Source organism: Staphylococcus sp. HMSC06C11 (genome assembly GCF_001808345.1).
Taxonomy (GTDB): domain Bacteria; phylum Bacillota; class Bacilli; order Staphylococcales; family Staphylococcaceae; genus Staphylococcus; species Staphylococcus capitis.
Genome location: NZ_KV793047.1, coordinates 171,340 through 286,682 on the forward strand (window position 1 = coordinate 171,340; position 115,343 = coordinate 286,682).

100 protein-coding genes, 2 tRNA genes and 1 riboswitch (2 of these 103 only partly in view) are annotated in these 115,343 nt (G+C 31.8%); of the genes, 69 read left to right on the top strand and 33 right to left on the bottom strand.

Features of this window, described 5'->3' with window-relative positions; translation table 11 throughout:
* Window positions 1-1,145, top strand: the 3' portion of a protein-coding gene (locus tag HMPREF3154_RS09280) for a Glu/Leu/Phe/Val family dehydrogenase (protein WP_023350604.1). It extends 100 nt beyond the left edge of the window; 1,145 of the gene's 1,245 nt are visible here — the last part of the coding sequence; its start codon lies off the left edge, out of view; its stop codon occupies window positions 1,143-1,145.
* A gap of 241 nt (window positions 1,146-1,386) precedes the next feature.
* Here HMPREF3154_RS09280 and HMPREF3154_RS09285 read toward each other — a convergent pair whose 3' ends face one another.
* The 3 genes from HMPREF3154_RS09285 to HMPREF3154_RS09295 form a co-directional block, all read right to left on the bottom strand.
* On the bottom strand, window positions 1,387-2,364 hold the full coding sequence (locus tag HMPREF3154_RS09285) for a glycerophosphodiester phosphodiesterase (RefSeq protein ID WP_370684875.1): 978 nt from the start codon (window positions 2,362-2,364) through the stop codon (window positions 1,387-1,389).
* Window positions 2,365-2,582: 218 nt separating this feature from the next.
* Window positions 2,583-3,959 (bottom strand): argininosuccinate lyase, encoded by a 1,377-nt coding sequence (gene argH / locus HMPREF3154_RS09290; RefSeq protein ID WP_023350602.1) that lies wholly within the window; start codon window positions 3,957-3,959, stop codon window positions 2,583-2,585.
* Window positions 3,949-5,154, bottom strand: a complete 1,206-nt coding sequence (locus HMPREF3154_RS09295) for an argininosuccinate synthase (RefSeq protein WP_070474690.1) — start codon at window positions 5,152-5,154, stop codon at window positions 3,949-3,951. The genes argH and HMPREF3154_RS09295 overlap by 11 nt, the downstream gene beginning before the upstream one ends.
* A 350-nt stretch (window positions 5,155-5,504) precedes the next feature.
* Here HMPREF3154_RS09295 and HMPREF3154_RS09300 point away from each other — a divergent pair, with 350 nt between their 5' ends.
* The 8 genes from HMPREF3154_RS09300 (at window position 5,505) to HMPREF3154_RS09335 (ending at window position 17,753) form a co-directional block, all read left to right on the top strand.
* The gene (locus tag HMPREF3154_RS09300) at window positions 5,505-6,836 is read left to right on the top strand and encodes a glucose-6-phosphate isomerase (protein ID WP_023350601.1); all 1,332 of its coding nucleotides are present in this window, start codon (window positions 5,505-5,507) and stop codon (window positions 6,834-6,836) included.
* Window positions 6,837-7,082: 246 nt separating this feature from the next.
* Window positions 7,083-7,658 carry a TVP38/TMEM64 family protein gene (locus tag HMPREF3154_RS09305; protein WP_002433402.1) on the top strand — a complete coding sequence of 192 codons (576 nt, stop codon included), beginning with the start codon at window positions 7,083-7,085 and terminating at the stop codon, window positions 7,656-7,658.
* A 4-nt stretch (window positions 7,659-7,662) separates the two neighbouring features.
* On the top strand, window positions 7,663-8,181 hold the full coding sequence (lepB, locus tag HMPREF3154_RS09310) for a signal peptidase I (RefSeq protein ID WP_023350600.1): 519 nt from the start codon (window positions 7,663-7,665) through the stop codon (window positions 8,179-8,181).
* A 21-nt stretch (window positions 8,182-8,202) separates the two neighbouring features.
* The gene (gene lepB / locus HMPREF3154_RS09315) at window positions 8,203-8,778 is read left to right on the top strand and encodes a signal peptidase I (protein ID WP_002433408.1); all 576 of its coding nucleotides are present in this window, start codon (window positions 8,203-8,205) and stop codon (window positions 8,776-8,778) included.
* Between the two features lie 129 nt (window positions 8,779-8,907).
* On the top strand, window positions 8,908-12,375 hold the full coding sequence (addB, locus tag HMPREF3154_RS09320) for a helicase-exonuclease AddAB subunit AddB (RefSeq protein ID WP_023350599.1): 3,468 nt from the start codon (window positions 8,908-8,910) through the stop codon (window positions 12,373-12,375).
* Window positions 12,375-16,031, top strand: coding sequence for a helicase-exonuclease AddAB subunit AddA (gene addA, locus HMPREF3154_RS09325; RefSeq protein WP_037560603.1), 3,657 nt, complete (start codon window positions 12,375-12,377; stop codon window positions 16,029-16,031). Before addB ends, addA begins: the two co-directional genes overlap by 1 nt.
* Before the next feature lie 198 nt (window positions 16,032-16,229).
* The gene (locus HMPREF3154_RS09330) at window positions 16,230-17,135 is read left to right on the top strand and encodes a fumarylacetoacetate hydrolase family protein (protein WP_002433262.1); all 906 of its coding nucleotides are present in this window, start codon (window positions 16,230-16,232) and stop codon (window positions 17,133-17,135) included.
* Window positions 17,136-17,351: 216 nt separating this feature from the next.
* The gene (locus HMPREF3154_RS09335; RefSeq protein WP_002433419.1) at window positions 17,352-17,753 is read left to right on the top strand and encodes a YisL family protein; all 402 of its coding nucleotides are present in this window, start codon (window positions 17,352-17,354) and stop codon (window positions 17,751-17,753) included.
* Between the two features lie 134 nt (window positions 17,754-17,887).
* Here HMPREF3154_RS09335 and HMPREF3154_RS09340 read toward each other — a convergent pair whose 3' ends face one another.
* Together HMPREF3154_RS09340 and HMPREF3154_RS09345 are read right to left on the bottom strand one after the other, a co-directional pair.
* On the bottom strand, window positions 17,888-19,204 hold the full coding sequence (locus tag HMPREF3154_RS09340) for a CoA-disulfide reductase (RefSeq protein WP_023350597.1): 1,317 nt from the start codon (window positions 19,202-19,204) through the stop codon (window positions 17,888-17,890).
* 81 nt (window positions 19,205-19,285) lie between these two features.
* On the bottom strand, window positions 19,286-20,107 hold the full coding sequence (locus HMPREF3154_RS09345; protein WP_023350596.1) for a Cof-type HAD-IIB family hydrolase: 822 nt from the start codon (window positions 20,105-20,107) through the stop codon (window positions 19,286-19,288).
* Window positions 20,108-20,219: 112 nt separating this feature from the next.
* Between HMPREF3154_RS09345 and HMPREF3154_RS09350 the strand changes: the two genes are divergently transcribed.
* From HMPREF3154_RS09350 to HMPREF3154_RS09365, 4 genes are all read left to right on the top strand, one after another.
* Window positions 20,220-20,528 (top strand): metal-sulfur cluster assembly factor, encoded by a 309-nt coding sequence (locus tag HMPREF3154_RS09350; protein WP_002433201.1) that lies wholly within the window; start codon window positions 20,220-20,222, stop codon window positions 20,526-20,528.
* Window positions 20,529-20,989: 461 nt separating this feature from the next.
* The gene (locus HMPREF3154_RS09355; protein ID WP_002433383.1) at window positions 20,990-22,810 is read left to right on the top strand and encodes an acyltransferase family protein; all 1,821 of its coding nucleotides are present in this window, start codon (window positions 20,990-20,992) and stop codon (window positions 22,808-22,810) included.
* Between the two features lie 233 nt (window positions 22,811-23,043).
* A complete protein-coding gene (gene clpB / locus HMPREF3154_RS09360) occupies window positions 23,044-25,656 on the top strand; it encodes an ATP-dependent chaperone ClpB (RefSeq protein ID WP_023350594.1) in 2,613 nt (870 codons plus the stop codon).
* 600 nt (window positions 25,657-26,256) lie between these two features.
* The gene (locus tag HMPREF3154_RS09365; protein ID WP_023350592.1) at window positions 26,257-26,772 is read left to right on the top strand and encodes a YbhB/YbcL family Raf kinase inhibitor-like protein; all 516 of its coding nucleotides are present in this window, start codon (window positions 26,257-26,259) and stop codon (window positions 26,770-26,772) included.
* A 111-nt stretch (window positions 26,773-26,883) separates the two neighbouring features.
* On the opposite strand, the gene HMPREF3154_RS09370 is transcribed toward HMPREF3154_RS09365, so the two are convergent.
* The gene (locus tag HMPREF3154_RS09370; RefSeq protein WP_002433216.1) at window positions 26,884-27,078 is read right to left on the bottom strand and encodes a YjzD family protein; all 195 of its coding nucleotides are present in this window, start codon (window positions 27,076-27,078) and stop codon (window positions 26,884-26,886) included.
* Window positions 27,079-27,383: 305 nt separating this feature from the next.
* Between HMPREF3154_RS09370 and HMPREF3154_RS09375 the strand changes: the two genes are divergently transcribed.
* From HMPREF3154_RS09375 to opp4C, 7 genes are all read left to right on the top strand, one after another.
* Window positions 27,384-28,325 (top strand): beta-ketoacyl-ACP synthase III, encoded by a 942-nt coding sequence (locus tag HMPREF3154_RS09375; protein WP_070474693.1) that lies wholly within the window; start codon window positions 27,384-27,386, stop codon window positions 28,323-28,325.
* Window positions 28,326-28,336: 11 nt separating this feature from the next.
* On the top strand, window positions 28,337-29,581 hold the full coding sequence (gene fabF, locus HMPREF3154_RS09380; protein WP_023350591.1) for a beta-ketoacyl-ACP synthase II: 1,245 nt from the start codon (window positions 28,337-28,339) through the stop codon (window positions 29,579-29,581).
* A 402-nt stretch (window positions 29,582-29,983) separates the two neighbouring features.
* Window positions 29,984-31,696, top strand: a complete 1,713-nt coding sequence (gene opp4A / locus HMPREF3154_RS09385; RefSeq protein WP_023350590.1) for an oligopeptide ABC transporter substrate-binding protein — start codon at window positions 29,984-29,986, stop codon at window positions 31,694-31,696.
* Window positions 31,697-31,748: 52 nt separating this feature from the next.
* Window positions 31,749-32,741, top strand: coding sequence for an ABC transporter ATP-binding protein (locus tag HMPREF3154_RS09390; protein WP_023350589.1), 993 nt, complete (start codon window positions 31,749-31,751; stop codon window positions 32,739-32,741).
* The gene (locus HMPREF3154_RS09395; protein WP_023350588.1) at window positions 32,734-33,717 is read left to right on the top strand and encodes an ABC transporter ATP-binding protein; all 984 of its coding nucleotides are present in this window, start codon (window positions 32,734-32,736) and stop codon (window positions 33,715-33,717) included. The genes HMPREF3154_RS09390 and HMPREF3154_RS09395 overlap by 8 nt, the downstream gene beginning before the upstream one ends.
* Window positions 33,710-34,672 carry an oligopeptide ABC transporter permease gene (gene opp4B, locus HMPREF3154_RS09400; RefSeq protein WP_023350587.1) on the top strand — a complete coding sequence of 321 codons (963 nt, stop codon included), beginning with the start codon at window positions 33,710-33,712 and terminating at the stop codon, window positions 34,670-34,672. Before HMPREF3154_RS09395 ends, opp4B begins: the two co-directional genes overlap by 8 nt.
* Before the next feature lie 7 nt (window positions 34,673-34,679).
* The gene (gene opp4C / locus HMPREF3154_RS09405; protein ID WP_023350586.1) at window positions 34,680-35,570 is read left to right on the top strand and encodes an oligopeptide ABC transporter permease; all 891 of its coding nucleotides are present in this window, start codon (window positions 34,680-34,682) and stop codon (window positions 35,568-35,570) included.
* A gap of 56 nt (window positions 35,571-35,626) precedes the next feature.
* Here opp4C and trpS read toward each other — a convergent pair whose 3' ends face one another.
* Entirely contained in the window at window positions 35,627-36,616 is a 990-nt protein-coding gene (gene trpS / locus HMPREF3154_RS09410; protein WP_002433373.1) for a tryptophan--tRNA ligase, read from the bottom strand.
* A 290-nt stretch (window positions 36,617-36,906) separates the two neighbouring features.
* Here trpS and spxA point away from each other — a divergent pair, with 290 nt between their 5' ends.
* The 5 genes from spxA (at window position 36,907) to pepF (ending at window position 41,223) form a co-directional block, all read left to right on the top strand.
* Entirely contained in the window at window positions 36,907-37,302 is a 396-nt protein-coding gene (spxA, locus tag HMPREF3154_RS09415) for a transcriptional regulator SpxA (protein WP_001829294.1), read from the top strand.
* A 253-nt stretch (window positions 37,303-37,555) separates the two neighbouring features.
* Window positions 37,556-38,278 (top strand): adaptor protein MecA, encoded by a 723-nt coding sequence (gene mecA / locus HMPREF3154_RS09420; RefSeq protein WP_002433124.1) that lies wholly within the window; start codon window positions 37,556-37,558, stop codon window positions 38,276-38,278.
* A 115-nt stretch (window positions 38,279-38,393) separates the two neighbouring features.
* On the top strand, window positions 38,394-38,954 hold the full coding sequence (locus tag HMPREF3154_RS11695; RefSeq protein ID WP_256275676.1) for a competence protein CoiA: 561 nt from the start codon (window positions 38,394-38,396) through the stop codon (window positions 38,952-38,954).
* Between the two features lie 146 nt (window positions 38,955-39,100).
* On the top strand, window positions 39,101-39,370 hold the full coding sequence (locus HMPREF3154_RS11700) for a hypothetical protein (protein WP_256275677.1): 270 nt from the start codon (window positions 39,101-39,103) through the stop codon (window positions 39,368-39,370).
* A gap of 44 nt (window positions 39,371-39,414) precedes the next feature.
* Window positions 39,415-41,223 (top strand): oligoendopeptidase F, encoded by a 1,809-nt coding sequence (gene pepF, locus HMPREF3154_RS09430; RefSeq protein ID WP_023350584.1) that lies wholly within the window; start codon window positions 39,415-39,417, stop codon window positions 41,221-41,223.
* A gap of 337 nt (window positions 41,224-41,560) precedes the next feature.
* Here the strand turns inward: pepF and yjbH are convergent, their stop codons facing one another.
* The 3 genes from yjbH to HMPREF3154_RS09445 form a co-directional block, all read right to left on the bottom strand.
* A complete protein-coding gene (yjbH, locus tag HMPREF3154_RS09435) occupies window positions 41,561-42,352 on the bottom strand; it encodes a protease adaptor protein YjbH (RefSeq protein ID WP_002433191.1) in 792 nt (263 codons plus the stop codon).
* 16 nt (window positions 42,353-42,368) lie between these two features.
* Window positions 42,369-42,740, bottom strand: a complete 372-nt coding sequence (locus HMPREF3154_RS09440; protein ID WP_070474717.1) for a truncated hemoglobin YjbI — start codon at window positions 42,738-42,740, stop codon at window positions 42,369-42,371.
* A gap of 84 nt (window positions 42,741-42,824) precedes the next feature.
* The gene (locus HMPREF3154_RS09445) at window positions 42,825-43,412 is read right to left on the bottom strand and encodes a CYTH domain-containing protein (RefSeq protein ID WP_023350582.1); all 588 of its coding nucleotides are present in this window, start codon (window positions 43,410-43,412) and stop codon (window positions 42,825-42,827) included.
* Between the two features lie 290 nt (window positions 43,413-43,702).
* Here HMPREF3154_RS09445 and HMPREF3154_RS09450 point away from each other — a divergent pair, with 290 nt between their 5' ends.
* From HMPREF3154_RS09450 to fabI, 7 genes are all read left to right on the top strand, one after another.
* Window positions 43,703-44,050, top strand: coding sequence for a UPF0738 family protein (locus tag HMPREF3154_RS09450; protein WP_002433336.1), 348 nt, complete (start codon window positions 43,703-43,705; stop codon window positions 44,048-44,050).
* 16 nt (window positions 44,051-44,066) lie between these two features.
* Window positions 44,067-44,702: a GTP diphosphokinase gene (locus HMPREF3154_RS09455; RefSeq protein ID WP_002433078.1), complete on the top strand. Its 636-nt coding sequence runs from the start codon at window positions 44,067-44,069 to the stop codon at window positions 44,700-44,702.
* 13 nt (window positions 44,703-44,715) lie between these two features.
* Window positions 44,716-45,525, top strand: a complete 810-nt coding sequence (locus HMPREF3154_RS09460; RefSeq protein WP_030065108.1) for an NAD kinase — start codon at window positions 44,716-44,718, stop codon at window positions 45,523-45,525.
* Window positions 45,522-46,376 carry an RluA family pseudouridine synthase gene (locus HMPREF3154_RS09465; protein ID WP_023350580.1) on the top strand — a complete coding sequence of 285 codons (855 nt, stop codon included), beginning with the start codon at window positions 45,522-45,524 and terminating at the stop codon, window positions 46,374-46,376. The genes HMPREF3154_RS09460 and HMPREF3154_RS09465 overlap by 4 nt, the downstream gene beginning before the upstream one ends.
* A 25-nt stretch (window positions 46,377-46,401) precedes the next feature.
* The gene (gene mgtE, locus HMPREF3154_RS09470; RefSeq protein ID WP_070474695.1) at window positions 46,402-47,787 is read left to right on the top strand and encodes a magnesium transporter; all 1,386 of its coding nucleotides are present in this window, start codon (window positions 46,402-46,404) and stop codon (window positions 47,785-47,787) included.
* A gap of 8 nt (window positions 47,788-47,795) precedes the next feature.
* Window positions 47,796-49,640 carry a monovalent cation:proton antiporter family protein gene (locus HMPREF3154_RS09475; RefSeq protein WP_049307386.1) on the top strand — a complete coding sequence of 615 codons (1,845 nt, stop codon included), beginning with the start codon at window positions 47,796-47,798 and terminating at the stop codon, window positions 49,638-49,640.
* 356 nt (window positions 49,641-49,996) lie between these two features.
* A complete protein-coding gene (gene fabI / locus HMPREF3154_RS09480; RefSeq protein WP_002433356.1) occupies window positions 49,997-50,767 on the top strand; it encodes an enoyl-ACP reductase FabI in 771 nt (256 codons plus the stop codon).
* 182 nt (window positions 50,768-50,949) lie between these two features.
* Here fabI and cozEa read toward each other — a convergent pair whose 3' ends face one another.
* On the bottom strand, window positions 50,950-52,041 hold the full coding sequence (cozEa, locus tag HMPREF3154_RS09485) for a lipoteichoic acid biosynthesis protein CozEa (protein WP_002433349.1): 1,092 nt from the start codon (window positions 52,039-52,041) through the stop codon (window positions 50,950-50,952).
* Between the two features lie 263 nt (window positions 52,042-52,304).
* On the opposite strand from cozEa, the gene HMPREF3154_RS09490 reads away from it, so the two are divergent.
* Both HMPREF3154_RS09490 and HMPREF3154_RS09495 read left to right on the top strand, forming a co-directional pair.
* Entirely contained in the window at window positions 52,305-53,051 is a 747-nt protein-coding gene (locus HMPREF3154_RS09490; protein WP_023350577.1) for an esterase family protein, read from the top strand.
* Between the two features lie 158 nt (window positions 53,052-53,209).
* Window positions 53,210-53,719 carry a YjcG family protein gene (locus HMPREF3154_RS09495; protein WP_023350576.1) on the top strand — a complete coding sequence of 170 codons (510 nt, stop codon included), beginning with the start codon at window positions 53,210-53,212 and terminating at the stop codon, window positions 53,717-53,719.
* A gap of 152 nt (window positions 53,720-53,871) precedes the next feature.
* On the opposite strand, the gene ltaA is transcribed toward HMPREF3154_RS09495, so the two are convergent.
* Both ltaA and HMPREF3154_RS09505 read right to left on the bottom strand, forming a co-directional pair.
* The gene (ltaA, locus tag HMPREF3154_RS09500; RefSeq protein WP_023350575.1) at window positions 53,872-55,062 is read right to left on the bottom strand and encodes a lipoteichoic acid biosynthesis MFS flippase LtaA; all 1,191 of its coding nucleotides are present in this window, start codon (window positions 55,060-55,062) and stop codon (window positions 53,872-53,874) included.
* Entirely contained in the window at window positions 55,040-56,215 is a 1,176-nt protein-coding gene (locus tag HMPREF3154_RS09505) for a diglucosyl diacylglycerol synthase (protein ID WP_002433223.1), read from the bottom strand. The genes ltaA and HMPREF3154_RS09505 overlap by 23 nt, the downstream gene beginning before the upstream one ends.
* Before the next feature lie 538 nt (window positions 56,216-56,753).
* Here HMPREF3154_RS09505 and HMPREF3154_RS09510 point away from each other — a divergent pair.
* From HMPREF3154_RS09510 to HMPREF3154_RS09540, 7 genes are all read left to right on the top strand, one after another.
* The gene (locus tag HMPREF3154_RS09510) at window positions 56,754-58,238 is read left to right on the top strand and encodes a UDP-N-acetylmuramoyl-L-alanyl-D-glutamate--L-lysine ligase (protein WP_023350574.1); all 1,485 of its coding nucleotides are present in this window, start codon (window positions 56,754-56,756) and stop codon (window positions 58,236-58,238) included.
* Window positions 58,228-58,467, top strand: a complete 240-nt coding sequence (locus HMPREF3154_RS09515; RefSeq protein ID WP_023350573.1) for a YueH family protein — start codon at window positions 58,228-58,230, stop codon at window positions 58,465-58,467. Before HMPREF3154_RS09510 ends, HMPREF3154_RS09515 begins: the two co-directional genes overlap by 11 nt.
* Before the next feature lie 14 nt (window positions 58,468-58,481).
* Window positions 58,482-60,044: a peptide chain release factor 3 gene (locus HMPREF3154_RS09520; protein WP_002433266.1), complete on the top strand. Its 1,563-nt coding sequence runs from the start codon at window positions 58,482-58,484 to the stop codon at window positions 60,042-60,044.
* Between the two features lie 127 nt (window positions 60,045-60,171).
* A riboswitch (yybP-ykoY riboswitch) is annotated at window positions 60,172-60,291 on the top strand.
* A gap of 70 nt (window positions 60,292-60,361) precedes the next feature.
* A complete protein-coding gene (locus HMPREF3154_RS09525; RefSeq protein WP_070474697.1) occupies window positions 60,362-61,162 on the top strand; it encodes a TerC family protein in 801 nt (266 codons plus the stop codon).
* Window positions 61,163-61,377: 215 nt separating this feature from the next.
* Window positions 61,378-63,312 carry a trypsin-like peptidase domain-containing protein gene (locus HMPREF3154_RS09530; RefSeq protein ID WP_023350572.1) on the top strand — a complete coding sequence of 645 codons (1,935 nt, stop codon included), beginning with the start codon at window positions 61,378-61,380 and terminating at the stop codon, window positions 63,310-63,312.
* 17 nt (window positions 63,313-63,329) lie between these two features.
* Entirely contained in the window at window positions 63,330-64,688 is a 1,359-nt protein-coding gene (locus tag HMPREF3154_RS09535) for a TrkH family potassium uptake protein (protein WP_002469916.1), read from the top strand.
* Between the two features lie 178 nt (window positions 64,689-64,866).
* Window positions 64,867-66,375, top strand: a complete 1,509-nt coding sequence (locus HMPREF3154_RS09540) for a bifunctional metallophosphatase/5'-nucleotidase (protein WP_023350571.1) — start codon at window positions 64,867-64,869, stop codon at window positions 66,373-66,375.
* 96 nt (window positions 66,376-66,471) lie between these two features.
* Here the strand turns inward: HMPREF3154_RS09540 and HMPREF3154_RS09545 are convergent, their stop codons facing one another.
* The gene (locus HMPREF3154_RS09545; protein ID WP_002433304.1) at window positions 66,472-67,074 is read right to left on the bottom strand and encodes a CPBP family glutamic-type intramembrane protease; all 603 of its coding nucleotides are present in this window, start codon (window positions 67,072-67,074) and stop codon (window positions 66,472-66,474) included.
* A 5-nt stretch (window positions 67,075-67,079) separates the two neighbouring features.
* Window positions 67,080-67,265, bottom strand: coding sequence for a YkvS family protein (locus HMPREF3154_RS09550; protein WP_002433441.1), 186 nt, complete (start codon window positions 67,263-67,265; stop codon window positions 67,080-67,082).
* Between the two features lie 204 nt (window positions 67,266-67,469).
* On the opposite strand from HMPREF3154_RS09550, the gene HMPREF3154_RS09555 reads away from it, so the two are divergent.
* A complete protein-coding gene (locus HMPREF3154_RS09555; protein WP_023350570.1) occupies window positions 67,470-68,456 on the top strand; it encodes a lipoate--protein ligase in 987 nt (328 codons plus the stop codon).
* 80 nt (window positions 68,457-68,536) lie between these two features.
* Here HMPREF3154_RS09555 and HMPREF3154_RS09560 read toward each other — a convergent pair whose 3' ends face one another.
* The gene (locus HMPREF3154_RS09560) at window positions 68,537-68,755 is read right to left on the bottom strand and encodes an IDEAL domain-containing protein (protein WP_023350569.1); all 219 of its coding nucleotides are present in this window, start codon (window positions 68,753-68,755) and stop codon (window positions 68,537-68,539) included.
* A gap of 219 nt (window positions 68,756-68,974) precedes the next feature.
* Here HMPREF3154_RS09560 and HMPREF3154_RS09565 point away from each other — a divergent pair, with 219 nt between their 5' ends.
* From HMPREF3154_RS09565 to HMPREF3154_RS11710, 8 genes are all read left to right on the top strand, one after another.
* Complete coding sequence (locus HMPREF3154_RS09565) at window positions 68,975-69,550, top strand: competence protein ComK (protein WP_023350568.1); 576 nt, start codon at window positions 68,975-68,977, stop codon at window positions 69,548-69,550.
* 184 nt (window positions 69,551-69,734) lie between these two features.
* Window positions 69,735-69,809 (top strand) — tRNA-Asn (locus HMPREF3154_RS09570).
* A 3-nt stretch (window positions 69,810-69,812) separates the two neighbouring features.
* Window positions 69,813-69,901: transfer RNA gene (locus tag HMPREF3154_RS09575), tRNA-Ser, on the top strand.
* A 652-nt stretch (window positions 69,902-70,553) separates the two neighbouring features.
* Window positions 70,554-71,000 (top strand): hypothetical protein, encoded by a 447-nt coding sequence (locus HMPREF3154_RS09585; protein WP_023350501.1) that lies wholly within the window; start codon window positions 70,554-70,556, stop codon window positions 70,998-71,000.
* A 461-nt stretch (window positions 71,001-71,461) separates the two neighbouring features.
* The gene (locus tag HMPREF3154_RS09590; RefSeq protein WP_023350500.1) at window positions 71,462-71,650 is read left to right on the top strand and encodes a hypothetical protein; all 189 of its coding nucleotides are present in this window, start codon (window positions 71,462-71,464) and stop codon (window positions 71,648-71,650) included.
* A gap of 32 nt (window positions 71,651-71,682) precedes the next feature.
* Window positions 71,683-71,871: a hypothetical protein gene (locus HMPREF3154_RS09595; protein ID WP_023350499.1), complete on the top strand. Its 189-nt coding sequence runs from the start codon at window positions 71,683-71,685 to the stop codon at window positions 71,869-71,871.
* Window positions 71,872-72,089: 218 nt separating this feature from the next.
* Window positions 72,090-72,629, top strand: a complete 540-nt coding sequence (locus HMPREF3154_RS09600; protein WP_226859622.1) for a hypothetical protein — start codon at window positions 72,090-72,092, stop codon at window positions 72,627-72,629.
* Between the two features lie 30 nt (window positions 72,630-72,659).
* Window positions 72,660-72,926 (top strand): hypothetical protein, encoded by a 267-nt coding sequence (locus HMPREF3154_RS11710; RefSeq protein ID WP_023350497.1) that lies wholly within the window; start codon window positions 72,660-72,662, stop codon window positions 72,924-72,926.
* Between the two features lie 733 nt (window positions 72,927-73,659).
* On the opposite strand, the gene HMPREF3154_RS09610 is transcribed toward HMPREF3154_RS11710, so the two are convergent.
* Window positions 73,660-74,244 (bottom strand): hypothetical protein, encoded by a 585-nt coding sequence (locus HMPREF3154_RS09610; RefSeq protein WP_023350496.1) that lies wholly within the window; start codon window positions 74,242-74,244, stop codon window positions 73,660-73,662.
* A 538-nt stretch (window positions 74,245-74,782) separates the two neighbouring features.
* Between HMPREF3154_RS09610 and HMPREF3154_RS09615 the strand changes: the two genes are divergently transcribed.
* The 3 genes from HMPREF3154_RS09615 to HMPREF3154_RS09625 all read left to right on the top strand — a co-directional run bounded on the left by HMPREF3154_RS09615 (window position 74,783) and on the right by HMPREF3154_RS09625 (window position 79,232).
* Complete coding sequence (locus HMPREF3154_RS09615; RefSeq protein WP_002469996.1) at window positions 74,783-74,917, top strand: gallidermin family lantibiotic; 135 nt, start codon at window positions 74,783-74,785, stop codon at window positions 74,915-74,917.
* Window positions 74,918-75,013: 96 nt separating this feature from the next.
* Complete coding sequence (locus HMPREF3154_RS09620; RefSeq protein ID WP_023350494.1) at window positions 75,014-77,995, top strand: lantibiotic dehydratase; 2,982 nt, start codon at window positions 75,014-75,016, stop codon at window positions 77,993-77,995.
* On the top strand, window positions 77,988-79,232 hold the full coding sequence (locus HMPREF3154_RS09625; protein ID WP_065423663.1) for a lanthionine synthetase C family protein: 1,245 nt from the start codon (window positions 77,988-77,990) through the stop codon (window positions 79,230-79,232). The genes HMPREF3154_RS09620 and HMPREF3154_RS09625 overlap by 8 nt, the downstream gene beginning before the upstream one ends.
* 136 nt (window positions 79,233-79,368) lie before the next feature.
* Here HMPREF3154_RS09625 and HMPREF3154_RS09630 read toward each other — a convergent pair whose 3' ends face one another.
* Together HMPREF3154_RS09630 and HMPREF3154_RS11715 are read right to left on the bottom strand one after the other, a co-directional pair.
* Window positions 79,369-79,983, bottom strand: a complete 615-nt coding sequence (locus tag HMPREF3154_RS09630; protein ID WP_002435460.1) for a winged helix-turn-helix domain-containing protein — start codon at window positions 79,981-79,983, stop codon at window positions 79,369-79,371.
* A 471-nt stretch (window positions 79,984-80,454) separates the two neighbouring features.
* On the bottom strand, window positions 80,455-80,583 hold the full coding sequence (locus HMPREF3154_RS11715; RefSeq protein ID WP_002435341.1) for an SAR1012 family small protein: 129 nt from the start codon (window positions 80,581-80,583) through the stop codon (window positions 80,455-80,457).
* 196 nt (window positions 80,584-80,779) lie between these two features.
* Here HMPREF3154_RS11715 and HMPREF3154_RS09635 point away from each other — a divergent pair, with 196 nt between their 5' ends.
* Entirely contained in the window at window positions 80,780-81,331 is a 552-nt protein-coding gene (locus HMPREF3154_RS09635; protein ID WP_023350492.1) for a GNAT family N-acetyltransferase, read from the top strand.
* Between the two features lie 55 nt (window positions 81,332-81,386).
* Here the strand turns inward: HMPREF3154_RS09635 and HMPREF3154_RS09640 are convergent, their stop codons facing one another.
* Window positions 81,387-82,325 carry a 1,4-dihydroxy-2-naphthoate polyprenyltransferase gene (locus HMPREF3154_RS09640; protein ID WP_023350491.1) on the bottom strand — a complete coding sequence of 313 codons (939 nt, stop codon included), beginning with the start codon at window positions 82,323-82,325 and terminating at the stop codon, window positions 81,387-81,389.
* 178 nt (window positions 82,326-82,503) lie between these two features.
* Between HMPREF3154_RS09640 and HMPREF3154_RS09645 the strand changes: the two genes are divergently transcribed.
* Genes HMPREF3154_RS09645 through menB form a run of 4 tightly spaced genes read left to right on the top strand, consistent with a single transcriptional unit; the run spans window position 82,504 to window position 87,126 of the window.
* The gene (locus tag HMPREF3154_RS09645; protein ID WP_037560647.1) at window positions 82,504-83,865 is read left to right on the top strand and encodes an isochorismate synthase; all 1,362 of its coding nucleotides are present in this window, start codon (window positions 82,504-82,506) and stop codon (window positions 83,863-83,865) included.
* Entirely contained in the window at window positions 83,852-85,525 is a 1,674-nt protein-coding gene (menD, locus tag HMPREF3154_RS09650) for a 2-succinyl-5-enolpyruvyl-6-hydroxy-3-cyclohexene-1-carboxylic-acid synthase (protein ID WP_023350489.1), read from the top strand. Before HMPREF3154_RS09645 ends, menD begins: the two co-directional genes overlap by 14 nt.
* Window positions 85,512-86,315, top strand: coding sequence for a 2-succinyl-6-hydroxy-2,4-cyclohexadiene-1-carboxylate synthase (gene menH / locus HMPREF3154_RS09655; RefSeq protein WP_023350488.1), 804 nt, complete (start codon window positions 85,512-85,514; stop codon window positions 86,313-86,315). Before menD ends, menH begins: the two co-directional genes overlap by 14 nt.
* Window positions 86,308-87,126: a 1,4-dihydroxy-2-naphthoyl-CoA synthase gene (gene menB / locus HMPREF3154_RS09660; protein WP_002435362.1), complete on the top strand. Its 819-nt coding sequence runs from the start codon at window positions 86,308-86,310 to the stop codon at window positions 87,124-87,126. The genes menH and menB overlap by 8 nt, the downstream gene beginning before the upstream one ends.
* 107 nt (window positions 87,127-87,233) lie before the next feature.
* On the opposite strand, the gene HMPREF3154_RS09665 is transcribed toward menB, so the two are convergent.
* The gene (locus HMPREF3154_RS09665) at window positions 87,234-88,406 is read right to left on the bottom strand and encodes an aminotransferase class I/II-fold pyridoxal phosphate-dependent enzyme (RefSeq protein WP_023350487.1); all 1,173 of its coding nucleotides are present in this window, start codon (window positions 88,404-88,406) and stop codon (window positions 87,234-87,236) included.
* 148 nt (window positions 88,407-88,554) lie between these two features.
* Window positions 88,555-89,562 carry an acyltransferase family protein gene (locus HMPREF3154_RS09670; RefSeq protein ID WP_002435427.1) on the bottom strand — a complete coding sequence of 336 codons (1,008 nt, stop codon included), beginning with the start codon at window positions 89,560-89,562 and terminating at the stop codon, window positions 88,555-88,557.
* 155 nt (window positions 89,563-89,717) lie between these two features.
* Here HMPREF3154_RS09670 and HMPREF3154_RS09675 point away from each other — a divergent pair, with 155 nt between their 5' ends.
* A complete protein-coding gene (locus HMPREF3154_RS09675; protein WP_002435477.1) occupies window positions 89,718-90,137 on the top strand; it encodes a MarR family transcriptional regulator in 420 nt (139 codons plus the stop codon).
* Between the two features lie 216 nt (window positions 90,138-90,353).
* Here the strand turns inward: HMPREF3154_RS09675 and HMPREF3154_RS09680 are convergent, their stop codons facing one another.
* From HMPREF3154_RS09680 to HMPREF3154_RS09695, 4 genes are all read right to left on the bottom strand, one after another.
* Window positions 90,354-94,757, bottom strand: a complete 4,404-nt coding sequence (locus HMPREF3154_RS09680) for a glucosaminidase domain-containing protein (protein ID WP_023350486.1) — start codon at window positions 94,755-94,757, stop codon at window positions 90,354-90,356.
* Between the two features lie 245 nt (window positions 94,758-95,002).
* Complete coding sequence (locus HMPREF3154_RS09685; protein WP_023350485.1) at window positions 95,003-95,428, bottom strand: GNAT family N-acetyltransferase; 426 nt, start codon at window positions 95,426-95,428, stop codon at window positions 95,003-95,005.
* Window positions 95,429-95,628: 200 nt separating this feature from the next.
* A complete protein-coding gene (locus HMPREF3154_RS09690) occupies window positions 95,629-96,099 on the bottom strand; it encodes a DUF2538 family protein (RefSeq protein WP_002435360.1) in 471 nt (156 codons plus the stop codon).
* A gap of 56 nt (window positions 96,100-96,155) precedes the next feature.
* Complete coding sequence (locus HMPREF3154_RS09695) at window positions 96,156-97,421, bottom strand: LCP family protein (RefSeq protein ID WP_002435451.1); 1,266 nt, start codon at window positions 97,419-97,421, stop codon at window positions 96,156-96,158.
* A 440-nt stretch (window positions 97,422-97,861) separates the two neighbouring features.
* On the opposite strand from HMPREF3154_RS09695, the gene HMPREF3154_RS09700 reads away from it, so the two are divergent.
* On the top strand, window positions 97,862-99,514 hold the full coding sequence (locus tag HMPREF3154_RS09700) for a phospho-sugar mutase (protein WP_023350483.1): 1,653 nt from the start codon (window positions 97,862-97,864) through the stop codon (window positions 99,512-99,514).
* Window positions 99,515-99,544: 30 nt separating this feature from the next.
* Window positions 99,545-100,768: a serine hydrolase domain-containing protein gene (locus HMPREF3154_RS09705; protein ID WP_023350482.1), complete on the top strand. Its 1,224-nt coding sequence runs from the start codon at window positions 99,545-99,547 to the stop codon at window positions 100,766-100,768.
* A gap of 142 nt (window positions 100,769-100,910) precedes the next feature.
* On the opposite strand, the gene rihC is transcribed toward HMPREF3154_RS09705, so the two are convergent.
* The 6 genes from rihC to HMPREF3154_RS09735 all read right to left on the bottom strand — a co-directional run bounded on the left by rihC (window position 100,911) and on the right by HMPREF3154_RS09735 (window position 106,586).
* Window positions 100,911-101,819: a ribonucleoside hydrolase RihC gene (rihC, locus tag HMPREF3154_RS09710; protein ID WP_049326399.1), complete on the bottom strand. Its 909-nt coding sequence runs from the start codon at window positions 101,817-101,819 to the stop codon at window positions 100,911-100,913.
* 150 nt (window positions 101,820-101,969) lie between these two features.
* Window positions 101,970-102,260 (bottom strand): cytochrome aa3 quinol oxidase subunit IV, encoded by a 291-nt coding sequence (qoxD, locus tag HMPREF3154_RS09715; RefSeq protein ID WP_002435478.1) that lies wholly within the window; start codon window positions 102,258-102,260, stop codon window positions 101,970-101,972.
* Complete coding sequence (qoxC, locus tag HMPREF3154_RS09720; RefSeq protein WP_002435471.1) at window positions 102,257-102,862, bottom strand: cytochrome aa3 quinol oxidase subunit III; 606 nt, start codon at window positions 102,860-102,862, stop codon at window positions 102,257-102,259. The genes qoxD and qoxC overlap by 4 nt, the downstream gene beginning before the upstream one ends.
* On the bottom strand, window positions 102,852-104,840 hold the full coding sequence (qoxB, locus tag HMPREF3154_RS09725; RefSeq protein WP_002435303.1) for a cytochrome aa3 quinol oxidase subunit I: 1,989 nt from the start codon (window positions 104,838-104,840) through the stop codon (window positions 102,852-102,854). The genes qoxC and qoxB overlap by 11 nt, the downstream gene beginning before the upstream one ends.
* Window positions 104,840-105,964 (bottom strand): cytochrome aa3 quinol oxidase subunit II, encoded by a 1,125-nt coding sequence (gene qoxA, locus HMPREF3154_RS09730; protein ID WP_002435296.1) that lies wholly within the window; start codon window positions 105,962-105,964, stop codon window positions 104,840-104,842. The genes qoxB and qoxA overlap by 1 nt, the downstream gene beginning before the upstream one ends.
* Before the next feature lie 304 nt (window positions 105,965-106,268).
* The gene (locus HMPREF3154_RS09735) at window positions 106,269-106,586 is read right to left on the bottom strand and encodes a DUF5011 domain-containing protein (RefSeq protein WP_002435347.1); all 318 of its coding nucleotides are present in this window, start codon (window positions 106,584-106,586) and stop codon (window positions 106,269-106,271) included.
* Between the two features lie 261 nt (window positions 106,587-106,847).
* Between HMPREF3154_RS09735 and HMPREF3154_RS09740 the strand changes: the two genes are divergently transcribed.
* Window positions 106,848-107,993, top strand: a complete 1,146-nt coding sequence (locus HMPREF3154_RS09740; protein WP_023350481.1) for a globin domain-containing protein — start codon at window positions 106,848-106,850, stop codon at window positions 107,991-107,993.
* A 90-nt stretch (window positions 107,994-108,083) separates the two neighbouring features.
* Here HMPREF3154_RS09740 and folD read toward each other — a convergent pair whose 3' ends face one another.
* Window positions 108,084-108,941 carry a bifunctional methylenetetrahydrofolate dehydrogenase/methenyltetrahydrofolate cyclohydrolase FolD gene (gene folD / locus HMPREF3154_RS09745; RefSeq protein ID WP_002435335.1) on the bottom strand — a complete coding sequence of 286 codons (858 nt, stop codon included), beginning with the start codon at window positions 108,939-108,941 and terminating at the stop codon, window positions 108,084-108,086.
* 203 nt (window positions 108,942-109,144) lie between these two features.
* Between folD and purE the strand changes: the two genes are divergently transcribed.
* The 7 genes in view from purE to purF are tightly spaced (at most 1 nt apart) and all read left to right on the top strand, a layout consistent with a single transcriptional unit that may run on beyond the window.
* On the top strand, window positions 109,145-109,627 hold the full coding sequence (gene purE, locus HMPREF3154_RS09750; RefSeq protein ID WP_002435312.1) for a 5-(carboxyamino)imidazole ribonucleotide mutase: 483 nt from the start codon (window positions 109,145-109,147) through the stop codon (window positions 109,625-109,627).
* On the top strand, window positions 109,614-110,741 hold the full coding sequence (gene purK, locus HMPREF3154_RS09755; RefSeq protein ID WP_023350480.1) for a 5-(carboxyamino)imidazole ribonucleotide synthase: 1,128 nt from the start codon (window positions 109,614-109,616) through the stop codon (window positions 110,739-110,741). The genes purE and purK overlap by 14 nt, the downstream gene beginning before the upstream one ends.
* Window positions 110,742-111,446: a phosphoribosylaminoimidazolesuccinocarboxamide synthase gene (purC, locus tag HMPREF3154_RS09760; RefSeq protein WP_070474699.1), complete on the top strand. Its 705-nt coding sequence runs from the start codon at window positions 110,742-110,744 to the stop codon at window positions 111,444-111,446.
* A complete protein-coding gene (gene purS, locus HMPREF3154_RS09765; protein ID WP_002435433.1) occupies window positions 111,446-111,706 on the top strand; it encodes a phosphoribosylformylglycinamidine synthase subunit PurS in 261 nt (86 codons plus the stop codon). The genes purC and purS overlap by 1 nt, the downstream gene beginning before the upstream one ends.
* A gap of 1 nt (window position 111,707) precedes the next feature.
* Complete coding sequence (purQ, locus tag HMPREF3154_RS09770; protein ID WP_023350479.1) at window positions 111,708-112,379, top strand: phosphoribosylformylglycinamidine synthase subunit PurQ; 672 nt, start codon at window positions 111,708-111,710, stop codon at window positions 112,377-112,379.
* Window positions 112,372-114,561: a phosphoribosylformylglycinamidine synthase subunit PurL gene (gene purL / locus HMPREF3154_RS09775; protein ID WP_023350478.1), complete on the top strand. Its 2,190-nt coding sequence runs from the start codon at window positions 112,372-112,374 to the stop codon at window positions 114,559-114,561. Before purQ ends, purL begins: the two co-directional genes overlap by 8 nt.
* Window positions 114,540-115,343: the 5' portion of an amidophosphoribosyltransferase gene (purF, locus tag HMPREF3154_RS09780; protein WP_002435420.1), read on the top strand. The gene runs 681 nt beyond the window's last position; only the first 804 of its 1,485 coding nucleotides appear in the window; the start codon lies at window positions 114,540-114,542; its stop codon lies off the right edge, out of view. The genes purL and purF overlap by 22 nt, the downstream gene beginning before the upstream one ends.

Consider the following 115,343-nt stretch of genomic DNA (forward strand, 5'->3'; position numbering starts at 1 on the left):
AACCATTAAGATTTTTACAAGTTCGCATTCCAGTTCGCATGGATGATGGTACAGTTAAAACTTTTACTGGATATCGTGCACAGCATAATGACGCCGTTGGACCTACTAAAGGTGGGGTACGTTTCCACCCAGAAGTTGATGAAGAAGAAGTTAAAGCGTTATCAATGTGGATGACGTTAAAATGCGGTATCGTTAACTTACCGTATGGTGGTGGTAAAGGTGGTATCGTTTGTGACCCACGTCAAATGAGTATTCATGAGGTTGAACGATTATCTCGTGGGTATGTAAGAGCTATTTCTCAATTCGTTGGACCAAATAAGGATATTCCAGCACCAGACGTATTTACTAACTCACAGATCATGGCATGGATGATGGATGAGTATAGTGCACTAGATAAATTTAACTCACCAGGTTTCATCACTGGTAAACCTATCGTTTTAGGTGGTTCAGAAGGTCGAGACCGTTCAACAGCTTTAGGTGTTGTTATTGCAATTGAACAAGCAGCCAAACGTAGAGGTATGAATGTTAAAGACGCTAGAGTAGTTATTCAAGGTTTTGGTAATGCTGGTAGTTTCTTAGCTAAATTTTTATATGACTTAGGTGCCAAAGTAGTTGGTATTAGTGATGCTTATGGTGCATTACATGACCCTAATGGTTTAGATATAGATTATCTATTAGATCGTCGTGATAGTTTCGGTACAGTGACTAACTTATTTGAAGAAACAATCTCTAACCAAGAATTATTTGAATTAGATTGTGATATTTTAGTACCTGCTGCAATCTCTAATCAAATTACAGAAGATAATGCGCATGATATTAAAGCTGACATTGTTGTTGAGGCGGCTAATGGTCCAACAACTCCAGAAGCTACACGTATTTTAACTGAAAGAGGTATTTTACTTGTTCCAGACGTATTAGCAAGTGCTGGTGGAGTGACAGTATCTTATTTCGAGTGGGTTCAAAATAACCAAGGTTACTACTGGACAGAAGAAGAAGTTAATGAAAAATTACGTGAAAAATTAGTCACTGCATTTGATACAATTTATGAATTAGCTCAAAACAGAAAAATTGATATGAGACTTGCCGCGTATATTGTAGGTATTAAACGTACAGCAGAAGCTGCTCGTTATCGTGGTTGGGCTTAATATTTACAACTATATAAAGAAAGTGATAGGCAAACCTGCAACTTGTAATGAGTTGTAGGTTTTTTAAAGTTAAGAACCAGTTGAGAACTTCCGAAAAATATAAATAAATATATATATTTCAGTTTAAACAAGAAGTACTGATAAAACTGATGATAAATCTTAGTGAGGGTTTTAACGACATATTAAAAGACCTTGTGACATAGTTTAAATATCTCACAAAGTCTTTTTTAATAAGAGATTATTATTGTTGTTTTGAAACTGCTTTATATAAATCAGCATAGTTAGTGAAGACGCCATCTACACCATACTGATTTAAACGTCTCATATCATTAACTTTATTTACTGTATACGGGTGTACTAGGAAACCTAAATCTTTTAAGTGTCTAGTATTTTTTATATTCAAGTCCGTGTATTCTGGACCGACACCCACTGCATATGATTTAATCGCTTTTAAATCTTGTTCTGAAGCGTTTGTTAATTCGAATTTATTCATTAGTTTAATTAAAGGTACATTCGGATTCATTTGATGTAATTTTTGTAAGCTATCTCCGGAAAATGATTGCAACATCACATGTCCATTTTTTAATGAACTATTTGTTAACATACCATGTTGATTTAGAGTATTAAGTAATTGTTTTTCCATTCCTGGATAAACATTCGGTGATTTTGTTTCAATATAATAGTTGGCATTTTTGCCATATCTATCTAAAATTTCATCTAACGTAGGTACTTTTGCATTTTTATAATTCTTGTTGGCATATTTAGGATTTGCTTTGTTAAACCAACTTCCAGCATCAAGCTGTTTTAATTGTTTTAAAGTATAATGATCTACGCGTCCATGGCCATTTGTAGTACGATTTACCGTTTCATCATGCATGGCAACTAAATGACCATCTTTTGTACGTTGTAAATCAATTTCTATGTAAGAAGCGCCTAATTCATTATGACTTTTATCATAAGATTGAAATGTATGTTCAGGAGCATAACCACTTGCACCTCTATGAGCTATAGTTGTATATTTTTCTCCTGTAGGATTAGTAGACCAGTGAGGATGTGAATCGTTTGTTTTTCCACTTACTGAATCAGATTCAGGTTGACGTTTAAAATGGTTATCTTGAGTTGTATTAGTTGTTTGTTGTGTTTGACTTTGATTGGCTTTAACTCCTCTAGTATTAAGGAAGTTAGAGGTAGTAATACAAATGATACCTATAAATAGCACGACCAAACTCGTCAAAACTATTCTTTTAGATTTGAACATAAAAACATCCTTTCAAATTGATGTGATAAATATAAATTACACCATTTTAAAAGGATGAAAAAGAGAATGTGAGAAATTTTATATAAAATTTACTAACTTCAAATATTATTAAAAAACTTAATTAATATTTAACAAATTTCGAAGGTGTCATAACATCATTCAATCATATTTCAAAGATATTAAGCTAATAATGATTTTGCTACATTCAATTGATGTTTAACGGAATCTTGTCCTGTTGAGCCGTAACTTTTACGACGTTTTAAACAATTTTCAGGTTTTAAATAGTCATAAATATCTTCATTAATGCTAGAATGCTGTGCTTGATACACTGATAACGGTACATCAAGAAGATAAATACCTTTGTGAATACAATTTAGCACGATTTTACCAACAATTTCATGTGCAGTTCTAAAAGGAACCCCTTTACTTACTAAGTAATCTGCAAGCTCAGTGGCATTTGAAAAATCTTTTTTTACAGTTTCACTTAATCGATCAGTATTAACAGTCATTGAAGCTATCATACCTTCAAAGATACGTAGAGAACCTTTGACCGTATGAATTGCATCGAATAAACCTTCTTTATCTTCTTGTAAATCTTTGTTGTAAGCTAGAGGCAAACCTTTAAGCGTAACTAGCATACTCATTAAGTGACCTGCCGTTCGTCCAACTTTCCCTCTAATTAATTCTGCCATGTCTGGGTTCTTCTTTTGAGGCATAATAGATGATCCAGTTGAAAAAGCATCTGATAGTGTTATAAATTTAGCTTCATCCGTAGACCAGAAAATAATTTCTTCAGCAAAACGAGATAGATGAACCATAGTTAATGAAATATTATGCAACGTTTCGATAATGTAATCACGGTCGCTCACTGCATCGAGACTATTTTCATAAATATTAGCAAAATCTAAAAGGGCTTGTGTTTCATGTCTATCTATTGGGTGAGTTGTACCACTTAAAGCAGCAGCGCCTAGTGGTGATATATCGATACGTTTCAGACTATCATTGAAGCGTCCTTTATCACGCTCTAACATCCAGAAGTAAGTCATTACATGATGTGCAAAAGAAATAGGTTGTGCACGTTGGAGATGCGTATATCCTGGCATTATCGTATCTACATGTTCTTCAGCAAGTTTAATTATTTCATGTTGAAATGATTTGATTAATTCGATAATATTTTGAACTTCTTCTTTTGTATATAAATGCATATCTGTAGCAACCTGATCATTTCTACTACGTCCTGTATGCAATTTACCACCAGTTTCCCCAATACGTTGAATCAACTCATGCTCAATATTTAGATGTATATCTTCTAATGATGCTTTGAATTCAATATTACCTTCATTAAAATCCTTTTGAATATTTTTTAGTCCTTGAATGATAGACTGAGCTTCATCCTGTGTAATGATATGTTGATTCGCAAGCATTGTGGCATGTGCAATACTACCTTGAATATCTTGATTAATTAAATTTTTATCAAATTCGATTGAAGCATTAAAGTCATCAACCCAATCTTCTGGTTGAGCTTCAAATCTACCTCCCCAAGCTTTACTGCTCATCACTATAACCTCCATGTAACATTACATTTACTTGTGTTGGTAATCCATAGATGTCAATAAATCCTACTGCCGCTTCTTGATTGAATGCATCTTCTTTAGTGTAAGTAGCAAGTTTCTCATCATATAAAGTAAATGGTGATTTTCTACCGTTCACTATTGAGTTGCCTTTAAATAATTTAACTCTTACGTCACCTTCTACATATTGTTGCGTACTATCAATAAAGAGTTTCAAACTATCTGTAAGAGGTGAGAACCATAGTCCATTATAGATTTGTTCTGAAAATTGCTTTTCAATAACTGGTTTAAAGTGAGCAACATCCTTTGTTAAAGTAATTGTTTCTAGCGCCTTGTGAGCTTTGAGTAATACTTCAGCACCAGGAGTCTCATAAATCTCTCTAGATTTAATACCCACCATTCTATTTTCAACGTGGTCAATTCTTCCAATACCATGTTTACCAGCTAATTCATTTAAGTAAAGAATAAGGTCATCGAGTTGATAATCTTTACCGTCAATTTGAACTGGAAGTCCTTTTTTAAATGAAATAATAATCTCATCTGCTTTATCAGGTGTCTGTTCTAGAGGTGTAGTTAAGTCAAATGCATCCTCAGGTGGAGCAGCATAAGGATCTTCTAAAATACCACATTCATTTGCTCTTCCCCATAGATTTTGGTCGATAGAGTAGGGAGAATCGTGATTGATTGAAACTGGAATGTTATGTTTGATTGCGTAATCAATTTCTTCTTCTCTACTCCAAGCCCACTCACGTACAGGTGCAAATGCTTTTAAATTAGGGTTTAATGCTTTAATAGCCACTTCAAAACGTACTTGATCATTTCCTTTACCAGTACATCCATGTGCAATTCCAATAGAATTAGTTTTCTCAGCGATTTCCACTAGCTTTTTAGCAATTAATGGACGAGAAAGTGCAGAAACTAGGGGATATGCATTTTCATACATTAAATTTCCTTTAATTGCATAACTTACATAATCTTCACTAAATTCTTTTGTTGCATCTATAATGTGACATTCAATAGCTCCCATATCTAATGCTTTTTGATATACAACATCAAGATCTTTACCTTCTCCTACGTCTAAGCAACATGCTACGACGTCGTATCCTTTATCAATTAACCATTGCACTGCAACGCTTGTATCTAAACCGCCAGAATAGGCTAAAACAATTTTTTCTTTCATAAGTTTACACCTCTAATAAATTTTCAGAATTTTAATATGGATACATCATAGCAGATTACAGATGAAAATAAAACCATTTTATTACATAAATATTCAAAATTCGATAATGATGTAATGGGTGTATCAATTATTAAACTTTGTAATAACGGTATTTTTAATATATTTAAAAATTCTGTAAAATGAATATAAGATTAATAAAGAAATTACTGATAAAAACTATAAATAACTTGTAATTTAACTTAAAAATTCACAGAACAATCATTTTTCAGTCATTGAGATAGTCTTTGGAATTGAATAGCTCATTTAAACTTAGTAGAATTAAAATAGTACACATCATAGGAGGCAATAAGATGACTCATATTCAATTAGATTATGGTAAAACCTTAGAATTTTTCGACAAACATGAATTAGAACAACAAAAAGAAATCGTTAAAACGATTCATCATACAATTCATAAAGGTAATGGTGCAGGTAATGACTTTTTAGGTTGGTTAGACTTACCAGTAGATTATGACAAAGAAGAATTTTCAAGAATAGTGGAAGCATCAAAACGTATTAAGTCTAATTCTGATGTACTTGTTGTAATTGGAATCGGTGGTTCATATCTAGGTGCGAGAGCAGCTATTGAAATGCTAACTTCATCATTCAGAACAAGTAATGAATATCCAGAGATTGTATTTGTAGGTAATCATTTATCATCAAGTTATACTCAAGAATTAGTAAATTATTTAGCTGATAAAGACTTTTCAGTAAATGTAATCTCTAAATCAGGAACAACTACTGAACCAGCAGTTGCATTTAGATTATTTAAACAATTAGTCGAAGATAAATATGGAAAAGATGAAGCGAAAAAACGAATTTTTGCGACTACAGATAAATCAAAAGGTGCTTTAAAACAATTAGCAGATAATGAAGGATACGAAACTTTTGTAGTACCTGACGATGTAGGTGGAAGATATTCAGTTTTAACTGCAGTAGGTTTATTACCAATCGCAACAGCTGGTATTAATATCGAATCAATTATGATTGGTGCAGCTAAAGCACGTGAAGAATTATCATCTGAAGATTTAGAACAAAATATTGCATATCAATACGCAACTATTCGCAATATTTTATATAGCAAAGGTTACACAACAGAAATGTTGATAAACTATGAGCCTTCTATGCAATATTTTAATGAATGGTGGAAACAATTATATGGTGAATCTGAAGGTAAAGATTTCAAAGGTATCTATCCTTCAAGTGCCAATTACACAACAGACTTGCACTCTTTAGGACAATACGTACAAGAGGGTCGTCGTTTCTTATTTGAAACAGTTGTGAAAGTTAATCATCCTAAACATGATATTACTATTGAACAAGATAGTGAAGATTTAGATGGATTAAATTATTTAGCTGGTAAAACAATTGATGAAGTTAATACGAAAGCTTTTGAAGGAACACTATTAGCGCACACTGATGGTGGTGTTCCTAATATCGTAGTTAACATACCTCAACTAGACGAAGAAACATTCGGCTATGTCGTGTATTTCTTTGAACTTGCGTGTGCAATGAGTGGTTATCAATTAGGAGTTAATCCATTCAACCAACCTGGTGTAGAAGCTTATAAACAAAATATGTTTGCATTACTAGGTAAACCAGGATATGAAGATAAGAAAAAAGAATTAGAAGATCGCTTATAATTTTTCGATTGTAAGTTATCATTCGAATATAGTAATTTTATAGCCAAGGCTTGAGAATATTTCTTAAGTTCTTGGCTTTTTTCATACTCTGTTTGAGATTTTATAATTAATTTTCATATAAATACCAAAAAGAGTATTTATCACTAAAATTTGATTTATGTTGTGAACAAAATTTAGTTGTTTCAAAAAGCGTAAAATACCACTATAATAATAAAGTAATATTAACCCTAGAAAGGATTTGATGTTTTGTCGTTTCATCAATTAGAAGAATGGTTTGACATATTTCGGCAATTCGGATACATTCCTGGGTTCATTATGCTCTATTTAAGAGCAATTGTACCTGTGTTACCTTTGACACTCTATGTTGTGTTATTAATGCACGCTTATGGGTCAATTCCGGGAATTATCATCAGTTGGTTAGGCATCGTAACTGGTACATTTACTGTATTTTTAGTGTGTAAGAAATTAATTAATACTGAAAAAATGAAAAATGTGAAGAAAAGAAAATCTGTACAAAGACTTATAAGTTTTATAGATAGACAAGGTTTAATACCTTTATTTATTTTACTATGTTTTCCATTTACACCTAATACATTGATTAATTTAGTAGCAAGTTTATCTCATATTAAGGTAAAGTATTATTTTATTGTTTTAACTATTTCAAAACTTATTTCAATTACTATTTTAGGAGTAATGGGAAGAGAAGTAACTACTATTTTTACTAATCCTATTCGCGCATTAATAATGTTATTATTACTCGTTGCACTTTGGTTTATTAGTAAAAAAGTGGAAAAATATTTTATGGGTTCTACTAAGGAGTGACAATGTGCAACGCACGATTAAATATTTGATTTCCTTAATTTTTGCAATTATTATTGTACTATTCATTCAAACATTTATTGTTGTTGGGGCGGTTATACCAAATCATGATATGTCTCCAACTATGAAGAAGGATGATAGAGTAATTGTTAATAAAATAAAGGTGACTTTCGATTTACTTAAAGATGGGGATGTTATCATGTATAGTCGTGACAATAAAATCCATTTTAGTAGAATTGTTGGTAAACCTGGAGAATCAATTGAAATTAAAAATCATAACTTATATAGAGATGATAGACGCGTCAATCAACAATATGGTGAAAATAGACAAATAAATAATATTGCATTACGAGATATTAAAGATTCAGATGGAGATACTGTACCACCTGATTCATATTTTGTATTAAATGATAATGATGATAAAAAATCAGACTCAAGACGCTATGGTTTAATTGATAAAAAAGATATCATTGGCGATGTGAGTTTAAAATATTATCCTTTTAAAGACTTTGCCTATGATTTTTAGAAATTAGAAGAGGTGTGAAAATTGAAAAAAGAAATAGTAGAATGGATTGTCGCCATTGCCGTAGCGCTAGCACTTATATTTGTAATTGGGAAATTTATTGCTAAGCCGTACACTATTAAAGGTGATTCAATGGATCCTACACTTAAAGATAGTCAACGTGTAATGGTAAATATTATTGGTTATAAAATTGGTGGCGTGAAAAAAGGTAACGTCATTGTTTTCCACGCTAATAAAAAGGATGACTATGTAAAACGTGTTATTGGAACGCCAGGCGATAGTGTTCAGTATAAAAATGACACTTTATACATCAATGGAAAGAAACAAAAAGAACCATATTTAAATTATAATGAAAAGCGAAAACAAACCGAATATATTACAGGAACATTTAAAGTTAAAGACTTACCAAATGCTAATCCTAAAACAAATGTAATACCTAAAGACAAATACTTAGTTTTAGGTGATAATCGTGAAGTAAGTAAGGATAGTCGCTCATTTGGTTTAATTGATAAAGATCAAATTGTTGGTAAAGTATCATTTAGATTCTGGCCGTTTAACGAATTTAAATCAAATTTTAATCCGGAAAATACCAAAAATTAAAAAGTATACAAAATGATTTTAATAATGGGGATGTCTATAATTAAAAATTATAGACGTCTCCATTTTTTATTAATATTAGAACCTAACTTTGATGTGATAATATAAAGGATAAAGGAGTGAGGGAATGTTATGGAATTAAATACATATATCGGTAGAGCTGGTACGGGCAAATCAGCTTCGATGTTAAATTATATAAAGAATGAAATGAAACATGATCCTTTAGGCGATCCCATCGTATTAATCGCTCCAACTCAGAGTACGTTTCAATTAGAACAAGCTTTTGTAAATGATTCAGAACTTAATGGAAGTTTGAGAACAGAAGTCCTTCACTTTGAAAGATTAAGTCATCGTATTTTTCAAGAAGTAGGGGGATATACAGAACAAAAATTATCTAAAGCTGCTATGCAAATGATGATTTATCATATCGTTCAACAATATGATTCAGAACTTAAATTATACCGTTCTCAATCTAAATATTATGGCTTTAGTGAAAAACTTGCTGAACAGATTCAAGATTTTAAAAAATATAGTGTTACACCGGACCATTTAGATCAATTTATTACAGAACATCAATTACAAACAAGAACGCAACATAAACTAGAAGATATTACTCTAATTTATAAAGAATTAGAATCTCGCATGAGCGGTGAATTTATAACTACTGAGGATAGTTTAGAGCGTTTTATTGACCAAATGTCTAAATCTGAGTGGCTCAAACGGGCAGAAATATTTATCGATGGTTTCTACAACTTCTCAACACTTGAATATAGGATTATTGAAGCTTTAGTACAACATTCTAAGAGTGTCACAGTTCTACTAACAACAGATGGTAATCAAGACCCATTCAGTCTATTTAGAAAGCCATCAGAAGTTTTAACACATCTTGAAGACATTGCGAATCAATTAAATATTCACTTAAATAAAACCTTATTTCAACAAAAGTTTCGATTTGAAAATGATGATCTCAAACATTTAGAAAGTGATTTTGATGCTTTGCAAATGACACCTCAATCTCATTCAAATCATGTGGAAATACTTGAATCTTCAAATATGCGTGAAGAAGTAAATGAATTAGCAAGACGAATTATTAGAGATGTTCGTGATCATCATTTGAGATTTCAAGACATTGCTATCTTATATCGTGACGAATCATATGCATATTTATTCGAATCTATTTTTTCTTTATACGACATTCCCTTTAATATCGATACTAAAAAGTCAATGTCACACCATCCAATTATGGAAATGATTCGTTCTTTAATAGAGGTCATACAGTCAAATTGGAATATTAACGCAATGTTGCGTTTATTTAAAACAAATGTACTAACTTCACAATTTAAGAATAGTAGCTACTTAATAGATTTATTGGAGAATTTCGCATTAGAGCGCGGTGTATATGGTAAACGTTGGTTGGATGAGGAAGTATTTCATGTTGACCAATTTAATAAAATGGGACGTAAATCTCATGCTCTAACCCCTCAAGAAAAAGAAACTTACGAAGAGGTAGTTCGTTTAAAGAATAACGTCATTAATAAAGTTCTTTACTTTGAAAAAGCGATGAGTGACGCTACCACTGTGAGAGATTTCGCGACTGCTTTTTACGAAAGTATGGAATATTTTGAGCTGCCAAACCAACTCATGACTGAGAGAGATGAGTTAGATGTAGAAGGTAAGCATCAACAAGCGGAGGAAATCGATCAAATTTGGAACGGATTTATTCAAATTTTAGATGATTTGGTAACAGTTTTTGATACTCAAGAGATGACTTTGAAACAATTTCTTGAAGTGTTTGATATAGGATTAGAGCAACTAGAATTTGTCATGATACCACAGACCTTAGATCAGGTAAGTATTGGTACAATGGATTTGGCTAAGGTCGATAATAAACGACATATATACATGGTAGGTATGAATGATGGTTCATTACCTCAACCGGTATCTTCATCTAGCTTGATTACAGATGAAGAAAAGAAATATTTTGAACAAAATGCACAAATTGAACTAAGTCCGACATCAGATATTTTACAAATGGATGAAGCATTTGTTTGTTATATTGCTATGACACGCGCACGAGAAAAAGTAACTTTTTCATATAGTTTGATGGGAAATTCAGGCGATGAAAAAGAAATAAGTCCATTTTTATCACAAATTAAAGATTTATATCATCATTTAGATATAGTTAATATTCAACAAGAACATGAAGAACAACCAATAAGTCTTATGCAACATGTGCATCAAACTAAAATTGAATTATTTGATGCATTGCGTACATGGTTAGACCATGAGGACGTGGATATAAGATGGCTAGATGCATACCAAGTGATTCGAGATGATGAGCAATTAAATGATGGATTGGATTATCTTATCACTTCTCTAACTTATGATAATGAAACAGTACAATTAAATGAGACACTTACAAAGCAATTGTATGGAACAACTATTAATGCAAGTGTGTCACGTTTTGAAGGCTATCAACAATGTCCATTTAAGCATTATGCCTCCCATGGTTTAAGGTTAAATGAACGTTCGAAATATGAATTACAAAACTTTGATTTAGGAGATATATTCCATTCAGTGCTCAAACATATTTCTGACCGTGTAGAAGGTGACTTTAAAAACTTAGATCGTAAGAAGATTAAAGCGCTAACTGAAGAAGCATTAGAGTTGATACTGCCTAAAGTTCAATTCAACTTATTGAATTCAACAGCCTACTATAAGTATTTATCTAGAAGAATAGGTTCTATAGTAGAAACAACTTTAAATGCATTAAAGTATCAAACAGGCTTTTCAAAATTTATACCGCAAAGGTTTGAGACAGGATTCCGAAAATCACCTAGAAATAAAGATGAATTAGTTGCGCAACCTCTACATACTAAACAGGGAATCCCAATTAACATAAGAGGTCAAATCGATCGGATTGATACGTATACTAAAGGCGATCACAGTTATGTAAATATCATTGATTATAAATCTTCAACTGGTAGTGCGACTTTAGATTTAACGAAGGTGTACTATGGTTTGCAAATGCAAATGATGACTTACATGGACATCGTCTTACAAAATAAAGATAGATTAGAACTTACTGATATCGTTAAACCTGGTGGATTACTTTATTTCCATGTCCATGAACCACGTATTAAATTTGATAACTGGTCTAAAATTGATGAAGATAAATTAAATAAAGAACTAATTAAAAGTTTCAAAATGAGTGGTCTTGTAAATAGTGATGAGGAAGTAATAGATGCTTTAGATAAGCGTTTGGAACCAAGCTTTAATTCAGATATCGCCCCAATTGGTTTAACTACTAAAGGTGCCATAAGTAAGAATACGAGTCGTGTAGCGAATGAAAACGTTATTCGTCAATTTATTCAGCACAACAAAAATAACTTTATCGATACGGCTACTCACATTATGGATGGCCATACAGAGGTAGCCCCTTTAAAATACAAAAATACTTTACCATGTCAATTCTGTAGTTATCAGTCAGTATGCCATGTAGATAGTATGATAGATAGTAAACGCTATAGAACTGTAGACGAGTCTATTAAACCTATAGAATTAATCCAAAATATGATTGACGAAGGTGGTGACCAGTGATGATACCAACTAAACCTAATGACGTAATTTGGACTGACGCACAGTGGCGTAGTATATACGCTAAAGGTCAAGATGTACTCGTCGCTGCTGCCGCTGGTTCAGGTAAAACTGCCGTATTAGTTGAACGTATTATTCAACGTATTCTCCGAGATAATATGGACGTTGATCGTTTACTAGTTGTAACATTTACAAATTTAAGTGCGCGTGAAATGAAGCATCGCGTAGATCAACGTATTCAAGAAGCTTCTCTTGCAGAACCTGAAAATGAACATTTAAAAAATCAACGTGTTAAAATTCATCAGGCTCAAATTTCTACATTACACAGTTTTTGTTTAAAATTAATTCAACAACATTACGATGTTTTAGATATTGATCCTAATTTTAGAACAAGTAGTGAAGCTGAGAATGTCTTATTATTAGATCAAACAATTGACGATGTTCTTGAACGTCATTATGACATTTTAGACTCAGATTTTATCGAGTTAACTGAGCAATTATCCTCAGATAGAAATGATGACCAATTTAGAAATATTATTAAACGTTTGTACTTCTTTAGTATTGCGAATCCTAATCCATTCGAATGGTTAGATCAGTTATCTCAACCTTATAAAAATGAAGGCCAACAAGATCAATTGCTGAAATTACTTAATGATTTGGCAATGATATTTCTTAAAGCTGCTTATGAAGAGATTATAAAAAGTTTTAATTTGTTCTCAATGCTCGACAATGTGGAAAAGCAATTAGAGGTAGTGGAAGATGAACACCGCTTTGTTTCTAAAGTGATCGAAGGTGACATGATTAATTCTGAATTATTGGTCTCACATGAATTTGTGAGCCGTTTCCCTTCAATTACCAAAAAGATTAAAGAAGCAAATGAAGGTATGGAAGAAGCGTTAGATGACGCTAAGAAACATTACGATAAATACAAAAGTCTAGTTAGTGACGTAAAAAATGATTATTTTTCAAGAAGTGCGGATGATTTGAAGTTAGATATGCAGAAATTGGCTCCCAGAGTAGCCTATTTAGCTCAAATCGTAAAAGATGTGATAGAGGAATTTAGCAAGCAAAAACGAAGCCGTAATTTACTGGACTTTGCAGATTATGAGCATTTTGCCTTGCAAATACTCACTAATGATGATGGTACGCCTTCACATATCGCAAAAACGTATCAAGAACATTTTGAAGAAATCCTAGTGGATGAGTATCAAGATACAAACCGTGTTCAAGAAAAGATTTTATCTTGTATTAAAACAGGTGAAGAGTACAACGGAAACCTATTTATGGTAGGTGATGTTAAGCAATCAATCTATAAATTTAGACAAGCTGATCCAAGTCTATTTATTGAAAAATATAATCGGTTCACTAGTGAAGGGGAAGGTACAGGTATGGTCATCGACCTATCTCAAAACTTCCGTTCTAGACAAGAGGTACTTTCTACCACAAATTATTTATTCAAACATATGATGGACGATAACGTAGGAGAAATAATATATGATGATGCGGCTCAATTATATTATGGAGCACCATACGATCAAACTGATAATCCTGTACAACTTCGTGCATTAATTGAAGCGGATAAAGAAACGAGTGAATTGACTGGAAGTGAGCAAGAAGCCAACTACATCGTAGAACAAGTAAAAGATATAATTGCAAATGAACAAGTATTTGATATGAAGACTGGAACATATAGAAGTTCAACATTCAAAGATATTGTAATACTTGAGAGAAATACTGATAATGCGCGTAATTTGCAACAAGCTTTTAAAAATAGTGATATTCCCTTCCATGTTAAAAGTAAAAAAGGATATTTTGAACAAACTGAAGTACAACTTGTTTTATCATTTTTAAAAACTGTTGATAATCCCTTACAAGATATATATTTAGTAGGGCTCATGCGTTCAGTTATTTATCAATTTACTGAAGATGAATTAGCAGAAATTAGAGTAGTTAGTCCTAACGATATTTATTTTTATCAATCGATTCAAAATTATATTGAGGATGATAATTCTAAAACTCATTTAGTTCATAAACTACAAAGATTTATAAAAGATATAAAAAATTATCAAGATTATAGTCAAAATCAACCTGTTTATCAGCTAATAGATAAATTTTATAACGACCATTTCGTAATACAGTACTTTAGTGGTCTTATTGGTGGTAAAGGTCGACGTGCAAACCTTTATGGCTTAATTAATAAGGCTATCGAGTTTGAGAACTCTAGCTTTAGAGGTTTATTCCAATTTATTCGATTTATTGATGAATTGATTGATAGAGGAAGAGATTTCGGTGAAGAAAATATAGTTGGACCAAATGATAATGTTGTTAGAATGATGACCATTCATAGTAGTAAAGGATTAGAGTTTCCGTTCGTTATTTATTCAGGACTTTCTAAAAAATACAATGAAAAAGACCTGACTCAGCCTGTAATTCTAAACCAACAATACGGATTGGGAATGGATTATTATGATACTGATAAAGAAATGGTTTATCCATCATTATCCTCAGCAGCCTATCGCGCTATTAATAGAAAAGAGCATATTTCTGAAGAAATGCGTCTTATTTATGTAGCATTAACTCGCGCTAAAGAACAATTAATTTTAATAGGTAGAGTCAAAAAAGAACAAGAATTGACAGAACTTGAACAATTACCTATATCTGCAGATCTTATTGCAGTGAATGAGCGCTTGACGGCTAAAAATTCATTTAAATTTATTTACAGTATTTTATCCAAACATCAATCAGCATCTTTACCTGATGATCAGAAATTCGAACGAGATATTGAAACACTTAATTCTGAAGTGAAACCACGCGTAACGATTACAATTGATCACTACGAAGATGTATCTACAGAAGAGGTCACGCCTGAAAATGAACGTCGAACAGTTAACGATATTGACGACATTAACAGTGGAAATGATGACGTAAAAGCTAAGATTCACCATCAATTAGCATATAGATACCCTTATCAAGAAGATACTTTAAAACCTTCAAAGCAGTCTGTATCTGAACTTAAACGTCAACTTGAAACTGAGGAAAGTGACACAAATTATGATAGAGTTAGACAATACCGTATCGGCGTAGCGACATATGAGCGACCTAGATTTTTGAGTGAAAATAAGAAACGTAAAGCCAACGAAATTGGTACGTTAATGCACACAGTCATGCAACATCTCCCTTTTAATGAATCAGGATTAACAAGAGAAGAGCTAGATTCATATGTTGATAAGCTGATTCAACTTAATATCATTGAAGAGGATGCCAAAGCTGATATTAAATATGATGATATTATGAGATTTATTGAAAGTTCCTTGTATTTGCAAATTGCACAAGCAGACAAAGTGTATACTGAATTGCCGTTTGTAGTTAATCAAGCTATGGTCGATCAATTACCTGAAGATAATCAAGACGTTTCAATTATCCAAGGTATGATTGATTTAATTTTCCAAAAGGATGGAAAATACTATTTCGTTGATTATAAAACAGATGCATTTAATCGACGAAAAGGGATGACTGATGATGAGATTGGTCAACAACTCAAACAGAAATATCAAATCCAAATGGAGTATTACCGTAATACGTTAGAAACTATACTCAAACAGCCGGTTCAAGGTTATCTATATTTCTTTAAATTTGGTATGTTAAAGATAGATGAATAAAAATGTGTTTCAATTAGTTAGAATAAATATTCGCTATGTCAGTCATAAGTGTAAGGCTTATGATGACGTAGCGTTTTTATTTATTGATATCAAATATCCTATTAAGAAATTTCTTAATTTTCTTACTTATATGTTTGTTATTTGAACTTAGATATAGTTATAATATGTAATAAGATATAGATGAGGAGTTGATTATGAATGAAATTTTTATCATTCAAACACAATGACAGAACTTCATACGGGGTAAAAGTTAAACGTGAAGATGCTGTTTGGGATTTACCAATGGTTTTTGCTGAATTTGGTGAAGAAGATTTTCATCCCAAAACATTACTACAAGGATTACAACAAAACCAGACTTTAGATTTTCAAGAACAAGTACGTAAAGCAGTTGTGGCTGCTGAAGATAGCGGTAGAGAAACAGAGTTTAAAATTTCGTTTAATGATGTAGAGTTTTTACCTCCAGTTACACCTCCAAATAATGTTATTGCATTTGGGCGTAATTACCAAGATCATGCGAGCGAATTAAATCATGAAGTTGAACGTTTATATGTATTTACTAAAGCTGCTTCATCTTTAACTGGTGATGAATCAACAATTCCTAATCATAAAGATATTACAGACCAATTAGATTACGAAGGTGAACTTGGTATTGTCATTGGTAAATCAGGTGAGAAGATTCCTAAAGGTTTAGCTTTAGATTATATCTATGGTTATACAATTATTAATGATATAACTGACCGCACAGCTCAAAATGCGCATGACCAAGCATTCTTATCTAAAAGTTTAACTGGTGGCTGTCCAATGGGACCTTATATCGTCACTAAAGATGAATTACCAACCCCTGAAAATGTTAACATCGTAACTAAAGTGAACAACGATATCCGTCAAGATGGTAACACTGGACAAATGATTCTTAAAATTGATGAGTTAATTGAAGAAATTTCTAAATATGTAGCACTACATCCAGGTGATATTATCGCGACAGGTACACCAGCAGGCGTAGGAGCAGGTATGGAACCGCCACAATTCTTGCAACCTGGTGATGAAGTTAAAGTTACAATTGATAACATTGGTACGTTAACGACTTACATTTCAGAAAAATAATTAATTACTACTAAATTTTAAAAGCTTGTTGTATATAGATAGGCTGTCGATAAAATTACTTTTATCGACAGCTTTTTAGATTTGAGTTAACTCATCATTTATATTTCTTACTACATACAAAATGATAGAGTTATAAAATTTAAAAGTGCTGCTACATTTATAATTTCTAAATATGTTATGATAGTTGAGAAAATAAATATATGGGGGGACACAAGCATGTTACATGTCCATATCTTAAGTTGGGTATTAGCAATAGTATTATTTATCGCAACTTATTTAAACTTTTCAAAAATACAAGGTCCTTCACCTTACTTTAAACCATTACATATGGCATTAAGACTATTTATGTTACTCACATTATTTACTGGTTTCTGGGAATTAATTAAAGAATTTATCGCAGCAGCTCATGGCGATGGTGGAAACCATATGTTACTTACTTTGAAAATGCTATGTGGTTTAGCGGTTATTGCTTTAATGGAAGTAACCATAGCTAAAAGAAAGAAAAAAGAAGAAGGACATAAATTCTTTTGGATTACAATCGCGCTAATTATTATAACAATGGCTATTGGCATCATCTTGCCATGGGGCCCATTAACTAAAATGTTTGGTTTAGGTTAAAGTAATTAAAACAAGAAACTGCGTCTATACGTCATTGTATAGTACGCAGTTTTTTTATGTTCTTTTGGTTACATTATAGATTTTAAATATTACTTTATTAGATAGAGCAAGGTTATGAGCGATGTAAATGTGCTTTATCTAGCTTTGTAACCAATCATATTAATTAAATCTTTTGGGTGACTATATGGTGGAGCATAAGCAACTTCAAATTCTGTTAATTCATCAACTGTCATTTGGTTCATCATTGCTATAGACAAGACATCAATCCTTTTATCTACGCCTTCTTGTCCAACTGCAGCGGCGCGTAAAAGTTTACGTGAAGTTTTGTCATAATATACTCTTAAATGTAGGGGAGTATTTCCTGGGTAATAACCAGCATGAGCTCCTTGTTTAACTTCTACCATTTCATAATCAAAATGAGAAAGTTCATTTGGTTTAACACCCACACTTGCGAATGTATAATCAAAGAATTTAACAATATTAGATCCTAAATACCCTTTAAATGTAATTGATTTATCTCCAGCTAATTGTTCTGCAATAATGCTAGCCCCTCTGTGTGCTCCCCATGCCAATGGTACTTGAGCTTGTAAATCAACATGTCGATAAAATGAAGTTATAACATCACCTAAAGCGTAAATATTGGGTATATTTGTTTGAAATTTATCATTTACTGGTATGAAGCCGTGATCATCTAAGTGAATATTAGAAGATTGAATAAAGTTCGAATGCGGATGTGTTCCTACGCCTTCAATAATAAGGTCGTATTTTTCAGTTATCCCAGATGTAAAAGTAACTTCATTACCTTTAATTTGATGAATTTCTTCGTCAAATCTGTAAGAGATATTTCTTTTTTCTAATTCATCGATAATAGGGTGATTCATATCTTGATCCATTAGTTTATTAATTTGCTCTGAACGATGAATTAATGTGACGTCGAGCCCACGAGTATATAAGTTCTCTAATACTTCTAGTGATATATAACCAGCACCGACTACCAACGCATTTTTAGCATGGTTATTAGAGATAAACTGATCAATTGCATCAGTATCTTCTAAATTTCTTAAATTAAATGAAATATTGCTATCAAATCCTAGATTATTAGCCCCAGCACCAGGACTTAAAATAAGCGTGTCATATGATTCTTCAAATGTTTCTCCGGTTTGTCTATTCACAACAGTGACTGTTTGATGCTTATCATTAATTTCAGTTACTTCATGATAGGTTTTAACTTTAATTTGCTTTTTATCATAAAATGATTCTGGTGTATAAGCTAATACTTTTTCCCTTTCAGTAACAAGCTGACCAATATAATAAGGTAGGGCACAGTTAGCAAAGCTCATGTCTCTATCTTTCTCAAATACAATAATCTCGCTTTCTTTATCTAAACGACGAATCTGACTAGCGCAAGTTGCACCGCCTGCAACAGCACCAATAATGATTATTTTATTCAAATTGTGAACTCCTTTTATAAAAAATTAAAAAAATAAAAAGGGATACATCATCCATGTCATCCCCTTTAATACTTATCTTTATTAATAATAACGAATATTCAAATCAAAGAACTCATTTAAATAGCGACCTATACCATCTTCGTTATTACTATATGTCGTATCATTTGCGACATCTTTTAATTCCTGTAAACCGTTATTCATTGCAATACCATGTGATGCATATTTAATCATTTCTATATCATTATCTTCATCACCGAAAGCAATCACTCGTTCATCTGCGACATTAAGATACTGTTTAACGCATTTGATGCCTCGTGCTTTATTAATACCACGTTTAACGATTTCTATAACAGGAAATGGTGCACCCCAACGACGATGTTCAATATTCTCAGCGTAAAAATGAGTTAACATATCCTTTATTTTAGGAATATTATCTTCTTCTGCTTCAACAAGTAAAGAAGTTGGAGGTTCTGTTAGTTGCTCTAATAAATTACCTGTTTGTATTTTAGGATTCCCCATTGAAAATCCTTCAAATAGGCGTGGATCATGATTATTAATGAATACATAATCTTTTACTTCAGCTATGATATTTGTAACATGAGATTGTTGAAGGGCAGTTATTATATTTTTTGAAATTTCTACATCTAAAACTTCATGTATTGTAGTAAAATCGTTAGCTTTAGGATGATGGACGTAAGCGCCATTGAAATTGACAACCGGTGTATTCATATTTAATTCATGATAATAGATTTGACTTGCTCTATATGGACGACCAGTAGCAATCATAATATGATGGCCACGTTGTTGTAGTTCAGTTAAAACTTGTTTTGTATAGGATGAGATTTCTTTGTTGTCATTTAATAATGTTCCATCTAAATCTAGACAAATTAAATAAGGTTGCATATAAGACTCCTTGTGTATCAATTGTTCATGTAACAGTATCATAGCATTTTATTGGCGTTTTGTCGGATATTTGATATATTAGTATAAAGATAATTTTAAAGAGGTGATACTAATGGAGGAAGCATTAAAAGATAGTATCCTAGGGGCTCTTGAAATGGTAATCGACCCTGAATTAGGCATTGATATTGTCAATTTAGGTTTAGTATATAAAGTTGATGTAGACGATGAAGGTCTATGCACAGTTGAAATGACTTTAACTTCTATGGGCTGTCCTTTAGGACCACAAATTATTGAACAAATTAAAGGTGTATTAGCAGAAATTCCTGAGATTTCTGATACAGAAGTAAACATTGTTTGGAATCCGCCTTGGAATAAAGACATGATGTCTCGTTATGCTAAGATTGCTCTCGGTGTTGGATAACTAATAAATGACTAGGAATAGTTACACATTTTTACTTTTAAAATGTGTGTAGCTATTCTTTTTTGTTTAAACATATAAATTTTTTATGATAGCGCTATTTAAGATTAAAGTGAGTTAAGAAATTTTTAATAAATTGACATTACTATTTAAATTGAATTAATGTTACAAATATATTACAATACATAAGGCTTACTACATTTCGGGAAATGAAAATTCTTGCATAAAAGTGTTTAGATTTGCGCGTTATATAGTGCATGTTTAATGAAAATGTGAGGTATTTGACATAAATTTATTAAGTTAATAAGAATGAAACAGTAATTTTCAATATTTAATATGTATGGAAAATTGAATAAGAAGTGTATTAGATGAACTGAAAAGCATTTGTTTTATCATGGGAAATTATAAAAAACTCAATTTAACTGTCTAACGAATTAACTACTTATAGGGAATGAATGTTAACAATGGAAAAAGAATTAAAGAAAGGTCATCAACGCGGTAAAAAAATGCGTTATATGCCTGGACTTGATGGTTTGCGAGCAATTGCTGTTATTGGAATTATAATATATCACTTAAATAAAAAATGGCTTACTGGCGGTTTTTTAGGAGTGGATACATTCTTCGTAATTTCTGGTTATTTAATTACTAGTTTATTATTAAAAGAATACGAAGAAACTGGAATAATTAATCTCAAAAACTTCTGGATTAGACGTATAAAGAGATTGTTACCCGCAGTTTTAGCATTGCTAATTGTTGTTGGACTTGCAACACTGATACTTGAACCGGATAATATTGTAAGAGTTAAACATGATATTGTTGCAGCGATATTCTATGTTTCAAACTGGTGGTATATTGCTAAAGATGTTAATTACTTTGAACAATTTTCATTTATGCCATTAAAACATCTGTGGTCACTGGCTATTGAAGAACAATTCTATTTGTTCTTTCCTGCGATATTGATATTATTATTGCTTACGATTAAGAAATATAGAAATGTGGCAGTAATATTTTGGATTATATCATTAGTATCACTTTTATTGATGGTAATTATCTCACAGCCACATATGAATCACTCACGTGTCTATTTTGGTACAGATACCAGATTACAAACGCTTTTATTAGGTGTACTTCTTGCATTTATGTGGCCACCATTTAAACTCAAGACTCAACCACCTAAAGCATTAAGAGCAACAATTGATACTGCTGGAATAGTCGGGTTAATATTTTTATTCATTCTATTCCTTACCGTTAAAGATGATAGTGATTGGATTTATAACGGTGGATTTTATATTATTTCAACGATGACCTTGCTTATTATAGCAAGTGTAGTTCATCCTGCAACTTTAGTTTCTAAAGTATTAGGTAATCCAGTTTTTGTTTATATAGGCAAACGTTCATATAGCTTGTATTTATGGCATTTTGCAGTGATTAGTTTTATCCATAGTCACTATATAGATGGTCAAATACCAATATATGTCTATCTACTTGATATCATTTTAACGATAGCGTTAGCTGAGTTATCTTATCGATACGTCGAAACACCATTTAGAAAGCAAGGTTTCAAAGCATTTGCTATAAACAAACGTTTCAAGCCTCAGTTTATTAGAACAATTATTACTATTGTATTAGCTTTGCCACTTATTTTAATACTTGCAGGTGCGTTTGATAAATTAGGTAAAGATAACATTAATGATAAAGCGCAAACATTTAACACTAGCGAAAATGATAAATATCTTATCCGTATGTTACCTATCGATGACATTAAACTTACTGCTGACGGAAGAACTGAAGAGGGTAAAGAGGATGAAGTATATTCTAATATTAAACCATTGCTAATTGGTGACTCGGTCATGGTAGATATAGGTGAGCAATTTAAATCTAGAGTTCCTAAAGCAAATATTGATGGTAAAGTAGGAAGAAATTTATATCAAGCATTACCTTTAGTAGATAGTAATTATAAACATTATAATCAGCCTTCAGATCAAGTTGTCCTTGAATTAGGTACAAATGGTGATTTTACTGAAGATCAACTTGATAATTTAATCGAAAAATTTGGTAAAGCTCAAGTGTATCTCGTGAACACTAGAGTACCTCGTTCATATGAAGGCCATGTAAATGAATTAATGGCTGATGCTGCTAAAAAACATAAAAATGTAAAACTTGTTGATTGGTATCAACGGTCGGAGGGGCATACAGAGTATTTTGCTCCTGATGGTATTCACCTTGAAAATAGTGGTGTTGAAGCACTCACTGATGAAATTCTAAAAAATATGAAAAAGAAATAGCTTAAAATAAGGAACTAGTTTGACGTATAAATTACGTTAGGCTAGTTTCTTTTTGTGGTAAAAATGAGAGTGATGGATATAAATATCTACTTCAAGAAAAAAATAAAAAGGTCAAAAAGTAAGTGTAAATCATTGAATTAAAAGTAAAGAAGGTCTATAATGTAATTAAGGTCAAAGAAAGTCAAAGTCAAAAATCAATTTTGACCTACTCTAAATAATAGAGGTGATAACAATTGGATATTAATCAAATGACGTATGCTGTTCAAGGAGCTTTACAAAAAGCCGTTGAAGCAAGCAAAGAATATGAATTACAAAATATTGAAATCGAAGCTTTATTAAAAGCTGCTTTAGAAGAAAATGAAAGTTTGTTTAAAAGCGTATTAGAAAGAGCAAATATTGATGTTGATCAATTAACGAAAGCTTATGAAAATAAATTAAAAAATTATCCAACAGTACAAGGCGATAATGTTCAATATGGTCAGTATATAAGTCAAAAAGCGAATGATTTACTAAATAAAGCTGAAACTTATATGAAAGAATATGATGATGAATTTATTTCTATGGAACATTTATTGCGTGCTGCAATGGATATTGATGAAACGACTCAACAATATGTCGGAAATAAAACTGAAGTTATTAAAGAAATCATTACTAAAATTAGAGGAGGAAATCATGTGACATCTCAAAATCCTGAAGTAAATTACGAAGCTTTAGAAAAATATGGTCGCGACTTAGTAGAAGAAGTTCGCCAAGGAAAAATGGATCCTGTTATTGGTAGAGATGAAGAAATACGTAACTCTATCCGTATTTTAAGTCGTAAAACTAAAAACAATCCCGTACTTATTGGTGAGCCCGGTGTAGGTAAAACAGCTATAGTTGAAGGTCTAGCACAACGTATAGTTAAAAAAGACGTTCCTGAATCATTGTTAGATAAAACCATTTTCGAATTAGATTTAAGTGCCTTAGTAGCTGGAGCGAAATATAGAGGGGAATTCGAAGAACGACTTAAAGCTGTGCTTAAAGAAGTAAAAGAATCAGAAGGTCGAATTATTCTCTTCATTGACGAAATTCACATGTTAGTAGGCGCTGGTAAAACTGATGGCGCAATGGACGCTGGGAATATGCTTAAACCAATGTTAGCACGTGGTGAATTGCATTGTATTGGAGCAACTACACTTAATGAGTATCGAGAATATATTGAGAAAGATTCCGCTTTAGAACGTCGATTCCAAAAAGTTGGTGTGAGTGAACCTGATGTAGAAGATACTATATCCATTTTACGTGGTTTGAAAGAACGCTATGAAGTTTATCATGGTGTGCGTATTCAAGACCGCGCTTTAGTTGCAGCTGCAGAATTATCCGATAGATATATAACTGATAGATTCTTACCTGATAAAGCAATTGACTTAGTCGATCAAGCTTGCGCTACAATTCGCACTGAAATGGGATCTAACCCAACTGAATTAGATCAAGTCAACCGTCGTGTAATGCAATTAGAAATTGAAGAAAGTGCTTTAAAAAATGAATCAGACAACGCAAGTAAACATCGTTTAGAGGAATTGCAAGAAGAGTTATCTAATGAAAAAGAAAAACAAGCTTCTTTACAATCTCGTGTAGAACAAGAAAAAGAAAAAATTGCAAAAGTACAAGGAAAACGTGCAGAATTAGACCGTAGCCGACAAGCTCTAGAAGATGCTCAAACTAAAGGTAATCTTGAAAAAGCTGCCGAACTACAATATGGTACAATTCCTCAATTAGAAAAAGAATTAAAAGAATTCGAAGAGGCTTATCAAGATGAAACAGGTGAGGATAGCGAAAGAATGATTCGTGAAGTTGTATCAGATGAAGAAATTGGAGATATTGTAAGCCAATGGACAGGCATTCCAGTATCTAAACTTGTAGAAACTGAAAGAGAAAAACTTCTTAGCTTAAGTGACATCTTGCACGAACGTGTCGTAGGTCAAGATAAAGCAGTTGATTTAGTATCTGATGCCGTTGTTCGAGCACGTGCAGGTATCAAAGATCCTAATAGACCTATCGGTAGTTTCCTATTCTTAGGACCAACTGGGGTAGGTAAAACTGAATTAGCCAAATCACTTGCAGCATCATTATTTGATTCTGAAAAACACATGATTCGTATTGATATGAGTGAATATATGGAGAAACATGCTGTCTCTCGTTTAATTGGTGCGCCTCCAGGTTATGTAGGCCATGATGAAGGTGGACAATTAACTGAAGCAGTCAGACGAAATCCTTATTCAGTTATTTTATTAGATGAAGTAGAAAAAGCGCACAGCGATGTCTTCAATGTGCTACTTCAAATATTAGATGAAGGTCGACTTACTGACTCTAAAGGACGCAGTGTTGATTTCAAAAATACAATTATCATCATGACAAGTAATATTGGATCACAAGTGTTACTTGAAAACGTTAAAGACGCTGGAGAAATTAGCGAAAGTACTGAGAAAGCGGTAATGGATAGTTTACATGCTTATTTCAAACCTGAAATCTTAAACCGTATGGATGATATTGTATTATTTAAACCATTATCAGTTAGTGATATGAGTATGATTGTCGATAAAATCTTAACTCAATTAAACATTAGATTATTAGAGCAACGAATCTCAATTGAAGTATCTGATAAAGCTAAAAAATGGCTAGGTGAAGAGGCTTATGAACCACAATTCGGTGCTAGACCATTAAAACGCTTTGTTCAAAGACAAATCGAAACACCACTTGCCCGCATGATGATTAAAGAAAGCCTACCTGAAGGTACAACAATTAAAGTAGATTTAAATTCTGACAATGAATTACAATTTGACATTGAAAAACCAGAAAGAATTTAATTAAATAGAATGAATCAAACAAAGATCCAAGAAAGTGTGTGCAAGTCACTTTCTTGGATTTATTTTTTAAAGTTGCTCTTTCTTTATAAATGATTTAAATGTATCAATAAAATTCTCCAAATATTTGGTTTTCTTTCTATAATAAATATAAGTATAAGAGACAGGAGGAACAATATGTTCTGATTTATTAATTAATAAGTTGAAATCGTTTATATATTATCTTGCTATACTATATCTGGGTACTTAGCTTCTAAATATTTAATAGAATATTTAAACTTTAAATATCTTTCGGAGATATCTTTATTAGCGTTTTTAGTGTTATTTTTTACTGGTCAAATAAAATTAATTATAATAAGTATGGTATTTTTAGGTATATCTTCAGGATTAACCCGACCTCAAACTATAAAAGGAATATCAAATACTTCTTATTTAAAGCAAGTTTTAAATAATGCTGAAAACTTATACTTCATTATAAATACATCTTTTTTATATTAGGTGGTTATTTATATTCTCTCGGAACCATTCAATACGTTCTGTTGTATATATTGATGCTTTATATCATTTGTATAATAATAATTATATTACTAAGGAGAAGACAACATGATAATCAACACTAATTTTAAAAACAACATTATATCTTATGACTATGCTGCAGGTGCACAACCTACTCATCTAATACATAATAACCCAATTAAATCTTTTCCATTTACTGTAGAAGATTTACCATTCGGTACAAAATATATTGCTTGGACATTAATAGATTATGATGCTATTCCAGTATGTGGCTTCCCGTGGATTCATTGGGCAGTTGCTAACGTGAGTGTAAATAGCGATACAATAGATATTGTTGAAGACCTTTCTAGAATTAAAGGTGACTTTGTACAAAGTAAGAACAGCTTTGCAACAGGTTTATTAGCTGAAGACTTTTCAGATATTGATAATTATTATGTAGGGCCTACGCCTCCAGACAAAGATCATTACTATGAACTTGTAGTTTATGCTTTAAGTGAAAAGCTTAATTTAAAAAATACTTTCTATTTAAATGAATTATTACATCAAGTTGATTCTAAATTATTAGATAAAGCAAAAATTAATTTAGTAGGTAGAAAAGTTTAAGGGATAGGGCATCTTCCTCATAAACAATAATAAAACTCCATTTTGGTAAAAAAAAGACGAGAATACGTATGAACAATTAAGTCATCGTATCTCGTCTTTTTATAAATATTACTATGAATCGTATTGATCTGAACCTTTGCTTGGTTTCATAACCGCACCTAAAATAGCGATAAAAATTGTGAATACAACAGCCATAATGATTGGATTAATTACATTAAGCGCTGGACCACTGTTAAGGCTATTCAATACGAAGTTAACCATTTCAAGCAATAATACTGCCCAAATAAATGTCATGAGGTATTTCATTGCCTATAACCTCCGCTTATAAAATCGATAACTCTATTTTAAGTGAAATATTTAAGTTTGTATAGTAGTAATCAAGGATTAAGTCCTATAATTTTAACCTTTTTAGGATTAAGGATATCATACAATTATTATGAGCAAATTGTTGTTATTAATCACTTAAGCTATTTAAAGGTTTTGAGGTCATAGATAAGCCTAAAACGCTACTTTTGAAAAGAGGTATAAAAATGAATCTACTTGAGTTTGAAAACAAAAATGTGTTAAATTAATACCTGGTATTAAAAATTTATTTAAGAAGGTGTACGACCATGAACGTGGGTATTAAAGGTTTCGGTGCTTATGCTCCGGAAAACATTGTAGACAATGCCTATTTTGAACAATTTTTAGAAACTTCAGATGAATGGATTTCTAAAATGACTGGTATTAAAGAAAGACACTGGGCAGATGAAGATCAAGACACATCTGACTTAGCGTACAATGCGAGTGTTAAAGCAATTGAAGATGCTGGAATTCAACCAGAAGATATAGACATGATTATTGTAGCAACTGCAACAGGTGATATGCCGTTTCCTAGCGTAGCTAATATACTACAAGAACGTTTAGGAACTGGCAAAGTAGCAACTATGGATCAACTTGCTGCTTGTTCTGGATTTATGTATTCAATGATTACTGCTAAACAATATATTCAATCTGGTGATTATAAAAATATATTAGTTGTAGGTGCTGACAAACTATCCAAAATAACGGATTTAACTGACCGTTCAACTGCTGTCTTATTTGGTGATGGTGCTGGTGCAGTAGTGATGGGTGGAGTTTCTGAAGGCCGTGGAATCATCAGTTATGAAATGGGTTCTGATGGTAGCGGTGGAAAATATTTATATTTAGACAAAGAAACTGGTAAATTAAAAATGAATGGCAGAGAAGTATTTAAATTTGCTGTAAGAATCATGGGTGATGCATCAACACGTGTAGTAGATAAAGCAGGTTTAACGTCAGATGACATTGATTTATTTATCCCTCATCAAGCAAATATTCGCATTATGGAATCTGCGAGAGAGAGATTGGGTATAGAAAAAGAGAAAATGAGTGTTTCGGTGAATAAATATGGTAATACTTCAGCTGCTTCTATACCTTTAAGTATCAATCAAGAGTTACAAAACGGAAAAATTAAAGATGACGATACTTTAGTCTTAGTTGGCTTCGGCGGAGGCTTAACATGGGGCGCAATCGTTATCAAATGGGGAAAATAGGAGGATAACGTATGAGTAAAAATAATAGAGTTGTTATAACGGGTATCGGAGCCTTATCTCCAATCGGTAACGATGCTAAAACAACATGGGCAAACGCATTAAAAGGAGTAAATGGTATCGATAAAATTACACGTTTAGATACCGAAAAATATAATGTTCATCTTGCAGGTGAGCTAAAGGACTTTAATATTGAAGATCATATTGATAAAAAAGAAGCACGTCGTATGGATCGTTTCACACAATATGCCGTTGTTGCTGCGAGAGAAGCGGTACAAGATGCGAAGTTAGATATCAATGATCAAACAGCTAATAGAATTGGTGTTTGGATTGGTTCAGGTATTGGTGGCATGGAAACATTTGAAACTGCGCATACTACACTTGTTGAAAGAGGACCACGTCGCGTAAGCCCGTTCTTTGTACCAATGTTAATTCCTGACATGGCTACTGGACAAGTTTCAATAGACTTAGGTGCTAAAGGTCCGAATGGTGCTACGGTTACAGCTTGTGCAACTGGTACAAATTCAATTGGTGAAGCATTTAAAATCATCCAGCGTGGTGACGCTGATGCGATGATTACAGGTGGTACTGAAGCTCCAATTACTCACATGGCAATTGCTGGGTTTAGCGCAAGTCGAGCTTTATCTACAAATGATGATAAAGAAACAGCTTGTCGCCCATTCCAAGAAGGCCGTGATGGTTTTGTCATGGGTGAAGGTGCAGGTATCGTGGTTATAGAATCATTAGATTCTGCTAAAGCGCGTGGAGCTGAAATTTATGCTGAAATCGTTGGTTATGGTTCTACTGGAGATGCATATCATATCACAGCACCAGCTCCAGAAGGTGAAGGCGGTTCAAGAGCTATGCAAGCTGCCTTAGACGATGCAGGTATTGAAGCAAAAGACGTTCAATACTTAAACGCGCATGGTACGAGTACGCCTGTAGGCGATTTATATGAAGTTAAAGCTATCCAAAATACATTTGGAGAAGCTGCAAAATCTCTAAAAGTAAGTTCAACAAAATCAATGACCGGTCACTTATTAGGTGCAACAGGTGGTATTGAAGCCATCTTCTCAGCACTATCAATTAGAGACTCTAAAGTCGCACCTACCATTCACGCGGTCACACCAGATGAAGAATGCGATTTAGATTTCGTTCCTAATAAAGCTGAAGACTTAGATATTACTTATGCTATGAGTAATAGTTTAGGCTTCGGTGGACATAACGCTGTATTAGTATTTAAGAAATTTCAAGACTAATTGAACATAAATAAAAATCTTCAAGTGAGTTTATAGATGGCTCACTTGAAGATTTTTTATATGGAAAAAGAAATAACAATTTTAATTACCAAGGACATATATTTTATAATTTAATAGGTTTCTCTTTATACTACAGTCTTATAATAAATCTTTCTACGAGTTTTGAATCTTTACATCTCACAAAATTATCAATCCTACAGGTTTCCTAAATATTAATGGAAACTAAGGAGAAATAAGTAGACTTATATTTAAACTATTCATATAAATTCAATGATTTTAATTTTAAAATTAGTGAAGATACTTAGTAAATAAATTAACAGAATATTCTAAAAATACACTTGTAATATAATTTATTAATAGTAAACTGTAAAAAGCAACTAAGAATCAACAGGAGGGAATTGGATGAAAAAATGCTTTAAGTATTTAAGTTTATTTTTAGTGATTATACTAGTGCTTAGTGGCTGTGGTAAAGGTAAACAAGAAGATGCATCTAGTGATGAGAGTAAGACAGCTTCGTCCGAGCATAAAGGCGGAGTCTTGAAAGTTGGAATGCCAGCCGCGCCAACTGGAGTTTATTCTTCTGTACTAAGTTCTGATCACACAGATTTTACAGTTGAAAGTTATTTCAATGAAGCTTTAATGAAAATTGATAAAAAAATTAAACCAAAACCATATATCGCATCATGGAAAGATATAGATCCTGGTAAAAAGATTGAGTTTAAGATTAAAAAAGGAATCAAATGGCATGATGGTAATAAATTTACTATAGATGATAGGATTTATACTTTAGATGTATTAGCTAATAAAGATTATGATGGTCAATACTATCCTTCTGTGGAAAATATTAAAGGAGCAAAAGAAGTACATGAAGGAAAAGCAGATCATATTAGTGGTTTAAAAAAATTAGACAACTATACTATGGAAGTTACATTTGATAAGAAAAAACTTAACTATCTTACAGGATTTGTTGGCGGACCGTTACTAAGTAAAAAATATCTTAGTGATATACCAGTAAAAGATTTGTCTAAATCTGACAAAATACGTAAGCATCCTATTGGAATTGGTCCTTACAAAGTTAAAAAAATAGTGGCTGGAGAAGCTATTCAGTTAGAAAGATTTGATGATTATTGGCAAGGAAAACCAGCTCTAGATAAGATTGAATTAAAAGTAGTAGATCAACCGCAAATGATTAAAGCTTTAGAAAAAGGAGATATTGATTTAGTTGATGACGCCACTGGACCCATGGCTAAAGAAGCTAAAAAATCTAAAAACAATTTAAAAGTTTTATCTACTCCAAGTCTAGATTATGCAATTATTGGCTTTGTTTCTCATGATTATGATAAAGCTAAAAACAAAACTGGAAAAGTTAGACCAAAATACGAGAATAAAGAGCTAAGACAGGCTTTATTATATGCGATAGACAGAGAAAAGAGGGTTAAAGCATTCTTTAATGGTTATGGTTCAGTAATTAACTCATTTGTTCCAAGTACGGAATGGATTGCAGCTGATCCTAAAGATTTAAAAGATTACAAATATGATCCTGAAAAATCTAAAAAAATCTTAGATAAGTTAGGTTATAAAGATAGAGATGGGGATGGTTTCAGAGAAGATCCAAATGGAAAACCTTTTGTAATTAACCTCAAACATTACGCTGGAACAAATCCTACTTTTGAACCTAGAACAGCAGCTATTAAAGATTTTTGGGAAAAAGTTGGTTTAAAAACTAAAGTAAAATTAGTTGAATTTGGTAAATATAATGATGACTTAGCCGATGCCTCTAAAAATATGGAAGTTTATTTCAGAAGTTGGGCGGGTGGAACTGATCCAGATCCTTCAGACTTATATCATACTGATAGACCTCAAAATGAAATGAGAACCGTTCTACCAAAATCAGATAAGCTTTTAGATGATGCTTTAGATTTCGATAAAGTTGGCACAGATGAAAAGAAACGTAAAGAACTTTATGTTAAATGGCAACAATATATGAATGAGGAACTACCAGCTCTGCCTATGCTACAGATGAAATCAATCGCTATAACTAATAATAAAGTACGCAATTATGATATTCAATTAGGTACTGAAGCACAATTCTATAAAGTGACAAAAGATAATTAATTTAAGTAAACCTCGACCAAATGTCGGGGTTTATTTTTAAGGGGGGATAAGAATGGAGCATCTTTTAGAAGTTAAGGAACTTGAAACATCACTTCTAATTAATAAGCAATGGTTTCCAACTATCGATAAAGTAAGCTTTAAATTAGATAAAGGAGAAGTTTTGGGTATCGTTGGTGAATCTGGATGTGGGAAATCTATACTAAATAAATCAATTATCAAATTATTACCTGAAAAGATTTCAAAAATTACTAATGGTGAAGTTCTTTTTGAAGGAAAAAGAATAGATAAATATAGCGAGAAGGAATTCTTAAATATTAGAGGTAACGATATTGGAATGATATTTCAAGAACCAATGACAGCATTAAACCCAGTTTTTAAAATAAAGAATCAAATAATTGAGAGTATATTAGTGCATCAGAAGAAATCTAAAAAAGAAGCCTATAAAGAAGCTAAGGAATTACTTTTGAAAGTTGGAATTTCTAGACAGGATGAGGTGCTTAATAGTTATCCTCATCAACTTTCAGGTGGTATGAGACAAAGGGTTATGATAGCTATGGCCATTTGTTGTTCACCTAAATTATTAATTGCAGATGAACCAACTACTGCATTAGATGTAACTATACAAGCTCAAATATTAGATTTATTAAAAAATATACAAAATGATACTCAAATGTCTATTATTTTAATTACTCACGATTTAAGTGTAGTTTCGGAATTTTGCGATAAAGTAATGGTAATGTACGCAGGTCAAATTGTAGAATATGGAGATTTAAAATCTATACTAAACAAGCCTAAACATCCTTATACAAAAAAATTATTAAAAACAATTCCTACTTTAGAAGATGAACGGGATAGATTAGAAACTATTGAAGGAATCGTACCATCTATCACTGATTTTCAGTTAGATAAGTGCAGATTTGCTAATAGATGTGATGAAAAGATTGAAGTATGTGACTCTCAATGTCCGAAAATGACTCATGTTGATAGTTCTCTAGTTCGTTGCCATTTATATCAAAATCAAAGTGAGGAAGAACATCATGAATAACATATTAGATGTGCAAAATGTAAAAAAATACTATGAATTAAAAACTGGTTTATTTCAAAAAAATCAATATGTTAAAGCTGTAGATGACATTTCATTTTCTATCAAAGAAGGACAAACATTTGGCTTAGTGGGAGAGTCAGGATGTGGGAAATCAACTATTGGTAAGACAATTGTGAGGTTAGAAAATGTTACGAGTGGAGACATTAAGTTATGTGGGGAAAATATTACTCATTTGAAAGGAAAGAATTTAAGAGAAGCTCGTCAAAATTTTCAAATGATATTTCAAGATCCCTATGCATCATTAAATCCTATGCAAATGGTTGGAAACATTATTGCTGAACCACTACTTAATTATAAAAAAGTCTCTAAAGCAGAAGTAAAGAAAGAAGTTGTGCATTTATTAAAATGTGTAGGTCTTAGTGAAGAAGCATACTTTAAGTATGCTCATGAATTTTCAGGAGGACAGCGACAACGTATTGGAATAGCAAGAGCTATTGCTCTAAGACCGAAGCTAATAGTTGCCGACGAACCGGTAAGTGCATTAGATGTGTCGGTTCAATCTCAAGTATTAAATATTTTAAAAGATTTACAAGATGAATTTAAATTAAGTTATCTTTTTATTGCACATGATTTAAGTGTAGTTAAACACATTAGTGACATCATAGGTGTCATGTATTTAGGTAATATGGTTGAAATAGCTTCTCATGAAGAAATTTATACAAAACCTTTACATCCTTATACACAAGCACTCATTTCTTCTATACCTCAATTTAATCAAGAAAAAAAGAACAGAGTAATCTTGAAGGGAGAGTTACCTTCACCAAGTAATCCACCAAGTGGATGTCCTTTCCAAACTAGATGCCCTTTGGTTCAAGATAAATGTAGGAGAGAGAAACCTAAACTGAAAGAAATAATTAAAGATCATCAAGTAGCTTGTTTTTATCCAAACCATGTAGGGAGTGTAGCTAATGTTTAAGTTAATAATAAAAAGACTAGGTCTAATGATTCCATTGCTCATTATAATTTCGATGGTAGTTTTTGCATTAGCAATTATACAACCGGGTGATCCTTTTTCAGGACAACATGGTACGAATATTAAACAAGAAGCATTAGATGCTCAACGAGAAAAATTAGGTCTTAATGACTCAATACCACAACAATATATTAGATGGGCAAATAATATTATTCATGGAGATTTTGGTGAATCAATCAAGTATAAAAGACCAGTAATGGATCTCATTAAAGAGAGACTACCCAATACCATTCTTTTAGGTAGTGTATCTCTCATTATTACCTATATTATTTCTTTTACTTTAGGAATAGTATCTGGAAGATATGCATATACGATTAGTGATTACTCAATACAAGTATTTAACTACATAATGCTAGCTATTCCTTCTTTTATAGCAGGTGTATTTGCAATATTTTTCTTTGCCTTTCAATTAAATTTATTTCCTTTCCAAGGTTCTGTTGATATTAATGTTCAAGAAGGTACGTTCTCATACTATATAAACAAGCTTTATCATACGATTTTACCAGCGGTTACATTGGGATTGTTATCTACTGCAGGTTATATACAATATTTACGTAATGATATTATTGAAAATTCGCAAAAAGATTATGTATTAACTGCTCGATCTAAAGGACTTTCTACAAATCGAATTTATATGAAGCATATTTTGAGAAATTCTTTAATTCCAATAATTACTTTTCTAGGGGCTGACATAGTTAGTATATTGGGTGGAGCTGTAATTACAGAAACTATTTTCTCTTATAACGGTATTGGAAAATTGTTTTTAGAGTCAGTAACAGGACAAGATTACCCAGTTATGATGGCAATGACATTATTTTTCTCATTTTTAGGTTTGCTAGGAAACTTAATTTCAGATATTACGTATGGCTTTGTTGATCCACGAATACGAAGTAATTAATGAGAGGATGATTATCTTGAAGAAAAAACCAAATTCACCTTTTAAAATTTCTATGAAGAAATTTTATCATAACAAACTTGCGATGATTTCTTTATCATTTTTAATAATTGTTGCAATCATATCTATTATTGCTCCTTTAATAGCTCCTTTACCAATTAATAAACAAGATTTATTAAATATAAAAGGTGATATGTCTATTGAAAATTTGCTTGGTACTGATGCTGGTGGCAGAGATAACTTCAGTAGATTGTTATATGCGGGTAGGATTTCTCTTACTATAGGGTTTACGTCTACGGTAGGAATGCTTTTAATTGGAATATCAATTGGCGTTATTTCTGGGTATTTTGGTGGAGTATTAGATACTGTTCTAATGAGAATTACAGAGTTTGTTATGTTATTTCCATTTCTAATTTTTGCAATAGTACTCAATGCAGCATTAGGAGATAAAATAAAAAATCCCTATGGTTCAGCAATTATTTTAGTATTTGTAATCATAATACTGAGTTGGGGTGGTATTGCTAGACTTGTTAGGGGAAAAGTTTTGCAAGAAAAAGAGAATGAATACTTTTTAGCTGCACAATCAATTGGAACACCTACCTATAAAATTATACTAAAGCATTTATTACCTAATATTTTAAGTGTCGTAATTGTACAAGCAACATTAACTTTTGCAGGTATGATAGTTGTAGAATCAGGGCTTAGCTTTCTAGGATTTGGTATAAGTAAGTCTATTCCTTCTTGGGGAAATATGTTGAGTGATGCACAAGAGGGAGATGTATTAAGTGGTAAACCATGGATATGGATGCCTCCTGCTTTAATGATAACTTTGACTATTTTGAGTATCAATTTTGTCGGAGAGGGACTCAAAGATGCATTTAATCCTAAAGGAAGAAAATAAAAGTTTATAAAAAAAGTTACTGGAACTTTCCTTTCCAGTAACTTTTTTATTTTATATTATCTTTTACGTCCTAATCCCATAGCTTTTTCCATTTTTTTCAATGTTTTAAATGAAGCTTTATGAGCTTTGTCTCGCCCTTTATCCAAGATGTCATCTAAATCATCAGAATTGTAAAAGTTCTCATATTTCTCTTGGAAATTAATCAAGAAGTCTTTAACGATCTCTGCTAAGTCACCTTTAAATTTGCCATAACCTTCACCTTCGTATCTAACTTCAATATCTTTAATAGGTTCATCAGTTAGACCTGAATATATAGATAAAAGATTTGAAACACCTGGTTTATTTTCACGATCGAATTTAATAATGCCATCAGAATCCGTTACGGCACTTTTAATTTTTTTTGCTGCCACATTTGGCTCATCGAGTAGTGAAATAAAGTTTTTCTGATTATCATCACTTTTACTCATTTTCTTAGTTGGGTCTTGTAAACTCATCACACGTCCTCCAACTTTAGGCATGCGAATTTCTGGTTTTACTAAGACATCATTATAACGACTATTAAAACGATCTACTAAATTACGGGTAAGTTCCATATGTTGCTTTTGATCATCGCCAACTGGAACAATGTTAGTGTTATAAATTACTATATCTGCAGCCATAAGAGGTGGATATGTTAATAATCCTGCTGGCACACCATCAACCCGTTTTTGTGCTTTATCTTTAAATTGTGTCATACGTTCAAGTTCACCAATAGAAGCAATTGTTGTAAGCATCCAACCAGCTTGTACGTGTGCAGGGACTTCAGATTGAATAAATAAAGTAGATTTATCTGAGTCAATTCCTGTAGCTAAATATATTGCTGCTAATTGACGAATTTGTTTACGTAATTTCAAACGATCTTGTGGTACCGTTATGGCATGTTGGTCAACAATACAGAAAAAACAATCATAGTCATCTTGTACATCTACAAATTGTTTTAACGCACCTATGTAGTTGCCGATAGTAGGAATACCACTCGGTTGAATTCCTGAAAATAAAGTTTCCATATTAGATGCCTACTTTCTAATTAATATTGTTTAGATAACATTATAACAGTATTTCGTTAAAATGTAAGTTGTGTTAAAATATTAATATAACTGGGTATATACTAAAAGCGAATTAAAAATTTGATGAATTTCAAGATTTCTCAGAAAAATTAGGATTTTCTCATTTAATTTTAATCTTAGATAGTTATACTATTAAGTGTAAGATTAAGAAAGCTTAAAAATTCAATTTCTTAAATCGATAATAATATTAAAATAATGAATTTAATTCATTCTATAGGAGAGTGAGATGTATGGTAACATTATTTACTTCACCAAGTTGCACATCTTGCCGTAAAGCGAAAGCATGGTTACAAGAACATGACATTCCATATACGGAGCGTAACATTTTTTCTGAACATTTAACAATTGATGAAATTAAACAAATTTTAAAAATGACTGAAGACGGAACAGATGAAATTATTTCAACTCGTTCTAAAACATATCAAAAATTGAATGTAGATATTGATTCTTTACCTTTACAAGATTTATATTCTATTATTCAAGATAACCCAGGATTATTACGTCGTCCTATTATCTTAGACGACAAACGCTTGCAAGTTGGATATAACGAAGATGAAATTAGACGTTTCTTACCAAGAAAAGTTCGTACGTTCCAATTACAAGAAGCACAACGTTTAGTTGATTAATAACTAACATAACTATGTGATATTATCACTTTACTTAAAGATTAAGAACAACACTATTCATTGTTAATAGTGTTGTTTTTTGCATGTTATATTACCTTCTAAAGTAGTAGTTTTTTGTTAAATAAATAGGGAATATGTTAATATAGATTACCGATTAAAATTAGTTAAATTTAATCAAACAAATAGATTGTAATTTACGTTCCGTTCTAATACAATATGGTTACTATTCATCGACTGTAAGGAGTGAGATGATATGAGAATAGAACGCGTTGATGACACAACAGTTAAATTGTTTATAACATATAGCGACATTGAAGCACGAGGATTTAATCGTGAAGACTTATGGACTAACCGTAAACGCGGTGAAGAATTCTTCTGGTCAATGATGGATGAAATTAACGAAGAAGAAGATTTCGTGGTAGAAGGTCCATTATGGATTCAAGTACATGCTTTTGAAAAAGGCGTGGAAGTGACCATCTCTAAATCTAAAAATGAAGACGCAATGAACATGTCAGATGAAGATACAAATGATCAATTTGATGATCAAGTGAATGAATTATTAGCACAAACCTTAGATGGTGAAGATAATTTAGAAGAATTATTTGAGCAACGTCAACAACAGAAAAAAGCTGAACAACAGGCAAATAATCAACGAACTCATAAACGTGCTAACGTAAGAACTGTAATTGTTAAATTTGATGATTTAGAACATGTTATTAATTATGCATATCATAATAACCAAAATACTACTGAATATGAAGATTTATTATATATGATTGATAATCACTACTATTATTCAGTTCATTTTGATGACTCTGTAAGCCAAGAAACTATTAATGATAGCTATAGTCAATTATTAGAGTTTGCTTATCCAACAGATAAAACGGAAGTATACTTAAATGACTATGCCAAAATTATCATGAGTCATAATGTTACTTCTCAAGTTCGTAGATATTTTACAGACTCAGAAGAATAACACGATTTATCTCACAAGGTACCAAATTAAGGTGCCTTGTTTTTTTTATAAATTTTTAAAGTAAAAATTTTGTTCTCCTCGTTGTTATATATGAGGTGATGAAATGTTAATAGCAATGAATAGAATGAATGAGCGAGTTTTAGCGAAAAATGCGAAGAGAAATCAAATATATCGGTGTCCTTATTGTCTAGGGGAAGTTATATTACGACATGGAGTTAAAGTTATACCTCATTTTGCACATAAAGTTAAAAGTACTAGACTTTGTTATAAAGCTGAAACGTATAATCATTACCAATTAAAAATGCTATTAGCACAAAAATTTGAAGCAATAAATTATGATGTTGATATTGAACCCTTTTTTAAATGTATCAAGCAATATCCTGATTTAGTGATTAACCAAAGACACGCCATCGAAATTCAGTGTTCCACAATTAGTACGACTGAAATAATTGAAAGAACCCTTGGTTTAAAAAGTATAGGCTTAAAGGTTTATTGGATAATCAATGATGTGAAAAAAAGAGGGGATTTTATTGAACTTACACAATTTCAAACTACTTTTATTAATCCTATTCATCGTACCCTAATAACCTGGGACTTCACAAAATCAAGACTCATAGTTTACACGCACCTTCAAAATATCGCTGGAAAAAATTTATTTGCAAAAAACATACCATAAAAATTAAACAACTTTTCAATACATATCAATCAGAACAAGCACAAATCTATAAATTATCTAAAAGAACAATCAATAATTATATTCTACAGTGTAGAAGGAAAAATTCGGTTCTTGAACCAACTCTAAGTGCAATATATCAGCTACAAATGAATGATAATGAAGTATGTATAAATACAGGTTTTATATTTCCAAATCAAATATATATTGAAACACACCCAGTTGAATGGCAACTCAATTATCTATTATTAAGACGTAAATATGACAGACATCAAAGTTGTGACTTATTAATGTCTATCATTAAATTCAGATATTTCGCATACCATAAGTATCATAAGTTGACTATATTAAAAGATTTGTTAAATGACTTCGAGAAAATGTATTATAACAGATGTTTAAGCGTGCAAAACCAATCCTAAAATGAGAAAATTATATTATTGATATAATCAAGGAGGTTTACTTTATGAGTCAACAATTAACAAGAGAAGAGCAGGAACGTAAATATCCTGAGTATACATGGGACTTAACGACGATTTTCGAAAACGACGAGGCTTTTGAGGAGGCGTTCAAGGAAGTAGAGAATGAGTTAGGTAAGGAAGAACAATTCAAAGGACATTTAGGTGATAGTGCTGAAACTTTATATAATGCCTTAGCACTTGAAGATGAATTAGGAACTAAACTTGAAAAAGTCTATGTCTATGCTCATTTGAAGCAAGACCAAGATACTGCTAATGATAAATATACTGGTCTAGAAGCGCGTGCACATCAATTATTAATTAAATACAGTTCTGCATGGAGCTTTTTAGTGCCTGAAATTTTACAGTTAGATCAATCTACTATTGAACAATTTGTTTCCTCATTTGATAAATTAAAACAATATGAGTTCGACTTAAAATTAATTAACGAGAAACGTCCACACATTTTAGATGCAGACACAGAGAAACTATTAACAGAAGCACAAGATGCTTTATCTACACCTTCAAATGTTTATGGAATGTTTAGTAACGCAGACTTAGAATTTGAGGACGCCATTGATAAAGATGGGGAAGCACATCCGTTAACGCAAGGTACTTTTATAAAATATTTAGAGTCTGATGATCGTAAATTAAGAGAATCAGCATTTAGAAATGTATATAAAGCTTACGGTTCACATAACAATACACTAGGTGCAACGCTAGCAGGAGAAGTGAAGAAAAATGTATTTAATGCTCGAACTCATCATTATAATTCAGCTCGTGAGCGTGCTTTAAGTAACAATCATATCCCAGAGGCTGTATATGATAATTTAGTCAAAACAGTGCATAAGTATCTTCCATTACTTCACAGATACACTAAATTAAGAAAAGAGTTATTAGGTATTGAAGATTTAAAAATGTATGATCTCTACACACCTCTAGTTAAAGATGTGAAATTTGATATGCCATACGAAGAAGCTAAATCGTGGATGTTAAAAGCACTAGAACCAATGGGCGAAGAATATTTAAACGTTGTTAAAGAAGGTTTAGACAATCGATGGGTTGACGTCTATGAAAATAAAGGTAAACGCTCTGGAGGTTATTCTTCAGGAGCGCATCTTACAAATCCTTTCATTTTATTAAATTGGTCAGATACTGTTTCTGATTTATACACTTTAGTACATGAGTTTGGTCATTCAGCTCATAGTTATTTCAGTCGTCAAAATCAACCTTCAAACTTAAGTGATTATACGATATTCGTTGCAGAAGTCGCATCTACATGTAACGAAGCGCTTTTAAGTGACTATATGGATAAACATTTAGACGACCAGCGTCGATTGTTATTGTTAAATCAAGAATTAGAACGCTTTAGAGCTACTTTATTCCGTCAAACTATGTTCGCTGAATTTGAACATAAAATTCACCAAATCGAAGAGGCGGGCGAACCATTAACACCTAACCGAATGAATGAAGAGTATGCGAAGCTTAATAAGCAATACTTCGGAGATGCTGTTGAAACAGATGAAGATATTAGTAAAGAATGGTCACGTATACCACACTTCTATATGAATTATTATGTATATCAATACGCTACAGGTTATAGTGCAGCACAAAGTTTAAGTCATCAAATTTTATCAGAAGGTAAACCAGCTGTAGAAAGATATATTAATGAATTCTTGAAAAAAGGTAGCTCAAACTATCCAATAGAAATTCTAAAAAATGCAGGCGTAGATATGACTACACCTAAACCTATTGAAGAAGCGTGTGAAGTATTTGAACAAAAATTAGATGCATTTGAAAAACTTATGAAAGCTTAGTACGAGTGTATTCGCTTTCAATTTGAACAGATTGTGACAATTTATGTATATAATTAAACAAAGGTTGAAAAGGGGTATGCACCGTGTTATATTATGAACATGAAATTAATCACATAACAAACATACCCCTTTGTTTGAAGTGAAAAATTTCTCCCATCCCCTTTGTTTAGCGTCGTGTAATCAGACACGGCGTTTTTTTATATTTAATTTTAAAATACTATTTTCTGTTGTGTAAATTATACAGTTCCTATACATAAAAGAGTATAAGATGATTTTCAATATAAATACTAAAAGACGGCTAGTTTTATTTTACTAGCCGTCTTTTTGCATTAAATTATTAAGGCATTTTTGATTTCCAAAAATCGCCTTCTGGATATTGTAATTTCTCAACTTTTTGTTGTAAGGAAAGTTTTTTTAATTCTTTATTAAGTAACTTTTCTGGCCACTCGTAAATGGTTAAAAGTTCTTCCATCGTTACTAATTGTTTCTTTTGAATGTACACTTCTAATTTAGGTGGAAGATTCTTCTCAATAGGTTTTCCCATTAATTCGTTTATGATGTAAGTATAGATATGATATGGGTATAGACCTTCAACTTTTAAACCTTCTTCTTGGACGTCTTCACTAAAGAAAACAAGAGAGGGCGCTTGCTCAATGTCCATTTCTCTAGCAATATGGAGATCTACCTTTAGGCTATCAGTAAGCTTGCTCTTCTGTAAATCTTCCTTAAATACTTGATAATCAATACCTGCATTATTAATACAATCGCAAATCATATCTTCGGTAATGATATCGCGTTTAGGTATGATTTCATTTTGCATTAAATGAATAAATCTTTCAGCCCTCAAACGTCCTTGTAATTCAGCTGCTTTATATGCCAGAGCAATGTTATCGAAATCCGATGTACTTTGAGCCTGACACTTAGTTAAAACTTTCAAGGAAGGGTTTAAAATGTGTCTTACTCGGATATATTGATTATATTCAATTCTTAATTTTGATAATATAGCTGATAGCTTAAAACATTCTTTGCTAAAAGGATCAAAAAAAGAATAAATTTCTATTTTACTTACAGGTGATAGATTAGCATCTTCACGACTCTTGTTATCCAATATTCTTAATTCTTCAGCCATGTATTTTCACCTACAATTATTTTTCGGAATTTACCATGTGGTTTGCAGTTAAGCGTAATCTTTCAAATAAATACTCACCAACACCTGCAGGGAAATTTGCATATTGAATCGCAGTATACATATTTTCTAACCATGCATCTCGCTCATATTCAGTAATTGTAAATTCCATATGTCTTCTTTTTAACATGGGGTATCCATGTTCTTGAGTATATAAGTCAGGGCCGCCAAGAAATTGAGTTAAAAACTGTTTCTGCTTTCGGCTTGTTTCATTAAAGTCCCCTGGAAATAAATAATTAATACGATTGTCTCTTTCGACTAGATAATAGAAATAGTCAATCATTTGATACAGAGCGTCTTGACCTACTAACTCATAAGGTGTTTTAGACATAATATCACCGTGTTCCATTAATATATATCTAATATAACATGAATTTTTACATTTGAAAGTAATTTGCCTTTTCTGAACATATTGCTATTTATCACTTGCTTTTTTCTTTTCTTCAAAGAATCTTTGTACTTTGTTTAAAGGTTTTTTATGTTTTATATCGAATTCCTGAAGTAATTGTTTAAACTTTTCATAACCTTCATCGTACGAACCAACTTCATATTCTAGTTCGTAGTCAACTTTATTTAGGTATTCACTTTTATCTAATACAAGTAATTCGTTTTGATATTGAGTTTCTATTCTATATGTTGTTAAATCCCCTAAAATAACTAATTCTTCGTCTAAAACATTAAATTGTTCTTCAATAATATTTCTTATATCATCTGGTAGTTTGGAGTTTGATATTGAATCATTCATCTTTGGTTTAATATCAGTTGCGTGGTTATACTCCATTAATCCAACTTCAGCAGGTACCTTCAAAGTCATTTCATATGTATTATCTTTAACTCTGATACGTAATGCTGAACGATGATCTTTAAGTTTAAAATCTATAGTATCAATATAATAATTAGTTTGGCTAAATGGTTTTTCATTTTTAAAATAAGTGTTAAAAATTTTATCGTACAAATCTTTGGTTAAGATTTGTTTGAACTCAATTTCATTATTTGTTGCCATTGTAAACACCTCAATCATTTACTTTTGTTCATATTTAAAGCATTTACAATTATGACGAATTTCTTCTATAAATTAAAGTAATTTAATAGCACATTTAAGTTTGTGAAAAATTTTGTGAGGTCGTTTTAACTCTGAAAATTAACTTATAACGTATGTAGACTTCGGAATATATAAATTACTTGAAAGAAAATGAAAATCTGTAATTTAATCTAAGATTTCAATGCAAGTTGTGGCGTGTTTTGTAAGCGTATATTATGTTAAACTAGTATGGAATAAGGAGGAAGACAGGCATGCGTATTTATATAAATGAAATTAAAGTTAAAGATGATGGCATTTATTGCTTCTCAGAGGACCCAACAGATGGTCTAGAGGAAGTTGGACAAATGCTTGTTGATAGTGATAATTATGGATTCGCATATCTATTAGATGACGGTGAATCGTATTCTTATCTAATCTTTGTGCAAGAGACATGGTCACTGTTACATGAAAATAGAGATAAGAAGATTATCATCAATAACGATTTAGAATTGAAACATTTCCAAGAAGAACTAGATTACATATTAGAAAATATTGAAGGAAATAATAACTATGGTAAGGAGTTTGTTTCAGCTGTTGAAAAAACTTTCGAACTAGAGTGAAGCGGAGTGAAACAAAATGAACCAGTGGGATCAATTTTTAACACCTTATAAACAAGCGGTAGATGAATTAAAGGTAAAACTTAAAGGTTTGCGTAAGCAATATGAAGTAGGTGAACACACGTCACCTATCGAGTTTGTTACAGGAAGAGTTAAACCTATATCAAGTGTTATCGATAAGGCAAATAAAAGAGGTATTCCGTTCGACCGCTTACATGAAGAAATGTATGACATTGCTGGATTAAGAATGATGTGCCAGTTCGTGGATGATATTGATATTGTTGTTAATATATTAAGGCAACGAAGAGACTTCAAAGTCGTAGAAGAACGAGATTATATCCGTAATACTAAAGAAAGTGGCTATCGTTCCTATCATGTAATTATTAAATATCCTATTGAAACATTAAACGGACAAAAACATATTCTAGCTGAGATTCAAATAAGAACATTAGCTATGAATTTCTGGGCTACAATAGAACATACTCTTCGTTATAAATACGATGGAGACTATCCTGATGAAATACAACATCGTTTGGAAAGAGCAGCTGAAGCAGCATATTTATTAGATGAAGAAATGTCTGAAATAAAAGATGAAATTCAAGAGGCACAGAAGTATTATACTCAGAAACGTGCGAAGAAACATGAAAATGACTAATGAGGTGTAGATGATGCGTTATACAATCCTAACTAAAGGTGATTCGAAATCGAATGCATTAAAGCATAAAATGATTAATCATATGAAGGATTTTCAAATGGTAGAGGATAGTGAAAATCCTGAAATTGTCATATCTGTTGGTGGTGATGGAACGTTACTACAGGCATTTCATCAATATAGTCATATGTTATCAAAAGTCGCCTTTGTAGGGATTCACACCGGTCATTTAGGTTTTTATGCAGACTGGTTACCTCATGAAGTTGAGAAGTTGATTATTGAAATAAATAATACTGAATTTCAAGTGATAGAATATCCATTATTAGAACTAATTGTGAGGTATAACGACAATGGATATGAAACACGATATCTTGCTTTAAATGAAGCTACAATGAAAACAGAAAATGGTTCAACATTAGTTGTGGACGTTAATATACGTGGTAAACATTTTGAGCGATTTAGGGGAGATGGATTATGTATATCAACACCGTCCGGTTCAACTGCTTACAATAAAGCCTTAGGTGGAGCGCTTATACATCCATCATTAGAAGCAATGCAAATTGCTGAAATAGCTTCTATTAATAATAGGGTGTTTAGAACAGTAGGATCTCCTTTAGTTCTACCTAAACATCATACTTGTTTAATTACGCCTGTTAATCATGACACGATTAGGACAACTATTGATCACGTAAGTATTAAACATAAAAATGTAAATGCCATTCAATTTAGAGTAGCAAATGAAAAAGTAAGGTTTGCTAGATTTCGACCATTTCCTTTTTGGAAAAGAGTTCATGATTCATTCATATCAAGTGATGATGAAAGATGATTTTCAAATATGTTATCGAGAAATCAGAAACTGTTAAATCTTTCTTACAAAGAAATGATTACTCTAAAAAGACGATTAGCGCCATTAAACATAATGGCGCTTTATCTGTAAATGGACGTTCTGTAACAGTTAGAAAAGAGATGGCTATCGGAGATCACTTTGAAGTTCATATGCCAATTGAAACACCGAGTTCAAATTTGTTACCTTATCCAAAACCTTTAGATATCGTATACGAAGATGAATTTATACTTATAGTTAATAAACCTCAATTACAAAATTGTGCACCTTCAAGGGAACATCCTCATGAGAGTTTAGTAGAGCAAGTATTAGCTTATTTGATGAATAAAGATGAGCAGACAAATCCGCACATTGTCACTAGATTAGATCGTAATACATCAGGGCTCGTCTTATTTGCCAAGTTTGGACACATTCATCATTTATTTTCAAAGGTGAAATTTGAAAAAGAATATATATGTTTAGCTTATGGTCGTACTCAATCTGAAGGTGTTATAGAAGCACCAATTGCTAGAGACAACGAAAGTATTATTACAAGAAAAGTCTCTGACAAAGGAAAATATGCTAAGACTAGTTATTACACTATCGCTCAAAATAATAACTTGAGTTTATGTAAAGTGAAACTTCATACAGGGCGAACCCATCAAATCAGAGTTCATTTCCAATTTATGGGTCACCCTATAGTAGGGGATGATTTATATGGTGGCATACATCCTCTAGTAAAGGGGCAAAGTTTACAATGTTGTTCACTTAAGTTCGTTCATCCCATAAAACATAATAAAATCACAATAAATGTTGATTACAAACAATTAATTCAATTATTTAACGTGCTATAATAAATATGCTTTGGAGGTGTGAATATTGTCTAACGACACAGAGATTAAAGATAAAGTGCGCGAAGACGTATATGATGAAGAATTATTAAATAGATTATTAGATGGAAATGACATCGACCAATTTAGAGATGAATTTTTAGCAATGCATAATTACGATCAAAGTGAATACTTTGAAGACACGGATGATAATAATAGACAAAAAATATTTGAATTCTTATCACCTAAAGAAGTTGCTAATTTCTTTGATCAATTAGATATTGATGACGAAGATTACGAAGAACTTTTCGATAAAATTAATGCCAATTATGCAAGTCATGTATTAGAGGAAATGTCTTATGATAACTCAGTTGATATTTTAAATAAATTATCAAAATCTAAAGTCGCTAGCTTACTAACATTAATGGATAAAGATGAAGCTAATGAAATAAAAGCTTTATTACATTACGAAGAAGATACAGCTGGCGGTATCATGACAACGGAATATATCGCATTAAAATCCACAACACCAGTGAAAGAAGCATTAATGCATGTAAAAGAACAAGCACCTGATGCTGAAACGATTTATGTTATTTTCGCTGTTAATGAAGCGGGACAACTGGTAGGAGTTTTCTCTTTAAGAGATTTGATAACTGCTGAAAATGATTCTTATATCGAAGATGTGATGAGCGAACGTGTCATTAGTGTGAATGTGGCTGATGACCAAGAAGATGTTGCTCAGGTCATAAGAGATTATGATTTTATTGCAGTGCCAGTTGTTGATTATCAGAACCACCTATTAGGTATCATTACTATTGATGATATTTTAGACGTAATGGATGAAGAGGCAAGTGAAGACTACTCTCGTTTAGCCGGTGTATCTGATATTGACTCTACAAGTGATTCAGTTATCAAAACAGCCAGTAAACGACTTCCTTGGCTAATTGTCTTAACTTTCTTAGGAATGATTACTGCTACTATTTTAGGAAGTTTTGAAGATACATTATCTCAAGTCGCTTTATTAGCTGCGTTTATTCCAATTATTAGTGGTATGTCTGGTAATTCAGGTACTCAATCCTTAGCTGTTTCAGTACGTAATATTTCTACTGGTGAAATTAATGAACAAAGTAAATTTAAAATAGCTTTAAGAGAAGCTGGAAGTGGATTTTTATCTGGTTTAGTTTGTTCAGTGGTACTATTCTTAATTATTGTAGTTATATATAGACAACCTTTATTAGCACTAATAGTTGGAGGCAGCCTTACATGTGCAATGACTGTCGGAACATTAGTTGGCTCTATGATTCCATTAATCATGAATAAATTTAAAATAGACCCAGCAGTTGCAAGTGGTCCTTTCATTACTACTATAAATGATATTGTAAGTATGTTAATTTACTTCGGTTTAGCAACATCATTTATGTCATATTTAACTTAGGAGGTCGCATGGAGTTTTTATCATTAGTTATCGTAGTTGTTGCTGCATTTTTAACTCCTATTATCGTTAACCGACTTAACATTAATTTTCTGCCTGTGGTAGTGGCAGAAATCTTAATGGGTATTGTCATAGGTCATTCTTTCCTTAATATTGTGGAAAGAGATTCTGTACTAAACATATTATCTACTTTAGGCTTTATATTTTTAATGTTTTTAAGTGGATTGGAAATTGATTTTAAAGCATTTAAAAAAGATTCACGTTCTAGACAAGGAAAGAATAAACAAGAAAAGAATTTACCAAGTCATTTAAATTTAGCTTTAACTGTATTTGGTTTTATCATGTTGATTTCTATCATCTTGGCTTACGCTTTTAAATGGTTAGGTTTAGTAGATGATGTATTATTAATGGTCATCATTATATCAACTATTTCTTTAGGCGTTGTCGTACCAACACTTAAAGAAATGAATATCATGCGTACAACAATAGGTCAATTTATACTTTTAGTTGCAGTTTTAGCTGATCTTGTAACGATGCTTTTATTAACTGTTTATGGCGCTATTAATGGCCATGGAGGCAGTACGATATGGTTAACTGGCATACTCATAGTATTTACAATTATTTTCTACATACTCGGTGGCGTATTTAAACGCATGTCATTTTTACAAAAGTTAATGGATGGCACAACTCAAATTGGGATTCGTGCAGTTTTTGCATTAATAATTTTATTAGTAGCACTTGCTGAAGGTGTAGGTGCAGAGTATATTTTAGGTGCATTCCTAGCCGGTGTTGTTGTCTCATTATTAAATCCCGATGAAGAAATGGTGGAAAAATTAGATTCATTTGGATATGGATTCTTTATTCCAATATTCTTTATTATGGTGGGTGTAGATCTCAATATACCATCTTTAATTAAAGAACCATCTCTGCTCTTAATTATTCCAGTGCTCATCATAGCTTTTGTAGTGTCAAAGCTTATCCCAGTTTTATTTATAAAACGTTGGTTTGATACTAAAACGACGATTGCTTCAGCATTTTTATTAACTTCAACTTTATCTTTAGTCATAGCGGCTGCGAAAATCGCAGAACAACTTAAAACGATTTCAGCTGAGACCTCAGGTATATTAATTTTAAGTGCGGTCATTACTTGTGTATTTGTGCCTATCGTTTTTAAAAAGTTGTTCCCAATACCCAATGAGGTTAATCGTCGAATTGAAGTGAGTTTAATTGGTAAGAATCAGTTAACTATTCCGATTGCTCAAAATTTAACATCACAGTTGTATAATATTTCGTTATATTACCGTAAGGATTTAAGTGATAGCAGAAAATTATCTGACGAAATTACAATGGTAGAAATTGCCGATTATGAAGAGAATTTATTAGCTCGTTTAGGTTTATTCGAAAAAGACATCGTAGTATGCGCAACTAATGATGATGAAATTAATAGGAATGTAGCATTAATGGCAAAGAAATACGGTGTCGACCGTGTGATTTGTAGATTAGAAAGCTCTAATGAAGACGCGAAAATTAAAGCGCAAGGTATTGAGGTGTTTAGTAATTATCTAAGTAATAAAATTTTACTAAAAGGTTTGATAGAAACTCCAAATATGCTAAACCTTTTAAGCAATGTAGAAACATCTCTTTACGAAATTCAAATGTTAAATCATCATTATGAAAATATACAACTGCGTAATTTCCCGTTTGGAGGCGACATCATATTCGTACGAATAGTACGTAATAATGAATCATTAGTACCTCATGGTGATACACAACTACGTTATAAAGATCGTCTTATTGTGACTGGTTCGAAAGAATATGTCGATGAACTTAAACAAGAATTAGAATTCTATTATTAAAACTACAGCTTTAAATATCTTTAAGGTGGAAGTTAGAAAACAAACATTAGTATTAACGCCTATAATTGGATTTTAAACCAATCCAATTGTAGGCTTAATTATTATTAATCCAGTTTCGATAATTTATTGCGTTATTAGGAGTGTAGAACTTGAGTTACAAACTTCTCGATTTTCAATATTTTTATGATTGTTTTATCAAAGAATAAACAGCATTGTCTAAACATTAATCAAGGTCTAAAATACTTTATTATCAGGTACTAAAAGTGTTAAACTAATTATGGTAGATGGGTTATTTAAGAAACAATTTTATAACCGTTGAAAAAAGAATTGATTTTTTATTAAGGAGTTATACTGTAATGTTAAATTTAGAGAACAAAACATATGTCATCATGGGTATTGCAAACAAACGTAGTATCGGATTTGGTGTAGCTAAGGTATTAGACAAATTAGGTGCAAAGTTAGTATTTACATATCGTAAAGATCGCAGCCGTAAAGAATTAGAAAAATTATTAGAACAATTAAATCAATCTGAACATTATTTATATCAAATTGACGTACAAAGTGATGAAGATGTTATTAACGGTTTCGCTAAAATAGGCGAAGAAGTAGGAAATATTGACGGCGTTTATCATTCAATTGCGTTTGCTAATATGGAAGACTTAAGAGGACGCTTCAATGAAACTTCACGTGACGGCTTCTTACTTGCACAAGATATTAGTTCTTATTCTTTAACAATCGTTGCGCATGAAGCTAAAAAGCTTATGCCAGAAGGTGGAAGTATCGTTGCAACAACTTATCTTGGTGGTGAGTTTGCTGTTCAAAACTACAACGTCATGGGTGTTGCTAAAGCAAGCTTAGAAGCAAATGTTAAATATTTAGCGCTTGATTTAGGTGAAGATAATATTCGTGTGAATGCTATTTCTGCAGGACCAATTCGTACTCTAAGCGCGAAGGGTGTAGGTGGCTTCAATACAATCCTTAAAGAGATTGAAGAACGTGCACCATTAAAACGAAACGTTGATCAGGAAGAAGTAGGTAAAACAGCAGCTTACTTATTAAGTGATTTATCAAGCGGTGTAACTGGTGAAAATATCCATGTTGACAGTGGATTCCACGCAATTAAATAACAATGCATAATATTTGAAGCGGTTGAGTAATTGACTCAATCGCTTTTTAATATTGCTTATTAACGATACATTAAGTATGCCGTTGTTAGATTGAAGTGTTAGTGATATTGCATTAGTGGGTTTAGACGTTTTCAATAAAAAAACATCACTTACTCGAAAAAAGTAAGCGATGTTGAAACTGTTTATTTAATATCTTTAACGTCACTGTTAGCTTTATCAATAATTCTTTGACGATATTTAAAGATGTTGCTAACTAATGTTTTAATTACTGCATATAATGGAACAGCTATTAGAATTAATGTAAATCCACCTAAATCTCCTGCAGCTAAGATAACAACAATAATTGTAAGTGGGTGAATACTTAATGATTTACCCATAACATTAGGAGTAATTACGTTTCCTTCAAGTTGTTGTGCTATTAATGTAACAACACAAACCCATATAAATGTTGTTGGGCCTTCAATGATGCCAAGAATAGCCGCGGGTGTAAATGAGAGCCATGGACCTAGGAAAGGAATTAAATTTGCCACACCTGCAAATAATACAAGTAATGGAGTGTATGGTAATCCTATGATTGTATAACCAATGTAAAGAATAATACCTAGAATCACACTGACTGTTACTTGACCTTGAATATATGATTTTAAAGTGAAGTTTAAATCTTTTAATAAATCTACGATGAATACTTTTCGTTCACCTTTAAAAAATTTCCCTATAGCTGGAATAAATTTCTCATGATCTTTCAACATATAAATTAAGAAGAAAGGTACCATGATTAATAAGAAAACTGTTGAAATGAATGATGTAATGTAAGTGACTGAGTTAGATAAAACTGATGTTGCGCCATCACCTACAGATCTAACAGCCTTATTAATACGATGAGTCACATCATCAGGTAATTTGTCCATTTGTTTTAAAGAGAAATTAATAATATGTTCAGCTTCTTTTTGTAACGCTGGTGTCTGTTTAATTAAATTATTAATATTCGAAATAATAATCGGTGCGATAAATGATACCACAATTGCTATAATTGCAATTAACCCGATAAATATCGTTAAAATACTAGCCCAACGTGGAAATCCCCATCTTTCCAAAATATTTTGAAAAGGTAAACATATGTAAAATAGAAAACCACTGATTAGGAATGGAAGGAATACAGAGCCGATAATCGTCGCAATAGGTGTAAATACTTCATGTACTTCCATAAATAGTTTGATGAGTATGAACAGCATGATAATAAATATGCCGGTTCTAAACCAAACTTTATTTAACATAAACCTCTTTCCTCCTATAGTAATACTTTTATTTATTCTTAATAAGTATATCTTAAAACCATATCTTAAAAAAGGGAAAATACTTTATAAATCATAGTTAAAGACGCTATGAAACAGCTTTCGCTTAATTTTTTTAAAGGTTCTCCATATTTTGAAAATTAGTAATAAGATACTGAGGATTCTGCTTAAAACCATTTTAGAGAATTTAAATGTGTTGCAAGTCTTGATACAATGATAATACTACTATGAGGGGGCATACGCATATGACAGAGTTTAACGCTGGAAAAATAAATAAAAAAGTAATACACAGTGACATTCTAGATAGAGATGTGACACTCTCCATTTATTTACCTGAAGAATATACTGAGTTGTTTAAGTATCAAGTTATTATATGCTTTGATGGATTAGATTTCTTAAGATTCGGTAGAATTCAACGTACATACGAACAGTTGAGAAAGGATAATTCTATTCAAAGAGCAATTATTGTCGGGTTTCATTATGAAGATGTTGATAAACGACGAGAAGAGTTTCATCCATCAGGCAGTCGTTCACATTTGACAGTTCAAGCAATTGGTAAAGAAATATTACCTTTTATTGATTCTACTTTTCCAACTTATAAAGTAGGTAATGCTCGATTGTTAATTGGAGATAGTTTGGCTGGTAGTATCGCTTTAATGACTGCTCTAACATATCCAACTATATTTAGTCAGGCAGCAATGCTAAGCCCAATGTATGACGATAATGTTAAACAAAAAGTAGTTAATTGTGATAATAGAAATCAACTTACACTGTGGCACGCAATTGGCTTAGAGGAGGAAGACTTCACATTACCTACAAATGGTAAACGTGCTAATTTTCTTACGCCTAACCGTGAATTAGCTGACCTTATTAAAGATTATGATGTTGATTATTACTATACTGAGTTCGAGGGTGGGCATAGTTGGAAATCATGGAAACCATTATTAGGAGATATTCTTGAATATTTCTTGAGTGATGTCATTCCAGATTAAGCGTTCTCCCTAATATTTATACTCTATTAGTGAAGTCTATAAATATAAATCTTACTAAATGTAGATATTTCAGAAATGTAATTGTTTTCACTTTAAAAGTAACGGTTTTCAAAAAATTTTGATATAATGGAAATATGTTAAACAAAGGAGGAATTTAAATGATTCTAGGATTAGCATTAGTTCCGTCTAAGTCATTCCAAGAAGAGGTGAATGCTTATCGTAAACGCTATGATACGCATTATGCACAAATCATGCCTCATATAACAATTAAATCTCAATTTGAAATTGATGATAATGAATTAGATTCTATTAAAGAAGAAGTGAAAAAACGTATTAGTGACATTCAACCAGTTGATGTTCATGCAACGAAAGCTTCAAGTTTTGCACCAACAACTAATGTTATTTACTTCAAAGTAGCTAAAACTGACTCTTTAGAAAAACTTTTTGATCAATTCAATACTGACGAGTTTTATGGTAAGGCTGAACATCCATTTGTTCCGCACTTTACAATTGCACAAGGCTTATCAAGTCAAGAATTTGAAGATATCTATGGTCAAGTAAAATTAGCAGGGGTAGACCATAAAGAGACAATTAACGAACTTTCTTTATTACAATATAGTGAAGAAGACGATAAATGGACAGTAGTAGAAACATTTGAGTTAGGATAATTAATATAAATGATTGGATGAATTGTACAAGGGTGTCGATTCATCCTTTTTTTGTAGCGGATTTTTATGTTTTATCTCAAATGAAAAAAAGAAGTACATTAAGCCAAAGAAAAGCCTATCAATGAAAATTCATCAATAGGCTTCGAAATACTTTATTTCCTTTTTTGTCTACTACTTATAAAGTAATAACCATAGAATACAGCTAAAGATAGGAAAATCATAGCTGAGAAGTAAAATGTATTATTTAAATTATTTGTAAATTGAGTGATTAATCCACCAACTAATGGTCCAATCATAGATCCAAATCCTTGAACACTATTAAATACGCCCCAAGTTTCTTCTTGTTCTTCGGGATTAATATGACCAGCCATAAAAGTATTCCACGCAGGTAAAAGTATTCCATACATTAATCCAATAAAGAGACCTATTACCCAAACTAAGTAGATATTAGTTAACAATGATAAAGCAAATATTAATAACGTATATAATATGAAACCACCAAAGATAATGGTATACATAAATCCACGACTATTATTATCAATAATCTTTGATAAGAACAACATTGAAAATGCACAACCAATACCACCTATAATGATTGCAATAGTGTATTCAACCGTAGAAACTTTGATTACTTTTGTAGCGTATTTAGGAAGTATAGGCACTAATGCTGAAATTGCTGCACCTTGTAGTAATATCCCAGGAAATAATACGAGATGTCGTTTTGTAACATCAACGATTTGTTTAAGCTGTTCTGAGACAGGTTTCGTATTATAATTCGTTAATTGTATATTAACAAAATAATATAATACCCATGCGATAAGAACTACGAGAGACATCATGAAAGCAAAGTGAGTAGGGTGTACTTTGATTAACAAGTTCATTACGACCATGCCGACTAATAAACCTAGTAACCATGAGAAGTATACATACCCCATTTGCTTACCACGATTATTCTCTTCAACACTTGATAACATGATGACCCATATCGGACTAACGGCTATTCCTAGCATAATAGAACTAAATATGATTACGAATGGTGATGCTGGGAACCAGATGACTAGAAACAAACTTACAAATGCGAGTAAAAAGCCTGCAGTTAAAACAATCTTTGCACCAAATTTCTTAAGTAAAAATCCGATAACAAAATTTGTTGCTGCATCAGCTATAAAATGTATAGAAAATGCAAATGAAGTAATTGCGATTGCAATCGACGTCACTGTTGGCAAGAAGTTAATATAGCTAAGTATGTACATGCCTCGTGCAAATTCCATTAAGAATAAAATAACTAACATAATAACAAAATTTTTGTTATTGGAGTAATTATTTAACGAAGAATCTTGCATATAAAGGAACCTTTCCGTAGATTTCTTCTGGTTGAGATGAGTGACCAATTAAATCTAATAAATCTCTACATAGCTTCTGAGTAGAATAACTTACTTTTGATAATCGCATTTGATTTGTCATAGCTTCTAGTCTGTCTTCATGGTTTGTTAAATGAGATACGATATCGATGGCTTCATTTGGTGTGTCAGCAATTTTACCGAACCCTTTATCTTCGAAATAATGAGCATTTTCAAGTTCTTGACCAGGTGCTGGATTTAAGAAAATCATTGGGATACAACGTGTGAGTCCTTCAGAAATTGTAATCCCACCTGGTTTAGTAATCATTAATTGACTTGAAGCCATCCATTCATTCATATAGTTGGTATAACCCAAAATTAAAACGTTTGGATTATGTTTGAATTTTGCTTTTAAAGAGCGTTTCAGTTCTTTACTACGTCCGCATATCATCACTATTTGAGAGTGAGGACTTTTTTCTAAGATTTCATTAATCATATAATCGAAACCTTTAGAAACTCCAAATGCACCTGCTGACATTAAGATAGTTGGTTTGTTTGGATCTAAATGATGCTTAGACAACCAAGCTTCTTTATCAATGGAGTCTTCAAACTTATCAGCAATAGGGATTCCAGTTACTTTTATATGAGAAGCTGGCACGCCTGCTTCAACGAAATCATCTTTAGTATCCTCTGTAGCAACGTAATATCTTTGAGAATCTGGGGTAATCCAATTTTTATGCATGCGATAATCTGTCATAACAGTTGCAATTGGAATATTAATATTAAATTGCTCAGTAAGTACTGACATGACAGGTGTAGGGAATGTTAAAAGTATTAAATCTGGTTTTTCTTTTATGAGTAAGTTGATTAATTTATTTAATCCGTAATATTTATAAAAACATTTATCAAGCTCGTTAGGGCGGCTATAATAAAAACGTTTATACATATTTCTAAAATATTTAAAGCTATTGATATACCATTTTTTACAAATAGAAGTCATAATTGGGTGAGCTTCCATAAATAAATCATGTTGTATTACTGATAAATGATCTAAATTCATTTCATTCAATTGGTTGACAATACTTTGTGTGACTTGCATATGACCGTTACCAAATGATCCAGTAATAATCAATATCTTTTTATTTTGAGTAACCATTTATAGCCACCCTCCATTAATTTTTAAAATTTATAATAAGTGTAACGTATTTTCATACATTATAAAAGGAATTAAGCGACATGAAGTTGTCGCTTCTTAGCATGATAAATACAGTGTGCAACACATTTCAAATTCATGAATTAACTATGTAAACTAAGTAATTTAAATTTTTATTTATGCATTATACCACACTCATCTTCAAAATAAATTTTTAATTACTCAATCTAAACTTCGTACTAACACAAAATAAACTTATTAAAAACTTTATATTTTCTTAATCTACTTTCATACTAGCATTAATTAAGGGAAATGTATTGGGATGATTGGGGCTATAGAAATATTTTTAAGATATTTTTACTTAAGCTTAATAAAAATTGACTTAATTTTACAATGAAGAATATTTTTAATTAAATTTTTACCTCCTATTAAATATAGAAGGACTTTATTTTAATAACGAACCTCAATAAATAAGAATAAATTTATCAACACTAGTAAAATGTGTATAATAGAATTATTGTAAAAAAAGGAGCGATACATTTTGAATGCGAGTGCGTTGTTCGAGAAAATAAGAGTGAAAAATGTAATTGGAACACTAGATAAAAATGTAGATGATATTACTACTGATTCACGTACAGCTAAAGAAGGAAGTATTTTCGTAGCATCTAAAGGATATACGGTAGATAGTCATAAATTTTGTCAAAATGTAATTGAACAAGGTTGTAGTATTGTAGTGGTAAACAGGGAACTTGAACTTGATGGGGAAGTGACTCAAGTTGTTGTTCCAGATACATTAAGAGTAGCTAGTTTACTAGCACATACGTTATTTGATTTTCCAAGTCATCAGTTGACTACATATGGTGTCACGGGGACTAACGGAAAAACATCAATTGCAACAATGATTCATCTCATTTATAGAAAATTAAATAAAAATAGTGCCTATTTAGGTACCAATGGATTCCAAATCAATGAAACAAAGACTAAAGGTGCCAACACAACGCCTGAAACAGTTTCATTAACTAAAAAGATTAAAGAAGCAGTTGATGCTGATGCCGAAGCTATGACAATGGAAGTATCGAGTCATGGTTTATCACTTGGTCGGTTAAGAGGTGTAGAATTTGATGTTGCGATTTTCTCAAATCTAACACAAGATCACTTAGATTTTCACGGCACTATGGAAGCATACGGCCACGCGAAATCATTATTATTTAGCCAACTTGGTGAAGATTTAGCTAAAGAAAAATACGTCGTACTTAATAATGACGATGATTTCTCTCATTATTTAGCAAGTGTGACACCTTATGAAGTGTTTACATATGGCATAGATAACGAAGCTCAATTTATGGCTAAGAATATTAATGAATCGTTACAGGGTGTGGAGTTTGATTTAAGTACACCATTTGGAGATTATCGAGTTAAATCACCATATGTAGGTCGATTCAATATCTCTAATATAATGGCTGCTATCATTGCAGTTTGGAGTAAAGGCGCTTCTATGGAAGAAATTATTAATGCGGTAACTTCTCTTGAACCCGTAGAAGGACGATTAGAGGTGCTCGATCCTTCATTACCAATTGATTTAATTATTGATTACGCTCATACAGCAGATGGTATGAATAAATTGATTGACGCTGTAAAACCTTTCGTTAAACAGAAATTGATTTTCTTAGTTGGTATGGCTGGAGAAAGAGACATGACTAAAACACCTGAGATGGGTAGCGTAGCATGTCGTGCAGATTATGTTATCTTTACTCCTGATAATCCTGCAAATGACGATCCTAAAATGCTTACAGCTGAGTTAGCTAAAGGTGCAACTCATGATAATTATGTCGAATTTGATGATCGCGCTGAAGGCATTAAACATGCAATAGATGTTGCTGAACCTGGAGATACAGTAGTATTGGCATCTAAAGGAAGAGAACCTTATCAAATTATGCCTGGCCATGTGAAAGTTCCTCATAGAGATGATTTAATTGGATTAGAAGCTGCTTATAAGAAATTCGGCGGTGGACCTGTTGAAGATTAAGCAACTTCAGTATAATGAACTAATAATAAATATTTATTTCTATCAAAATAGCGATAGAGGCGTTATGTTGATAGCGATTCCTGACTTATTTTGGTCTGTAGAACTGCCCCTCGACTTAACTATTAATGAGTTACATGAAGAATTGTTAATGCAATTTTTTAATTTTTATACTGAAAATGAAGCCGATGCACTCGCACGTGACATTTGTGATTGGATAGCAACAAACTAAAAGGAGAATGATGAATGAATTTAAAGGAAGAAGTAGAGTCAAGAAAAACATTTGCCATCATCTCGCATCCGGATGCTGGTAAAACTACCTTAACTGAAAAATTATTATACTTCAGTGGAGCGATTAGAGAAGCTGGTACTGTTAAAGGTAAGAAAACAGGGAAATTCGCTACAAGTGACTGGATGAAAGTAGAACAAGAACGTGGTATTTCTGTAACTAGTTCAGTGATGCAATTTGATTATGATGATTATAAAATTAACATTTTAGATACACCAGGACACGAAGACTTCTCTGAAGATACGTACCGTACTCTTATGGCAGTAGATAGTGCTGTCATGGTCATTGACTGCGCAAAAGGTATTGAACCTCAAACTTTAAAACTCTTCAAAGTATGTAAAATGAGAGGTATTCCTATATTTACGTTCATCAATAAACTTGACCGAGTTGGTAAAGAACCATTTGAATTGTTAGATGAAATTGAAGAAACATTAAATATTGAAACGTATCCAATGAACTGGCCTGTGGGTATGGGTCAAAATTTCTTCGGTATTATAGATAGAGCGACTAAAACTATTGAGCCATTTAGAGATGAAGAAAATTTATTACATCTCAATGATGATTACGAATTAGAAGAAGATCATGATATTAAAAATGATAGTGCCTTTGAACAAGCTATTGAAGAAATGATGCTTGTTGAAGAAGCGGGCGAAGAATTTGATAATGATGCGTTACTAAACGGTGAGCTCACACCAGTTTTCTTTGGTTCAGCTTTAGCTAACTTTGGTGTTCAAAACTTCTTAAACGCTTATGTTGACCACGCACCGATGCCTAACGCTCGTCAAACAAATGAAGATGTTGAAGTAAGTCCATTTGATACAGACTTCTCAGGATTTATTTTCAAAATACAAGCGAATATGGATCCTAAACACAGAGACCGAATTGCGTTTATGCGTGTTGTTAGTGGTGCCTTTGAACGTGGTATGGATGTAACATTACAGAGAACAAGTAAGAAACAAAAAATAACACGTTCTACTTCATTCATGGCGGATGATAAAGAAACTGTTAACCACGCTGTAGCTGGTGATATTATTGGTTTATACGATACAGGTAATTATCAAATAGGGGACACACTTGTCGGTGCTAAGCAAAAATATAGTTTCCAAGATTTACCTCAATTTACGCCTGAAATCTTTATGAAAGTTTCAGCTAAAAATGTAATGAAACAAAAGCATTTTCATAAAGGTATTGAACAACTTGTACAAGAAGGTGCAATCCAATATTATAAAACGCTACACACCAATCAAATTATTCTTGGTGCTGTAGGTCAATTACAATTTGAAGTGTTCGAGCACCGTATGAAGAATGAATACAATGTTGATGTAGTAATGGAACCAGTTGGAAGAAAAATCGCGCGTTGGATAGAAAATGAAGAAGATATTAAAGATAATATGAACACTTCACGTTCTATATTAGTGAAAGACCGCTATGACAACTTTGTCTTCTTATTTGAAAATGAATTTGCTACTCGTTGGTTTGAAGAGAAATTCCCTGATATTAAGTTATATAGTTTATTATAAGTTTTGAGTTTAACTTTATTGACAACGGGGTATTCTTTAAGAACGTATTAAACGAAGTAGATACGATTTAGATTGTGTTACTTGTACAATCTATGTATACTATTATTAACAAATGAATACCTATGACAACTTTGTCAGAGGGGAGTAACTAGAGGATAGTAGAACTTTAATTATTAGCAACTACTATTTAACACTTTATCGTCATTACGAAGGTAAGTCTTCCGGTAAAGTGGGCAATACAATTGCTTAGTGAGACCTTTGCTATTATTTAGCATAGGTCTCTTTATTTGTATTTTTTAATAAAGGAGTTGTCCACTATGGATCCAAGTTTGATTTTACCTTATTTATGGGTACTCTTAGTGCTTGTGTTCTTAGAAGGTTTATTAGCAGCTGATAACGCAATAGTTATGGCTGTAATGGTAAAACACTTACCACCAGAACAACGTAAGAAGGCATTGTTTTATGGTTTATTAGGAGCATTTATATTTAGATTTATAGCCTTATTCTTAATTAGTATTATTGCGAACTTCTGGTGGATTCAAGCTGCAGGTGCAATCTATTTAATCTATATGTCTATCAAGAATTTGTGGGATTTCTTCCATAAATCAGAAGAAGAGCATCATAAAGACTCAGGTGATGATCATCACTATGATGATTCAGGAAATGAAAAGAAAGTTGGGCCTAAAGCATTTTGGGGCGCAGTTTTCAAAGTAGAATTTGCAGATATTGCCTTTGCTATTGATTCAATGTTAGCTGCTTTAGCTATAGCAGTGACATTACCTAAGATGGGGATTCACTTCGGTGGAATGGACTTAGGTCAATTTATAGTAATGTTCTTAGGTGGCATGATTGGTGTCATTCTTATGAGATTTGCTGCAAATTGGTTCGTTGAATTATTAAATAAATATCCAGGTTTAGAGGGAGCAGCCTTTGCCATCGTTGGTTGGGTTGGTATTAAATTAGTTGTAATGGTTCTTGCGCATCCAGATATTGGCGTTTTACCAGAAGAATTCCCTCATGGTGCTTTATGGCAATCCATTTTCTGGGCAGTGCTTATTTTACTAGTGATTATAGGATGGTTTACTTCCGTCATTAAAAACAAAAAGAAGAATAAATAGTTTATTATTTAAACATTGCTCCACTCATCTAACCTTTTGAGTGGAGTTTATTTTTAACTTTATTGTATTGAACATTGCAGTTTTATAGTTAAAATATTAAAATTTAAACTATAATCAAACTCGATAATACTGTATTGAAAACCTTAGAAATAACTAAAATTTAATAATTTTTACATATTTAACTAATATAAGTGAATATAGGAGTGGGTCATCAATTGGATAATGATAAAAAACAAGTCATACCCCGTAGTCAGTATCGTCGAAAGCGACGTGAATATTTTCATAATGAAGAAAGAGAAGAACGTATTAAACGTGAACGAGAAGCTCTAAAACAGCAAGTTGCTAAAGAAAAACAACAATCCAAGGTTAACGAAGAACGCGTTAAAGATAATTTACGTAAAGCAAGAATTGAGAAATTAACTCAAGAAGAAATTCAACAACAACACGAAATAGCAAATCAAAGGCAAAAAAATAAACATGAAGAGACCAATCAAACAGATGCATTAAAACCTTCTTCAATGAGCAAAAAATCTTCTAATTCTAAAGAATTAGGTGATCACACTCAAACACATTTAACTTCAGAGGATAGACCACGAAGTGAAGTTGAAGATGAACAAGTAAATCATAATCATAAAGAAACAAGAGTGCCATATTCAATCACTAACCAACCGAAGGACATAGAGGGTGAAGACAAAACCGTTAAAACCGCTAAAGAAAATGATGACAACGTTCAACAAGAACAGTCTAATATAAATGAAACAACAGATAAAAAAGAGGTTAGCACTAAAGATAGTGATTATGAGAACAATAATCAGATAGAAACTTCTAATAATATAACAGATAAGAGAAAAAATAATGATAAGCGTCATTTAGATTCTGAACAAAACAAAGAAAAGCCATATTCATCTATAAATCATCATTCAGATGATAAGGAAAATGATGATGACAAAGGTAATGATAAATATTCAAAGAAAGATTCTCTAAAAACGAGTAATAAAAATGATAATTTTGAATACATCAAGAACGCAATAATTGCTTTCTTTAAAGAACACTGGCCAAAACTTTTAATTATCATAGGTATTATCTTATTATTACTTATATTAAATGCTATATTTACAACAGTTAATAAAAATGATCATACTAATGATAGTGCTTTTAATGGAAATGACAAGAATTATACAACTACAATGAAAAACGCTAATAACTCTGTCAAATCAGTAGTAACTGTTCAAAACAATGTATCTAATAATACTACTATTCCTAAAAGTAAATCAGGTTCAGATAATGAAATTGGTTCGGGTGTCGTCTACAAAAAAGTAGGCGACTCTATTTATATTTTAACGAATGCTCACGTAGTCGGAGATAAAGATAAACAGAAAGTTACATACAATAATAATAAGTCTGTTGAAGGAAAAGTGGTTGGCAAAGACAAATGGTCTGATATTGCTGTTGTAAAAGCTAAGTTATCAGATGAAAGTATGAAACCAATAACTTTAGGTGATTCAAATAACTTAGTATTGGGACAATCAATATTAGTTGTTGGTAATCCTTTAGGAGTAGATTTCAAAGGTAGTGTTTCTAAAGGGATTATTTCAGGTTTAGATCGTCATGTACCTGTAGATATAGATAAAGACAATAGTTATGATGTGTTGATGAAAGCATTTCAAGTTGATGCCCCAGTTAATCCAGGTAACTCTGGAGGAGCTGTAGTTGATAAAGATGGTAGACTTATAGGTATTATTTCGTTGAAGATAGATATGGAAAATGTAGAGGGTATGGCCTTTGCAATTCCGATTAATGATGTACGTAAAATAGCACAACAATTAGAAGACAATGGAAAAGTGCAATACCCTAACACTGGTATAAAAATAAAAAATGTAGCAGATATTTCAAGTGAAGAACGAGAGGAAGCCAACCTTCCATCAAGTGTTAACAATGGTGTGCTTGTTAATGATATTAAAGAAAATAGCTTAGGTGAAAAATCAGGGTTGAAAAAAGATGATGTAATAGTAGAATTAGATGGTAAAACCGTTGAAGATAATTTACGCTATAGACAAATTATTTTTAGCCATAGAGATGATTTAAAAACTTTAACAGCTAAAATCTATAGAAATGGTACAGAAAAAACTATTCAAATTAAACTGAAATAAACGTTGAGGTGAAATTTATGTCTATATTAAGTCAATTACTTAAGAAATCAAGTCCTCAACAAGGGATTGTTCTTTATTACCTCTTTGCCATTGTGGTTGCATTTTTATTATTAAATTTACCTTTTGTACATAAACATGGAGTTGATGTTAATCCTATAGATACATTGTTTGTTGCGGTTTCTGGAATTAGTGTGACAGGATTAACACCAGTAAATATAGTTGATACTTATTCTACCTTTGGACAAATAATCATTTTGATTATTTTAAATATCGGTGGAATAGGTGTCATGGCTATCGGTACATTACTCTGGGTAGTGTTGGGTAAGCATATTGGTATAAGAGAACGACAACTTATCATGTTAGATAATAATAAAGACACGATGAGTGGTACTGTAAAATTGATTTTAGAGATTGTAAGAACAATATTTGTAATTGAACTTGTAGGCGCATTATTATTAGCATTTTACTTTTATCGAGATAATCCTGATTTAAAACACGCTTTTATGCAAGGTGTGTTTGTATCGGTTTCTGCTACAACAAATGGTGGTTTAGATATAACGGGAGAATCTCTTGTGCCATATGCAAAAGATTATTTTGTTCAAACAATAGTTATGTTTCTAATTGTTTTAGGTTCGATTGGATTTCCTGTTCTTCTCGAACTTAAAGCATACATAAAAAATAGAGTAACTAATTTTAGATTCTCATTATTCACTAAAATAACAACGTCTACATATCTATTTTTATTTGTATTCGGTGTACTATCTATATTGTTATTAGAACATAACCATGCCTTCAAGGGATTGAGTTGGCATCAGGCTCTATTTGATTCATTATTTCAGTCTGCGACTACACGTAGTGCTGGCTTACAAACAATTGATGTGTCACATTTCAGTGATGCCACAAATATTATAATGAGCATATTAATGTTTATTGGGTCCTCTCCAAGTTCGGTTGGTGGAGGTATCCGTACAACTACTTTTGCTATTCTTATTCTTTTTATTATTAATTTTAATAATACTGCTGATAAAACAGGTATCAAAGCCTTTAATAGAGAAATTCATATTATGGATATTCAACGTTCCTTTGCGGTATTTACAATGGCATCAATTCTAACTTTTGTAAGTATGATTATTATTGCTGCTACTGAACAAGGTAAATTGACATTTATACAAATCTTTTTTGAGGTAATGTCAGCATTCGGTACGTGTGGCTTAAGTTTAGGTGCAACTGATAATATTAGTAATTTAACTAAAATTGTACTAATGATTTTGATGTTTATCGGACGAGTCGGCTTGATATCATTTATTATTATTTTAGCTGGACGTAAAGAACCTGATAAATTTAGCTATCCTAAAGAACGAATTCAAATAGGATAATTTTTATAAAATACTTCTGGTAAATGAATACTATTTATCAGAAGTGTTTTTATGTTTAGATAAGTTTTTATTAATTATTGTGTTTTGTTTTCCAAAGGCATGATTTGAATTACTTTTATATTAATTACACTACAAGATATTTACATGTTAAACTTACTTTAATGAGAGGAGTGGCTAGATGGAAAAAAATGAAAATATTACTGTAGATGTGATTGCAACCTCAGATATGCATAGTCACTTCTTAAACGGGGACTATGGATCAAATATCTACAGAGCAGGCACATATGTCAAAGATGCTCGTAAACAAAATAAGCATGTTATTTTACTTGATAGTGGAGGTAGCTTAGCAGGTTCGTTAGCAGCATTTTATTATGCGGTAGTAGCTCCTTATAAGCGTCACCCTATGATTAAATTAATGAATGCTATGCAATACGATGCCAGTGGGATAAGCCCTAATGAATTTAAATTTGGTTTGTCATTCTTAACGCGTTCAGTTGCGTTAGCCCGTTTTCCTTGGTTATCAGCAAATATAGAGTACACAGTGACGCGTGAGCCATATTTTTCAACACCATATACAATTAAAAACTATGATGATTTAAAGATAGCTATTGTCGGATTAACAGCTGATGGTTTAATGAAAAATGAATATGCTGAAATGGAAAATGATGTCAGTATTGAAAAGACGCTTCTCTCAGCTAAGCGTTGGATTAGATATATTCATGAAGTTGAGGAGCCAGATTTTCTTATAGTTATTTATCATGGTGGTCTTAATAAAATTAGTAATAAGAGTAAACGAAACGAAAGAAATGCGAACGAAGCTGAAAAAATTATGGAAGAATTAGGTGTCATCGACTTAATTATTACAGCTCATCAACATCAAACTATTGTTGGTAAAGATCATGAAACAGTTTATGTACAAGCAGGTCAAAATGCTGAAGAGTTAGTACATTTATCAATTCATTTTAAAAAGCGTACGAGTTCATATGAAATAGAAAATATCGAATCAAAAGTGATAGATTTAAATGACTATAATGAAGATCAAGATTTACTAAATGAGACGCATTATGATCGTAAAGCTGTCGAGTACTGGGCAGATGAAATTATATCTAATAACAAATTTAATCTAATTATTGATAGTATTGAAGACATTATTTGTCAGCCACATCCATTTGCTCAATTACTTCATGATGGTATCAAAGCTGCGTATGATTATAAAATCTCATGTGTGCACCTACCTATAAACGGAGAGGAAGGACTAGGTGGAGTTATTCGCAATAGGGATTTATATGAGGCATATCCACATCCAGACAAACCTGTTGATCTAACGGTAAGAGGGAAAAACATAAAAGATATTCTAGAGTATAGCTATTCCCATATAGAATTCGAACAAGGAAAATTAAGTTTAACAATTATTGATGAAACGTTGTTTACATTCTGGCAAGGTATTAATTATACAGTCGATATGAAACAACAGCCATACCACAGAGTTAAAATAGATAATATAGATGAGAATCAAATGTATAGAATCACCATGACAGATTATTGTTATAGAAATTACAAAGATTACTTGAAAGATGCGATTGTTCATGAAACTCACGATGAAACAATGGGGGGACTGATTAGAAATAATCTGAAAAATGCAGATTACAATGTTAAAGTAATGAATAATTTTAAAGTTAATCTCTAATTTGTCTCTCAATATATAACAACGTTATGATTAATAAAATTACTTCAACAAAAAAAGCATTTCTTAACCCGCAAGAGAAGGGTTAAGAAATGCTTTTTATCCATGAAATATTAATAACAATATTATAGCAACAATTTGTGCTATTGAAGTAGTTGCTATTCGTCTAGTATATTCATAACTTAATGATAAAATGATTTGAGTTACAAAGATAAAGAATACAATCCACCAATTATCAAGGTAGATAAATAATGAACTTGAACAGATTGCAACTATTAATATGCTTACCCATTTAGGTAAGTTGAAACGAATTAATTCTTTTTGTAAAACAGTTCTCATATATAACTCATGACACGGAATTACGAATATTAACGTAATGAGCATTTGCCATTTGAAATAAACGCCTGTTCTTGATAATTCTTTGATTAATGATGCGTACGATAATTCTGATGAAATAAGTGAAAAAATGAGTTGTACGATTATAAGTACAATACTTGTGATTATACCAATTCCAATTGAAGTTAATAATCGTTTAGATGCAATGTCTCTTTGATAAAAAACATAACTTATTCCTGCTATTAGCATAATGCCAGTGTATAAGTACCAGTACTCTTGGTGTTCACCCCACATCACAAATAAAATTGCGTGAAAGACGATGAAGCTTATAATAAACCAAATTAAAGCTTTAGAAACATTTTTCATTATAATTAACCTTCTTGTTCAACGATTTTATATCGCTTATGATTAATGACAGTTTTCTCAGGTAAATCTAATTCATTAAAGTTTTCCATAATTGTTAAGTCTACAATAACAGAATTGTCATTAATTTTCTCTACACGGCCTCTTAAACCGTCATAAAATTCTACAATATTACCTACTTCTGCAACAGTCATAATGACTCCTCCCTTAAATCATAGCTAGATAATATTGTACTAAAATTTACATAACAAATAAACTAATATCCTTAAAAAACTAAGATTGTTATATATAAATATGAAAAGTAAGACATAAATGAGTAAATAATTGGAATTTTTAATATAAATCATTCATAACTAGGGTAAGGGCATATAGAAAGATACTTTAAGGAGAGGAATGTTATGAAGTTTATTAGTAATAATAATATTACTGATCCCACGCTCAATCTAGCAATGGAGGAGTACGTTCTTAAAAATCTTCCAGCTGAAGAAAGTTACTTTTTATTTTATATTAACAGACCTTCAATCATTGTAGGCAAGAATCAAAATACAATTGAGGAAGTTAATAAAGAATATATTGATAAGAACAGCATTGATGTTGTGCGTCGTATATCTGGAGGTGGTGCGGTATATCACGATACAGGTAATTTAAACTTTAGCTTTATTACTGATGATGATGGCAATAGTTTTCACAACTTTAAAAAGTTTACATTGCCGATTGTGCAAGCTTTACAATCTTTAGGAGTTAATGCTGAAATGACGGGCCGTAATGATATCCAAGTTGGTGAAGCTAAAATTTCAGGGAATGCAATGGTAAAGGTTAAAAATAGAATGTTTAGTCACGGCACTCTGATGTTAAATTGTGAACTTGATGAAGTTCAAAATGCGTTAAAAGTTAATCCTGCTAAAATTAAATCTAAAGGCGTTAAATCTGTAAGAAAACGTGTGGCTAACATTGATGAATTTTTAGAAGAACCACTAAATATTAATGAATTTAAGCAAATTATTCTAAAGACTATTTTTGGGGAAAATGAAGTAGAAGAATATGTATTAACTGATGACGATTGGACTAAAATCAAACAGTTAAGCAACGAAAAATACCGTACTTGGGAATGGAATTATGGTAAAAATCCTAAATATAATTTTGAGCGTGAAGAAAAATTTGAAAAGGGATTTATACAAATTAAATTTGATGTTAAAAAAGGACGTATTGAACATGCGAAAATATTTGGAGACTTCTTTGGAGAAGGCGATGTAACCGAACTTGAATATGCACTTGAAGGTTGTTTACATGACTTCGAGCATATTGAGGAAGCATTATCCAATTATAATCTATACCATTATTTTGGTGATATTGATAAATATGAAATTATAAGATTAATGTCTTAAATAAAATAAAAAAGGTCTATTCTCTAAACTTAAATTAAAGTAGGGAATAGACCTTTTATAATGAGTGACTCGAATCTAATTTATTCACTGAGAAAAGCCTCCAATTTTTTATATTCATCTATGTACTGTTTGAAATCTTTCTCATTCTTATTAACAAGTGCTTCGTCGATAAGAGTCTCAAGTTTTTTCTTCCTAGCTTCTCTTAATGCTTCATCAATTACAAGTTCTACACCTAAATCATTAACTGTTGTTACAAAGTCTTCAAGTGTAGTGTATTTTACATTTGTATTATGATTCATGAAAATCACTACCTTTCCTATTTATTGATATATGAGTATTATACAGTTTTTAATTTTTGAAATCAATGAATATTCTGACATTTTAAAAGAAATATGTGTAAAAAGAAAATAAAAGTAGAACTTGACTTAATTTAAGGCTCGTATAAAATAAAATTAAGTTATTATTATTAAAAGAAAATAGTAACAATAATTTATTTTTTTGTGAAGTGAGGTAATCGAATGACTAATTTTAGTGAATCAATCTATGTTATTAGAAAAGGTGACATGTTAATTCGACCAAGGTATGATGAATATCAGCAAACTTCAGGTGCAGAAATTATAAGATTTGATAAATCACGAAAGGAAAGTCCATTTAAAGTTCAAAGAATTATCGAGAGGTCCTGCAAATTCTATGGTAATAGCTACCTAAGCAAAAAATCTGAAACTAATAGAATTACAGGTATCTCTAGTAAACCACCTATTTTACTTACCCCTTTATTTCCAACTTATTTTTTCCCAACACATTCTGATCGACAAGACGAAAACATCTGGATAAACATGCATTATATCGACAACATCAAAGAACTTAAAAATCGTAAAAGTAAAGTGATATTTGCTAATGGTGAATCATTTATATTAAACGTTTCATATCATAGCTTATGGCATCAATATACAAATGCGATTATTTATTATTATATGGTAGATAAACATGCACGTATGAAATCAAATAATCCAGAACAACCCATTGATTATAATCAATCATCGTTAAATATATTTGAAGCTCTCTCAAGGTATTCTCTTTTAGATGATAAGTAGACACCATTTTAATATTTTTATCTACACAAATTAAGATTAAAATTGTTTGTTTAATTTTAAAATATGCGGGGCGTTAATATTAAATTAGTGTAAATGTTCCGTATATTTTTTTAAGATTTCTCTTGAAAAACTGAACAGGATTGATATAATAATATTTGTGCTTGATAGAGATAAATTAAATTAATCCGCAGTAGCTCAGTGGTAGAGCTATCGGCTGTTAACCGATCGGTCGTAGGTTCGAATCCTACCTGCGGAGCCATATGGAAACGTACTCAAGTTGGCTGAAGAGGCGCCCCTGCTAAGGGTGTAGGTCGCGAGAGCGGCGCGAGGGTTCGAATCCCTCCGTTTCCGTACAGACGCTTATAATGGTATAAATCCATTATAAGCGTTATTTTTTTGCCTTCTTATAAATCCTTTTGTATCAACGCTTTGAATGTGTTTTTTTTAAATTTTACTTCTTAATAGTTTTTATCCGTTTAAAAATTTTTAGTCAAATTGTGACTATGAGTATGATAATTAAGCTTTATTTTAGTCACAACATTTTCTGATTTAGTCACCAGAAAATCTCATTTAAATATTTAACTACTTCTTTATCTTCTTCGTTCTCAAATTCTTTAATTAAATTTGAATATATCTTGAGTGTTGTATGTATATTAGCATGACCAAATCTTTTTGAAATATATTGGATTGAAACGCCTTTAGTTAATAGGTAACCACAATGTGTAATCTCATTAAAGATAAATTATTAATAAGGCTTTAGTGAGGGATGAGTAATATGCTAAATAGTATTGATGAGTTAGTAGAGTGGACAATCTATATATGCACTAAGCGAAAATATCTTGAAACTAGATTAGATAAAATAAAAACATTAAGAATCTATAAGGGTTATTCCTATAAGCAAATGGGGATTACATTCAAGTATAAAAAAGCAGATGAAAGTATTCATCATCAAATGAGTATATTTGATATAATATAATAAATTTATTTAATTGGAGTGATTTTCATGAGGTATTTTAAATCAATAAAAAGAGTTTTAATTCCGATCAGTATTTGTACTTTGGTTATATTATTAATTGGATGTGGAAAAAGTAGCGATGGTCTTGCTGGCAGAGAGTTTAAAGGTGTAGTAGATGGAAAAACAGATGCGATATTTACTTTTAAAGATGATGGTACATTCAAAGTGGTTTCAGCACAAGGAAAACCAAATGCTGGGGAAGAATTTACAGGAAAATATGAAGTAAAAGAAGAAAATAGCAAAAAATATTTAATACTATCTTATTTTTCTAAATATATTTTTGGGTCAGATATAAAAAATAAAGAATATGTTGTAGTAGATGGAAAAAATAGTTATGTATACGAATTAGAAAAAGATGGAGATAATTATAAGTTGGAAGCTCCTAAAGAGGAAAAACTAAAAAATGATGTAAGACTTATTAGCGACGATAATTAATAGTATCTAAAATTTATAAAATAAAAGAATTTTTAACTTGACAAGCAACTTATTTATCGGCTACATTATCATTAATCAAATAAGTATTTTTATTTGTTTACAGAGTAAATAACTGTAGACAAATAAAAAAGGGGAATAAAGAAGATATATTGGCGTATATCATCTTTACATCATCTAACCACTAGGATAGTAGTGACTAGACTTATCCCCATAACAACAGAGTTTTGCTCAATCTTATATTGGCGTATAAGTTGAACAATAAGCACTTATATAAATATATTATATAGTTAAACGGCTTGCAATAGCTGTCATGAAATATATTATAAATAATTTTTCTATATTATATTTAAGGTTATGGATATAAATTTTACATTTATGGATAGGATTTAGCAATCACATGAAGTGGTTGTTAAGTCCTTTTTTTGTTCCTCTTTTTTATTTGTTTAACTGGGAGGTTGATTATGAGTAATACTGAAAGTGAAAATTTGTCCAAGGTTAGACAATTAATCTTGAATCAAAATAATCTAACCACTGAAGAAAAAGAAACATTATTAAACGAATTAGAAAACATGTATGAACTAAAAAAGAAAATGTCAAATTATGAGTTGATGCAGAGTAATGTAAATTTGTTAAAAATTTCCAAGGATTAATTTCAAATCGCTCAGGTAAAGAAATTAATATTGTGTCTGAACAACCCCAAAGTGAAGATTGTAAAGATTGGAACGATGTATTAGTGGAGAACCATTTTAATAATAAAGGAAGTCAACAAACTAAAGACTATTCAAATGTAATTGTTTCTGAGAAAAATGAATATACAGAATCATCTAAGCCTAAAAAGAATAAAAAAGATTTACAAACAATGAAATTATAACTTGATTTATAATATAAAAATGTTATAATATAATTAATCAGCGACTACGCGCGGATTTAAAACAATGAATACGTATATCATCAGTAGCCTTTACGATGGGTGAGCGGAGGCATCATAATTATAATACTCTATCCCCAACAGCTAGATATTAAATCTAGCTGTTTTTTTATTTTATTGAGGTAATACAAAATGAAAATATGCATCATAGAAACGATTTTTTGATAGAAAATTTATTAAATGGGAAAGCAAAACAGATTTTATACAACTATAAAAAAGGCTCTGGAAACAAACCATATTACTATAATCTAAAATATAATGATAATAATATTTTAATACCGTTTAGATCTAATTCAGAAAGGATTTCAACTAAATATAAACTAGAAACAAACCATATACAAACAGACCGTAAAAAACCTGCTATTGATTGTAGTAAAGTTTTAATATTAAAGGATAGCGAAATTGTAAATTTTACTAAATCTATATTTATCGAAGAAAAGCTATTTAAATTTGTAAAACGAAATAAAAAGGCTATCACTAAAAAATTTAATAATCATTTACGTGATTATATAGATCAAAAATCTAAACTTATAGATAATAAGACAGTACAATTTTCCACATTGCAATATTTTCATAAAGAATTAAATCTTGATGAAAAAATTATGAGTAAAAGAAAATCTGTTTTAATAAATGAACTAGAAAAAAATGGGGAGAGTAAGTTTTTTAAAAAACTAGTTAATACTGTCGAAAAAACTGAGTAAGTCACAAAACTATATAACTATAAATCTCTTTTGGAAATAGATGGTCGTTTAGACCCTAAAAGTAATTTTGATAATCCTAAACTGATATTAAATACTAAAGATAGTAAGAAGAAAATTGAAATAACTTTTGATGTATTCAATAAACTAATTGAAAATAATCCATATACTATTTTAGATAATTTAGAAGATGAAAAGAAAATCTTTGATATTAAACTCAGTGATAAAGAAGAATTAAATGATACAGTTAATGTTAAACCTATTAAACGAAAAAGTAGTGATTTATCTATAGATATATAAATAAAAGAAATTCTTTTTTCAGGGTAATATGAAATTTAAAATAGAACAGGTCTAAATAATCAAAACTATAAAGCACTAAAAGTAAGGTAACATTATTAAATTGCCCCATTATTAGTTTGGGGAACCGTAGAATACATTTATTTTACGAGTTGATCGCATACTAGCAATCATGGATTGCCTATTACAAGCCAGTTTAATCACGCAAGGGCATAAAATCTTTTTCTTAGTGGCGTAAAAGCCAGACGAAAAAATTTTTATGCAATTAACCTTGCATGAATTAAACGATAGGCTTGTTTTTTATGCTTATCAACAATGAAAAATAAATCATAAATTTCAAAAAATAAGGAGTGTTTGATATGTGTGAAGATAAAAATGTATTATATGTAATTTATGCAGATTGCCTAAATATTTTAAGATTAAGTCCTAACTGTTGATTATTAGTTCATAAATGTCTATATCAACTATTTAACCACGCCAATTAAAGGAGTGTTTTTTTGTCCTTGTATCAATTCATGTCAAAATAGTTATTTTTTTAATACTTAGTTACAAAAAAAAACGCTAAAAACAGCATAATTGAGCCGTTTTAGCGTTTATTAAAAATCAACTTTTATTTTCCCTTTCCAAAATAGAATATTGCTTGCTACATCACGTGATTTTAAACATTGATATAACGAGTTTTATTATAATTTGCAAAAATAAAAGGGTAGCCATGCTTGTACTGAGCCCCCAAAAATTAATCGCCGTATTTTTGTTCATAATAGTTAATAGCGTCAAGTTTTTGTTGTGCGTCATTACCATCATAGGTACCTTGTAAAATTGCATTTCTTGTTTGTATTTCACCTGAAGATAAGCCACCTGCATTTTTACGCCATTCTTGGTTGGGTAAATTCATGTAAGGATTGTTAGGGTCGTAGTCGGCACCTTGTGAAGATTGCTGCATGCGATGTTTTTCTTCAGATGTTAAATCACTATCAGTTGATACAGGATTGTTTGCTAAGTATTCTTTATTGTTTTGTTGTTGATAATTAGCTTGTGATTCAGTATTTTGATATTGATTATCTGTATGTTGAATTTGTGACTGTTCATTACTATTTTGTTTATTTTCTTTATCTTTGATTAAAGATGTATCTTTATTATCTTTATTTTGGTCTTCAGACTTTTTATCTTTTGATTTATTTTTATTTGAATCTTTAGATTTTTTACTTGAGTTAGTTTCTGATATTTTATCAGAATTTTCTTTACTTGATGAATCATTATTATTGCTACAAGCACCTAATATTAATAAACTACTAAACAATAAAACTAAAAACTTTTTCATTTCTAAACTCCCTTAAATTTACATTTTATATATTCAACCACATGTAGTGGCTCTAAAGTAATTTAGTCATCACCCCAATGTGTGTAAACACCATACTTTTATTAATTATACACTAAATTTTGTTATATATAATCTTCAAGTATGTAAAACTTTAAAACAAAAGCTTTTTTAATGCCATTAGCTACATATTTATTAAATCCATATTGTATATTTAATAACTTACGTATAGCTTTCTTATTTTTAATATACATACTTCTAAACATTTATAAATATTAATATTAATTTATAGAATATAATGCTCAAAATAGCATGGTTAAGTTAATTTAGTGTTTGGTGAAACAATATTCATATTTTCATTCTATTTGAATAACGAAAATGAGTGGATTTTCTAATTTTTAGAAGATTATATAAAATTTACATTATATTATTACACATATGTAATAATAATGATAAAATATAGAAATATTTTTAAACTCGTATTAATATGTAACTGAAAAGAATTTAAATATTCTTTTAAAAAAATTAAGGAGTGATTCGAATGAAAGTTGTTAAAGAAAAGAAAGAACTTTTTGATCTTGACGTTAAAGTAAATGCGAGAGACATGAATAATTCAGAATCAGGTCCACCTAATACAAGTTTAATATGGTGTACGGATGGATGCGCTAAACGGTAAAAACTTGTAATTCTCTAGTAAAAAGTGTTGATTTAAGTGCAATGTTTGAGCAGAGTTCCTTATAAAGGGCTCTGCTTTATTTTTAGAGGTGAATAAATGAAAAGTATTTTTAATACGTCTAGCTATTACATTATTAGAGCTCCTTTACTTCCTGTTTCCATTTATAATACTTATTTAAAAAATGATGAAATAGATTATTCCTCTTTTTTCCAAAACAAAATTATTGAAGAAACCATTTTGACTACGACATATCACTTATATCAAAGCTTAACTAATATCTCATTTGATAGTGAGAAGAAGAAAGCGCGTAATGCTAAAGAGAGCTTTTTAAAATATCTTATTAGAATGAGTACGAGGGGCACGCCATATGGATTGTTAAGTGGTGTATCATTGGGACAACTTGCTGAAAAAACAAATATACAAATACAAGAAGATGTTAATTACTATTATAAAAGCGTAAAAATAGATGGGTCTTGGTTAAGCAAATTAATTCATTTTTTAGAAAGTAATTATGATTATTATCAAGATAGTTACGTTATTTGGAATGAAAGAAATTACATTACCGACCAGCGTATATATTTGGATAATCAAACATGTCTCATTCAGGAAAATAATAAAGAACTAGTCTCAATCAAAAATAATGATTTGCTTAAATTCATTAAACAAAGCTTGCAAGAGGATTTAACATTTAAAGATCTAATAAAATTAATTTCAGAAAAATTTTTAATTAATGACGAGCAGGAAATAAAAAGTTTTATACAAAATCTATTAGACAAAGAAATAATATTTACTAGCTTAAGAACTGCTTTAAAAAAAGAAAACCCGTTAGATTATTTATTATGCTTTTATAGAGACTTTGATAATGATTTTATTAGATCACTTCAACTTATACATTTTGAAATGATGAAGTACCAAATTATGGAAATTGGGAAAGGTAAGAAAACCTTTTTAAGAATTCGAGAGTTGATGAGTCATTTATTTAAAGCTAAAGAGTATATTCAAATTGATACTAAAATTCAAACTAAAAATAATTATTTAAGTAAGAAAATTGCTAGAAATATTAGTGAAGCTGCATATCTACTATGGTTACTTTCTCCAGATGATTTGGGTATTAGCACTAATCATGATTTTCATTATAGTTTTTTAGAAAAATATGGTTTAGAACAAATTGTAAATTTAAAGGAATTACTTTCTGATATCAATGGTATGGGTTATTGCACTAAAGAAGATAAATCTATAAAAAATAATAGTCCTTTTTTGAAAGAAAAATATTATTACGCACTTTCTCATAATGAAGAGATAGAAATCACTGAAAATGAATTCTTAGACTTAGAAAAGAAAGACACTATTCCTATCGAGAGAGCGCCTTTATCTTCAGAAATATATAGTGAGTTTTATTATGGTAATAATATAAAAGGATATGATGAATTTTTGGTAATTAGTCCTATTGTATCTTCTTTCAATGCTGGCGCGACGATGGGGCGCTTTTCTCAGGAAATTGATAGGGACATACGTAAGCAATTAGATAACGAAATATATGAACAATATATTGAATATAGTAATGAAAATAACACTGAAGTTATTCATATAAATGAAATTCCTAAATATGCCAGAAATTTAAATATTAATCATTCTGGTACTACAAAATTTAAAGAACTTGACCTAGATATGCCATGTAGTTCAATTACATTAGACGATTTATATGTTGGAAGTACTTTTGATAAATTATATTTATTTTCTAAAACTTTAAATTCAAGAATCTTATTTATTACTCATTCTATGTTGAATTATGTTTTATGTTCTAATTTATATAGGTTTCTCAGAGAGGTGTCCTTAGGTAATACAAAATTTATCCAACCTATTAAAGACGATGGAATTGAAGGATTTAATTATTGTCCTAGAATTAGATATAAAAATGTAATTTTAAAGCCCGCAACATGGAAATTAAATAAAGATATGTTTTCAAGTAGTGAAAAAGAAAATTGGATTGAACAATTTCATAAGATCCAACAATTTTATAATATCCCTAATGATGTCAATATGGCTTTTGGCGATAATAGGTTAACGATTAATTTGTCTAATGATGCGCATATATCTATATTAAAAAAAGAAATTGAAAAGCAAGGTAGAGTTTGTCTTTTAGAGGATTTTATATCTAAGTCTAACAATGATAGAGTGATAGAAATTGTGACGCCAATATATAGAAAAGCTAAATCTAATGAAAAAAGTTTAATGATTCCTAAAAATATATATAAGCGATTGGAAACTAAAAGGGAATGGCTTTCAATACATTTGTATATTGATGAAAGCTATCAAAATGAATTTTTAATTCAATATATATTACCGTGTTTAAGAGAACTTTTTGATAATAATCACTTAGAAAGTTTCTTTTTCATTAAATATAGAGAAAATGATCATTTCATTAAGCTTCGTTTATTAAGTAAATCAAATGATTCAATACATTTATATCATGAGATGATGCAACTTAAACAAAAGTGGCTTAAAGAATCTGAATTATCTACTTATGCTATTGTAGATTATCAACCCGAAATCAACAGATATGGTGGTATTGAAACAATTGAGATCATTGAGGATTATTTTATGTATGATAGTTGGTTGGCAATTTATATCATTGATCAAACATTTAATTATCCTAAGGAATTTATTGTAGCAATAACTATTATTTTTTTAATAAATGAATTAAATATAAGCCAAGAAGAAATTGATGAAATTAGACATAACAATGTTGAAAATTTATATCGTAATAATGAGATAAGAGAATATAAAAATGAGATGGTTAAACTTACTAACCCTAGAGATAATTATTGCTATTTACATGCAAAGCTACCCAAACTTCATCAAATTTTATATAACAATTATAAAGAAATTGAAAAATTAAAAGTCGCTTTAAGTAGAGGTTTATCTACTCCTAGAGCACATATTATTGGCAGTTTGATTCATATGAGATGTAATAGAGTATTTGGCGTTAATCGAGATAAAGAGAAATTTGTACTTTCTATTTTTAATGAAATAGAGAAGACAAAGAAATACTGGTGTGGTGATATTATCAATGAATAAAGTCGAGGCAATGATGAAAAAAGAAGTTGAATTTTTATCACACTATGAAAATGCTACAGTACTAATTGAGAATAAGAGTGATTGTTGGAGTTCTTATACATTGTCCCATGGTTATCCTGGAGTGATATTGTTTTTAAATGAATTTCAAAATTTATACCACGTTAACTTTGATGAATTAATACATAAATATGTGTTGAGGATAGGCAAAGAATTAGAAAGAGGAATAGAAGGTTATTCTTTGTATAGTGGTATATCAGGTATAGCATTCTCAATTGATGTGGTATCTGATGGTCATTTACATTATCGAAATATTTTGCAGACACTAGATGATTATTTAATCGAGTTTATCAATAGAAAAATGACGTGTATAAATACAGAAGCTAATCCTAGAGAATATGATGTGGTAAGAGGTTTAGCGGGTATTGGTAGGTATTTGTTAAACAGAGTAGAAGCAAATCCGAAGGTTATTTCTAGTTTGATAGAAATAATGAATCATTTTAGAGATATACATTATTCAAAAAGACACTGGATTGTTTCTAAGGATAATCAATTTTTAAATATAGATAAAGAAAGGTTTTCTTTAGGAAATATAAATTTAGGTTTAGCACATGGCATATTAGGTCCATTCTCATTGTTGGCACTTAGTAAAATTAAAGGAGTGGAAATTGATAATCATTCAAGTTTACTTTCGGATATTACGGAATATTTATTTAAGACTGAATTTCAATATAATCAAAGTTGGCTTGATCGCTATGATTTAGCAGAAAAGTATTATCCTTCATACTCTATCAGAAATGGCTGGTGTTACGGGGATACTGGGATAATGAATACAATTTGGCTATTAGGTTTAGCTTTAAATAATGAAAATCTCATTGAGAAAGCTAAAAATTTAATAATTAAAATTATTAGATTGAATAATGATAATTTATTGAGTCCAACGTTTTGTCATGGTCTATCGTCTCATTTAACTATTCTAAATAATGTAAATAGATACTTTAATATACAAGAAGTTAATAGTTATCTAGAATTAATCCAGGAAAAGATATTGTCACATTATTCTTCTGAAAATCAGTTTATGTTTTATGATATCGAATTAGAAAATAACCAAAAACGTTTTAAAAATAAGGTAGGATTACTAGAAGGACAGATAGGTATTCTTTTATCATTATTAGATTATCAAGCCACTCATAGTAATTATTTAGAAAAAAGTTGGAAAAATATGTTTTTAATTAGCTAATAATTTCGTCTCGTTAAAGCGTTAACCAATAGTAAACATTTAAGATTTTAATCGTAGTATAATATTAAATCCTCAAAGTAATAGAATTTATAATACTTTGAGGATTGTTTCGTGTTTGTACTGACTATGAATTTAATTATCTATCTTTGATAACTAATTTGTAGCCTGTAGATCTTTTATTTATAATTTCCAAATTATCGCAATTTTGAAGATGGTATCTTAATCTGTGAATGTAAACATTTATAGTATTAGAATCTACATATTCTAAGGTATCCCAAACTTGAATTTTTAGATCTTTGCTGGAGACGTATTGGTTCACATTTTGGTATAGATAATTTAGAATTTGCAATTCAATGTGGGAGAGTGCATATTTTTTGTCCTTAAAAATAAATAATTGCTTTTCAAAATCGATGAGCAGCTTAGGTCGAAGGTAATGTAAGTGCTTCTTTATTTCGTTAATAATGAGACACTCTATGAAATAATGGTCTTCGTCATTGAGGATGACATATAAAGCTACACCTTTTTCATAAAAGTAATACTTTCGGTCTTTGTTATTATTTTTAGTGATTACTATGATAGGTATTGAACTTACTTTATTTTCTATCATCTGATTATATTCGTTACTAGTTTCCCAAATGATAAGCAAATCGGGTTTGGACTTCTTTGAATTAATAACAATGCAGTCATTAATGTCTAGTATTTTTTCTTTTTCTATTTCATTTATAGAAGGTAAAATTTGGATATTAAACACTTATAACTACTCACTCCTTTAATATATTGTAAAATATTTAATATGACTCTATAGAACTTACTTTCTCTATCTTTTTCTTTTAGCATATATTTCACCTCGATCATTTAAAGTAATTTTAATCATTCTTGCTATAAAAAGGAGACAAAACATTATATTTAGAAAATTCTGATTATTAATCATAATGACTACTTTTTTAGAATTATTAATTTGATTTTATGGATTATTTTACCTTAGTTTTTTATCTGAATTTCACATTATATATTGTAAGGGTTTTCACTACAATATTCCATAAAATTTTAAATAAAGATTTCGACATTTTTATTACATTACTATAATGAATATCTTTTAATTATTAATAGAAGTTTTTATTTAATAAAAAGTCGAACTAACCGTACGTGATTAGTTCGACATATTTAAAATATAGTGCTTCTCAAACAAATGTAATGTTCCCATTAATAAACTTCTTAGTATTTATTTTTCTTTATTCTCATTGTCATTGCCATTGTTAGATTTTCCTGATTTACCAGATATGAGGTTTCTAATGGCTTTAACAATATAGCCTGTGATTAAAATTCTAAAAACTCTTCTAATGATATCCATAATTATTCTCCCTTTATGATTGATTTATTATACATATTTACCCTTGATTGTAGCTTATTAAAAGTAATTTTAAGAATTTTTAAACATTCAACATTGAATTTACTCATCAACTTGATGCCCAGTTAGTAATAATTTTATTAAATCACAGAGATTATATATAATAACAGTGCAACCTATTTAAAAAGGGGAATGAATGATGATTAGAAGAGCGCGTCCAAGTGATAATAGGCAAATTGCTAAATTATGCTATATCATATGGAAAGATATGGAGTTAGAACTGACTCAAACGTTTACTAAAAAACGTGTGATTGAGGCGATAGAATTAAGCATTGTAAATGTTAAATATCGTACGTATTATGAGCATATTTGGGTATATGAAAAAGAAGGTGTCGTGGCTGGTTGTATTATAGCTTATCCAGGTGAAAAGGAGCTAGATTTAGAGAGACAATGGTTGAATTTACCACTTGAAGAGGATATTCGTGAACTAGGTACACCATTACCTCAACAAGAAGCTTACAATGATGAATTCTATATTGAAGCGGTGGCTACTTTTCCTGAATACAGAGGTCAAGGCATCGCTACGCAATTGTTAAAACATTTAATTGAGACTGATAAAAATGCGAAATGGAGTTTGAATTGTGATTATGAGAATGAGGGCGCTTTAAAACTCTATACTAAATTAGGATTTAAACAAAATGGAGATATTGATTTGTATGGGCATCAGTATCATCATATGACATTAAATTAAAAACTCGACATTGAAATGTAATTTCATTGCCGAGTTCATTTTCAAAAGTATTAAATTAAAGCCCACCTAAAAGTGCGCTAATATATATTCCTAATGCATATAAAAGACCAAATATTGTGTTGGTCTTGCCTGTAGCTGCCATAGCTGGCATCATAGTAGCTGGTGTATCGTTCTTATTAAAACGTCTTACAGCTTTAATTGGCATAGGGAATGATAATAACACTAATAAGTAAAATAGTGATCCTGGTGCTTTGAATAATGCTGTGAAAATAACGAATACATAAGCAACTATATACATGGCTGCCATGAAAATCACAGAGGCACGTTTACCTAATAAAATAGGTAAAGTTTTTCTGCCACTTTCTTTATCTTTAACACGGTCACGGATATTGTTTGCCATATTAATAAGTCCAATTGTAATAACGATTGGAATACTAATCCAGAAAGCATAACCTTGAACATTTCCTGTTTGAATAAAGAATGATAACACTATAATAATCATTCCCATGAATAAGCCGGAAAATAGTTCGCCAAATGGTGTCCATGAGATTGGAATAGGTCCACCAGTGTAAAGATAACCAATTGCCATACAAACGATGCCGACTGGAATAATCCAGAATGAACTTTGTATAGCTAAAAAGATACCTAATAATGCTGCGATAATATAAAATGCAATCGCTATGTTCATGACAAGTTTTGGACTCATACCATTACGCACGATAGCGCCACCAATACCTACAGAGTTATGATCATCAAGACCTTTTTTGAAATCATAATATTCATTAAACATGTTTGTTGCAGCTTGTATTAATAAACATGCAAGAAGCATGGCTAAGAATAAACTAAATTTCAAATGGTCTTCACTACCTAGTAGATAAAGCTTTGCAGTAGCTGTTCCGACTAAAACTGGGATGACTGCTGCGGTTAAAGTATGAGGTCTCATCAATTGCCAGTATTTCTTAACAGTTGAATATTGTTGATATTGATCTGCCATAATATGCATAACCTCTTATTTATATAGTTTTAACATAAACATTTTAAAGGAATCGTAGATAAAGGTCAATTGACGTGAAAAATTGCATGTTTAGTTTAAGCAAGAATGATAACACATGAATTCAAAAATGATACAATATACTAATGAGTAAAATTCGAAGGAGAAAGAAGTGAAAAGAATGGCTGTGAATGTTAAAGAAGAAGACATTGTCGATAAATTATATGCGAGCACCAAGGACTGGGTGTCTGTTGAAACTGAATTAAATAGAACAATTGATCCAAGTACTTTATTTTATTTAACAGAACAAGATGCTGGCGATCGCTTTTATATGCGCTTAAATGACAATCATTCTTCATATTTTGGATATCATGCAGTTCAAAGGTTTAAAAATAACTTTGAAAATAAGCAGTCTATCTTTAAGGAATGGGAAAATTTAAAAAATGAGATCGAATTAATACATCCTAATACCAGTCAACATCACCTAAGATTATGTGGTGGATTTCAATTTTCAAGTCATAAATCAGATGATGAGTGGCGAGAGTACGGGTTAAATCACTTTGTATTACCTAAAGTATTGATATCTATTGAAGGGGACCGCACATTCATCACTTATACTACTGAACGCCAAGATTTTAATATTGAAACTTTTAAAGAGGTAGTTTCATATTTTGAAAATACAGAAGTTAATGAAACAGAAGATAGTCTTGGAGATGTTACACGTGTGGAAGACATCTACAAAGACGATTGGCGAGAACTTGTTGAAGAAGCGATAGAAACAATTGATGAAACTAAAAAAATTGTACTCGCGCGTAGACGTTTAATAAAATTTAATAAAGATATTAATATTCCTTACGTTCTAAATCAAGCTTTAAAAAATGAAAAGAATAGCTATATGTTCTTATTAGAATCTAATCAATCTATATTCTTTTCACAAACGCCTGAACAACTCATTAAAGTTCAGGATGGTGTACTATCGACAAAGGCTGTCGCGGGAACAATTAAACGTTCTCACAACGAAGTAGAAGACGAAGCGAATATTAAAGCTTTCTTAAAAGATAAGAAAAACTTAGGTGAACATCAATTTGTAGTGGAAAGTATCTTGAATGATATTAAACCTTTCGTACAAGATGTAGAGTACAATGAAACACCTAATATTTTAAAAAACGATCATTTATATCATTTATATACAGAGATCAAAGCCCATTTAAACGAAAAATCATACATTGGTTTAATTGATTGCTTACATCCTACACCAGCTCTAGGTGGTTATCCAAAGGATGAGGCATTAGAATTTATTGAGAATAAAGAATTTGGAACTCGAGGACTTTATGGTTCTCCAGTAGGTTTCATTGACGTTTATGATGATTGCGAATTTATTGTTGCGATTCGTTCGATGTTAATCAAAGGAGACCAAGCTACATTATTCGCAGGTTGCGGTATAGTTAAGAATTCTGATCCTGATAGCGAAGTCGCTGAAACAGCAGTCAAATTTTCACCAATGATGAATGCATTAGGAGTAGATAATTATGACAAATCATAGCGACGCATTGACGCAACAAGTTTTCACGTTCGCATCTGAATTATATGCATATGGCGTACGTGAAGTGGTAATTAGTCCAGGATCACGATCAACGCCGCTAGCCCTTGCATTAGAGGCACATCCGAAAATTAAAACCTGGATACATCCTGATGAACGAAGCGCAGCATTCTTCGCATTAGGACTTATTAAAGGTAGTAAAAAACCAGTTGCAATATTGTGTACGTCAGGTACAGCAGCAGCGAACTATACACCAGCAATCGCTGAAAGCCAAATTAGTAGATTGCCTTTAATCGTATTGACGAGCGATAGACCACATGAATTACGTAGTGTAGGCGCACCTCAAGCGATTAATCAAGTGAATATGTTTAGTAATTATGTCAATTTCCAATTTGATTTACCTATCGCAGATGGTAGTGAGCAATTGCTAGATACGATACATTATCAGATGCAAATTGCGAGCCAATATCTATATGGGCCGCATCGTGGTCCGATTCATTTCAACATGCCATTTAGAGAGCCATTGACACCTGATATGGATCGTGTTGATTTACTCACATCTGAGAATAAAACATTACCGCATTACCAGAAGAGTATTGCTGTTCATGATATTAGCGCAACATTACAGAAGAAAAAAGGCCTTATTATCGTAGGTGACTTGCAACATCAAGAGGTTGATCAAATTCTGACGTATTCTACAATTTATGACTTGCCTATTTTGGCTGATCCACTAAGCCAATTACGTAAAAATAATCATCCTAATGTGATTACCACGTATGATTTACTTTATCGTGCAGGTTTAGATTTAGATGTAGATTTTGTTATTCGAGTGGGCAAACCCGTCATTTCTAAAAAGTTAAATCAATGGCTTAAACGCACATCAGCTTATCAAATATTAGTACAAAATAACGACAAAATTGATGTCTTTCCAACACCACCGGATATTTCTTATGAAATTTCAGCGAATGATTTCTTTAGATCTTTAATAGAGGAAGAGAATGTTCAACGTAAAGATTGGCTAGAATTGTGGCAATCATTAGAAAGACAATCCCGCATTGAAATTAAAGATTACTTGAACCATGCATCTGACGAAGCAGCTTATGTGGGCGAACTTATTCATAAATTATCAAATGAAGATGCGCTTTTCGTTGGAAATAGCATGCCTATTCGAGATGTTGATAATTTAATGTTTGAAACCGAAGCGGAAGTTTATGCTAATCGTGGTGCAAACGGTATAGATGGAGTGGTATCAACTGCGATAGGTATGGCGGTTCATAAGAATGTGACACTTTTAATTGGAGATTTATCTTTTTATCATGATATGAATGGTTTATTAATGGCGAAGTTAAATGATATTCATATTAATATTGTGCTTGTGAATAACGATGGTGGTGGCATCTTTTCTTATTTACCTCAAAAAGATTCAGCTAGTGAATATTTCGAAAGACTATTCGGTACACCAACAGGTTTAGATTTCGAGCACACTGCATTATTATATGATTTTACTTTTGAACGCTTTGAAAACTTAACAGACTTTAAATATATGGAATTATCAGCGATGGGTTCTCATATATATGAAGTTTTAACGAGTCGAGAGAATAATTTGCAACAACATCAAATTTTATATAAGAAGTTGAGTGATATCGTTAATGTTACATTATAATTTTTTTAAATCTCAAAATGATAGCAAACAATTGCTTGTGATGTTGCATGGCTTTATTAGTGATTCGACAACGTATGACAGTCATATTGAGCAACTTCGTCAACATGTAAATGTATTAACCATTGATTTACCCGGACATGGTCAGGATACTTCAGACATGAGTGATACTTGGGATTTCCCGTATATTGCTCATGCGCTTGATGAGGTACTGAGTCAATATAGCATGTATGACGTGTGCCTTCTTGGTTATTCTATGGGCGGCCGCGTAGCGCTATACTATGCTTTAAATGGCAGTGTAGCGCTGCGTGGGTTGCTCTTAGAAAGTACTTCAGCGGGGATTCAATCGGAAGCGGATAAAGTGGAACGTGTTCAAGTGGATGCGGCTCGTGCGAAGGTACTTGAAATTGCTGGATTGGAAATCTTCGTGAATGATTGGGAGAAGTTGCCGCTTTTCCGGTCGCAGTATGAATTGGATGCTGAGGTACGGAAGGCTATTAGGGCGAATCGAATGAGTCAGAATCCTGTGAGGTTGGCTAAAGCGCTTCGGGATTATGGTACGGGCAATATGCCGAATCTTTGGCCACAAGTGTCGTCGCTTCGTGTTCGTACGTTAATTTTGACAGGTGAAAAAGATGAAAAGTTTGTTCAAATAGGACAGAAATTAAAAGAAGAGATACCTAATAGTCGAACTGTACAAGTTTCAGGTGTTGGACATACAATTCATGTGGAAGATAGTACGGAATTTGATACAATAATATTAGGTTTTTTTAAGGAGGAGCAAAATGACTAGACAGTGGGAAACACTTAGAGAATATGATGAAATAAAATATGAATTTTTCGAAGGGATTGCTAAGGTAACGATTAATCGTCCTGAAGTACGTAATGCGTTTACACCTAAAACAGTAGCTGAAATGATTGATGCATTTTCACGTGCGCGTGATGATCAAAATATTTCAGTTATTATCTTAACTGGTGAAGGCGACAAAGCGTTCTGTTCAGGCGGAGATCAAAAGAAACGTGGTCACGGTGGTTACGTAGGTGACGATGAGATTCCTCGTTTAAATGTGCTAGATTTACAACGTTTAATTCGCGTTATTCCAAAACCTGTTATCGCAATGGTTAGAGGCTATGCCATTGGTGGCGGTAACGTATTAAATGTAGTTTGTGATTTAACAATCGCGGCAGACAATGCAATCTTTGGTCAAACTGGACCTAAAGTAGGTTCATTCGATGCTGGTTATGGTTCTGGTTACTTAGCACGTATCGTTGGTCATAAAAAAGCGAGAGAAATTTGGTACTTATGTCGTCAATACAATGCTCAAGAAGCTCTAGATATGGGCTTAGTTAATACGGTAGTACCTTTAGATAAAGTTGAAGACGAAACAGTTCAATGGTGTAAAGACATGATGAAACATTCTCCAACTGCTTTACGTTTCTTAAAAGCAGCAATGAATGCCGATACAGATGGCTTAGCTGGTTTACAACAAATGGCTGGAGACGCAACACTACTTTACTACACAACTGATGAAGCGAAAGAAGGACGCGATGCTTTCAAAGAAAAACGTGATCCTGACTTCGACCAATTCCCTAAATTCCCATAAGCGTTTAGTGAGAATATAGATAAATCCACTTGATTGATGTCGATCAAGTGGATTTTTATATTCATAGTTATCTTTTTTAGTTGAGAAATGCTTACCCTACAAGTATTTTATTTCATCTTATCAGGATAATTTTGGTTTAAATAGTTCTCTAGACGACGCATTCCTTCTTTGAGCATATCCATCTCATAAGCATATGAAATTCTAATATATCCTTTACCCATATCTGTGAACGATGAGCCAGGAACCATTGCGACATGTGCTTGTTCAAGTACATCTACGCAAAAATCGAAATCATTTTCAGTGAATTTCTTTATACTTGGAAAAATATAAAATGCGCCTTCCGGTTGAGCTGTTAATTCAAAACCAAGTGATTCAAGTTTATTTTTTAAATAATCACGACGTTTAATGTAAGCATCATTCATGTATTGTGGTGCCTCTAATCCTTCATTTAAAGCAGCGATACAAGCAATTTGAGCGGGAACATTGGCACAAATACAATTATACGCGTGCATAAACGTTAACTTTTCAATTAAGTATTCTGGACCAATGAGGAAACCTATACGAATACCTGTAGCTGAATGCGATTTACTTAAGCCTCCAATGAGTAACAATTGATCTCGAATTTCTTCGAATTCCGCGAAGGATGTATGAGCGCCTTTAAATGTATTTTCAGCGTAGATTTCATCGCTAATAATAAAAAGGTTTTTATCTACAAGTGTATCTACTATGGCTTTTACCTCTGAGCGTTCAAGTATAACGCCTGTAGGGTTAGTAGGGTAGTTAAGTAGAATAGCTTTGGTTTTCTCTGTAATATGTTTATTAATGAGTTCCGGTGTCACTTTAAATTCTGATTGTGTGGTATCCATGTAAATAGGAATGCCACCTAATGTTTCAATAAGTGGTATATATCCTGCGTATACTGGCCCTGGAATTAAAATTTCATCGCCGGGTTCAATAATACTTCTCAAAGATGTATCTAGCGCTTCACTAGCTCCATTAGTAATAATAATTTCTTCTTCACTATATTCGAACCCATATTTATTCTTGAAATAGTTACTAATTGCTTGTCGTGTTTCAGAGAGGCCTTTATTGTGCGAATAACTTGTCTTATCTTCTCTAATTGCACTGATGTAAGCTTCTTTAACAACGTCAGGCATTGGAAAATCTGGTTGTCCAATAGTTAAGTTCACACAATCATCAATGTGTTTCATTCTGTTTGAAAATTGACGTATACTTGGCGCTCTTAAAAATTTTGAATTTGTATTTAATGATAACTTCATTTTCGAAAAACACCTCTAAAAAAATACCAAAATGTAGTATTTGAATTGTTAAAATAGTCTCATAATTCTTTCAAATTATTACTATCATAACATATTTTAAGTACTACATTTCGGTATAAAAATACATCTATGAGTTATAATGAAATTGTTAGTCTTTGAAATCCGCTGGTTTGCGCAAGTTGATGACTGGATTAGTCCATTTACACACAAATCTTGATGATATTACGAACACGATAATCAGTGAAGTAACGATTAAGAATAAATATGTGAATATCGAAACTGTATCTTTAAATGGATAAATAGCAAAGCCTCTTAATATACCAATGACAATGCCATGTAACAAATATACAAACATCGTTCTACGTCCAATATATGTGTAGAAACGCTTCTTCTGTGATGTCAGATTTAAGAATGCACTCATAGTTATTAGAATAATGATGTAGTGTATTAATCGTTTAAATGGACTATACATATCACCACCATGGTTTTCAAGTGATATATAAGGCGAACTGCCAAGTAACCAATCGCCATTAATAGGGTGCAGAACATACCCTATAAAGAAACCAATAAGTATAATGATTGATAAGGGTACCCATTTTTTATTTCTTACTTTCATTGTTTGTTCTTTAGTGACTAAATGTCCTATATAGAAGATAGGAAAGAAGACGATTGTTCTAGAAATACTCATATAACTATCTATATTACCTGAAAATCCTGCAAGCACAGAAACTAATATAGCAACAGATAAAACAATATATGGATTGTATCTACGCACGATAACTAATACAACATGGAAGAAGAATAGCGTGAGTAAGAACCATAGGGCAAAGACCGGGTTAAATGGATCTAACTGTATAGCGTCTTCCTTGCCAGTTAAGTAATAATATATTGAAAAGAATGCGAAAAAAATGATATAAGGTACTAGTAATTTTTTAGCGATCTTCTCTAGGTAGTGTGGTTTATCAAGATTTTTCGCAAAATATCCCGAAATAAATAAGAATGTAGGCATATGAAAACTATAAATGAGTAGGTATAATGCTGATAAAAATTTATCTTCGGAAGTATAAGGTTGTAAAAGATGTCCAAAGACAACTAGAAATATTAAAAATGCACGGGCATTATCGAAAAAATAATCCCTATCTTTGATAGCTGTCATAAAGCGTCTCCTTTTTCTCTCTGAATAGACTTATTATAATTTAGTATACTTTTAGGTAGATATGCAACGAATTTGTGCAAAGTGTATAATAGTATTGTATATTTTATAAATAAAGCATATAATATTAACAACCTTAAATAGTGGAGTAGAACAACATGTATAAACAACTTGAAAAACTTATCACACTCACAAATAATGATTTAAATTTAGTAAACAGACGTTTCGGTCAACGTACAGATATAACCGCTGAACAGTTAGAATTATTACGTATTTTATATAATTATGATCGCTTATCACAATATGATTTAACTATGAAGATTAGCCGAGAGCAATCTATCGTTTCAAGATGGATTAAAAAGCTAGTACTTAAAGGTTATATTACAAGTCAACAATCTCATGAAGACTTACGTTGTAAAGAGTTAATATTAACTGATGAGGCTCGCGCACTTATTCAACAAATTAATACAGCAAGATGTGAATTAATCGAAGCGAGATGCCAATGTTTAACACCTAAAGAAATAGAAAGTCTTAATCAATTATTAGATAAACTGAACAGTAGACATATTTATATTTAGTTTAGTAATTATTTTAATTTTTGCTTTAAAGTGCAATATACATCTAAACAAATATTTGACTAAAAAGGTAAGTAACTTATAAGTAATATTTTATTACTGATATAAGTTGCTTATTTTTTTATTCATAACGAGACGTAAGTTCAAAATGAGTTAAAAATGGAAAAAGGGCACCTCTAAGTTATTTTACTTAAGAGATGCCCTAATTAGAATTACTAATTATTTATTGTATTGTGGGATTTCAAAGTATTTACCAACTTCACCCATTTTATCGTAGAAACCTTTAATAACTTGAGCGTTTAAATTAGCCCAGTTAATATCTGTAGCGTATTGATGTGTACCTGGATGTGCAGGGTTCCAACGCATTTTATAAAGCGTATTTTGTCCGGCTTTGACATAAGATTGACCAATAAATTTAGCTCCGCCAACAATAGCTTTGGAAACTGAATCCCAACCAGCTTCTTTTGCATATTTAATGCCTTCTATTAAAGGATTATCATCGTATGCGCCTATACCAAATACATTGTGATATTTTTTAGCTGATTTATTAGTGAATTTACCGTTAACAATGTCTCCACCTTTAGCTAAATCAGAAGTACCATTACCAGTTTCTATTAAAGCGTGAGATATTAAATAAATCTCATTAATACCATACTTTTTAGCAGCTTGGCTAAATGACGCGCCTTGTCCTTCTAGAACACCTTTACCTTCTAGCAATTTATTAAGTGCTGAAACTGGTAAATATTGTGGTTGGTCTAAAAGTAAGAATTGATATTTATACTCATCGTCTTTAGCTAATCTAATAGGATCCATAGCGTTTTTAATTTCATCATAATTAGCATCTTCCCATTTTCCTGCTGTTCTTTGAACTTGAGGGTTATAGTATGAATTATTTTGAATATTTGCTGCTTTTGTTAAAGTCATACCAGTTTTAACGTATCTGATTGACTCTTTAGACAAGTCAGTTGATTTAATCCATACATATTTACCATTTGTTAATTGACCATAATACCAAGTTACACCGTCGACTTTCATTTGTTTCGATACAAAGAATGGTTGATTGTAATAAGAGTTGAGTGAATAATGGGCGTTATTTGCAACATCATTATAGTAGTAACCCTTATTATTATTTACAACAAACGTGTAATGATATGGAGTAGCTTGAGCATCAGTACTATTTTGAGTTAAGTCTTTAGCTGCTATCCAACCTGTTCTGTTATCAACTGTTCCATATAAGAATAATTCTTTTCCAACATATACCGATCTAGCAGCACTAAACGCTTTATTTGAAATCATTTTTGATGAAAGAAGTTGTTGGTTCTTCGTGCCCCAAGCAATAGAATATAATCCGTTGTTTTCTGAATTAACTTTATATTTACCTGTAGATTTTGTTTGTTTACCTAAGTTTTGGCTTGTAACATCTTTAATGTTTACCCAACCTAAAGGTGTATTTTGAGTGCTGTCTTGAAGTAAAACATAAGTGTTGTTACCTTCAGTACGTTGTTTGCTAATAACAAAGGTACGGTTAGCATATTTAGCGCCGCTTTTAGCTGTTTTATCATAAACAGATGTTCTGATACCTGAATTATTAGCTTTAACCTGTGCTACTTTATTTATAGTTTGAGTTGTTGCACTTTGAGTTGCTTTAGATGTTGATTGAGTTGAAGCAGCTCTATTCGCAGTTGTGACTTTACTGCTCGTTTCAACTTTAGATTGAGTTGGTGCAGTTAAATAATATTTACTTACCCAACCAGATTTACCATTGACCGTTCCATATAAATAAGTAGCTTTGTCGATTTGTTGTTGTTTCGTAGCTTTGAATGTTTGGTTGCCAGAACCTGAAACTTTACTAGCTTCTTGATTAAATGTACCCCAAGGTACCGTATATAATTTAACGCCAGGTTTAATAGTATAAGTTGCGTTCACTTTAACAGGTGATTTCGCTGTGTTATACACTACATCACTTTGTTTAACCCAACCATATTTTTTACCAGTGTTATAGTCTTCAACTAGGTAGAATTTATCATTACCTAAAGTAGCTGATTTTGTAACAGCTAAAGTACGTTGTACTTGGTCTGTTTTTTTACCTTTATTGTCATAAACAGTTGTATAAACGCCATTATTTTTAGATTTAATTTGAGCAACACCGCTATTTGCAGATACAGTTAATTTATTATTACTAGTTGATGAAGAACTTGAACCACTTGATGGTTTAGTTGAATTGCTACTTGATGATGGAGTAGTTAAATAATACTTACTAATCCAACCAGATTTACCATTTACTGTACCGTATAAATAAATAGCTTTATCAATTTGTTGTTGTTTTGTAGCTTTAAATGTTTGGTTACCAGAACCTGAAACTTTACTAGCTACTTGGCTTGGTGTCCCCCATGGTACAGTGTAAAGTGTTGAACCTGCTTTCACATTGAAAGTTTGGTTTACTTTAACAGGTGATTTCGCTGTGTTGTAAACGACATCGCTTTGTTTAACCCAACCATACTTTTTACCGCTATTATAATCTCCAACAAGATAAAATTTATTATTACCTAAAGTTGCAGATTTAGTTACAGATAAAGTTTTTTGAGCTTGATCAGTAGAATGTCCTTTAGAATCGTAGACTGTAGTATATAATCCACTGTTGCTAGGTTTGATTTGAGCGACACCACTATTAGCTTTTACAGTTAATTTATCGCTACTTGATGAACTTGAACCACCTGATGGTTTAGTTGAACTTGAAGAAGTAGTACCCCAAGGTGCAACTTGTCCAGTTTTAATTAAGTATTTTTCATTAATTAGATCATAAAGTTCAGCATAACTGTAATTATGATTACTGAAATATTGATGAGGGTCTGCATGGTCTGTACCACCTAACCATCGGCTAATTGCATAGTGAGTCCATACTGTACCTTGACCATCATTCTCAGCGCTATCTGGTTTTAAACCATAATAAACAAGTTGAGTTGCAGCATAGTCTGCGTAGTTATTCATAGAGCGCGCAAATGAAGCGTAATCATGTGTATGAACAATTTCAACATTAATAAAACGCTCGTTACCAGCTGGACCTGCGCCCCAAGATAAATAATCAGTTGGCGCAGTTTCAACAATTCTATTGCCGTCAACAAATGCATGTACAAATGCTGATTCATAATTATTCTTCATAAAATTAATTTCGCCATCAATTGTAGAGTTCTCATTTGCAGTGTCATGTACTACGATTCCCTCAGGACGACCTACACCATATCTATAACCATATTTAGGGAAATATGAAGTATAGTTTTCTTCAATTTGAGGTGCTTTGAAATTGTTCTTACGAATATAATTATTGATTGACGAATTAACTTGAGGTGTGTATTTAGGTAAAGAAGAAGTGGCTTTAGATGTCGTTTTCTTATTTACTGAATACATCATTCTAGGTTTAGCTACTGAACTAAATGTAGTCACTTTTTTATCATTATTAGAAGTAGCTTTTTCATTAGTTGATTTGTTTGAACTAGTAGTAGCGGTACTGTTAGTTGATTTCACACTAGTTGTTGTAGCTTTATTAGTTGATTCATTATTTTTAGATTTATTAGATTCAGCTTTAGGCTCTGAACTATTGTCCTCTTTAGCTTGAGCAGTTAATGACGTGATTTGAGGCTGCTTATCATTATTAGTTCGAGTTGTATGAGAATCTGCTTCATTAGATGTTGAAGCTTGAACATTAGATACATCTGTATCTTCAGTCTCATCATCTTCGTCATAGTCAAAATTATACCCTGATTGATTAGTGCTACTTACTTTAGCGCTTGATTGATTAGTTTCTTCATCAGTTGGTTGTTGACTATTAGAATTTTTAGTTGTTTGATGATTAGAATGACTTGAATTAGAAATAGAAGTCTCACTATTTTCCTTTTCATTAGTTTTGTTTAATGATGATTGAGTAGTATCTAACTCTTTATTGTCATTACTTTGTGTTTGAGATGCATATTGCTCGTTTGTAGATGAGTTGTCTACTTGTTGACTCTCATTTGATTTTGAATCTTCAGTATTTGATGGGTGAGCTACTTCTTCAGATTGTGAAGTAACTTCATTTTTGTCCAAGCTAGATTCATGATTTTGTTGTTCAGGTTGTGAAACATCTTCATTATTATCTGATTTTAAGTCTTCTTTAGTAGAAGGACTAGTTGCATCTTGTTCATGTTGTTCATGTTGTTCAGATTGTGAAGCTTCCTTATGATCATCTTGTGTGCTAGCATCTTCTTTATTTGAAATTGTTACGTTAGCATCTTGAGTTTGTTGGTCAGTTTGAGCTGAATTGTTCGATTGATCTTGAGAAGTTTTACTTGAAGAACCGTTTAATTCATCTAGTGAGGCATCGTATGTATTTGAAGTGGTATCATCATTTGATTGAACTTTCGTAGGATCTTGATAAGTTTGAGTTCCTGAAACATTTTGTGCTGGTTGAGAGACTTTCTCTTTAACTTGTTCAGCTTGTTTAAGAGTAGCTTGGTCATCCAATACGTTTTTATTGTTTGTTTGATCTTGAGTGTTTTCTGCGGCGTGTGCGTGGTGAGCAGTGAAGGCAGTTCCAAATAACGTTAATGCAACCATTGACGGTAATTTGTAGTTGAATTTCTTCGTCATATTTTTATTTACTCCTCATAATATATTTTATTTTGTACCAATTATAATATTAGTTGTAATATCTGTATTACTTTTAACAGTTTTGTAATCAAACTTTAACCTATGACTAACTGATAATTATTTTAGTATTTATACAGTTAAAGCATTAATTACGCGTTTTCTATTCATTTTCATTAGTGTAAAATGCATATTAAATATTACATTTTTAAGTTTGTGCAAAGTTGAAAATTGAATATAAAAAGTTGTTATATTGCTTTATTCATTCTGATGTGTTCGATATTTTCTTCAATGAAAGTATTCCCGAATGCTTTATAACCGATTTTTTCGTAAAAAGTTTGCGCATGTGTTTGTGCATGCATAGTTAATTCGTCAAAGTTTAAATCATTAGCTAATTCTTCAATAGAGTTCATTAATAGTTTACCGTAACCCAATCCTCTATGTTCTTTAATGATAGCTACACGTTCCACTTTTCCTAACTTTTCTTTAATAGGTCTAATTCTAGCGGTAGCAAACGGATCACCATCTTTTGTATAACCAATTATGTGATATGATATTTCTTCAAAATTATCTATTTCATTCTCCTCAGGGACGTGTTGTTCTTTGACGAAAACTTTTTTTCTTATCATAAAACAATCATTCAACATGTCTTCATTAATAACTTTCTTAAACATTTAAAACCTCCAGTATCTCTAATAATTCCCAAAATCATGTAATTAAATCACAAATTGAACAGTTTTTTAATAAAAATTTCATTCTAGAAGAGATGGCACATCCAAGAATCAAAAAATTATTTATAAAAAAACCGCTAACATAGTTAAAAGCAATGTTAGCGGAAAGTTAGAGTTATATTAAAACACTCTGAATGTTTCATTTATAGAGCTTCTTTTCGTACAATGGCGCAATATTGCCAAAAAATTCTTAATTGCGCTATATTCCAGTTATTCATGCCCATCGTAAAGCCAGATGGTTTAAACAAGTTAACGTCTGTCACTTCAAGTGCAGCAGCGATTAGGTATTGTAAAGGTACGCTAATACTTTTCATAGTTTCAGTTATACCATTTTCATCATAAACCCATGTGAAAGGTAAGTCAGATTCGAATACATCTACTTTATTGAAAATCTCAGGAAGGGCGACAATATAACAAGCGCCGTCGACGACTGGATTATCGAAACTGTTTTTATAGTAAACAAGTAATGCTTCGTAGTTTTCTCTATGCTCATGATTGACATAGAAGAATTCATTACGAAATAGGGCCATGTCTTTACTATGAACAATTTGTTGTTCCAACATATTAAACATGCCATTAATATTAGCGACCTTTTCATATGTTTTGCGACTCATTGTATAAGCTCCTCTCCTAATTAAATAACTGCGATGTAAACATGATTAATAAATAGTTATTGAACATTCATATTAGCATCATCATTTAATGTGTTATTTTGCTCATTATTTTGTTGATATTGATTTTGGTAATTGTTGTCATCAGTTGTTTGATTATTATTACTTGTATCTTCTTGACCATCATTTTGATCGTTATTGTTGAATGTTGCTTCGTTATTTGAGTTATCATTCATTGTATCGTTGTTATTATTGTCATCATCGCTTGTTGTGTCTTTTTGATTTTGACGTAATAAACTATCACTTAACTCTGTTAATGGGACGAGTGAACCATAATGTTTGATAACTCTATGGTCTAAAAAGTCGTCTTTATCTGTTATTTTAGATAAGCCTAAATCAGAGCGCAAGATATTTGAATATTTCATTATACTTTTAACACTTGGATTATAGTAATAAATACCATCTAAATAATCGTCTTTACCTTCAAGTTGAGATGTTTTTATATCTGTGTTACCTGTAAGATACATCTTAGCTAATGATTGAATTTCCTTTTTAGTGAGATTATGTTTAGCATTTTTACCAACGATTTCAACTACATTATCTAATTTATCAATTGAATCTAAACTTTGGGCTTTTTGGAAAAGAATTTTTATTAAGTCCATTTGTCTTTGACCACGTTTTAAATCTGAATCATGATGTCTTGTTCGAGCTACAGCTAAAGCTTGGTCACCATTTAATTTTTGATAGCCTTTTTTAATTTTTATTCTGCCGGTATCGTCACTATTTGGTTCATTTAAATTATAAGGCACATCATAATAAATACCGCCTAATTCATCAACAGCTTCAACAAATGCTTTCATATTAATTCGAACATAGTAATCTACTGGTACATTCATTGTCGCTTCAACAGAGTCCATAGCAGCTATAGGACCACCGTATGCATGAGCGTGAGTGATTTTATCATAATAGCCTACTTTTGGTATATAACTAATTGTATCGCGTGGAATACTTAACATTCTAATTTGATGTTTCTTTTGATTAAATGTTGATAAAATCATTGCATCTGATCTAGAGTGTTCAATACTTTGTCCGTTCTTTTCTCTGCCTTCATTATCATCTATTCCTAAAAATAAAATAGAAATAGGTTGCTTTTCAGGATTTACTTTTGAATCTCTTAAAGTGGATTGACGTTGCGCATTATGTTGATCTTGAGACTTTTCAAAAGCAGATTCTGAACTTTTATATAATTGAGTAGCAAATATGATTGGAACGACGACAAGAACGAATGTTAATAATATTAAAAAATACTTTAAAAATTTGTTCATCGTAAGTGCTCCTATTTTATTATTAAAATTTATATTTATGTGCTGAAATTTGTATATAGTTATGAGATACGTTTTTACTTTTGTATTTATGCACTATAGCCTTAAATTGTATTACTTTATAAGCAAAATTACAACTCATAGCTTCACATTAATTTTACAATCTTAAAACTAAATTTACATTATTTTTTCTATAAGTATGGAAATAAATTTCTGTAAAACCCTTTATGGTACTAAAGTACTATAGAATTATTTTTAAATAAGCGTATTATCTAATTAAAGTGATTTATCTATGTCATTAAGTTATAATAATGCATAGCTAATCAAATATATAAAATTTGTAAAAACAATTATCAAATACAATTTCAATTATCAAATTTTCACCATAGATTCGACGTGCTACTTTCCTTTACATTGATTGTTTATAAGAAAGGAGATTACTAATGAAACAAGAATGGATAAAACGTTTGGATGAAAGTTTAATTCAATCGTTTTATGAGCAACAGAACGAAAGAGAAATAGAAGAAGGGTTAACAACACAGTTATCTTTTGGGACTGCTGGAATTAGAGGGAAGTTTGGCATTGGTCCTGGTAGAATGAACGCTTTCACGGTAAGAAAAGTAGCTTTAGGCTTAGCAAAATTTATAAAAGCAAATTCTAATGAAGCAACTATTGTTGTCTTTTACGATTCTAGATTACTTTCAGAAGCTTTCTCTAAAGAACTATCTACAATATTAGCTGATAACGGAGTTAAAGTTATCACTGCAGAAAGCTATAAATCTACACCTGAACTCTCTCATGCTATAAGATATTACGGGGCAGATGGTGGGGTAATGATAACAGCAAGCCACAATCCCAAAAATTATAATGGTATTAAAGTTTATAATGAATATGGTGGGCAACTATTACCTAAAGACTCTGAAATTTTAAGTAGTTATATAGACGAAATTGAAAATCCATTAGATATAGAAATCGGTAGCTTTGATAAGTTAGTAGCTAAAGATCAAATTAATTTTGCAAGCAAAGATGTTAGAAATAATTACATAAATGAAGTTATTAGGGCTACGGGAAACATTGAAAAAAAGAATGCTAAAACAGTACTAACTAGTCTACATGGAACAAGTTTGCCTATAGTTTCTGACATTTTGGACAAACTCAATTATGATAATTATGTTATTGCTCAATCACAATCTATTCCTGACGGAACATTTCCTACACTAAATAGTCCTAACCCTGAGGACGAATCCGCATTTGAAGTAGGGAAGAAGCTAGCTGAAGAAAGTGATGCACAACTCATTATTGCTACTGATCCTGACGCAGATAGATTAGGGATAGTAGAACGTTTAGATAATGGAGAATATAAATTTTTCAATGGTAATGAATTAGGACTTATATTAATGAAATTAAGGTATCAAGACCTAATTGATGCTTCATATGAAGATTTATATATTGTTAAGTCCATAGTAACTAGTGAACTAAGTGAAAAATTGGCGGATGTTTTAAATGTTAATGTTTATAATGTGCTTACAGGATTTAAGTATATTTCGGAAATTTTAAATGATAAGAGCCATACTAATGAAAAACTATTGTTAGCATTTGAAGAAAGTAATGGCTATATGGTTGAACCATTTGTAAGAGATAAAGATGCTCTTCAAATCGTACCTTTAATCATCAAATTTAAAAATCTACTTTACGAAAATAATATTACTTTAAAAGATACACTTGATGATATATATCGTACAGTCGGTCATTATCAAAATGTTAATTTAAGTCCTGTATTTGAAGGTGCGGATGGGCAGCGTAAAATAGAAACAATTATAAATTCATTTAGAAATAAAGAAATACATCAAGTGTGTGGGTTAGATGTAAAAGCAATTGAGGATTATCAATTAGGAACAATTAAGTATATAGAAAGTGGGAAAGAAAAAGCCACTTACTTACCTAATGCAAACTTAATACGTCTAATATTTGATGAAGGTTTTATAGCTATTAGGCCATCAGGTACAGAGCCTAAAATTAAGATATATTTTTCACTAAACGTAAATAACATTGATAGTTTAATTAAAGAATTCCAAGAGACTTATATTGAATATTAAAGACATGAATGTGTGAGGCTAACAAGAAAAATGAAACTTAATAAATTTAAAATAATCTTTTTTATAATCGTACTAGTTACACTGATTGTATTAGTTGGAATATTAGGATTTAAATGGAGTAAACATCATGAAGTAGAAACGCAAGTATTAAAGAATCAAAGCGATAACACTAATTATATTGAAAAAAGAGATAAGTCAGTTAAAGCGCCTGAGAAGTTAAAAACAATAGTTGATAAAAAAGAACCAATGTATGGCCAAATTGATAAGTATTTAAAAGAAACGCATTTCAATGGTACAGTAGCTATATTTGATAATGGTAAATTGAAAATGAATAAAGGATATGGTTATAAAGACATTGAAAAAGGTAAGAAAAATACTGCTAATACAATGTATCTTATTGGTTCTTCTCAAAAATTCACAACGGGATTAATGCTTAAACAATTAGAGCTAGAACATAAGGTGGATTTAAATGCACCTGTAACGAAATATTTACCTTGGTTTAAAACAGATAAAGAAATAACAATTAAAGATTTAATGTTACATAAAAGTGGATTATACAAATACGAAGCTTCAACAAACATTAAAAACTTAGATCAAGCAGTATTATCTATTCAGAAACGTGGAATTGATGATAAAGTTTATCATAAACATAGTTATAATGATGCAAACTATTTAGTCCTAGCTAAAGTGATTGAGAAGGTAACAGGGAAACCATACGTACAAAATTATTACGAACGTCTTGGTAATAAATTTCATCTAGAGCATTCTGCTTTTTACGATGAGAAGCCATTACAAAATGAAATGGCTAAAGGTTATAAATTTAAGAATGATTCATTTTCATTCTTACGTCCTAATGTACTAGATCAATATTTTGGTGCAGGGAACCTATATATGGCACCTTACGATATGGGTAAACTTATTAATAAGTTACAACAAGATAAATTATTTAGCTCTAATGTGACAAATCCAATGCTACATGAATTTGGTACTGAAGAGTATCCTGAAGAATATCGATATGGCTTCTATGTTACGCCATATCTTAATAGAGTGAATGGCGTGTTCTTTGGCCAAACATTTACTGTATACTTTAATGACCGTTATGTTGCTATATTAGGTACTAATATTAAAAATACTAACGGCTTCGTGCCTAATGAAGATAAAATGAGACATATTTTCTATAATATTCTTAATCAAAAGAAACCTTATAATACACCAGGTGTTAAAGTTCAAGAAAAACAGCGTACAAATCATTAGATATTCACCTAAAAAGACGATTAGAATAAAAACCACGCATATTCAATAAAGATATTTTTAGCCAATATATTAAATCAGACTGAGAAATTAACTATTATCTCAGTCTGATTTTTTTAATATATAGTTCAATATATATACCTTACTATTTACAATAGCTCAGTGCGTTAAGGAATAAATCTTCGTAATCTTTATCTACAGGTGAGAGTACAACTGTACAATTAGGATATTGAGATTCGAAATCTACAACAGTTGCTCCTTTAGTGTAATGACCAGCTAATTCTATTTGAACATCTGCTTCTTTGACATTAAATGCTTGAGGTTGCAGTAAATACAAAATAGTAAACACATCATAAATTTTAACGCCATATTCGAAGTCTTCGCTTCGATAGTGTTGAAATAAATCATGTAACATTTGTCCTGTTTCATTTTGATTTTTAAAGCTTTTAACGTAATCATGTGTAAATATGGCTTCTCTAGCTAAGTCTAATCCTATCATTGTCAGAGGCAATCCAGAGTTAAATACCACTTGCGCAGCTTCAGGATCACAATAAATATTAAATTCTGCTAGAGGCGTGACGTTTCCTCTTCCTGTACTACCACCCATAAGAACAATTTCTTTAATGTAATCAGTTACTTCAGGATATGTAGAAAGGAGTATTGCTATATTAGTCAATGGACCAATTGCAATGATAGTCATAGGATTCTCGCTCTTTAAAATTGTTTCTTTCATAGCTTCAACAGCGTGGGTAGATGCCAAATCCTTTTGCGCAAGTGGGGGAAAGTCATAGCCATCCATACCAGATTCTCCATGAACTGGTGCAGCGTCGACAATTTCGTTTAATAAGGGTTTTGATGCACCTCTATGAACAGGCACATCACTATTAAAGAAATGTTTAAGCTTTAAAGCATTTGCGGTAGTCTTCTCAATACCTACATTCCCATTCACAGTAGTAATCATTTTTACATCAAATTCTGGATGACATAAACCCAAACTGATTGCTGCAGCATCATCTATACCAGGATCAGTATCAATAATTATTGGGGTTACCATTATATTAATTCGCCTCCTAAAAATGAACTTCCCATTAAGCGTATCATTGTATCATCATAATTTCGACAATAAAAAAAGCAAGCTAACATATATATGCTAGCTTGCGTGTTGATTAACTAAGCCATGAGCTTGATAATCTTTACCTCAGTTTTATAAGTGGTGAGAGTGACCACCTTGCATTACCCAATACGTACCAATAACGATAGCTAGGGTAATGATGATTGCGAAGATAACTTTGAATGATTGAACTCGACCATCTTTACCTTCAGTTAAGTGCATGAACATTAATAATTGAACTGCAGCTTGGATAAAAGCAAAACCAAAGATAATTGTTACCTTAGCATGGAATGTCATTGATGTGTATAGTGTTACGAAAACTGCTAAAAGCGTTAAAACGATTGAAGCAATGAAACCGACAGTATGTTTTACGATTGTATTCATCCGCTATACACCATCCCTATCATATATACGGCAGTGAAGATGAAGATCCAAACAACATCTAAGAAGTGCCAGTATAAACTTACTATAAATAATTTAGGAGCATTGTATGAATCTAAACCGCGAGTTCCGATTTGGATTAATAAACAAATGATCCAAACAATACCTACTGATACGTGACATCCGTGCGTACCTAATAGGATGAAGAAACTAGACCAGAAGGAACCGATAGTAGGATTTACTCCTTCTTGTGCATAGTGTGCGAATTCGTAAATTTCAAAACCTACGAATACAAGCCCTAATAATACAGTGATAATCATCCAAATCATCATTAAGTTCTGTTTCTCTTTACGCATGTAGTAAATTGCAATACCACAAGTGTAAGAACTTAATAATAATGAGAATGTCATAATTAGTACAAGAGGCAATTCAAATAACTCTGTAGTCATTTTGTGAGCGTAATCGCCACCGTGTTGCAAAGTTAATAACGTTGCGAATAGGGTACCGAATAACGCGAATTCAGCTGTAAGGAAAATCCAGAAGCCAAGTTTATTTAATTCGCCTTCATGACTACGTGAATCGATTGTATTAGTATCATGACTCATGACTTACAGCCTCCCTTTCTTTAATACGAGCTTCTCTTAAACGTTTTTCAGTTTCTGCAACTTCAGAAGCATGGATGTGGTAACCATGATCAATTTGGAAACTTCTCCAAATCATAGTTCCAAAGATACCTGCTAAGCAGATAATTGCAGGAACGAGTGTTTCAAAGATTAAGAAGAAACCACCGATTGTAAAGAAGATACCCATCCAGAAACCTACTGGAGTATCGTTAGGCATATGAATATCTTTGTAATTATGGTTGTCTAAGTAATGACGACCATGTTCTTTCATATCAACAAAAGTATCGTAGTCATTCCAATCTGGAGTGATTGCAAAGTTGTATTTAGGTGGAATAGCTGAAGCTGTTGACCACTCTAAAGTACGACCAAGTCCATCCCAGTTATCACCAGTTGCTTCACGTGGTGCTTTGATATGAGCATAGACGATACTTGCAACTAAGAATAGGAAACCAATTCCCATTAATAATGCACCGATAGTTGAGATGAAGTTTAATAACCACCAACCATCAGAAGGCATGTAAGTGTATAAACGACGTGGCATACCATCTAATCCGAGTACGAATTGAGGTAAGAAACAAACGTTAAATCCGATCATGAATAACCAGAAGCACCATTTGTTTAATGTTTCGTTTAATTTGTAACCCATCATTTTTGGATACCAGAAGATTAAACCAGCTAAGCAGGCAAATACTACACCAGTAACCAATGTATAGTGGAAGTGGGCTACTAAGAAATAAGTGTTGTGATATTGATAGTCAGCAGATGCCATCGCTAACATTACACCTGTAACCCCACCTAATAGGAAGTTAGGGATGAATGCTAGTGAGAATAACATAGGTGACTCGAATGTAATTCTACCTTTATACAATGTTAGTAACCAGTTAAATAATTTAACTCCGGTAGGCACACCGATTAACATTGTTGAAATTGAGAAGAATGAGTTGATTAACGCACCATTACCCATAGTGAAGAAATGGTGAACCCAAACTAAGAAACTTAAGAACGCGATACCTGCAGTCGCCCAAACCATGCTTTGGTGACCGAATAGGCGTTTACGTGCGAAAGTTGGGATAATTTCTGAATAAATACCGAATGCTGGCAAGATAACGATGTATACCTCAGGGTGCCCCCATACCCAGAAGAAGTTTGCCCATAACATCGGCATACCGCCATCTGCTACTGTGAAGAAGTGTGTACCGAACACTCTATCTGTAGTCATTAATGCTAACGCAACTGTTAAAACAGGGAAAGCTAAAATGACGATAAGCGTAGTAATAAATGTTGTTACAGTAAACATTGGCATTTGCATGAACTTCATTGTAGGAGTTTTACATCTAAGTATTGTTACAAAGAAGTTAATACCAGTCATTAATGTACCAAGACCAGAAATTTGTATTGCAACTAAATAGTAGTTGACTCCTGGTCCAGGACTAAATTCACCAGCAAGTGGTGCATAGTTAGTCCAACCTGCAGCTGGAGATCCACCTACGATAAATGATAGGTTGAATAAAATCATACCAGCAAAGAATAGCCAGAAACTAACGTTGTTCATTACAGGGAAGGCAACATCACGTGCACCGATTTGTAATGGAACGACGATATTCCATAAACCAAAGATGAAAGGCATCGCCATGAAAATAATCATGATTACACCGTGCGTACTGAAAATTTCATCATAGTGGTTTGCTTCCAAGAATTTATTATCTGGAATAGTTAATTGAGTACGAATTAATAACGCGTCAATACCACCACGTACGAACATTAATACGGCACAGATTAAATACATTACACCGATTTTTTTATGGTCTACGGATGTGAACCATTCTTTGTATAGATATTTCCATAATTTAAAATAGCTAATTACTGCGATAAGTCCGATAACTAAGAATGGGGCAGCAATTTGCGCCATGATAATCATCCAGTTACCTTTAACGAGTAATTCATCCCATGGAAAATTCATTAATGTCCACCTCCATGATCATCATGTTCTTTTTTTTGAAGTTTAGACGCATTTTCGTCTTTTGCTCCTTTAGAAATTTTTTCCATTTCTTTAGAGTTATGGTCCTCTTCTTTTTTGAACTCATTGTCATATTTTTCATTGTTGCCGAGAATAATAGGTTTCATACCATGACGTTCATAGTTCGCGTTTGTCACTTTGACCTTACGAGCTGGTTTAACAGGTTTATCTTTTACATCTTTATAAAGATCTTTTTCTTCAGTGAAGTTAGGATCTTTCTGAACGAAATTATAACGTTTATAAGCGTAGAAGATATATTCTGGATCAGCTGCTGGGTCAACAAACGCCATATGAGTACCATTGAATGTTAATTCTTTATTAGGTGTGCTTGGTAAGAGTTGTTTATCAAATGTATCTTGATTTAATGTTTTCTTACCTTTAGCTTCTTTAACCCATTTATCGAAATCATTTTGGCTTACAGAGTGAACTTTAAATGTTTGACGAGCAAATCCGTCACCATTGAAGTTAGAGTTACGACCTCTGAAGGTACCTAATTGATCTGCTGTTAAAGTCCAATTCATTGTCATACCAGTCATAGCATATTTCTGACCACCTAATTGTGGAATCCAGAAACTTGTCATAGTATCCATAGCTTGAAGCTTGAATACGACTGGACGATCTTTAGGAATTGTTAATGTATTAACAGTCTCGATGTGTTGATCTGGGTAAGCAAAGAACCATTTGTAACCAGCGCTTACTGCGTAAACCACAAGTGGGTCTTTGTCTTTTTGAGGTGGTTTCTCATAATCATATAATGTTTTAACTGTTGGTACAGCTAAAGCAATAACGATTAGGATAGGTACCACAAACCAAATTGTTTCTATTAAAGAATTGTGGTGCATCTTGCCTGATACTTCATTCTTATTATAACTGTACTTATAAATAAAGAATGCAAACATGGCAAGCACAACGACAACAATAACAAGCATGAAGATGATTGAGTAGATGATCAAGAACTTCTGACTACTTGCTACTGGCCCTTTTGCATTAAAAACTTCTATATTTGAACAGCCACTAAGTAAAATTAGTGTGCCAAATAATAGAAGCAAAGACTTAAATTTTGACACTTTTTTTGACCTCCTAATACTACAAATGTAGGGCTTACCACTAATTTTAGTTTATTACACAATATTTACAAGTACCTGTAAAAAAAAATTTGTTGTTATATGTAAAGAATAAGCATTGATATAAGGTATGACGGGGATTTTAAGATTTGTTAAAATTATGTGTACATTTTGTGAAATTAGACAAATTTAACAAAATTGCATGTAATACAACTTATGTATTGAGAAGTGTTATCAATTGAAGGGTTGAGGGGGATTTTGCAAATAAAAAAGTTGAGAAAATTCTCAACTTTAAATAGGAAAGATTCTATTTTACTTCAATATATCTCGTAGATGTTTTTTCTGCTCCATCAGAGTCAGTTACTATATATTTAACTTCATATTTTCCAACTTTAGATGTATCTACCTGACCGTCGACTTTGATTTTATGAGTTAAGTCACCATCTTCTTTATCATATGCGCTTATACCATTTAATAAATTATAATCTTGGCCTTTTTCAATTACAATATCATTGACCCCGCGTAGTTGAGGTTCGGTATTAGTAGTCGCTTCTGCATTCAAATTAGGCGTTACTAAGGTAGCTGAAACACCAAGCGCTGATAATGACTGTAGTAATTTATTCATAACTTAACCTCCGTCTGATAGTCATCTATGATTTAAATCTAATATACTTTATATTTAAGATTTATACATCATACTATGGTCTTAATATACCCCAGTTTTAATAAAAATTAAATATATTTTAAGTAAATTTCATTAAAGATTATGTAAATTGAAAGTTTTGTGAAGGTTTTAGCATTTTATTTATTTTTTAGAAAAATAGGAATAGAATTAACTTGCAATAAATTAATAGGCCTTTTGAGACCTTATGTGGGAGTGGAAATAATGTTAACGGAAAAAGAAAAAAGTATCATTAAAGAAACTGTTCCTGTATTACAGGATAAAGGTGAAATAATTACATCACATTTCTATAAAAGAATGTTTAAACAACATCCTGAATTAAAAAATATGTTTAATCAAACGAACCAACAAAAGGGTCTTCAATCAACTGCACTTGCACAAAGTGTTTTAGCTGCGGCAGTTAACATTGAGCATTTGGAAAATATTATGCCAGTAGTTAAAGAAATCGCTTATAAACACTGTGCATTACAAGTACCACCTGCTGGATATGATATTGTTGGTGAAAATCTGATTGCAGCTATAAAAGAAGTAGTGGGATTAGATGATGATCATGAAATTATTAAAACATGGAAGAAAGCCTATCAAGATATCGCTGATGTATTTATTTCAGTTGAAAAGGATATTTATAGTCAAATGGCTTGGGACGGTTTCCAACCATTTAAAATAGAAGAAATTAAACATATTTCTTCAGATATTAAGTCTTTCACAGTTGTTTCAGATAAACATGATTTAAGTCAATTTGTTCCAGGTCAATACATTACCGTAGATGTAAGTAGCGAAAAGATGCCGTATCGTGCAAAACGTCATTATTCAATAGTAAAAGGTGACAAACAACATTTAACATTTGCAGTTAAACGAGATGTGACAACTGAGCATGAAGGAGAGGTATCTACTATATTACATGATGAGTTAGTAGAAGGTGATTCAATTAATTTATCTGCACCAGTAGGTCCATTTAAAGTAGAAAACTTGAATAACGAACAATTATTCTTAGGATCTGGTATAGGAGTTACCCCTTTAGTACCAATGTTTAATGAAGCAGTTACAAATGGGTCTAAAGCTCAATTTATTCAGGTTACTAATGATGTTAACGATGCACCGTTTGAATCATTAATTAATGAAATTGCAACTACTAAAGAATCTGTTGATTATCACCTACATGATAAAAACTCAGAAGGCTATCTAGATGAAGAAAAACTTAAAGACTATATTAATGAAGAAACAGAAATTTATATTTGTGGAGGTACTCACTTCTTACAATCAATTATAAAAGCATTAAAAGAAATGAATGTAGATACAAATAAAATTCATTACGAAACATTCATTCCTAAATTAAGTGTAACTGTATAATATAATGAAGAAACCATCTCAGTATTTAAATGATTACTGAGATGGTTAATTTTTTTATTTAAAGAATGGAAAGTTATAGAGCGTAGAGATTTATTCAATTCCTCTGCGCATTTTTTCTGCTATAAGTGTATTATTTAGTACCATAGTAATTGTTAATGGTCCTACACCACCTGGAACAGGTGTAATTGCTCCGGCGATTTCTTTCACTTCTTCATATTCTACATCGCCTTTTAATTTGCCATTTTCATCAGGTGTATTACCAACATCAATAATTACTGCACCTTCTTTAACCACGTCTTTAGTTACAAGGCCAGGTTTACCTACTGCACTGACGATAACGTCTGCATCTTTTAAGTGTTTACTCATATCTTTTGATCGTGAATGTAAAATAGTTACAGTTGCATTCTTTTGTAGTAATAGTTTTGAAACAGGTTGACCAACAATATGACTTCTGCCTATTACAACAGCATGTTTACCTTCTAGATTAATATCCGCATGTTTTAAAATTTCCATAATTCCTAATGGTGTACAAGGTACAAAAGTTTGCTCATCAATATAGAGTTTACCAATATTTGAAGGATGGAAACCATCTACGTCTTTATCAGGATTAATAGATTCTAAAACTTTTTGTTCACTCACTTGTTCCGGTAGAGGAACTTGAACAAGAATTCCACTCACAGAATCATCGTTGTTAAGTCTGTCTAACTCTTTTAGAACGTCTTCTTCTGATGTTGATTCATCTAAATGTACAATTTCGGAAATCATTCCTATTTTTTCAGCAGCTTTCTTTTTAGATTTTACATAACTTTGACTTGCGCCATCATTACCAACTAGAATAACTGATAATTTTGGAGTGAAACCACGTTCTTTTAAAGATTCAACTTGTTCTTGTAATCCTTGACGATATTCCTTAGCTATTTGTTTTCCATCTAATACTTTAGCAACCACTTAAAACTCCTCCTTTAATTTCTTTAATATCTTAACTTTAACATTAATTATAAAGTAATTGATAGTCAAAAGACGTAAATTAAATTTAAAAATATAATTAAAGTTCGATTTTTGATTGAAAAACTATCCTATGATTGTTATGCTATATCTGTAATATACAACTAATTCTTATCACAATCCAAACTTTTGAAAGGGTGTAAAACGTGAGAGTAGCAGTCATTATGGGTAGTTCTTCAGACTGGGAGATTATGAAAGAGAGTTGCTTGATGTTAGATGAATTTGATATTCCGTACGATAAAAAAGTGGTTTCTGCTCATCGTACGCCACAACTTATGTTTGAATTCGCTAGTCAAGCAAAGCAAAACGGCTATGACATTATTATTGCTGGAGCCGGTGGAGCAGCACATTTACCTGGTATGGTAGCGTCAATGACTACTTTACCTGTCATAGGTGTGCCAATAGAGTCAAAAAGTTTAAAAGGGTTAGATTCTTTATTATCTATAGTACAAATGCCTGGTGGAATACCGGTAGCAACTACGGCTATAGGTAAATCAGGTGCAAAAAATGCTGGAATATTAGCAGCTAGAATGATTGGTATGACTGATAACACAGTTCATAAGAATTTGGAAAATTATGAAAAAACATTAGTGAATAAAGTGGAGGCAATGCAAAATGAGCTTCAATAAACTGAAATTCGGTTCAACAATCGGAATTATTGGTGGAGGACAATTAGGGAAAATGATGGCACAGTCCGCACAAAAAATGGGCTTTAAGGTTATTGTCCTTGATCCAAACGAAGACAGTCCATGTCGCTATGTTGCACATCAATTTATTCATGCTAATTATGACGACGAACAAGCATTAAAAGAACTAGGTGAAAGTTCAGACGTCATCACTTATGAATTTGAAAATATTTCTTCACAACAACTTAAACAACTTACAGAAAACTACAATATACCTCAAGGCTATCAAGCAATTCAGTTACTTCAAGATCGTCTTACTGAAAAGCAAACACTAAAAGATGCTGGAACACAAATCGTTCCTTTTCTACAAATAAAAAATAAACAAGATTTATATCAAGCTTCTAAGGAACTAGGGTATCCATTCATCGTTAAAACTCGCTTTGGTGGATATGATGGGAAAGGACAAATCCTAGTTGAAAATGAGTCAAATTTAGATGAAGCGATTGATTTAATTTCTAATCAAGAGTGTGTAGCGGAACAATACCTTGATATTGATAAGGAAGTTTCTCTTACAGTAACTATCGGAAATGAGCAACAAACAACTTATTTTCCATTACAAGAAAATGAACATAGAAATCAAATCTTATTTAAAACAGTCGTACCTGCTAGATCCAATAAAGAAAATGAAGCGCGTAAAGAAGTGGATAAGATAACCAATGCAATTCATTTTGTAGGTACATTTACTGTTGAATTTTTTATAGATAAAGAAAATAATCTTTACGTTAATGAGATAGCACCACGCCCTCATAATTCTGGACACTATTCAATAGAAGCATGTGACTTTTCTCAATTTGATACCCATATTTTAGCAGTAACAGGACAGAGACTCCCACAACAAATTGAAGTCTTGAAACCAGCAGTAATGATGAATTTACTCGGACGCGACTTAGATTTACTTGAAAATGAATTTGCAAATCATCCTGAATGGCACGTTCATATCTATGGTAAATCACAACGCAAACCAGATAGAAAAATGGGGCATATGACATTACTTACTGATGATGTGAATCAAACTGAACAATACATGTTAATGAAGTTCGAAGGGAGAGATAAATAAGTGTCATTATTATATGAAGGAAAAGCAAAACGCGTTTATACTACTGATACAGAATATCAATTGCGAGTAGAATACAAAGATGAAGTAACCGCAGGCAACGGAGCCAAAAAAGACACAATGGCCGGCAAAGGAAAGTTAAATAATCAAATCACATCAATTATATTTGATTATTTAACTCGTAACGACATCAATAACCATTTCATTAAGCAACTTTCAGAGACAGAACAAATAGTACAACAAGTTGATATTATCCCATTAGAAGTCGTAGTGAGAAACATCGCCACTGGTTCTATTACTAAGCGATTAGGATTTGAAAAAGGGCACGTGTTTGAAGAACCATTAGTCGAATTTTTCTATAAGAATGATGACCTTAACGATCCTTTAATTACTGATGATCATGTAAAACTACTTCATATTGCTAAAGATGATGAAATAGACAAGTTAAAACATATAGCAAAAGAAATTAATAAAGTATTGGTTCAACTTATGGAAGAAATGGAGCTAAGACTTGTCGATTTTAAAGTTGAATTTGGTAAAACACATGATGGCGAAATTTTACTAGCTGATGAAATTTCTCCTGATACATGTCGTATATGGGACAAATTTTCAGATACAAACTTTGATAAAGACGTTTATAGAAATGATACTGGCTCACTCATTGAAACTTATCAAACATTCTTGAATAAATTGGAGGATCTTAAATAATGAAAACAATCGAATTGCACATCACTTTACAACCACAAGTATTAGATACTCAAGGACAAGCTTTAAACAGAGCTGTACATGATTTAGGTTATACACAAGTGAATGACATACGCGTAGGCAAAGTTCTATACATGACGGTTGATGAAGCAACAGATGAAGCGGTTGATAATATCATTACGACATTAAGTGAAAAGTTATTCGCTAACACAGTGATAGAAGAATATAGCTATAAAGTGATTGAAGAAAAGGAGAATGCATAAGATGAAATTCGCAGTTCTCGTATTCCCTGGCTCTAACTGTGATAGAGACATGTTTAATGCCGCAATTAAATCTGGCGTTGACGCAGCTTACGTCGATTATCGTGAAACGAGCCTCGAAGGATTTGATGGAGTTCTGATCCCTGGTGGCTTTTCATTTGGTGATTATTTAAGATCTGGAGCAATGGCAAGTGTGGCTCCTATTATTAATGAGGTTAAACGTCTTGCAAAAGAAGGAAAACCAGTGCTTGGAGTATGTAATGGTTTCCAAATATTAACAGAAATTGGATTACTTCCTGGTGCGTTGCTTCATAATGATTCTCATCTTTTCATAAGTAGAAATGAAACTTTAAAAATTGTTAATAATCAAACTCCATTTACTCATTTATATGAAGCTAATCAAGAAGTCGTTTATCCTGTTGCTCATGGTGAGGGGCATTACTATTGTACAGAAGAGATCTTTAATGAACTTGAACAAAATAATCAAATTATCCTTAAGTATATTGATAATCCTAATGGTTCTTATGAAGATATCGCAGGCATTGTTAATAAAGAAGGAAATGTTTGTGGAATGATGCCTCATCCTGAACGCGCATTAGAAACACTACTAGGCACTGACAGTGGAGTGAAATTGTTTGAATCAATGGTTAAAAGTTGGAGGGAACAACATGTCTAAATTTATCGAACCAAGTGTTGAAGAAATTAAACTTGAAAAGCTTTATCAAGATATGGGACTTAGTGATAAAGAATACGATAAAGTAGTTGAAATTCTTGGTAGAGAACCCAACTTTACTGAGGTAGGAATCTTTTCAGTAATGTGGAGTGAACATTGTTCATATAAACATTCTAAACCATTCTTGAAACAGTTTCCGACTACTGGTGAGCATGTCTTAATGGGCCCTGGTGAAGGGGCAGGTGTAGTGGATATTGGAGATAATCAAGCAGTCGTATTTAAGGTGGAATCACACAATCATCCATCAGCTATAGAACCTTATCAAGGCGCTGCAACAGGTGTAGGTGGAATTATTAGAGATATCGTCTCAATAGGAGCGAGACCTATTAACTTGTTAAATAGTCTACGTTTCGGTGAACTATCAGTCAAACAAAATCAACGACTTTTAAAAGGAGTTGTGAGCGGGATTGGTGGTTACGGAAATTGTATCGGTATTCCGACTACAGCTGGTGAAATTGAATTTGATGATCGATACGATGGCAATCCACTTGTAAATGCAATGTGTGTAGGTGTCATCGACCATGACATGGTCCAAAAAGGTACTGCTAAAGGCGTTGGTAACTCAGTTATTTATGTTGGTCTGAAAACTGGTCGCGATGGTATTCACGGTGCAACATTCGCTTCTGAAGAACTAACTGAAGAAAGTGAAAGTAAACGACCTTCAGTTCAAATCGGTGATCCATTTGTAGGTAAGAAGCTCATGGAAGCAACACTTGAAGCTATTACGTTCGATGAACTGGTAGGAATTCAAGATATGGGAGCAGCAGGTTTAACATCTTCTTCATCTGAAATGGCTGCTAAAGGTGGAAGTGGTCTTCATTTAAAACTTGACCAAGTTCCTACTCGAGAACCTAATATTTCACCATATGAAATGATGCTTTCTGAAACACAAGAAAGAATGCTACTTGTAGTTGAGAAAGGTACTGAACAAAAATTCTTAGACTTATTTGATAAACATGAACTTGATAGTGCAGTGATTGGTGAAGTTACTGATACAGATCGATTCGTATTAACTTATGAAGATGAGGTATTTGCAGATATCCCAGTTCAACCACTTTCTGACGAAGCACCAGTTTATATACTTGAAGGTGAAGACAAAGAATACAATACGTCTAAAAATGATTATAGCAATATTGATGTAGAAGATGTATTTTCAAAATTATTAAAGCATCCAACGATTGCTTCAAAACGTTATTTATATGAGCAATACGATCAACAAGTTGGAGCAAACACGATAGTGAAGCCGGGTCTTCAATCTTCAGTTGTACGAGTAGAAGGAACTAATAAGGTAATCGCTTCAACAATTGATGGTGAAGCACGTTATGTTTTTAATCAACCATATGAGGGTGGAAAGATGGTTGTTGCAGAGGCATATCGTAATTTAATTGCGGTTGGTGCGACACCACTTGCAATGACAGATTGCTTAAATTATGGTTCACCGGAAAAGAAAGAAATTTACCAACAATTAATTGATTCAACTAAAGGCATGTCTGAAGCGTGTGAAGTTTTAAATACACCTGTTGTATCAGGTAACGTTTCGCTTTATAACGAAACGCGTGGTACGTCTATTTTCCCAACGCCAGTTGTAGGAATGGTCGGTCTTATTGAAGATATTAATTATTTAAACGATTTCCATCCCAAAGCTGGAGAAAAACTTTATTTAGTTGGCGATACGCGTAATGATTTCGGTGGAAGTCAAATCGAAAAGTTATTATATGGTTCTGTGAACCATGAATTTGAAGAGATTGATTTAAGCGATGAAGTTGAGAAGGGTGAATCCATTAAACAGGCAATTCGTAACGGCGTGGCTTCTCATGTTCAAACAGTAGGTAAAGGTGGTTTACTTCTTACCCTAGCTAAAATAAGTACATACTATAATCTTGGACTTCATGCACAACTTGATATGACTAATGCACAATTATTTAGTGAAACTCAAGGTCGTTATATTATCTCAGTTAAAGACGGTCAGACTTTAGATATGAATCAAGCTATAGAGATTGGTCAATTAACAAGTGATGGCACATTTAAGGTCTCTAATTCAGAAGTTACAATTTCGGAAAAGGTTTCAGACATTAAACATACATGGGAAGGAGCAATCGCTCAATGTTTAACAACTCAGGATTAAATGAGGAATGTGGCGTATTTGGAATCTGGAATCATCCTGAAGCAGCACAATTAACTTACATGGGTCTTCATAGTTTACAACATCGTGGTCAAGAAGGTGCAGGGATTGTAGTTTCGGATGATCAAACACTTAAAGGAGAAAGAGGACTAGGTTTACTGACTGAAGCAATTAAAGATACTAATATGGAAAATTTAAAAGGGTATCCACATGCAATTGGTCATGTACGATATGCAACATCTGGTAATAAAGGGATTGAAAATATACAACCCTTTTTATATCACTTTTATGACATGAGTGTCGGTATTTGTCATAACGGTAATTTAATTAATGCTGAATCTTTACGTCAAAATTTAGAAAAGCATGGTGCAATATTCCATTCATCATCTGATACTGAAGTCATCATGCACTTAATTCGTCGCAGTAAAGCACCAACCTTTGAAGAAGCACTTAAAGAAAGCTTACGCCAAATTAAAGGTGGTTTCACATTTGCGATACTTACTGAAGATGCACTCTATGGCGCAGTTGACCCTAATGCGATTCGTCCACTTGTAGTCGGTAGAATGGAAAATGGTGCATATATCTTAGCTAGCGAAACTTGCGCTATTGATGTTCTGGGTGCAGAGTTTGTACAAGATATCCATGCAGGAGAGTATGTCATTATCAACGATGATGGAATCGTTGTCAAAAATTATACACGTCATGTAAATACAGCTATTTCGGCTATGGAATATATTTATTTTGCAAGACCAGATTCTACAATAGCTGGAAAAAATGTTCATGCT

Excerpts from the sequence above, each read along its gene's own strand:
- purK (WP_023350480.1), top strand. The coding sequence starts at position 109,614 with ATGAGCTTCAATAAACTGAAATTCGGTTCAACAATCGGAATTATTGGT.
- HMPREF3154_RS09705 (WP_023350482.1), top strand. The coding sequence starts at position 99,545 with ATGAAACTTAATAAATTTAAAATAATCTTTTTTATAATCGTACTAGTT.
- HMPREF3154_RS09680 (WP_023350486.1), bottom strand. The coding sequence starts at position 94,757 with ATGACGAAGAAATTCAACTACAAATTACCGTCAATGGTTGCATTAACG.
- HMPREF3154_RS09590 (WP_023350500.1), top strand. The coding sequence starts at position 71,462 with ATGAGTAATACTGAAAGTGAAAATTTGTCCAAGGTTAGACAATTAATC.
- cozEa (WP_002433349.1), bottom strand. The coding sequence starts at position 52,041 with ATGTTAAATAAAGTTTGGTTTAGAACCGGCATATTTATTATCATGCTG.
- HMPREF3154_RS09475 (WP_049307386.1), top strand. The coding sequence starts at position 47,796 with ATGGAGTTTTTATCATTAGTTATCGTAGTTGTTGCTGCATTTTTAACT.
- spxA (WP_001829294.1), top strand. The coding sequence starts at position 36,907 with ATGGTAACATTATTTACTTCACCAAGTTGCACATCTTGCCGTAAAGCG.
- HMPREF3154_RS09545 (WP_002433304.1), bottom strand. The coding sequence starts at position 67,074 with ATGAAAAATGTTTCTAAAGCTTTAATTTGGTTTATTATAAGCTTCATC.
- fabF (WP_023350591.1), top strand. The coding sequence starts at position 28,337 with ATGAGTAAAAATAATAGAGTTGTTATAACGGGTATCGGAGCCTTATCT.
- opp4A (WP_023350590.1), top strand. The coding sequence starts at position 29,984 with ATGAAAAAATGCTTTAAGTATTTAAGTTTATTTTTAGTGATTATACTA.
- HMPREF3154_RS09645 (WP_037560647.1), top strand. The coding sequence starts at position 82,504 with ATGGCTGTGAATGTTAAAGAAGAAGACATTGTCGATAAATTATATGCG.
- HMPREF3154_RS09675 (WP_002435477.1), top strand. The coding sequence starts at position 89,718 with ATGTATAAACAACTTGAAAAACTTATCACACTCACAAATAATGATTTA.
- HMPREF3154_RS09490 (WP_023350577.1), top strand. The coding sequence starts at position 52,305 with ATGACAGAGTTTAACGCTGGAAAAATAAATAAAAAAGTAATACACAGT.
- HMPREF3154_RS09640 (WP_023350491.1), bottom strand. The coding sequence starts at position 82,325 with ATGGCAGATCAATATCAACAATATTCAACTGTTAAGAAATACTGGCAA.
- HMPREF3154_RS09670 (WP_002435427.1), bottom strand. The coding sequence starts at position 89,562 with ATGACAGCTATCAAAGATAGGGATTATTTTTTCGATAATGCCCGTGCA.
- fabI (WP_002433356.1), top strand. The coding sequence starts at position 49,997 with ATGTTAAATTTAGAGAACAAAACATATGTCATCATGGGTATTGCAAAC.
- HMPREF3154_RS09505 (WP_002433223.1), bottom strand. The coding sequence starts at position 56,215 with ATGGTTACTCAAAATAAAAAGATATTGATTATTACTGGATCATTTGGT.
- HMPREF3154_RS11700 (WP_256275677.1), top strand. The coding sequence starts at position 39,101 with ATGAATGATAATGAAGTATGTATAAATACAGGTTTTATATTTCCAAAT.
- HMPREF3154_RS09620 (WP_023350494.1), top strand. The coding sequence starts at position 75,014 with ATGAAAAGTATTTTTAATACGTCTAGCTATTACATTATTAGAGCTCCT.
- HMPREF3154_RS09395 (WP_023350588.1), top strand. The coding sequence starts at position 32,734 with ATGAATAACATATTAGATGTGCAAAATGTAAAAAAATACTATGAATTA.
- HMPREF3154_RS09610 (WP_023350496.1), bottom strand. The coding sequence starts at position 74,244 with ATGAAAAAGTTTTTAGTTTTATTGTTTAGTAGTTTATTAATATTAGGT.
- menH (WP_023350488.1), top strand. The coding sequence starts at position 85,512 with ATGTTACATTATAATTTTTTTAAATCTCAAAATGATAGCAAACAATTG.
- HMPREF3154_RS09455 (WP_002433078.1), top strand. The coding sequence starts at position 44,067 with ATGAACCAGTGGGATCAATTTTTAACACCTTATAAACAAGCGGTAGAT.
- HMPREF3154_RS09335 (WP_002433419.1), top strand. The coding sequence starts at position 17,352 with ATGTTACATGTCCATATCTTAAGTTGGGTATTAGCAATAGTATTATTT.
- yjbH (WP_002433191.1), bottom strand. The coding sequence starts at position 42,352 with ATGGCTGAAGAATTAAGAATATTGGATAACAAGAGTCGTGAAGATGCT.
- HMPREF3154_RS11715 (WP_002435341.1), bottom strand. The coding sequence starts at position 80,583 with ATGGATATCATTAGAAGAGTTTTTAGAATTTTAATCACAGGCTATATT.
- menB (WP_002435362.1), top strand. The coding sequence starts at position 86,308 with ATGACTAGACAGTGGGAAACACTTAGAGAATATGATGAAATAAAATAT.
- opp4C (WP_023350586.1), top strand. The coding sequence starts at position 34,680 with ATGATTATCTTGAAGAAAAAACCAAATTCACCTTTTAAAATTTCTATG.
- purS (WP_002435433.1), top strand. The coding sequence starts at position 111,446 with ATGAAAACAATCGAATTGCACATCACTTTACAACCACAAGTATTAGAT.
- purQ (WP_023350479.1), top strand. The coding sequence starts at position 111,708 with ATGAAATTCGCAGTTCTCGTATTCCCTGGCTCTAACTGTGATAGAGAC.
- HMPREF3154_RS09695 (WP_002435451.1), bottom strand. The coding sequence starts at position 97,421 with ATGAACAAATTTTTAAAGTATTTTTTAATATTATTAACATTCGTTCTT.
- HMPREF3154_RS09520 (WP_002433266.1), top strand. The coding sequence starts at position 58,482 with ATGAATTTAAAGGAAGAAGTAGAGTCAAGAAAAACATTTGCCATCATC.
- menD (WP_023350489.1), top strand. The coding sequence starts at position 83,852 with ATGACAAATCATAGCGACGCATTGACGCAACAAGTTTTCACGTTCGCA.
- HMPREF3154_RS09390 (WP_023350589.1), top strand. The coding sequence starts at position 31,749 with ATGGAGCATCTTTTAGAAGTTAAGGAACTTGAAACATCACTTCTAATT.
- HMPREF3154_RS09560 (WP_023350569.1), bottom strand. The coding sequence starts at position 68,755 with ATGAATCATAATACAAATGTAAAATACACTACACTTGAAGACTTTGTA.
- HMPREF3154_RS09565 (WP_023350568.1), top strand. The coding sequence starts at position 68,975 with ATGACTAATTTTAGTGAATCAATCTATGTTATTAGAAAAGGTGACATG.
- qoxD (WP_002435478.1), bottom strand. The coding sequence starts at position 102,260 with ATGAATACAATCGTAAAACATACTGTCGGTTTCATTGCTTCAATCGTT.
- HMPREF3154_RS09735 (WP_002435347.1), bottom strand. The coding sequence starts at position 106,586 with ATGAATAAATTACTACAGTCATTATCAGCGCTTGGTGTTTCAGCTACC.
- HMPREF3154_RS09365 (WP_023350592.1), top strand. The coding sequence starts at position 26,257 with ATGATAATCAACACTAATTTTAAAAACAACATTATATCTTATGACTAT.
- addA (WP_037560603.1), top strand. The coding sequence starts at position 12,375 with ATGATACCAACTAAACCTAATGACGTAATTTGGACTGACGCACAGTGG.
- HMPREF3154_RS09690 (WP_002435360.1), bottom strand. The coding sequence starts at position 96,099 with ATGAGTCGCAAAACATATGAAAAGGTCGCTAATATTAATGGCATGTTT.
- addB (WP_023350599.1), top strand. The coding sequence starts at position 8,908 with ATGGAATTAAATACATATATCGGTAGAGCTGGTACGGGCAAATCAGCT.
- mecA (WP_002433124.1), top strand. The coding sequence starts at position 37,556 with ATGAGAATAGAACGCGTTGATGACACAACAGTTAAATTGTTTATAACA.
- HMPREF3154_RS09375 (WP_070474693.1), top strand. The coding sequence starts at position 27,384 with ATGAACGTGGGTATTAAAGGTTTCGGTGCTTATGCTCCGGAAAACATT.
- HMPREF3154_RS09295 (WP_070474690.1), bottom strand. The coding sequence starts at position 5,154 with ATGAAAGAAAAAATTGTTTTAGCCTATTCTGGCGGTTTAGATACAAGC.
- HMPREF3154_RS09555 (WP_023350570.1), top strand. The coding sequence starts at position 67,470 with ATGAAGTTTATTAGTAATAATAATATTACTGATCCCACGCTCAATCTA.
- rihC (WP_049326399.1), bottom strand. The coding sequence starts at position 101,819 with ATGGTAACCCCAATAATTATTGATACTGATCCTGGTATAGATGATGCT.
- HMPREF3154_RS09445 (WP_023350582.1), bottom strand. The coding sequence starts at position 43,412 with ATGGCAACAAATAATGAAATTGAGTTCAAACAAATCTTAACCAAAGAT.
- trpS (WP_002433373.1), bottom strand. The coding sequence starts at position 36,616 with ATGGAAACTTTATTTTCAGGAATTCAACCGAGTGGTATTCCTACTATC.
- HMPREF3154_RS09330 (WP_002433262.1), top strand. The coding sequence starts at position 16,230 with ATGAAATTTTTATCATTCAAACACAATGACAGAACTTCATACGGGGTA.
- HMPREF3154_RS09355 (WP_002433383.1), top strand. The coding sequence starts at position 20,990 with ATGGAAAAAGAATTAAAGAAAGGTCATCAACGCGGTAAAAAAATGCGT.
- qoxC (WP_002435471.1), bottom strand. The coding sequence starts at position 102,862 with ATGAGTCATGATACTAATACAATCGATTCACGTAGTCATGAAGGCGAA.
- HMPREF3154_RS09465 (WP_023350580.1), top strand. The coding sequence starts at position 45,522 with ATGATTTTCAAATATGTTATCGAGAAATCAGAAACTGTTAAATCTTTC.
- HMPREF3154_RS09740 (WP_023350481.1), top strand. The coding sequence starts at position 106,848 with ATGTTAACGGAAAAAGAAAAAAGTATCATTAAAGAAACTGTTCCTGTA.
- HMPREF3154_RS09300 (WP_023350601.1), top strand. The coding sequence starts at position 5,505 with ATGACTCATATTCAATTAGATTATGGTAAAACCTTAGAATTTTTCGAC.
- HMPREF3154_RS09585 (WP_023350501.1), top strand. The coding sequence starts at position 70,554 with ATGAGGTATTTTAAATCAATAAAAAGAGTTTTAATTCCGATCAGTATT.
- HMPREF3154_RS09625 (WP_065423663.1), top strand. The coding sequence starts at position 77,988 with ATGAATAAAGTCGAGGCAATGATGAAAAAAGAAGTTGAATTTTTATCA.
- HMPREF3154_RS09635 (WP_023350492.1), top strand. The coding sequence starts at position 80,780 with ATGATTAGAAGAGCGCGTCCAAGTGATAATAGGCAAATTGCTAAATTA.
- HMPREF3154_RS09665 (WP_023350487.1), bottom strand. The coding sequence starts at position 88,406 with ATGAAGTTATCATTAAATACAAATTCAAAATTTTTAAGAGCGCCAAGT.
- HMPREF3154_RS09615 (WP_002469996.1), top strand. The coding sequence starts at position 74,783 with ATGAAAGTTGTTAAAGAAAAGAAAGAACTTTTTGATCTTGACGTTAAA.
- HMPREF3154_RS09540 (WP_023350571.1), top strand. The coding sequence starts at position 64,867 with ATGGAAAAAAATGAAAATATTACTGTAGATGTGATTGCAACCTCAGAT.
- HMPREF3154_RS09550 (WP_002433441.1), bottom strand. The coding sequence starts at position 67,265 with ATGACTGTTGCAGAAGTAGGTAATATTGTAGAATTTTATGACGGTTTA.
- HMPREF3154_RS09350 (WP_002433201.1), top strand. The coding sequence starts at position 20,220 with ATGGAGGAAGCATTAAAAGATAGTATCCTAGGGGCTCTTGAAATGGTA.
- HMPREF3154_RS09450 (WP_002433336.1), top strand. The coding sequence starts at position 43,703 with ATGCGTATTTATATAAATGAAATTAAAGTTAAAGATGATGGCATTTAT.
- HMPREF3154_RS09460 (WP_030065108.1), top strand. The coding sequence starts at position 44,716 with ATGCGTTATACAATCCTAACTAAAGGTGATTCGAAATCGAATGCATTA.
- HMPREF3154_RS09700 (WP_023350483.1), top strand. The coding sequence starts at position 97,862 with ATGAAACAAGAATGGATAAAACGTTTGGATGAAAGTTTAATTCAATCG.
- argH (WP_023350602.1), bottom strand. The coding sequence starts at position 3,959 with ATGAGCAGTAAAGCTTGGGGAGGTAGATTTGAAGCTCAACCAGAAGAT.
- HMPREF3154_RS09370 (WP_002433216.1), bottom strand. The coding sequence starts at position 27,078 with ATGAAATACCTCATGACATTTATTTGGGCAGTATTATTGCTTGAAATG.
- ltaA (WP_023350575.1), bottom strand. The coding sequence starts at position 55,062 with ATGCAAGATTCTTCGTTAAATAATTACTCCAATAACAAAAATTTTGTT.
- HMPREF3154_RS09535 (WP_002469916.1), top strand. The coding sequence starts at position 63,330 with ATGTCTATATTAAGTCAATTACTTAAGAAATCAAGTCCTCAACAAGGG.
- HMPREF3154_RS09345 (WP_023350596.1), bottom strand. The coding sequence starts at position 20,107 with ATGCAACCTTATTTAATTTGTCTAGATTTAGATGGAACATTATTAAAT.
- purL (WP_023350478.1), top strand. The coding sequence starts at position 112,372 with ATGTCTAAATTTATCGAACCAAGTGTTGAAGAAATTAAACTTGAAAAG.
- HMPREF3154_RS09525 (WP_070474697.1), top strand. The coding sequence starts at position 60,362 with ATGGATCCAAGTTTGATTTTACCTTATTTATGGGTACTCTTAGTGCTT.
- HMPREF3154_RS11695 (WP_256275676.1), top strand. The coding sequence starts at position 38,394 with ATGAATAGAATGAATGAGCGAGTTTTAGCGAAAAATGCGAAGAGAAAT.
- qoxB (WP_002435303.1), bottom strand. The coding sequence starts at position 104,840 with ATGAATTTTCCATGGGATGAATTACTCGTTAAAGGTAACTGGATGATT.
- opp4B (WP_023350587.1), top strand. The coding sequence starts at position 33,710 with ATGTTTAAGTTAATAATAAAAAGACTAGGTCTAATGATTCCATTGCTC.
- HMPREF3154_RS09440 (WP_070474717.1), bottom strand. The coding sequence starts at position 42,740 with ATGTCTAAAACACCTTATGAGTTAGTAGGTCAAGACGCTCTGTATCAA.
- pepF (WP_023350584.1), top strand. The coding sequence starts at position 39,415 with ATGAGTCAACAATTAACAAGAGAAGAGCAGGAACGTAAATATCCTGAG.
- HMPREF3154_RS09685 (WP_023350485.1), bottom strand. The coding sequence starts at position 95,428 with ATGTTTAAGAAAGTTATTAATGAAGACATGTTGAATGATTGTTTTATG.
- HMPREF3154_RS09495 (WP_023350576.1), top strand. The coding sequence starts at position 53,210 with ATGATTCTAGGATTAGCATTAGTTCCGTCTAAGTCATTCCAAGAAGAG.